Source organism: Desulfoluna sp. CYM3A (assembly GCF_056829965.1).
In genome coordinates this window covers 3644271-3759613 of the sequence record NZ_CP186556.1, presented here as the reverse complement: position 1 = coordinate 3759613, position 115343 = coordinate 3644271, and the positions used below count along the sequence as shown (strand labels likewise).

Sequence of the window (115343 nt, the reverse complement as noted above, 5' to 3'; positions counted from 1 at the left end):
ATAAATCGATCATGGAAATGCGTGTTTGAGGTGGCTCACCTCGCCGTCGGAGGCACGGACTTTGGCCATGGAAGGCTGCTATTGACGATGGGCCCTGAAGTGCCATATCGTCGGGGGTATACGTTTATTGTAAATGAAAACCTGCGCCCCTTGGCGTTGCTTCGGGTTATGCCGCGGTGCAGGCAATGTTTAAGAGCGGGGAGAGTTGTGCATCGTTTATCGGCATTGACGGAAGATCAGGTTGTCGCCTTGAGCGTGCTGGCGTTTGTGAGGTCCCATATCCATGAGTCCGTTCTTGCCGAATGGACGGGGAGCACCATCCGGGAGACGTCCCTTGCCCTTCGGGGGCTCCACGGGGCCGGGCTCGCACACGCCTGTGGGTCAGCGTGCTGGCAGCTGGACCCGGATGGGCTGGGTCGAGCTGAGATCAGGGCCCACCTCCCGACCCTGGAGGCCCGGGCCTACCGAGGAGGGCTTCTCTCCGAGATAGACCGGCTCCGCGGCCCTGACGAGATCGCTGTGTTTGAAGCCCTGGTGGCCGATATCTCCAACCGGCTGGAGGTATCGGTCACGGCCGGGCTCCGGGTGCTCCTCACCGAGACTCTGGAGCAGATGCTGGCTTTCTGCGACGAAGAGCGCACCCTGGAAAAATCCCGGGAAGAACTCTCCCGGTTTCTGGAGCTTGCCATTGCCATTCTCGGGCTCAGCCTTTATCTGGCCCGGAACCTCTCCCTTTCCATTCGCCTCTTCTTCTTTGCCAACGAAATCGCCATCCGCATCGGCGACATGCGCAAGCGCATTATCCTCAAGCTCAGCGAGGTCCTTCTGGATCACTTTACCGGGCGCTCTTCCCTCCAGGCCCTGCCGTCGCTCATGGAGAGCCAGGAGGCCATTGACGAGCTCGGGGACAACGATATCCTCTGTATCGCCGCCATGTTTCTCTCCTCCCTGCACTTCAATCAGGGGGACATGAAAAAGACCCTGCACTACTACAACGAGGTGGATCCGGCCTCCTATGTCTGGAACCTTAGGTACTACAAGGATCTTTCCGGCATTTACCCCTCGTCGGCGGCCCATTTTCTGGGGAAATTTCACCTGGCCATCGGCATTGCCAAATCCGCGTGCCGCACGGCTCACCTGAAGGGCAACGAGCTTACCGAAGGGTGGTGGTGCCTCCAGCTCACCATGGTTCTGGGGGACGCAGGTTGTGATCGCGGTGAGGTGGAAAAGTACCTGAACCGGGCCAGGAGTCTTCTGGACCCCCGGCTCCACGAGATGGCCTATGTCTTTTATCTCCATGTGACGGCCTGTACCCACAGCCGTTACGGCGAGATGGACAAGGCCTATGAGGCCCTGAAGGCGTACCACGCGTTTTTCACGTCCTGTGAATTTGAGCAGACCCTCTTTGGCCGCTCCCGTAGCTACGAGCTCAGTGTCGATTTTTTCAGGCGGGGGTATCCCCCCATCCCTTCGGTGGATGTGGAGGCAGAGACCCGGAAGAACCTCAACGGCGGGGACAAGATGATGCGCGGAGCCGCCCTGCGCCAGAAGGCCCTGTTGGCCTATGACGCTGGAAAACCCCTGCCCGTTGTGCGGCAGCTGCTTACGGAGAGCATGGAGGTGTTCCATGAGGCAGGCGGGACCATCCGTATTCCCCAGACCCGGCAGCTCCTGGAGCGGGTGGGGCGTCTGGAAAAAGAGGGGGCGGGCGGGCAGCGGCCTCCACTGTTTCTGGAAGAGATTGCCTGGCCCCAGGCAAAAATCGCGGAGCCGGAGCCGGGTGCCGGAAGCCTTACGCAGCGGTGCACCCGGCGGTTCAAGAAGCTCACGTCCCATAAGGACCCGTCGATTTTCTACCGCCAGCTTGTTACCATTATTCAAGAGGAGTTTGAGGCCGAACGGGTCATACTCGTTCAGGGGGTCGACGAGGGGGCGGTGACCGGTATCGCCGCATGCAATGTCTCCCGGGAGGAGCTGGACCACGGGGTGTGTACCTCCCTTCTTCCCCTGGCATCCCAGGCCATTGAGCCCAGGGTGAATCTGGAGTCCTTTGCCGCGGTTGCCATTCCCGTGAGCGTCCAGGGGGCGTCCACCTGGGTTCTGTATGCCGAGAGCCAGGAGACCTCCGGGCGGCTGGGGCGCCTGCTCGGGGAGATGGATGAACACCTGGCCCTGCTCATCACATCGGAGGTCCGCTCGGCGGTGATCCTGGAGGCTTCACAGCAGCAGCCCCGGTATTACCCCGTGCCCGGAGAGTCCTCCCACGAGCCCTTTTACGGCGTCTCCATGGCGCCCCTGCTGAAGAAGTCGGCCCAGGCGGCACGCACCGATGCCACCATCCTCATCCTGGGGGAGACCGGGGTGGGCAAGGAGCTTTTTGCCCGGCACATCCACTCGGAGAGCGGGCGCAAGGGCCCGTTTATCCCTGTGCATCCGGCGAGTATGGCAGAGTCTCTCATCGAAAGTGAGCTTTTTGGTCACGAAAAAGGGGCCTTTACCGGGGCGACTTCCCAGAAGGTTGGCTTTTTTGAGCTGGCCAACCAGGGGACCCTTTTTATCGATGAGGTGGGGGAAATCTCCCTGTCCCTTCAGGTCAAGCTCTTGCGGGTGCTCCAGAATCACAAGTTCACCCGGGTGGGGGGGACCAAGGAACACCTCTCCGATTTTCGGCTGATAGCCGCCACAAACAGGGATTTGAAACAGGACGTCATCGACGGAACCTTCCGGGAAGACCTTTTCTATCGTCTCTTTGTCCTGCCCTTTACCATTCCCCCTTTAAGGGAACGCTCAGAAGATATTGTCTATCTCGCCCAGATGTTTTTGACCCATTTTGCCAGGCGCTACGGAAAAACAGTGCTGAGTCTCACCCCGGGGCAGATCGCCGACCTTCAGTCACGCCCCTGGCAGGGGAATATCCGGGAGCTGAAAGGGATTATGGAAAGGGCCGTGATCCTCTCCTCCGGGGACCGGCTTGAGCTGTTCCCCGAGGCCCATGAGTCGTCTCCGTCTTTGCCTGCCCCTGTGGCAGGACCCGGTACGGAGCTCTTTGAGGGGCTGCCGACCTTAAAAGAGCTGGAAAAAAAGTACCTCGCCTATGTTCTGGGGCTTACGGGCGGCAAGGTGGCCGGTCCCGACGGCCTGGAAGGGGTGCTGCAAACCAAGCGCTCCACCATCTACGCAAAGCTTAAACGCCACGGCCTGATTTGAATGCCATGGGTCAGCCCCTTCCCTTTTGGGTGGCGTCTAAAAATCAAGACATGTGTTCATGGGCGTCCCGTTTTTTGGATCCAAAAAACGGGACGCTTCCTCCTCCTGCCCGGGCCTCCTCGCCGCGCCATGCCTGCTTTCCTCCCGCTGAGCTGTTCCGTGTCTTTTCTGCTTGATACCAAATATAGATGATGTGCCGCAGTGTTTGCACATGATGTGGTGTGTCTGGCCCGCGTGTGTCGATGGGACCCGAGGGGCCTTGTCCGGCATGTGGCATGGTTTGTGCCTTGATACCACGGCAAGAACAGGCCTTCGGTGGCCAATTCTCTGTGGAAGAATGATGTCAATATGATGATCCCAGACTTTGTTAGGAGGAAACGTGATGAAGAAAGTGGCTTTATGTGTGGCGATGCTGTTTCTGATGGCGGCGTTCAGTGCTCCGGCCTCAGCCAAGGTGGTCATGAACCTGGGGTGGCAGACAGCCGATGACAGCGCTTACGGCGAGCTGGTCACCATCTTTTCCGGGCTGGTGGATGAGTACACCGGCGGCGAGGTGGTGGTCAAGCGTCGTTGCTGCGGACAGATCGGGGGGGAGGAAGACGGCTTTAAATCCCTTCAGATCGGCATCGTGGACGGGTTTATCATCACCATGAACAACGTCTCTCCCCACTATCCCCTCATGGACGTGTTTGTCCTGCCGTATATCTTCAACAGCCTTGAGCATGCCTCCCAGGTGCTGGAAGGTCCCATCGGGGACCGGTTCCGGGATCAGCTCTACGCCAAGACCGGCGTCTACCTTCTCTCCTACAACGCGGTGGAGCCCCGGGACATGTACAACACCAAGCGCCCCATCCGCAGCATGGACGACATGAAGGGGCTCAAGCTCAGGGTTCCCAAGAACAAGATCATGATCAGCACCTTCCAGGCCTTCGGCGCAGAGCCTGTGCCCCTGGCGTGGTCGGAAATGTCCACGGCCCTTCAGACCGGCACGGTGGAAGGGGGCGACAACGGCACCTTCGTCATCCGCTCCCAGAAGTTTTTTGATTTGGCCGACAACCTCACCATCCTGGATCACTTCACCTCTTTTTCTCCTCTCTTCTGCAGCAAGCGGTTCCTGGGGAAGCTCAACGATGCCCAGCGTGAGGCCGTGATCAAGGCGGGCCGTGACGCCGGAAGGATTCACCGGGCCAATATGCTCAAGAAGATCGAGGAGTGCCGCACCTACCTTGAGGCAAACGGGATGAAGATCACCCGACCGGACCGCACGCCGTTTATCGAAGCGGCCCGCAAGCTTCAGGATGAGATCCTCTCCAAACGATCGGCCGAGTTCCGGGAGATTGTCGATCAGATCCGCGCGTCCTCCGGCAGCAAAACCGACGCATAGCCCCTCGCCAGGGCAATGATCGCGTCCACCTGCTGTTACCCGCTGCCCCGGGCCTTCCTGAACGCCCGGGGCAGCCCCTGAATTAAAAAATCCGGCTCTGTGCCATGAGTCAAGGAGCGTTTGATGTCCCCGTCAACCCTGATGCGCTGGTTCAACACGAAGTTCGAAAGCACCTTGTGCGTGATCTCCCTTGTGGTGATGTCCTGCTGCGTCTTTCTTCAGGTGATCCTGCGATACGTTTTTCATCAGTCTGCCCCGTGGGCAGAGGAGCTGGCCATTTACGGCATGGTGTTTTCCGTTTACTTCGGCACGGCCCTGGCCGTTACCGAAAAGAGCCATGTGCGTATCCTGAACCTGGTCCAGCTGTTCCCCAGAAAAATCGCCGTGGGCCTTATCGTGGCAGGCGATGCCGTCTGGTGCGCCTTTAATGTTTTTATGGTGTTTCACGGCGTGGAGTACGTGAAGGTCCTCTGGGGCACCCATTTTATCTCCCCGTCCCTGGGCATCGAGCAGCGGTGGCCCCAGGCCGTGGTGCCCTTTTGTTTTGCGCTGATGACCTTCCGGATCCTTCAGTTCTATTACCGATGGCTCCGCACCGGGACCTGTGAGCTGACCTGCGTCCTGCCCGGTGACGAACCCGTAAAATAAGGTCCGCCCGGGCGGCATGAAAAAAAAGACCACGCGCACCCCTTCGTGCATGATGTTTTAAGGAGTATGAATTATGAACGGACCTTTGTGGATGTCCATCGCCTTTGTGGGCTGCATGCTCATCGGCGTGCCCATTCCCTGGGCGGCCGGTGTCGCCACCGTCATCGGCCTGCACATTATCGATATCCCCTTTGCCCTGCTCAGCCAGACCGCTTACAACGCCTTTGAATCCTTTCCCCTGATGACCATCCCGCTGTTTGTGCTGGCCGGAAAGCTCATGGAAAAGGGGGGGATGTCCGAGCACCTCATCCACATCGCCCGTAAGATGGTCGGTTCCCTTCGGGGCGGGACCTCCCTTGTGACCATCGTGAGTTGCGGGCTCTTTGCTTCCCTTACGGGGTCCGGCCCCGCCACCACGGCGGCCATCGGCTCCATCACCATTCCGGCCATGGTGGACGAGGGGTACCCGAAAAAATTCGCCTCGGGGATCTCCGCCTCATCCGGGGCCCTGGGAAGCATCATCCCTCCCAGCAATCTGTTGATCATTTATGCCCTCATTGCCGAGGAGTCAGTGCCCAAGCTGTTTCTGGCCGGTCTGGTGCCGGGGTTTATGGTGATCCTCTTTCTGATCCTGACCTCCACCACCGTCTGCCGCGTGAGCGGGTTTGGCGGGAGGGTGGACGGCGACTTTTCCTTTGCCCCTCTCTTTCGGGCCCTCTGGGAAGGGAAGTGGGCCATCGGCGCGCCCCTGATCATCCTCAGCAGTCTGCCCGGCGGACACTACCCCCACCGAGGCCTCGGCCGTGGCGGTGTTTTACGGGCTCTTCGTGGGCACCGTGATCTACAGGAAGCTTACGGTGGGCCACGTCATCGAGAGCCTGAAGTTCACCACGACCATGGTGGGCACGGTGCTGGTGATCCTGGGCTCCACCAAGGCCTTTGGCCAGCTGGTAGCCTTTTATGACATTCCCCTTGCGGTCCAGGCCTTTTTTACCGGGTTTACCGACAATCCCTTCCTTGTGCTGATGATGATCAGCTTCCTTTACATCCTGGCCGGGATGTGGATGGAGTCCATCCCCCAGGTGGTTATCTTTACAGCCGTTCTTCTGCCCGTGGTGAAAAGCATGGGGGTGGACCCCATCTTTTTCGGGGTGTTGACCGTTTTGACGTGTGAGGTGGGCTTTCTGACACCGCCCATCGGGGTCAACCTGTTTGTCTCCTCACGCATTGCGGGGATCTCGTTGGAAGAGTCCTCTGTTGGGGTGCTTCCCTTTGTTGTCCCGTACCTGGCCACCATCACCATCCTGTGTGCCATGCCCTGGCTGACCACGGGCGTGGTGGACATGTTTTTTAAGTAGCCGTTCACCTGATGATCTAACGGAGTGTAACCATGATTGACGTACTCATTAAAAACGGCGTGGTGATTGACGGAGAGGGCGGAGCGTCCTTTAAAGCGGATGTGGCGGTCAAAGACGGCTGCATACTTCCAGCAGTAGCGATTCGAGGGCGACAAAGCCGCCCTGGTCATCGACGCCCGGGGGCAGATGGTCTGCCCGGGGTTCATCGACCTGCATACCCATTCGGATTTTACCTTTCTGGTGGACGGCAGGGCCCAGAGCTCTCTGCATCAGGGGGTCACCACCGAGGTGGTGGGGCAGTGCGGCTACAGCTGCGCCCCGTGTACCAATGCTTCGGACCTCAAGGGGCTCCTGGGCTACCAGCCGGGGGTGGCCGTGGACTGGCGCAGCGCCGGCGAGTACCTGGACCGCCTGAAGCGGGGCGGTGTTGGCGTGAACGTGGCGGCCCTTGTGGGCCACGGGTCCCTTCGGCGTTGCGTGATCCCCGAGGGCAGGGGCCAGGCCACGGACGAGCAGCTCCAGGCCATGTGTGCCCTGCTGGATGACTCCATGGCGCAAGGGTTCCACGGCCTCTCCCTGGGGCTGGAGTATGAGCCGGGCATCCATGCCGATACCCGGGAGCTGGTGGCCCTGGCCAGGGTGGTGGCCGACCGGGGCGGGATCCTGTCGGCCCATGTGCGGAACCGGGACGTGCACTACGACATGGCCTTCAGCGAGGTCCTGTCTGTGGCCCGCATTACCGGGGTGCGCCTCCAGATCTCCCATATCAGCCCCAAGTTCGGAGCCCCGGACGATGCCGTGGCAAACAGTCTGGCCATGATCGACCGGCTCAACGCCACCGGTGGGGACGTGGCCTTTGACCTGATCCCCGACAACTGGGGACCGACCCTCATGGCCTCGGTGCTTCCCTCCTGGGCACATGTGGGTGGGATCGAGGCCACCCTGGGCTATCTTTCCGACCCGGAGGCCAGGGCAAAGATGAAGGCTTCTCCCAACCCCATCTGGCAGCTGGTGCTCCAGAAACGCTGGGACCTCATCACTCTGTTCTTTTCTCCGACACACCCGGAGCTGGTGGGGAAAACCATGGCGGAGATCGGAACCATCATGGGGTGCGATCCCCATGACGCCGCCTTTGACCTCCTGCGCGCCTCGGGGCAGGAGATGGCCCAGGTGATCTGGGCCGGGTGGAACTTTGACGAGTCCATGCAGCGGGAGCTTCTGGCCCACCGGCTGTGCGGGGTGATCTCCGATGCCCAGACGGTGGCCCCGGACGGCCCCCTGTCCGGCAACACCGGCGCGCCCACCGTCTACGGATGGGTGGGGCAGTTCTTCCAGCGCTACGTGAAGCAGGCGGGGCTCCTCTCCTGGGAGGAGGCGGTGAGGCGGATCACCAGCCTTCCGGCCGACCGCATGCGCATGGCGGACCGGGGACGCATCCACCCCGGACTGAAGGCGGATATCACGGTGATGTCTCCTGGAGCCATCGCCTGCCGGGCCACCCTCCATGAACCCAACAGGTACCCGGACGGCATCTGCCATGTGCTGGTCAACGGTGAGGTTGTCATCGAAGGCGGAAAACGGGTTACCGGGAACCATGGCTGGGTGATCCGGCACCGGGAGCCCTGAATGGGTTAAAAACCATGGTCCGGGGACGTTCCCCCGGGCCATGCTCCATGGTTGTCAGGCGCAAGGGTGGGGGAACCGGCTCCGTGGTCATTGGCCGGGGTGTTGTTTGGGGAAACGGCTCTGGCGACGTCCTGATGAAAACCCCGGCTTTGTTTTCGGCTGTGCTGCAAAAACGTTCCATGTGGTCATTCGTTTGACCTCGGCTGGCGAATCGGCTATGACATAGCGATATATTGCAGGCGTTTTTCCATGCAACCTCCTGAAGGCTATGGAGAATAACGCACGTGCTGCCGTTTTACGGGCCAGCCGCAACCCACCACCCGCCCTGCGGGTGTCTTTGTTGGTGGCTGCCGTAAGGGCTCATCGGTGCCTTGACGGCACCGGGCCTGTTTGAGGACAGGCCGGAGGGGGGCGACGGCGCGCGGGGGGGAAATGCCGAAACCAATGAGATCAGGAGATACTGCTTGAAGATCGTTATTGTAGGAGCCGGTGAGGTGGGTTTTCACATCGCCAGTCGCCTCTCCCTTGAAAATAAAGATGTCGTGGTGGTGGACACCAGTGACGAGGCCCTGAAACGGGTCTCTGAGAATCTGGACGTGCAGGTTGTGAAGGGGTCGGGCAGCAGCCCCGAGGTCCTCATTGACGCCGGAGTGAAAAAGGCGGATATCATGCTGGCGGTTACCGACAGCGATGAGACCAACCTGGTGGCCTGCCTTACCTGCGATATCCTTTCGCCCGCCACCAAAAAACTGGCCCGTATCCGCCTGGGTGATTACGACGCCTACCATGAGCACTTCAGGACCAGTGCGCCCCATATCGATACCATCATCAACCCCGAGATCGAGGTGGTGAAGACCATCTATCGCCTGATGCGGGTGCCCGGCGCCGTGGACGTGGGTGAGTTCGAAGGCGGTCGGGTGAAGATCGTGGGCATGCGGCTGGAGGAGGGGAGCCCCCTGGACGGCCTCAGGCTGGCCGAGTTTTCTTCCCGGCTCGGAGGCGTGCGTCCTCTGATTGCCGCCATCGTGCGCAAGGGGCAACTCATTGTGCCCCACGGCAACGATGTCCTCCAAGTGGGGGACCTGGTCTATTTTATCAGTGAAGACACCAAGCTCAATGATGTCCTGCGATTTTTCAACCGCCGTATGAAACCCGTGAATCGGGTGCTTATCGTGGGGGGCGGGCTCATCGGGACGCGCCTGGCCGACCTTCTGGAGAGCAAGAACATCCACACCAAGATCGTGGAGAGGAGCCCGGAGCGCTGCCGGTACCTTGCCGAGCGCATGAACCGCGCCGTGGTCCTCTGCGGGGATGGCTCCGATCAGAGCCTGCTCCTGGAAGAAAACATCAAGGACATGGACTTTGTGGTCTCCCTGACCGACGACGAAGAGACCAACATCCTTGTCTCCCTGCTTGCCCGGAGCGTGGGGGCGGACAACACCATCACCAAGATCAGCCGGTTCAGCTATATGCCACTCATGGCAAGCATCGGCGTGGAGCAGGTGGTGAGCCCGCGGCTCTCGGCCATTAACTCCATTTTGCAGCATATCCGAAAAGGCAAGGTGCTTTCGGCCATGAGCGTTCATGGCGAGCAGGCCGAGGTCATCGAGGCCGTTGCCCTGCAGACCTCGGACATCGTGGACACCCCCATCAGCAAGGTCTCCTTCCCCCGGGGCGCGCTGCTTATCTGTATCATCCGCGACGACGAGGTGATCATTCCGTCCGGGGACAGCGTCATCAAGCCCGAAGACCGGGTGATTATCTTTGCCACGCGCGAAGCCGTTCCCCGCATTGAAAAAATGCTCACCGTCAAGCTGGAGTTCTTCTGATGCGCTGGCCTGTCGTGACCTACATTACCGGGTTCCTTCTCTTTGCGCTGGGGCTCTGCATGCTCCTGCCCGTGATCTGTTCCGTGATTTACGGAGGCGGGGACCTTGCCGCCCTGGCAGTCTCCGCGGGCTTTACCACCGTCTCTGGTGCCATTGCCATCCTGATTTGCCGGGACACCAGCTTCGACAACATCAGCCAGCGGGAAGGCATGGCCATCGTGGCCGTGGGCTGGACCGTGGTGGGGCTTTACGGGGCTCTTCCCTTTTATATAAGCGGGGCCTTTCCCCATTTTGTGGATGCCTTTTTCGAGTCGGTGTCCGGTTTCACCACCACGGGTTCATCCGTGCTGACCAACATCGAGGCGGTGCCCAAGGGGCTCCTCTTCTGGAGGAGCCTGATCCAGTGGCTCGGCGGCATGGGGATTATCGTCCTCTCCCTGGCCATCCTTCCGTTTCTGGGGGTGGGGGGGATGCAGCTTTACAAGGCTGAGGTGCCGAGCCCGGTGCCGGATAAGCTGAAACCCCGGCTCTCGGAGACCGCCTCCATCCTCTGGAAGGTGTATGCCATGATCTCCGTGGTGGAGGTGGTGCTTCTTCTCTTCGGGGGTATGGATCTCTATGACGCCCTCTGCCACACTTTCACCACCATGCCCACGGGGGGCTTTTCCACGAAGAACGCCTCGGTGGCGGGCTTTAACAGCGCCTATCTCGACGGGGTGATCATCGTCTTTATGGTGCTTGCCGGGATCAACTTTTCCCTTCATTACCAGATGCTGCGGGGGCGGACCCTGATCTTCTGGCGGGATTCCGAATGCCGATGGTTCCTTATTATTGTGCTGGGGCTTTCGGTTGCGGTGACCTTCGATATCTACGGCACCGTCTATCAGAGCCTTCCCGAGGCCTTTCGTTACGGCTCCTTTCAGGTGGTCTCCATCATCACCACCACGGGCTATGCCACCGCCGATTACGAGCTCTGGCCGGGCCTGAGCCAGGTGCTGATCTTTCTGTGTATGTTCATCGGGGCCTCGGCAGGGTCCACCGGGGGCGGCATGAAGATCGTGCGGGTGATGCTTTGCCTGAAGTACTGCTATCGGGAGCTTTACATGCTGATCCATCCCCGGGCCGTGGCCACCATCAAGCTGGGTGGCAAGGCGGTCTCCGAGGACGTCATGCGCAGCATCATCGGCTTTGTGTGCATCTATGTGGGCCTGTTTGCCCTCTGCTCTGCGGTGCTGGCGGGCATGGGCGTGGATTTTGTCACGGCGTTTACCGCTGTGGGTTCCTGTATCGGTAACATCGGGCCCGGTTTCGGCCTGGTGGGGCCTGCGGAAAACTTCGCCCTGATCCCCCAGGGGGGGAAGTGGCTCCTTATCTGGTGCATGCTCCTTGGGCGCCTTGAAATCTATACGGTCATCATTTTTCTGGTGCCGGAGTTCTGGCGCAAATAAAAGGGGTGTGCCTCTATCTGGGGTGAATGCACCGGTTTAGACCGGTGCTGTGTCGCGTGCCTGCACGAATCGTCATTTTTATGTGACTTTCGGCTTGACACCTGCGTCACAAGTTGAGTATAAGCTTCGAGTCTTTGAGACGCAGCGGGTCGTTAACTCAGTCGGTAGAGTATCTGCCTTTTAAGCAGAGAGTCACTGGTTCGAGCCCAGTACGACCCACCATGCGTCCCCATCGTCTAGCCTGGTCCAGGACACCGGCCTTTCACGCCGGCGACAGGGGTTCAAATCCCCTTGGGGACGCCACACTGCATTTTAGAGTCTTTTAAGGCGCATTACGGGTCGTTAACTCAGTCGGTAGAGTATCTGCCTTTTAAGCAGAGAGTCACTGGTTCGAGCCCAGTACGACCCACCATGTGTCCCCATCGTCTAGCCTGGTCCAGGACACCGGCCTTTCACGCCGGCGACAGGGGTTCAAATCCCCTTGGGGACGCCATTTCGCCTTAAGACCCGATCAAAGAACATATGGGTCGTTAACTCAGTTGGTAGAGTATCTGCCTTTTAAGCAGAGAGTCACTGGTTCGAGCCCAGTACGACCCACCACGATGTCCCCATCGTCTAGCCTGGTCCAGGACACCGGCCTTTCACGCCGGCGACAGGGGTTCAAATCCCCTTGGGGACGCCACTTGATTTCACGAGGGGCTGACTGAAAATCCAGTCAGCCCCTTTTTTGTGTGGGGAAAACCGGGTTGGGCAGCTCCTTTCCAGTTGGAAAAGGGTGACATGTTCCATGCAACCCTGTATGTTCAATTCAGGCGCCCGCGCCGGTACCCTCCCAGATTAATTCCATACGGACAAGACCCATGAAACCCATCGTCGCCATCATTGGACGCCCCAATGTGGGCAAATCCACCCTGTTCAACCGCATCACACGAAGCCGGACGGCCCTCGTGGACAACATGCCCGGTGTCACCCGGGACCGCCACTACGGCGAAGCCCTCTGGAACGACGCCCCGTTTCTGCTGGTGGACACGGGCGGATACCTCATCGACGACGAAGACGCCTTTGCGGGCGCCATTCGGGACCAGGTGACCCAGGCTGTGGCCGAGGCCGACGCCGTGGTCATGGTCCTGGACGGAAAAGGGGGAATCTCTCCTTACGACCGCGACCTGGTGACCATCCTTCGGGAGTCCCATCCCAAGGTGTTTTATGTGGTCAACAAGATCGACGGAGAGAAGCAGGAGGAGAACCTCTACGACTTCTATTCTCTGGGCATCGACCATCCCTATCCGGTTTCCGGCGAGCATGGCTACGGCGTGCCTGATTTCCTCGACGACCTGGTGGCCTCCTTTCCCGAGGCGGCAGCCTACCCCAAAGAGGAAGAGGAGATCGTCAACGTGGCCGTGGTGGGACGCCCCAACGCCGGGAAATCATCCCTTATCAACCGCCTCACCGGGCAGAAGCGCCTGGTGGTGAGCGACGTGGCCGGTACTACCCGGGATGCCGTGGACACCATGCTCAAGCGCGACGGCCAGCTCTACCGGTTCATCGACACCGCGGGCATCCGGAGAAAAGGCAAGGTCAAGGACAAGCTGGAGAAGTTCTCCGTCTTAAAGGCCATCAAGAGCATGGACCGCTGTGACGTGGCCTTGATCCTCATCGACTCCTCCGAAGGGGTCACCGACCAGGATGTCACCGTGGCCGGATACGCCCATGAAAAAGGGTGCGGGGTGATCTTCGTCTTCAACAAGTGGGACCTGGTTCCCGAGCGGGAGAAGAACCCCAAACTGTTCAAGGAACGCCTGGACATGGGCGCCAAGTTCCTCTCCTTTGCCCCCTTTACCACCATCTCGGCCCTCACCGGCCAGCGCGTGGAGAAGATCTTCGGGCAGATCCGAAGCGTGTACGATCAGTACAACACCCGCGTCTCCACCGGGGACGCAAACCGCATCATCGAGTGGGCAACAGAGCGGACCCCGCCCCCCCTTCACAAGGGCAAGCGGCTGAAGTTCTTCTACAACACCCAGGTGTCTGTGAAGCCCCCCACCTTTGTCTCCTTTGTGAACTACCCGGACGCGGTGCACTTCTCGTACCGCCGGTTCCTCATGAACCAGATTCGTGATTTCCTCTGCCGCCCATCAAACACATCTTCCGGGAAAAGACCGGGCGCATGGAGTTCGGGCCCAAGCCCGAGGAGAACACCAACACTCGGAACAAAGGGCACAAGGACAAGGAGAGCCGCAACAAGATCCAGAAGAAAAAAGAGCGGGAAAAGCAACGGCTCAAGAAATTGAAACGCGACGGGCAGTGATAAGCCCTTTGTCCCCTCGGTTTCCGCTTTTACGGCGGAAGCTGCGAGGGGCCCGGCGGTGGTGCCGCCGATATAGCCCGGATATTTCATGAGAAAACAACCAGTCAAAAAGAAAACATCATTATGTCGAATGGCTACAATAAAAAAACAGCTATTTTGAAAATGCAAAATGTAAATCGACGTTTGCGGTTTGATTTGCGCAGCGCACCCATCTTCTGCGTTATCAGAGCTTTGAGGTAAACAACTACATCTGCAGCTCTGATGCCTTGAATATGGGTGCACTCGACTCGTGAAATATCCGGGATAGGGGTTTCAGGTGCCCCCTCCTGGTCGCCGAGGAGAGGCCGGTTAAACCTGATAAGCAACGGGTTACGATAACGAGTCCTAACCCTTCAGGGCTTGTCGTGTCGCTCGTATAAACCACCAGCATATGTTTCGGGCGAAGCCCGAGCCGAAGGCCGTTGCGATTTGGCCCGAGGAACGAGGGGCAAAGCGCAGCGGCAATAAGCTTTCGAGGTGGCTCACCTCGCCGCCGGAGGCATTCGTTTTCTTGCGACTTTGGCCATAGAAGGCATACTTCTAACGAAAAACACGTCCGACATCGGGAAAGCCATTTGGGTGGGTATGGATCTGTTTGAATACAGAAATGAGGAACACGGCAACTTAAACGCGCCGCTGGCCGAGCGCATGCGTCCCCGGACCCTTGCGGCAGTCGTCTTGGCGGAGGAGCATCCCCCGACGGGGCAGGCTTATATTTCAAGCGCCCTTGCCACGGACCACATCTTCCCCATGATCATGTGGGGCCCTCCCGGCTGCGGTAAAACCACCCTGGCCTCCATCATTGCCTCGGAGACCAAGTGCCGCTTCATCAAGATCTCGGCGGTACTCTCCGGTGTCAAGGACGTGCGGGCTGTGATCGACGAGGCCAAGAAGGAGCGCAATCTCAAAGGGCGTCAGACCGTTCTGTTCGTGGACGAGATCCACCGATTCAACAAAGCCCAGCAGGACGCCTTTCTCTACCATGTGGAGAGCGGGCTCATCACCTTGCTGGGCGCCACCACGGAAAATCCTTCCTTTGAAGTGATCCCCGCCCTTTTGTCCCGTGTCCGCGTGGTGACCCTGAAACCCTTGTCCCACGAGACCATCTTCAAGGTGCTGAAACGTGCCATGGAGGACAAGGACCGCGGGTTGGCCCGCATGGACGTGGCCGTGGACGACGAGGCCCTGGACCACCTGGTGCGCATGGCCGACGGCGATGTACGAACGGCCCTCAACACCCTGGAGATCATGGTGGAGCAAAAGCGCATGGAGGCGGGTAAAGGCTGCCGTGTGGTGCTGGCCGACGCCGAGACCCTCCTGGAGCGCAAGGCCGTCCGCTACGACAAGAGCGGCGACGAGCACTACAACCTCATCTCCGCTTTCCACAAGAGCCTGCGGGGCAGCGACCCGGATGCGGCCCTCTACTGGATGGTGCGCATGCTCAAGGCCGGGGAAGATCCCTTCTATATCGCCCGTCGCATGGCTGCCGTGGCCACCGAAGACATCGGCATGGCCGACCCTGCCGCCCTGTCCATGGCCCTGCACGCCATGGAAGCCTACAAATTTTTGGGTGCCGCCGAAGGGGAGCGCGCCCTGGCCCAGGCCGCGGTCTACCTTGCCACCGCTCCCAAGAGCAACAGCGTCTACACCGCCCTTGCCGCCGTGCGGGAAGAGGTGGACAGAGGCGGCTCCCTTCCCGTTCCCAAGCACATCCGCAACGCCCCCACCCAACTCATGAAGAACCTGGGCTACAAAGAGGGCTATCGCTACGCCCACGACTACCCCGGAGGCTTCGTCCCCCAGCAGTACCTCCCCGACGAGATCAGCGATAAGAGCTGGTACACCCCCACCGATCGAGGCTATGAGTCCGTGGTCGGTCCCCGCCTTTCCGCCTGGAAAGAGATGATTTCAAGGACAAAAAAGAAACGCTAAGAGAAGATGCCTTCTATGGTTAAAGTGACCGGTAAAAAGCGTGCCTCCGGCGGCGAGGTGAGCCACCTCGAAAGCATATAGCCCTTGCGCTTTGTCCCTCGTTCCTCGGGCCAAAGCGCAAGGGCCTTCGGCTCGGGCTTCGCCCGACATAAACGCCGATGGTTTATGCTGGCTGGTTCACAAGCTTCGACGTAACAGGATACGTTGTTGCCACTTGTCCCTTGTGGATTTAACCGCATTGCCGGCGGCAAGGTGTGCCACCTTGAAAGCAGGTTGCAAATGCGCTTTCCCCTTCGTTCCTCAGGGAAAATCACATTCGCCATTGTTTCAACGGTTAGCCCTCGGTGCCCTTTTTTGTCTGAGAGACCCATGTCTGTTTTTCGAAGAATAAAAAAGGTCTCTTTTCGCCACCCTCGCCGCCGGAGTCATTCCGCTTAAAGTCAAGCAAACCCCAAAGTTCTTCATCGTGTTTTTAGAAGAATGAAATGGGCCTCTCTTGCAACGGCGGTTGCTGGATGTCACACATCACGCGAATGCCCCGATAACGCAAGCTGAATGGCTGCCTTCATGCATTCGCCATAGGGTTTCCAGGTGCCCCCACCTGGCCGCCGGAGGCTTGCATTTTTCTTATACCGAGAACTGAAACCGTCGCTCGCCGTTGATGTCGGCGGGACCGGCGGGGGTGTAGGTGCGCTCCGTGGCAGTGAGGGTGCGGTCTGTGTCCAGGGTGACAAGGCAGCTGGAGCGGGTGCCGTAGACCTCGCTGTGGATGAACAGGGGCCCTAAGATGCGTTCCCATTCCAGGGTCATGCCGGTGTCGGGGAGGAGGGCGTCCTCGGGCACGGCCTGGTCGGCAAGAAGGGAAAAGAGGGCCTCTTCGTCAGGGTGGGCAAGGGCGCCCAGCTCTTTTTTTCCGGTCTGCACCTTGGGCCAGGGGGTGTTGAGCAGGGCGTTGCTGACGCCGTGGACCCCGGGGGGCAGCTCGGTGAGGGTGTCGGAGATATTGCTGTAGTGGTAGAGGCGGTCCACGGTGCCGAAGAGGAGGTTGAAACCGTTGTAGTTTTGCCGGGTCCGGCTCAGGGCTTCGGCAAAGGCCGGTGCGTCGTCTGTCCCTTTCAGGAACTCGGAGACGATCCAGCCCCTGGAGGCTGCGTCCGGCTTGATGCGGGAGGGGTCCCGGTGGTTGGTGAGGGCGGCGAACCGGCCGGTCTCGGTAACCCCCATCCAGGTGCCTCCCTCTTTGAGGTCGGTGCCGCAGAGGACGGGCGGAGCACTGTCGTGCCAGGCCATGGGGGCGGTTTCGCGTGCATAGAACTCATCGCGGTTGGCGGCGATAATAAGAGGAAAGGACGGGTGACTCTTTAGGGAAACAAGGATCAGGCACATGACGTATGTTGTCTTTTGTTAGCGGTTCTGTTACATCTTGGTGCGATAAAACAGGCCGTTGCGACGCTTGTTTTCGCACGTGATCATCAAGCTTTTCATCATAGCAGAAACGTTCGCAGAGTCATGACAAAATATACAAACGGGAGGAATCCATGAAAAATGTTGTGATTGTCAGCGGTTCACGGACCGCCGTCGGCACCTTTGGTGCCGGACTCAAGAGTGTCGGTGTGGCCGATCTGGGGGCCGTGGTCATGAAAGAGACCCTGAAGAAGGCGGGCCTCCGCCCCGACCTGAGTGATGAGATGCGCGCAGCCTGTCCCGACGCGTTGAAAGACCAGGGCATCACCGAGCTGGAAGCCAAGGGTCGCGACTGGGATGAGTCCGCCACCCCGGTTGTCGTGGACGAGGTGATCATGGGCAATGTACTCCAGGCGGGCCAGGGGCAGAACCCTGCGCGCCAGTCCATGATCCGTGCCGGGTTTCCCAAGGAGACCCCCACCTTTTCCCTGAACAAGGTATGCGGCTCCGGCCTGAAGGCCATTGCCCTTGCTGCCCAGTCCATCATGTGCGGCCAGGCCGAGGTGGTGCTGGCAGGCGGCATGGAGTCCATGAGCAACGCCCCCATGGCCCTGCCCAAGGCGCGATGGGGTCACCGCATGGAGCTCACCGGCGTGGGCCAGGTTACGGACCTCATGGTCTTTGACGGCCTCTACGAGATCTTCTACGGCTACCACATGGGAATCACCGCCGAGAACATCGTTGAAAAATACGGCATCACCCGCCAGGAGCAGGACGAGCTGGCCCTGCTCTCCCACAACCGGGCCCTGGGCGCCATCAAGACCGGCGTGTTCAAGCCCGAGATCGCCGATGTGGTCATCAAGGGCCGCAAGGGGGACACGATTTTCAACGTGGACGAGCGGCCCATGGAGACCTCCATGGAAAAACTGGCCCGCATGCGCCCTGCCTTTAAAAAAGACGGGTCGGTCACAGCGGGCAACGCCTCGGGCATCAACGACGGCGCGGCATCGGTTCTTCTGATGACCGAAGAGAAGGCAAAAGAGCTTGAGCTCACCCCCATCGTCAGGATCAAGGGGTTTGCCTCCGGCGGCCTTGATCCCGCGTACATGGGCCTGGGGCCCATCCCGGCTGTAAGGAAGGTCATGGGGCGCCTGGGTATGAGCGTTTCCGACATCGAGATGATTGAACTCAACGAGGCCTTTGCCTCCCAGGCCATCGGCTGCATGCGGGAGCTGAACATTCCCGTGGACAAGCCCAATCAGCTGGGCAGCGGTATTTCCCTGGGTCACCCCATCGGAGCCACCGGGGCCCGCCAGATGGTCACCGGCATGTACCAGATGCAGAGGGAAAATCTTGCCACCGGCATGATCTCCATGTGCATCGGCGGCGGCATGGGCATGGCCATGGTGATCGAGCGGTAAGTTCGTGAGCAACAAAAATCGCCCTGGCGTTCTGTGCACTGCGGTGCGGCGCTCGGCCTGCTTCACAGGCCGGACGCGCCCCGGCGTTTGTGTGTGGGCGTCCCTGCAGGTATCTGCCCTTTTTTTCAGGCGGTTTTCTTGTGTGTCAGCGGCCGCTGGCCGTCGGCAAGGGATGCGCACCCCTTTTTGCCCTTCTGACATCTCGTCAAGATCCCTTGCCCGGGGCTTTTTTGCTTTACTTGGGAGGGCGTTGTTGTTACATGTAAATCACTCGATTTAAGGGAAAATCGATTGATTTTGCGATATGCTGCTTAAACCAAGGAGGCTTTTGATACGATGGACAAGGCACAGAAGGCTGGTATCATGATCTTTTCCGGTGTTCCCGCCATTATGGGCGGCGGCATCGTCTTTGCCCTTTTCGGTCACGCATTACTTCCCGTTGTGATCTATGAAACCCTGCTCTTTGCGGGTGTGTTCTCGATCCTTCGGAAGTAGCCCATTTCAGCCGGGGGGCGGCAAGGCCGGATATGTCGGCCCCGCCCCTTTTCGGCCCATGACACCCCGATGAGCCCTTTAGCCGGGGCCATGCCCGGGGGTGTGGATCTTTATTTCTATGCTGGACAAAACACCCCGCGACCTGATTCTCTGGTTTTTCCTGATCCTTTTTCTTATTTCGCTGTTTCTGCTTGGAAAACTGCTCTGGCCCTTTGTCTCCGTGCTTGTCATGGGGGCCGTGGTCAGCGGTATTTTTTTTCCCGTGTACACCCTTTTCAAACGCCGGGTGCCTCCCGGGTACGCCTCGTTTTTTACCTGTGTTCTTATTTTTCTGGTGCTGTTTGTCCCCATCGTGTTGTTCGTGGGGGTTCTGGCCAACGAGGTCCACAACTTTTATATCAGGGCCGTGAGCCCGGAGGTGGTGGATGCGGTCAAGCAGTTTTTCGTTTCCCGGAACATCCTGGGGCGGATCAACAGCATCCTGGCCAACTTCGACCTGAGCCTCACCTTTGACGAGCTCATCCAGCCCATCACGGACATGGGCAAGTCCGTGGGGCTGACGCTTTTGAACCAGGCCAACGCCGTTGCTTCCAACCTGTTGAAGTTCGTCATCAATTTTATCCTGATGCTGATCATCATCTATTACCTGCTTCTGGACGGTCACCGTCTGCTTCAGTACATCATCGACCTGTCTCCGCTGCCCGACGACCAGGACACCAAATTGTTCGTGAAGTTCAAGGACATGGCAGGGGCCGTGCTGGTGGTCAACGGTATCAGCGGCATGATCCAGGGCGTGGTCGGGGGGGTGGTGTTTGCGTTTCTGGGCTTTCGCTCCCCGGTTCTCTGGGGCGTGCTCATGGCCTTTTTCGCCTTTCTGCCCATCGTGGGCATCGGGATCATCTTTCTGCCCGTGGCTGTCTGGCTCATGGTCATAGGGCGCATGGGGGCGGGGATTGCCGTCCTGGTGATCTACGGGGTTCTCTCCGGGGGGGTGGAGTACCTGTTTAAACCGGCGGTGGTGGGCAAGCGCATCAAGATGCATACCCTCCTGGTCTTTCTGGGGATTATCGGCGGACTCCAGCTTTTCGGGATTCTCGGGATCATCTACGGCCCTCTTGTGGTCACCTTTTTTTTGACCTTATCGGATATATATAATAAGAGTTACAAAAGCCTTGTGGAGCCCGAGGGACAAACCCGGATCCACCTTGATGAGGTCTCGGAAGAAAACCTTGACGAGTAGCCATCCCCCACAGGATGGCTTCTTCCTGTATAGCCCGTGAAACCGGGCGCTTCGGGTCCCCGAGGCGATGAATTTTAAATGCAAGGGACTTCAGGAAAAAAACGGGTCGGCCATTCGTGACGTGTGCCGGCCAGGCGGGCAGGGGTGTACTCTCCGGCCCGACATACACCGATCAGCGGGCCGGCCCCAAAGGCCGGTTTCCCTGCATGGGGTTTTTTCCCGAAGGTCCCCAACGTTTGCGAGGCCGTCACGAATTTCCGATTGTCGGTTTTTTCGGATACAGGTGCCATTGCGACTTTGGACATGCACGTTAGCAGATGAAGGTAGTGAACCCTATGATCAACTGGAAAGCTCTCCTCATATCAGCCTCGAGACCGAGACGACTCAGATTTGAGTATGCCATGAGCGTCATCATCGGCCGGGCCCTTCCCGATGTCCGGGATGGACTCAAACCGGTACACCGCAGGTCTCTGTTTGCCATGCGGGAGTTGAAAAACGACTGGAACAAGCCTTACAAGAAATCGGCGCGTATCGTCGGTGATGTCATCGGTAAGTATCACCCCCACGGCGATACGGCCGTGTATGACACCATCGTACGTATGGCCCAGGACTTTTCCCTTCGGTACACCCTGGTGGACGGCCAGGGCAACTTCGGCAGCATCGACGGCGACTCGGCCGCGGCCATGCGATACACGGAAGTGCGCATGCGGCAGATTGCCCATGAGATGCTGGCGGATCTCGACAAAGAGACCGTGGACTGGGTTCCCAACTACGACGAATCCCTTCTTGAACCCGCGGTGCTTCCCGCCAAGTTCCCCAACCTTCTGGTGAACGGCTCCTCAGGGATTGCCGTGGGCATGACCACCAACATCCCCCCCCACAACCTGGGGGAGGTGATCGACGGTGTGTGTGCCTTAATCGAAAACCCGGCGCTCACCAGCGAAGAGCTCATGGAGTACATCCCCGGGCCGGACTTTCCCACCCGCGGTATTATCTACGGCCGCAAGGGGATCCGCGAAGCCTACACAAACGGCAAGGGGATCATCAAGATTCGCGCCAAGGTGGAGATTGAAAAGGCCAAGAAAGACGACAGCGAGACCATCGTTGTCCACGAGCTTCCCTACCAGGTGAACAAGGCGCGCCTCATCGAAAAGATCGCCGAGCTGGTGAAAGCCAAGGTCATCGAGGGCATCCGCTATGTGCGGGACGAGTCCGACCGAAAGGGTATGCGCATCGCCATGGGGGTCAAGCGGGACCACATGGGAGAGGTGGTGATCAACCAGCTCTTCAAGCACACCCAGATGCAGAGCAGCTTCGGGGTGATCATGCTGGCCGTTGTGAACAACCGGCCCGAGCTCCTCACCCTTCGCGAGCTCCTCGATCACTTCTTGCTGCACCGAAAAGAGGTGGTGGTCCGAAGGACGGTCTACGACCTTCGGAAAGCAGAAGCCCGCGCCCATATATTAGAAGGCCTCAAGATCGCCCTGGACAACCTTGACGAGGTGGTGGCCCTGATCCGCAAGTCCAAGAACCCGGTGGAAGCCAAAGAGGGGCTGAAAAGCCGCTTCGGCCTTTCCGACCTTCAGGCCCAGGCCATTCTGGACATGCGCCTGCAGCGCCTCACCGGCCTGGAGCGCGAAAAGATCCTGGAAGAGTACGAAGGGGTCTTGAAAGACATCGCCTGGTTCAAGGAGATCCTGGGCAGCGAGCGCATCGTGCTCAACATCATCAAAGACGAGCTGACCACCATCCGGGAAGAGTTTGCCGACGAACGCCGCACCAAGATCGTGGAGGCCACCGGCGATATTTCCCTGGAAGACCTCATCGAAGAAGAGGACATGGTGGTGACCGTCTCCACCCGCGGGTACATCAAGCGAACGCCCATCAGTGTTTATGAGAGCCAGCGCCGGGGCGGCAAGGGCCGCGTGGGCATGGCCACCCGTGATGACGATTTCGTGGAGAAGCTCTTTGTGGCTTCCACCCACCATATGTTCCTTTTCTTCACCAACCTCGGCCGGGTCTACTGGAGCAAGGTCTACGAGCTTCCCCAGGCGAGCCGGACGAGCAAGGGGCGGGCCATCGTCAACTTCCTCAACTTTGTGGAAGGCGAGAGGCTCACCACGGTGCTTGCCGTGCCCGAGTTCAAAGATGGGCAGTTTGTAGTGGTCGCCACCCGCAACGGCACGGTGAAGAAGACAGACCTCATGGCCTACAGCCGTCCCCGACAGGGGGGCATCATTGCCGTGGGCCTTGCCGACGGCGACGAACTGGTCTCTGCCCGTCTCTCCGACGGTGCCATGGATGTTCTCATGGCCACCCGTGAGGGCAAGGCGGTGCGGTTCAAAGAGACCGATGTCCGCGCCTCCGGCCGAAGCGCCAAGGGTGTCCGCGGGGTGCGGCTCGTAGATGACGACTACCTGGTGAGCATGGAGGTCCTCCATCCCGGGGAGAAGGTGCTGATGGTCACGGAAAACGGCTACGGAAAGCGTACGCCCGTCGAGGAATACCCCTTGAGGGGCCGAGGCGGCAAAGGGGTTATCTCCATTAAGACCTCCGCGCGGAACGGTAACGTGGCCTCCCTGCTCCTCGTGGACGACGAGGATGACGTCATGATGATGACCAACAGCGGTAAACTCATCCGCATCAAGGTCAAAGACGTCTCCGTGGTGGGCCGAAACACCCAGGGTGTCAAGCTCTTCCGTCTGGACGACGGGGAGCATGTGGCCGGGGCGGTTCGTGGCGACTGCAGGAAGAGGAAGAAGACGACGAGGCCGAGGCCCTTGAGGGGGCCGGGGGCGAAGCCCCTGAGGCCGATGCTTCCGAGGAGGGCTCGCCCCACGAGCCCGATGCCCCGGAAGAGGATTCGGGGGAGGCCCAAGGGCCCACCGATGATGCATAGATTATGATAAAGATGGCGGGGCTTGCCCCGCCATTTTTCGTTTAAGGACATTTTTTCTTTAACCATCCTGCGAACTGTTCGTAAACCATCATGGGTACCAAAGCCCTCCGGCCACCGCACCACGGCGGGCTTTCTGGATGCCCCGTCCGCACGAAAACGCGGGCGACGACGGGTCGACGGGACGATACAAGCAACAGACAAGGACTGTATGGACAACAAGACAATGAAGATCGGGGTTGTCGGCGGCGGAAGCTGGGGGACGGCCCTGGCGTTTCTGCTGGCGGAAAATGGATTTGAGCTGGACCTCTGGGTGTTTGAAGAGGAGGTGAGTACGGTATCTGAACGGGCATCCGGTGAGAACAAGGTGTTCCTGCCCGGTGCCACGCTTCCCGACATCATCACCCCCACCTGCGACCTCAAGCAGGCCGTGGGCGGCAAGGACCTGGTTCTTGTGGTGGTGCCTTCCCATCACATGCGGAACATCGCCACGGAGATGGCTCCCTTTATGGATGAAAAGACCATTGTGGTGAGCGCCTCCAAGGGCATTGAGAACAAGACCCACCTCACCATGACAGGGGTTCTGGCCGAGTGCCTCCCCCAGATCCCCGAAGGGCAGATCACCGTGCTTTCCGGCCCCAGCTTTGCCAAAGAGGTGGCCGCCAAGGTTCCCACGGTGGTGGCCGTGGCCGGTAAGGACCCCGAGGTGGCTCGGACTGTCCAGAGCGTTTTTGCCTCCCCCGTGTTCCGGGTCTACGCCAACAACGACCCCATCGGCGTGGAGATCGGCGGGGCCATGAAGAACATCATCGCCATTGCCGCGGGCATGTGCGACGGCATGGACGCAGGCCTGAACCCCCGGGCCGCCCTGATCACCCGGGGGCTCACCGAGATGAAGCGCCTGGGCCTGACCATGGGTGCCGAGCCCCTGACCTTTTCCGGCCTTGCCGGGGTGGGGGACCTGATCCTCACCTGCACGGGGAATCTCAGCCGTAACCACACCGTGGGCATGAAGATCGCCCAGGGCATGAGCCTGGACCAGATCCTGGATGAGATGCGCATGGTGGCCGAAGGGGTGAAGACCACCCGTTCGGTCTACAACCTCTCCCACAAACTGGGGGTGGAGCTGCCCATCTGCAACGAGGTGTACCATATCCTCTTTGACGGCCGGGATCCGGCGGAGTCCATCCGTCGCCTCATGACCCGGGACCTGAAAAACGAGATGGATCTGTAAGACGATGCCTTTGGCTGCAAGGTGAGCCACCTTTAAAGCAGAATCCATTCGAAACGGATGTTGAAACCTGTTTGTTAAACTTTTTAAAAGTTGAGCCCCCGGCAGGGCCGCCGGAGGCTTACACGGGCGCAGCCCGTCAGCACATGTGACAAGCCCAAGGGACGAGAGCCCTTGAGCATGTGCGGACTTGAGGAGGGGTTTAAGATGGCGACGGGGGAGACGGATGACCGGCAGGGGCATCGGCAGAGGTTGCGGGAGCGCTTTCTTGCAGGTGGCCTTGAAGGCTTTCACGACTACGAGGTGGTGGAGCTGCTTCTGACCCTGGCAACGCCCCGGAGGGACTGCAAGGGGCCTGCCAAGGCGGCCCTTACGCGCTTCGGGTCCCTTCAGGCGGTGTTCGAGGCCGAGGACAGGGAGCTCATGGAGATACCCGGCATCGGTGCCACGAACCTCTTCGGCCTGCGCCTCATCAAGGAGGTGGCGGGCCGTTACTTGGAGGAGCGGATGGTCCACCAGCCCCGGATTCTCAACTCCCGGGAGCTCATGGACTACCTGACCCTTACCATCGGTCATCGGCGGCGGGAGTGTTTTGTGGCGGTGTACCTGAACGCCAAGAACCGCGTGGTGGCATCGGACGTGCTCTTTGAAGGGAGCCTTACTTCCAGCGCGGTCTACCCGCGGGAGGTGGTGAGCTCGGCCCTTTCCCACAAAGCGGCGGCCGTGATCTTCGCCCACAATCATCCCTCCGGGGAGCCGGACCCGTCCGGCGAAGACATCCGCGTGACCAAAAAGCTGGTGGGCGCCTTGCAGGTCATGGGCATCACGGTCCATGAACACCTGGTCATCGGCGCTTCCGGCCATTACAGTTTTGCCGAACACGGCTACATTGACCGCTTCGTCCGTGAGGCCGAGGCGGTGGCCTCCGGGCCCTGAACCATAAGGAGTTGCCTGTAGTGAGCGACGAACCCAAAAAGCCGGTGTGTTACGGGGTGATGGAGGAGGTGTTTCCCCTTAGCGAGGACGGCCTGCGCCACTCCCCGGAGCGCTGCATGGCCTGCCCCCATAAAACCCAGTGCCTGCGGTCTGCCCTGTCGTCCGACCCTGATGCGGACACCGTGCGTGAAGAGCGCATCGACAGGGCCTACGATGCGGGGAACCTCTCCTTTCTGGCGCGTTGGTCCAGGAAGAAGGCCCTGGCCGGTAAAGGGAAAAAAGGAAAAGTATAAAGCACCTTTTCGGCGACGCAACGGTTCGCCGGGTCGCTTTTTTCCACTCAATTTCTATTTAAGGACAAAAATCGATGAAGACAATCAAGGAACTGGACATTACAGGAAAACGGGTCTTTATCCGTGTGGATTTTAACGTGCCCATGGACGCTGGGCTGAACATCACCGACGACATCCGCGTGCGCACCTCCCTGCCCACCATCACCTACGCCCTGGAGCAGGGTGCCAAGGTGATCCTGGCCTCCCACCTCGGCCGTCCCAAGGGCAAGCGCGTTCCCGAGATGAGCCTGGCTCCTGTGGCCAAGCACCTCTCCGGCCTTCTGGGTCGTGAGGTGACCATGGCCCCGGATTGCGTGGGAGACGAGGTGGAGTCCATGGTGGCGTCCATGAAGGGCGGTGAGGTGCTGCTCCTTGAAAACCTGCGCTACTACGACGAAGAGCAGGCCAACGACGCGGCCTTTGCCGCCAAGCTCGCCCGCCTTTGCGATGTGTATATCAACAATGGTTTTTCTGTCTCCCACAGGGTCCATGCTTCGGTGGCCGCCATCACCGAGCAGGTGGCCGAGAAGGCCGCAGGTCTCCTTCTGGAAAAGGAGATTGATTTCTACAACAAAGCCATGGGGGAGCCGGTGCGTCCCCTGGTGGCCATCATCGGCGGTGCCAAGATTTCCAGCAAGCTGGGGGCCCTCACCAACATGCTCAACGTTGTGGACAAGGTGATCGTCGGCGGTGCCATGGCCAACACCTTCCTCAAGGCCCAGGGCCTCTCCGTGGGCAACTCCCTGGTGGGGAACGAGATGCTGGAAAATGCCCGCGCCGTCGCCTGGCGAGGGGATTCCTCTGTACCTGCCCGAGGATGGTCTGGTGGCAAAAGAGTTCAGCGCCGAGGCCGACTTCGAGGCGGTGCCTGTGGATTCCATTCCCGACGGCACCATGATGCTGGACATTGGTCCGGAAACCGTCAAAACCTACGCCCAGGTGGTGGCCCAGGCCAAGACCATCGTCTGGAACGGTCCCATGGGGGCCTTTGAGATGGCGCCCTTCAGCAAGGGGACCCTGGGGCTGGTGGCCGCTGTTGCCGAGGCTGAAGCTCTTACCGTGGTGGGCGGGGGGGATACCGACGTGGCCCTTCACATGGCCGGTGCCGTGGATAAGGTCTCCTATGTCTCCACCGGTGGCGGTGCTTTTTTGACCCTTATGGAGGGCAAGCCCCTGCCCGGCGTGACCTACCTTGAGGGATAAAGGTGGCATTTGTCTGCCATGTCTGTCGCTGAAAAACACCATTTTTAAGCGATAATGCGCGAAAATAAACGGTCCCGATGCTTCCTTGCTGAAGCCGGGGCCGTTTTTGTTGGACGGAAAGGGCTTTAAAACACGCTGAAATAGCAGCCTATACGTTCAGTTCTGTGCGCAATCCGGTTGACCCTCCCCAGGAAACATGGTACAAGATGTTGTGATGTGTCCAGCCATGAACCGCTAAAACTTCGGATCACAGGACTTGCTCCGGCACTTCAAGGGCTCTGAACGCGCGTTGCGTACCTGCAGGGGCTTCCCTACACAGAAAGAATTCAGCAGGTTAGGCCAGGGGGCAACAGACGCGCCGAGTGGGCGATCTGCCTTTTCGCCTCCCTTGCGTTCCCTTCGTTTCCGGCCTCTTAGTCTGCCGTGTTGACAAGTCGCTGACACCACTGCCACCTCAATTATGCTTATGCGTCCGGGGACGTGTCCGTTTCGCTTTGCCGAGTCACAGGCGTTCGGACAACACGTTGTCGCGGATCACTACATGAACGACGCTCACCCTGCAACGAGGCGGGGTCGGGCGATACACCTTTGACGGGGGGTCCTTTGGGATACTGGGGCTACAGGGAAGAGCTCAGCCGCGCCCATAAACTGAGGCGCGTCTATTACGAAGTGCTGCGGGACGATCTGGATGAGTTTGTCCTGCAATACGGCTTGGTGGAGTCGTACGATAATTTTAAGAAAAACAACATGGATTACCCCTTTGTCGAGCGGCGAGAGCTCAAACCGAGGGCGCGTATTCCCGGCCAGGAGTATGAGGAGCACAACGCTTTTCTCATCATCTTTATCGAGGACACCCTTCCCGCGTCCTATAAAAAGTACATCCGTTTTTTCGATGTCAACAAGACGGTGAAGAGCAACCTTATCGCCTCGGGAGTCCTGGACCTTTCGGACGAGTTCGACCGTGGCTGGAAGTACCTGGACTCCATCGGGTTCAGCGGGTTTCTTCGCAAGATGCTCCCCGTGGATTATGCCCTGCTTATCCAGAGGGACCCGGTCTCCCGTGCCACGGACCGGTACGCCCTTTCCCACTACCACGTGCGCATCGACTGGCCCATTTCCGAGGCTGCCGAAGAGATGGGCAAGGACCTGCGCTATATCATCAAGGATCTGTACGAGCGCGGCGACAAGACCGCCGAGGATATCCAGAAGAAGTTTTTTGAGATGTACGGCCTGCCCATCATGGCGGGTGGGCGGCGCACGGCGGCCAGTGTGGCGGCCCAGTACCTGAAGCGGCTCAACTCCATCTCAACGGTTTACGTCTCCAGCAGCGAGTCGCGCTCCGTGCTGCGATTCTCCGAGCGGGGTATTTCCCGGTACATTCTGGTGCGGTTCACCCTCCAGGAGATGCTCGAGGTGTCCGAAGAGAATTCCATGAACCTGGAGACCTTCACCAGCAATTATGTCATCGATTACGAGGAGAAGGACGGGGTCTGCATCCTCCGCGTGGACTACGACCACACACCGCCGGCCAGGCCTCCCCAGGACGGGAAGATCCGTGCCATCAAGGCGGAGACTGCCTGGACCACCATCTGCAATCAGCTGATCATGCCCAAGCCCGGTGTGTGGAAATATCCCCTGTTGAGTGTGAACGTCAGTTACACCTGATCCAGCCGAAAAGGTCCGGTTTCCGACACCCACAAACAAAAAACGCCCCGTTGACAAAGGTTGTCGACGGGGCGTTTTTTTTTGTTTTATAGAAAACGGCTTCTTGCTGCCGGTTTTAAATCAGGTGGCGGCGCATGGCGATCTCATCGCAGTCCGGGAACTTCACGCAGGTGATGCAGTCACTCCAGATTTTTAAGGGAAGTTCCGATCGGTCGATGATGCCGAAACCCATCTTTTCAAAGAATCCCGGTCGGTAGGTGAGGGTGAAGATATCCTTGATACCGAAGGCCACGGCCTCGTCCAGAGCACTCTGGGCCAGCATCTTGCCGATGCCCTTGCCGGTGTGATCGGGGTGGACGGCAAGGGAGCGCACCTCGGCGAGGTCTTCCCAGCAGAACTGCAGGGCCCCGCATCCGATGATTCCCGCTTCCCGGTCCTCGTACACAAAAAAATCCCTCACATGGTCGTAGAGCTCGCTCAAGGGGCGGGAGAGGAGTTCCCCGCGGTTTCCGTATTCCGAGAGGAGGGCGTGAATCTGTTTGATGTCCTGAATGGTGGCTTTTCGTATCATGGGTCGCTATCCAAGGATAATAAAGGTGGTGCGCTGATCCAAAAACGTGTCGGGGCGCGTAAACAAAGCGTTGGAAAGGGGGGCGGTCTATGGAAACGTCCCCGGGTTCCTGTCCGCTTCTGCGGCGCGGTGCCATGGCCTTAAGGGGTGTCGAAGACTGGGCTTCGGGTCCCTTTTGCCCCGGGTCCTACGCTGGCAACAGGTTGAATGTATAACCGATGAAGCCTCCAAAGGCAATACGCATGCGCGCATAAAAAATCAGCCGGAATCCCTATCCCGGGCCTTGGGTGTGCCCCAGGGGCAAATCAACCCGGCCCAGCCCCGTGACTCCCGGAAGGTCTGGCATGGTTTCCTGTCTGCCGGGGGACCTTGGATGGGTCCTTTTTTCGAGACTTTTTCCGGGCGGTGCCGTGGCGGATTGATGGGGTGTGTGATTTTAAGGGTCTGTTTTCTTATGGGGTTTGTTGGATGTGTGGGCGGGTGAGCACATGCTGGTTCAGGCTCTCATCAATGCCTTTGGGAGGATGGCTCCGTACGATTCTCCCCTCGGAGCCCGAGGGCTGGTTGAAGGCAATGGCCCAAGGCTTATTTACGATAACCCGCAGACGAAAAGGACGCTTTATGGACACATGGATGCTTTATCTCTCCGTGGGGCTTTTTACCCTGGGCTGCATGCACCGGGTCTCGGCCTGGTTTACCCGTGATGTCTGGTTCCTTTCACGGGGAAGGGCCGAGGGTGCCGGGCCGTTTGCGCGCCTCAAGGCCTTTGCCAGGGGCGTCGGCGGGCTCAGGAAGGGGCGGGTTCTGCTCCAGGTGATCTGGCAGTGCCTCAGGCACGGGGTGATGCAGCTCCAGGTCCTTAAGGCGGATGGGTACCGGTGGTCCATGCACATGCTCATTTTTGTCGGGTTTATGGGGCTGACCCTGATGCACGGCTTTGAAGAGGCCGTCAGTGAGCGCTTTTTTCCGGACTACTATGCCACGGTGAACCCCTATTTTTTCCTGCGGGATGCCTTCGGGCTCCTGGTGCTGGCAGGGCTTGCCATGGCCGTGGGACGCCGGGTGATGATGCGCCGCAAGGGGCTGGTCTCAAACGGCATGGACTACGGTGCCATCGCAATTCTTGCGGGTATCGTTGTTTCAGGGATGTTCCTTGAAGCGGTGAAGATCTCGTCCCACACCGTGTTCGGAGAGATGGTGGATGAGTACGGCATGCTGGACGATGAGCAGGACATTGCCGCCCTTGAGGCCTATTGGGAGAAAGAGTTCGGTGTGGCTGTCCCCGGGCACAGGGGGACCCCGGATCCCTTGCAGCTTGAGCGAGGGCAGGCCATTCACGAAGAGAGCTGCATGGAGTGCCATGCAGACTCCAGGTGGGCGGTGGCCGGCTATCCCCTGGCCACGGGCCTCGGCACAGAGACGGCCGTTCGCCTGGACCGGGCCGGAGCCGTGACCTTTTTCTGGTGGTTTCACTACGTAAGCTGCGTGCTCTTTCTGGCATGGATTCCCTACGGAAAGATGTTCCATATGTTTTCCACGCCCATGGCGCTTATCGTCAATGCCGTCACCGGAAAAAAGGGCGGCAAAGAGGCCCTTGCCATCCGGCGGGCCCTGGCCCTGGATGCCTGCACCCGGTGCGGCACCTGCAGCCAGCACTGCTCGGTACGCCCGGCCTATGAGATCACGGGCAACCCCCTGGTGCTCCCTTCTGAGAAACTTGCCTTTTTCAAGGGCCGGGCCGGGCACAGAGAGCTCTCCGGGGAGGAGTTTGACCGGGCACGGCAGGGGGTGACCCTCTGTACGGACTGCGGCAACTGCGGTCGGGTCTGCACCGCAGGTATTGATCTGCCGAGTCTCTGGCAGCACATGAAAGGGGACCTGCTCCACGCGGGCAAGGGCGACCCCATGTTTCTCTCCCCCCTGGCCTTTGGCTCCTGCATGGAAGAGGGTGGGGTGGACAGCCAACAGCTTGAACCGACCAAAAAGCGCCTTGCCGGTCGATTCGAGGACCTTGCGAACCCGGCCCGGGTGATCCGTGTGGGGGGACAGCCCGCGGACCGGTCCCTGGCCTCCTTTGGTATTGACGCCTGCTTTCAGTGCGGGGGCTGCTCCAGCGTCTGCCCTGTGGCCGGGGCGGTGGCAGACCCCCGCAAGGAGCTGGGGCTGTTGCCTCACCAGGTGGTGCAGGCCTTGAAACTCGGGGAGGAGGAGATGGCCGAAGGGGCGCCCATGCTCTGGAATTGCCTCACCTGTTACGAGTGCCAGGAGTCGTGTCCCCAGGGGGTTTGCGTGACGGACCTTTTTTATGAATTGAAAAACCGGGCCTACCGGCGAACCGGCGAGGGCCGGTCCCTTGCGTCGGGCCATCGCTCGGGTTTGAGGAGATAGAGAATCATGGGCTATGCACTTTTTTCGGGATGCACCATCCCTTCACGCCTGCCCGAATACCGGGACGCCACCACAGCGGTCCTGGATGCCTTTGGTGTGGACTATACCGACTCTGCGGGGTTCAACTGCTGCGGGTACCCGCTTCGCAACACCGACAGGGAGATCTACCTGTTGTCCTCGGCACGGAACCTGGCCCTGGCGGAGAAGGCGGGACGCGATATCCTGGTGATGTGCAAGTGCTGCTACGGCAGCTTCAAGCATGCCCAGAACGCCTTGAATCAGGACCTGCGCTTAAGGGACGAGGTAAACGCAATTTTGCGGCGTGAGGGGCTGGTCTATCGGGGCGTGGTGCGCGTTTCTCACCTTCTCTCCTTTTTGCGCCACGAGGTGGGGCTGGATGCCATTCGCCGGCGGGTGGTTGCTCCCCTCACCGGGGTACGGGCAGGGGTTCAGTACGGGTGCCACCTGCTGAGGCCGAGCAACATCAATGAGTTCAACGAAACCGGTGTGCCGGAGTTTTTTGATCTGCTTGTCAAGGCCATCGGCATGGAGAGCGTCGATTACGCGAGGAAGTACGACTGTTGCGGCGCCCCCCTCAATGGGATCAACTCGGCTCTCTCCATAAAAATGACGGTGAACAAGCTCCGGGCCATCGGTGAGGCGAAGGGTGAACTCGTGGCCACGGGGTGCCCGTATTGCCACCTGCAGTTTGCCGGAGCGGCCGACGCGGAAGAGGGGCTGCCCCGTCCGGTGGTCTATCCCCAGCTGCTGGGGCTGGCCATGGGGCTATCCCCGGAAACGCTGGGCATGGCTGCCGATGAAAGCCTGATCCTGGCCAGGGCATGTCACGGGTCGAGGGTGCCTTCAATGGCCATACCGGGTAACGCCCGTATCCCGGTGGAACGGGGTGGCAGAGGGCATGCCGGGGATACCCGAATGATCGATCTCTCTTGAAATAACCTGTCTCATATGCCATACCTTTTCAGGTAAGTTTTCTTTGATCAGCGTCCGCAGGGCAGGCGGATCCTTCCGGGGTCTGCATGTCAACACACCTCCTGTGAACGAGCTTTGCTGCCGCGTACCGCGTGACGGGCAGGCGTCTGACCACGCCATGGGCAGAACTGCGGACGCGTGAGTGATTTTCCGATGTTCCCATCGTTTCTTTTTCGTGTCCGGCGGAGGTGTGGCCGGGTTGCCTGGGATGGTCAATGTTCATGGGTCGGTGCCTTCGCACGCTTTTATGAAACTGGTTGTTCTCCCGGGGTTCCGGTGCCTTCCGGAATTCAGCTAAAACAGTGGCTGCATGAAAGTAAATCCCATTACCCTTACATTTTCCGGCGAGGACGCCCAGCTTGAAGAGGCTTACCTGGCCAGGGATCACGAGAAGTACATCTGGCAGGTTCGCATTGTCCTGGTCCTTGCCGCCATCTTCTATATCCTCTTCGGGTTTATGGATGTGGTGCAGGTGCCGGAGCTGCTGCCGACGTTTCTCATGATCCGGTTTGCGTTTTTTCTGCCGGTGGTGGTGCTGGTGCTCTGTGTCTCCTTTACCCGGCTTTTTGCACGCATTCAGCAGCCGCTCCTGGTGGCGGTTCTCCTGACCGGGGGCACGGGAATCATCATGATGTTGATCCGGGCCCCTTCCCCGGTGGGGTACACCTACTTCCCCGGCTTGATCCTGGTGTTCATGTTCGGTTACGGCTTCGGCCGCCTTTCGTTTTTCTGGGCCAGCCTCTCCTGCTGGTTCCTCACGGGGCGTACACGGCAGCCGCCCTCTTCTTTTCGGATGTCCCGGTCAAAGTGGTGATCAACAACAACTTTTTTTTCGTCACCGCCAATGTCGTGGGGATGGCCTCCAGCTACATGTTCGAGTACTTCAACCGCAAGAATTTCTGCATCTCCTGCCAGCTTGAAAACGAACGATGGAAGGCGCGTCAGGCCAATCTGGAGCTGGAGCACCGGGTCCAGGAGCGCACCGCCCAGCTGGCCACCATCAACAAAAACCTTCGCGCCGAGATCGAGGAACGGAAAAAGGTGGCCCGGGAACTCCGGGAGATCCACGGCGAGCTTGAGCTCCGGGTGGATGCCAGGACCCGGGAGCTGGTTCGCATGAACGACGAACTCTCCCAGGCCAAGGAGGCGGCAGACCAGTCCGCCCGGGTGAAGACCGAGTTCCTGGCCAACATGAGCCATGAGATACGGACCCCCATGAACGCCATCATCGGCATGAGCGACCTGGCGCTGAACGAAGAGATCACCCGGGACCAGCGGCGTGAGTACCTGGATATCATCCGTACCTCGGCCCGATCGCTTTTGGGGATCATCAATGACATTCTCGACCTGTCCAAGATCGAGGCGGGCAAGCTGGACCTTGAAGCCACTCCCTTTGATATCAGCAGCCTGGTGGAGAACATCTCCTCCATGTTCCTGGACCAGATCAATGAAAAGGGGCTCGAGTTCATCATCGACATCGGTGAAGGGCTTCCCGAGCGTCTGGTGGGGGATCCCCTTCGTCTTCAGCAGGTGCTGGTGAACCTCACCAGCAACGCCGTGAAGTTCACCGAAGAAGGGGAGATCACCCTGCGCATCACCGTGACCCGGGAGAGCGAGACGGAGGTGACCCTGATGTTTGAGGTGGCCGACACGGGCATCGGTCTGGACGCAGGGACCAGCGCGGTCCTCTTCGACGCCTTTGCCCAGGCAGACGGCTCCACCACCCGGAAGTACGGGGGCACGGGCCTGGGGCTGGCCATCTGCAAGCGCCTCGTGGAGATGATGGGGGGAAGCATCAAGGTCGCCAGCACCCCGGGGGAGGGCAGCTCCTTTGCCTTTACGGCTCCCATGGCCCGGGATACGTCCGCGCCCGCGGCATCCTCCTTTGACATGCCGAGCCACCTTCAGACCATGCAGGTGCTGGTGGCCGAAGGCAACATGACCTTGAAAGGGGTGCTGGAGCGGATGCTGGGCTCCTTCGGGTTCGGGGTGGAGAGCTGTGAGACCGGCGAGGAGACCCTCAGTCGACTGGGGGGCACCCACGGTATCGACCTTCTCATCGTGGACATGAACCTGCCCGATACGGACGGGGTGGCCTTGGCCCGGACCCTGGCCCGCCAGGAGGGCAGGCGTCCCCGGGTGATTCTTCTCGATGCCTTCAGTGTCGGGGCCAGCCTTGACGGAAAAATCCGGTACGGCATCGACCGGGTGGTGACCAAGCCCCTGAGGCCTTCCACCCTGTTTGACGCCATCATGGAGACTTTTGGGGAGGCCGTTGTCTCCCGCAACCTCTCCTTTGCCGAGTCATCGGGGCTCTCCGGTCACTTCGGTGGGGTGGAAGGGGCCACGGTCCTTTTGGTGGAGGACAATCGCATTAACCAGATGGTGGCCACCGAGATCCTCACCTTTTCCGGTATCCGGGTGGAGATCGCCGAAAACGGCCTTCAGGCCATCGAACGGGTCAAGGAGAAGACCTACGACGCCATCCTCATGGACATGCAGATGCCCCAGCTTGACGGCATGGAGGCTACGCGAATTATCCGCAACGAGCTTAAGTTTACACGGGTGCCCATCATCGCCATGACCGCCCATGCCATGGAGGGGGACCGTGAAGCGTGCCTGGAGGCGGGCATGGACGATTACATTCCCAAGCCCATCGACCGGGAGCGGTTGATGGAGGTCCTCTCCCTGCACATGAACCGTGCCTCCGGTGATGCGGTGCACGAGGCCGTCTCGTCCTATGACCCCACGCCTCAAAAGGCTTCCGGGACTTCCGGGGACACAGGCTCCTTGCCGGTCTTGAACGTCGAAGAGGGGGTTGAGCGCATCGGCGGCAGCCATGAGATCTATCGCTCCATCGTGGAGAAGTTCGTGGCCCTCTACACCGACCGCCTGGTGGAGATCCGTGCCATGGTCAGCATCGGGGATTACTCCCGGGCCGCCCATGAAGTGCATGCCATCAAGGGGGCGTCGTCCAACATCTCCGCCACCTTTCTGTTCGCCATGGCCCGGGAGCTGGAGTTTGTCCTGAAGACGGGCCATGAAGCCGAGGCCCTTGCGGGGGTGGATGCCCTGGAGGAGGCTTTTCTGGGGGTTCGGGAGGCCGTGGACGGGCTCTGATACCTGGGAACGCTCGGCCCACGGGTCGGTTTCAAGGTACTGAAAAAATCGAAGAATCTTTTGTGGCCCCGGTTGGGGTATGGTATACTTTCTTCCATAGAGGCAGGTGTGCGACAGGACAGACACATCCCCTTTTCTATGGGTTTGATCCCGCCTGATTCACTTACGTTACATATGACGGTTTTCCCCTGGCTTTGTTTTTTCCGGCAGGTCCCCCACGATGATCCCTTGACCCTGCGTGTGCGCGTTTCCCATGCGCTCCTATCATGATGTCGCACCCCATGCGACTTCCCATGCACGTCGAACACGGCGGGGACCCTTACGCCCACTCGGGATAAGGTGACCACGGCAGATGAAATTGAACAGATGAGAATTCCTGCATTCGGCCGTTATGCATGGAGACCAGGTGTGATGGATACGGTCTGCGTTAAGCCCGGCCCGCAGAGGTTGCGGGCGAAGACGGTCCCCACTGACGGCGACTCCCCTTGCTGTCCGGTATACCTGCCTTTTCTATGAGGAGGACGGAGGTGTTGTATGAATGTCTTCACGGATGAGAGGCACAACAAACGCATGCACATTCCAGGAACGATTCAGTACTCCAGGCCCCCGGCCGGTGACTACATGGATGCCGATCTTCTGGACTGCACGGACAGGGGGCTCTGCTTTCGGAGCACCTGCCCCTACCTTCCCGAGACGCCCCTGGTGATTCGGTCAACCAACCGGAAGGCCCCACAGATGCAGAACGCCAAGGTGGTGGACAGCCGTGAGTGAAGAACCACTCGGGAGAACCCCGCATACAGCGTGGGGGTGATCTTTACCAGCTGACCTGTGAGACGGTTGGTTTTACGGCAAGGATGAAAAAAGGCCCGCGGACCCGAGGAAGGCCCCCGGCCCCATGCCCCTTGAACGGGGGAGACGATGAAAGACGGCTTGAGAAATGAAGATCGGCCCGCCGCCCGCTGCAAGGGAGGCGGGGCTTTTTTTTATCGGTCAGGACACGGTCTGGACGAATTCCCTGTTCAGGTCCGCGTGGATTTTTTCCGGCGTCTTGGTTTTGTATTTTTTCAGCAGGCGGCTGTATTTTTTCATGTCCGGCTCTCCGCCCTGGCTTTTGCCTTCCAGGATCAGGGGGAAGAAGACGGCGCACAAGAGGTGTTGGATGGTGTGCTCGTCGAGCCCCTGTTTTTTCATGGCGTTGGTGAACGCAACGATTTCCAACGGGTCCTTGCGGACCACCTGGACCTGAACAAGGCCGTGGAGGAGGATGTGAAGGTAGGGGTTCACGCCCTGGCCCGGTTGGTACTCATGGGTCTCGGGGTGATCCACCCCGTCCACCTCCTTGGCGAACATTGCTTCGTGATCCCGGATGATGTCGGCATAGAAGCGTTTCATGCCGTTGAGTTCATCGAGCCTCTCGTCTTTGACCAGCGCCCAGAGGGCGCACATCTCTTCCCGCGAGGGTTGGAAATCCTCGGTGCCTGCCTGTGTCGTGTCCATCTGTCACCTCAATTGCCGGAGTCGGGTTTGCGGCTGTTTTAGACCGAATGTAAAAAAAGGCAGGCTACCTTGTTTGCTCAAGCCGTGTCAACCGGGGAGTCGCCACGTGGAGGAGACCGGTGTCCACAGCCCGCAGGCAAGATGGATGCCTGCGGGCACCGTTTCCTGCCCATGCTCCGGGCCGTGGGGTGGTGAGGGGCCTTAGGCGCTTTTGGCGATGATGCCGTATTTGTCGATTTTTTTGTAGAGAAGGGTGCGGTGGATTCCCAGGCGACGGGCGGCCTTTGCCTTGTTAAAGCTCTCCTCCCGCAGGGTGGCGGAGATGATGTTCTTTTCCGCGTCGTTTAAGGCCTCTTTCAGGGAGGAGTGGCGCAGGGTCTCTTTGCGCTCGCTGTACTGCTGCATGCAGAAGGGCAGGTCGTCCTCGGTGAGGGCGCTTCCCATGGAGGCCACGGCACGTTCCAGGCAGTTGGAGAGTTCCCGCACGTTGCCCGGCCAGGTGTAGCCGGAGAGGAGTTTTTCAGCATCCGGCGAGAGGTTCACGCCGTGGAGACCTTCCTTGTCGGCGATGATGGCCAGCAGGTGGCGGCTGAGCAGGGGGATGTCTTCACGCCGCTTGCGCAAAGGGGGCAGATGCAGGTGGATAGTGGGTTGGATCCGGTAGTAGAGGTCGCTTCGGAAGCTTCCGTCGCTGACCATCTGGGCCAGGTTGCGGTTGGTGGCGGCGATGAGCCGGAAGTCCGAGCGGATCACCCGGGTGCCCCCCACGCGTTCGAACTCTTTCTCTTCCAGGACCCGCAGCAGCTTGGGCTGCATCTCAAGGGGAAGCTCCCCGATCTCGTCAAGGAAAATGGTGCCCCGGTGGGCCATCTCGAATTTTCCGGGCTTGCCGTCGTTGCGGGCCCCGGTAAAGGCCCCTTTCTCGTAGCCGAAGAGTTCGGACTCCATGAGCTCCCGGGGGATGGCCGCGCAGTTGATGCGTATAAAAGGGTGGACGCTTCGCCTGCTCTCATGGTGGATGGCCTGGGCGAAGATCTCTTTGCCGGTGCCGCTCTCCCCTGTGATGAGCACTGGGAAACTGTTGGAGGTGGCGGTCAAGGCTTCTTTTTTAATGCGGTGCATGGGCTTGCTCTCCCCCACGATACTCTCAAAGGAGTAGCGGGTGGAGCGCAGGTGGCGAAGCTCCTGCTCGTAGTGCTTTACCTTGGACTCCAGAAGGGAGTACTTGCGGGCAAGGCTTGCGATCTGGCGGATGTCCTCAAAGATGACCTGCCCCACGGCAGCCACCACTTTGCCGTCTCGTTTGACGGGGATGCGCCGGGCCAGAACCTGCTGGTTGTTGATGGTCTGGACCTGGTTCATCTCGGCTTTGCCGGTCTGGGCGACGATATGCAGGCGGGAATCCCCCAGGATCTTGGTGCAGTGGGTCCCGATGATGGCGTCGTAGGACACGTCCAGGAAATCCAGATAGGGCTTGTTGATGTCGATGATGTAGCCGTCCGGGTCCACCACCACGGTGGCACCGTAGGTGTAATCGAAAATCAGCTGGTAGTGGTCGATCTCTTCCTGGAGCTCTTCAATGATTCGGTCGTTATCGCGTTGCATAGGCCTTTCAAACCTTGTGGGGACCCTTGCCGGATCCCATCTGTATCTTTTTTACGACACTTTTGGGTGTATCATGGATGCTATATGTCGCATTTTTGATACAGTGTAAAGCTCTTTTTCCTGTTATGATGCCATGGGCGGGGTTAACTGCCCGGTATTGCGTCTGTTCCCGGTGTGTTGTGCCTTTCGGGAGGCGCCGGTTCCCCCCATGGGGCAGGGGACGATGTTTTTCGAAGAATCATCGGGTTTTACCACAGGAGAGGGAAGGATACCACAGGAATTCGCTGATTTTACTGGCGTATCGGTGCCTTTGTGAGGATTGTCCTGTGGTATCGATGGGTTGATACGTGGTATCGCCGTCGCTACAGGCCCATGATAGCGGGGAATTCGTGTATTCTATGGAAAATCGCGTTAAGTAATTGATAACACGACCGAGGGGAGGAAGTTTGGCTGACATGGCACAACAATTGCTTTGACCTCAGGACTGTAATGCACGTGCGCCGGCCGGGGGGAAGACCCCGAAGGTACCCGGCGGGGAGGAGCTGCTCCCCGGTCGATTGTCAGGCCAGGTCGCACGGGTGGTTCGGGACGCAACGGAGCGCCCCGGACAGATATTCGCACCATGGCCCCCTTGGACGGCCCGTGCGGATGCGAGGCATAGAATCATTCGTACACGGTGATGTGCACTGGCGCTTTTGTTTTCCGGACTCCCACGTGCCGGCGAAAGCAACGGGGCGCATGCGTCACATCAGGTGGCAGCCGGTGCGGATCCAGTGATGGCCCCTTATTTTTGCGAAAGCGGTGGGGTGCCATGTAAAGGAGTAAGTGAGATTTATGAAAAACGCAGTGATTGTTTGTGGAGCGCGTTCCGCTGTCGGGACCTTCGGTGCCGGTCTCAAGAGTGTCAAGGTTGCCGATCTCGGAGCCGCGGTCATGAAAGACCTGTTCAAGAAGGCGGGGCTTCGTCCGGTTGCCAGTGATGAGATGCGGGCCTGTTGTCCTGATGCGCTGAAGGATCAGGGGCTCACCGAACTGGAAGCCAAAGGGTGTGACTGGGACGAGGGTGCTATTCCCGTTGAGGTGGACGAAGTGATCATGGGTAACGTACTCCAGGCCGCCCAGGGGCAGAACCCTGCGCGCCAGGCCATGATTCGCGCCGGATTTCCCAAGGAGATTCCCACCTTCTCCCTGAACAAGGTGTGCGGCTCAGGCCTCAAGGCCATCGCCCTTGCCGCCCAGTCCATCATGACCGGTCAGGCCGATGTGGTCATGGCAGGCGGCATGGAGTCCATGAGCAACGCCCCCCTGGCCCTTCCCAAAGCTCGCTGGGGACACCGCATGGAGCTCACCGGCGTCGGTGAAGTGACCGACCTCATGGTCTTTGACGGGCTGTATGAGATTTTTTACGGCTACCACATGGGGATTACTGCTGAAAATATCGTAGAGAAATACGGGATCACCCGTAAAGAGCAGGATGAGCTTGCTCTTCTCTCCCATAACCGTGCCCGCAAGGCCATCAAGGACGGGGTCTTCAAAGACGAGATCACCGACATCGTGATCAAGTCCCGCAAAGGAGATACCATCTTCAATGTGGATGAACGACCCATGGAGACGTCCATGGAGGTTCTCTCCAAGATGCGCCCCGCCTTCAAGAAGGACGGCACGGTCACCGCAGGCAACGCCTCGGGAATCAACGACGGCGCGGCTGCCGTCCTCGTCATGAGCGAGGAGAAAGCCAAGGAACTGGGGCTCACCCCCATCGTCAAAATCAAGGGATTTGCCTCCGGCGGCCTCGACCCGGCGTACATGGGCTTAGGGCCCATCCCCGCCGTAAGAAAGGCTCTCGGCCGCCTGAACATGGGCATTGCCGATATTGACATGATTGAACTCAACGAAGCATTTGCTTCCCAGGCCATCGCCTGCATGAGAGAGCTGAACATCCCCATTGAAAAGCCCAACCAGCTGGGCAGCGGGATCTCTCTCGGGCACCCCATCGGGTGCACAGGCGCCCGTCAGATGGTCACCGGTATGAACCTCATGAAGAGGGAAGGTCTGTCCACGGGCCTGATCTCCATGTGTATCGGTGGCGGCATGGGCATGGCCATGGTGATTGAATCGTAACAAGTCATACGTTCGTGTTGGGATCGGGTGTGTTGACGCAGGCACCCCCGGTTAGCCCGGCAGGAGAAGCTTGGCCCCCCGCTCCGAGCGACGGGTCCCTTTGGGGACCCGACGCAAGGGGTGGGGGCCACAGCCTTACGAACACGTGATCTGACCCGGACAGTTCGCACTGAAATAACGCAGTCGGTGGTTCAATTTCCGGTGACACAATTATTCGATTTAGATTGGGTGAGATTATGAAGATTATGGTTATTGGCGCCGGTACCATGGGCGCAGAAATTGCTCAGGCTTTTGCACAGAAAAACTTTGACGTGGTGTTAAGGGATATCAACGAAGAGGCCGTCGCCAAAGGGCTCGCAGGTATGACCAAGCGCCTTGATCGCCTGGTATCCAAGGGCAAGATCGAAGCCTCTTTCAAAGACGAGGTGCTCTCCAGGGTGACGGGCTCTGTGGATATCGCGGACGCCGCCTCCTGCGGCCTCATCGTGGAAGCGGCCGTGGAGAACATGGAGATCAAAAAGGCGATCTTCAAGGAGTTGGACGGGGTCTGCCCGGCAGAGACCATCTTTGCCACCAACACCTCGTCGCTCTCCATCACCGAGGTCGCCTCTGCCACGGGACGGCCCGACAAGGTGATCGGGATGCACTTTTTCAACCCCGCCACCATCATGAAGCTGGTGGAGATCATCCGGGGCATGACCACCTCCGATGAGACCTATGCCATCATCAAGGAGGTGACCGAAAAGATCGGCAAGACTCCGGTGGAGGTTGCCGAAGCCCCCGGGTTTGTGGTGAACCGCATCCTGATCCCCATGATCAACGAAGCCATCGGGATCTACGCAGAGGGCGTGGCCTCCGTTGAGGACATTGACAGCGCCATGAAGCTCGGGGCGAATCATCCCATGGGGCCCCTGGCCCTGGGTGACCTCATCGGTCTGGATGTCTGCCTGGCCATCATGGATGTCCTGACGGTTGAAACCGGCGACCCCAAATACCGCGCCCACACCCTGCTCAAGAAGTATGTGCGTGCGGGCTGGCTGGGTCGAAAGAGCGGGCGCGGCTTTTACGACTAGGCGAGAGCACCACCCGCAAGGGCATAGGCAAGCTGTCGACGGCCTGTACGGCGGGCTGGGTTTCCCCCGTATAAGGCACCATGGACCGTGTCGTGTCGCTTTTGCAGGCGGGCATCCTTTTGCTTGGTGAGCAAGAGCGGCATGGCTCCATGGATTGTTAGAAAAAATAGAGGTGTAACCATAGAAAAGGCTTGAATTCTATGAGTAAACCGTGATAAAAGACCTTCTCTACAAGCAGTAACGCTCACAACGATGTGTGGCGCTGTAAAGGCGATGAAGCTTGCTGAAGGGACTTAAGACTGACGATTCCTTCTGCGGGCTTTTTTTGTCTTGATATATACCGGTGGGGAAACTCTCCTCCACGCTTTGGGAAGGGCGTGGGGAGGCGGTTCCGACGTCACCGAAGACGGACGACTGAAAAGACCAGAACAAAAAAAGTGATCCTTCGCATGCGATGCATCGGCGATGCACCGAGAGGTGGCGTTCGTCCTGAATGGGGTGAAGGTAGAAATTAAGCGGTGCAGGCCGGCGCCTTATCCGACGGGAAGCTTCGGAGACGGTATTTCGCGACGATTTTTGGTCGCGTGACATCCGCCCCGGGGAAAGGGGTAAGATGCTGAACATGTTGGATGCGGGCCTTTGTCAGCCTGCAAGGAAGGGACAATCCAATGCAAGGTTCCGGCTCCGTTCGGCCGGTCCCCGTAAGGTGACGCTTCGGGGCGCTTTGTTGGGTTGAGAATCACAGGTCCGGTGTTCCCGGTCGAGATGGGAAATCGCCCTTGGGCGCTTTCAATGGAGCATTCGGATAAAAATACGAGCACCGTCGGGGCAAGGGTCCCGGGTGCTGCCAGATACTCGGGGGGTCGTGCCTGGCATGATGTTTCGGGAAAAGAGGTCAGCAACGATGAACAGTACAGAACCCATTCGCATAGAGGCGGGCTTCATGAATGAAGTCACGGAAAGAAGTGGACAGATGTTCAGCTCCTGCTTTCAATGCCGCAGCTGTTCGGGTGGATGTCCCATGGCTGAGGAGATGGATTACCTGCCCAACGAAATCATTCGCATGGTCCAGTTGGGTTTGAAGCAAGAGGTCCTGGAGAGCCGGTCGGTATGGCTCTGCGTCGGGTGCCTTGCCTGTGTGTCCGAATGCCCCAACGGGATCAGTCTTCCGGAAATGATGGATACCCTGCGCCAGATCGCCCTTGAAGAAAAGGCGGAGGTCAGGGAGCCCGAAGTCGTTGCGTTTCATCAGGAGTTTCTTGGTCAGGTCAAGCGCTACGGAAGGTTGTACGAGCTGGGCTTCATGGCGCGCTACCGCATGAAATCTTTGCCGGCCTTACGGGATATCCCCAACTATATGAAGTTTATGTTTTCAGGGCGCTTGAGCCTTCTGCCCGAGCGTATCCACAAACGCGTGGACATGAAAAAGCTCAATGAGGTGTGTCATGTCTAAGGCGGTTAAGCGCACGATTCCCGTGGGGAAAAGACGGATCTGTATCTACCCGGGCTGTTCTCTGACGGCCAGCTCCCGGGACTTTGCCGACGCCCTGTTCCAGATGGCCAAAATGGCCGGGATGTGGGTTGAGGAGCTCAAGGACTGGAACTGCTGCGGCGCTTCACCCGCCCACAGCGTCAATCCCGAGTACGCCACCCTTCTATCCGGTCGTAACCTCATCCTTGCCCAGAAGCAGGGGGTGGAAGAACCTGTATGTGGTGTGTCCCAGCTGTTACATCCGACTCAAGGAGTCCATGCACAAGCTGGCCAACGACGAAGCCCTGCGCGACAAGCTCTTTCAAGCCTACGGCACCCGGTACACCGGCGAGGTAAGGGTGCGCTTTTTCCTTGAGGCCCTGGAGCCCGGGGACGAAGCCATCTTCAAAGACCGGATGAACCACTCCCTGGAGGGGCTCAACGCCGTCATCTACTACGGCTGCCTCATGTCCCGCCCCGAGCGTGTCACCGGCTTCGACCTCAAGACCTACGAGTCCAGCATCATCAAGTTCGTTGAAAACACCGGGGCCAAGGTGCAGGACTGGGGCGCTTCCAGCCGTTGCTGCGGGTCTCACCTGGCCGTCTCCCGGCCGGACCTGGCCGATCGCCTTGTGGATCGCATCCTGGAGCAGGCCAACCAGGCCCAAGGCCAACTGCGTGGTGACATTCTGTCCCCTGTGCCAGGTGAACCTGGAGATGCGCGGCACCGCCAAGAACAGGCTCCCTGTCTTTTTTATCCCCGAACTGGCCGGATTTGCCTCGGGGGAGGAAAAAGCTGAAAAATGGGCCCGTCGCCACCTGGTGAACCCCATGCCCCTGCTCAAGACCAACCGGATCCTCTGATCCGGTGTGAAACATAACTCTGAAAGAAGATGCCGCCTGCGCGGCACCTTCTTTTAGGTGCTCTGGTTTGAAAGAGACAGACTAAGGAACGCTCGTGCCTTGTTCGGATGCCGCCAGGGCTCCGGAAGGCCTCTTGCGATTTTCTCACCCACCCACGCATGCAGCGTCTTTGTCTGTTTTTTTTAAAAAAGCCCCCGGTTTTTTACCGGGGGCTTTTTTGCGTTTGGGCCAAGGGTGCGACGGTTCCATGGGGGCGTTGTATGTGGCCTGAATAAGACAGAGTTTTACTTGTGCGATAAGCGGTGAAATGTTGCGAACCTGCGATACCGCTCAGAAAACATCGATGAATTACAAGGGGATTTGCCGGTTTTTGATGCTGCTTGTTCTTAATGCTCAGTATTAAGTTTTGCGGCGCGATGCCGATACATAAGACATACGACGGGTTTGTTGACGACGACGCAGTGTTTACTGTCCCCGTTTCATTTTTCTGTGATCGATGTTGTGGTGCCTGAACGGTGGTTCAGTGCGGAGTGCGCGCGTTGACAGGGGCATCAGGAGACCGGTGATGCGCCGTCAGCCGACAACCCACCTTGAGAACGCTGCAATGGAGGATCGTGGATGTTTGTGACAGTCGGGCTTAAGAAGAAGTTGATGGCAGGGTTTACGCTGGTTGTCGGGGTGCTGCTGCTGGTGGGCCTCACGGGGTATTTCAGTTTGAACCGGGTGATCCACAAGGCGCGTGAAGGGAGCATGACCCTGGAACTGGATGTGGCCATGAATGCCCTGAGCGGCAAGCAGAGTGCCTATACGGCAGAGGGCAGCCCCGAACAGTACGATGCCCTGAGTCGGGGGATCGAAAGCACCGGGGAAAAGGTGTCCGAGCTGGAGGAGGCTCTCGGCCAGACAGAAGCGGTCAAAAACCTCAAGGACGGCGGGGATGCTTACGTCACCCACCTTGCGTCCCTGAAAAAGGCCAAGGAGACCAAGGCGGCCCTGCTCCTGGAGCTCCAGAAGAGTGCCGGTGAGGTCCACGCCGTGGTCACCGATGAGGCTGTGGCTGCCCAGGAAGCCATCCGGAAGGAGGTGCTGGAGAGCAGCTCGTATTATCTGAAAAAAATGGCCTTCTCGTCGGTGCGAAACCTGGTCGACGTGGCCCACGGGGCCGTGGAAAACATGCTCATTTCGGGTCGTCCCAAAAAAGAGGCCCTGAACATGATCCGCAACATGCGCTTTGACGGCAACAACTACTTTTTCGTTGTGGACTCCTCGTACACACTGGTCACCCACGGGGGCAACCGGGCCCTGGAGGGCATGGACTACTCCAAGATTACCGATCCAAAGACCGGCAAGGCCTTTGTGGTGACCTCCGTGGACGGGGCCGTGGAAAAAGGGGTTTCGGTAACCGAGTACCATTTCACAAAGCCTGGCATGGGGGAGGCGGTTTTTCCCAAGGTGACGGTGGCCAAATATTTTAAACCCTGGGACATCGTGATCTGCGCCGGAGTGTACGTGGACGACATCGAGACCGCCGGGAAAGAGCTGGGCGGGGTCATTGGCGACGGCTTTCAAAAGCTCCAGGAGATCGACCGGGTGGGATCCGTGCTCAACGAGGCGCGCCTGGCCGTTCTTTACTACATCGTGGGCGGTGGGTCTGCTGACAGGGTCAATGCGCTTCTCTCGGAACTCACGGAGCTTCCCTCGGCAACCGAGCTCATGAAAACCGCGGTGCAGGGCTACATGGCGCACTGGGACGATTATGTGGCGGAAGATCATCTGGAGGCAACGGTGGGCAGTGACGCCCGGGACGTTATCGAAGAGCTCTCGGACAAGATGGGCACCATGGCTGCGGAGGCCGGAACCGATTTTGCGGACACGGCCGCCAGGGGCAAGATGGTCATCGCGTTGTTCATCGTCCTGGGGGTGGGTCTGGCCGTGGGGGCCGCCGCGTTTCTCATCGTGTCCATCACCACCCCGTTGCGACAGGCCAGCGCCATGCTGCGGGATATCGCCGAAGGGGAAGGGGACCTTACTCAGCGCCTCTCCGTTTCAAGCAACGATGAGCTGGGAGATATGGCCCACTGGTTCAACGCCTTTGTGTCCCGGCTTCAGGCCATGATCGGAGAGGTGGCCGCCAACTCCGGCACCCTGGCCCTCTCTTCCGAGAGCCTGACGGGCCTGGCTGCCCAGATGGCAGGGGGTGCCGAAGCCACCTCCGGGAAGTCCCACGCCGTGGCTGCGGCCGCCGAGCAGATGAGCGCCAACATGGAAGATGTCTCCAGGGAGACCGTGCAGTCCGCCTCGGCCATCAACTCCATGGCCTCGGCAACCGAGGAGATGACCTCCACCATCGGAGAGATCGCCCAGAACTCAGAGTCGGCCCGCACCATCACCGGAGAGGCTGTCACCCAGGCCAGGCGAACCAAAGAGAAGGTCGGGGCGTTAGGGGAGGCGGCCCTGGAAATCGGCAAGGTCACCGAGGCCATCGCCGAGATCTCCGAGCAGATCAATTTGCTGGCCTTGAACGCCACCATTGAGGCGGCCCGGGCAGGGGAGGCGGGCAAGGGCTTTGCCGTGGTGGCCGACGAGATCAAGGAGCTGGCACGGCAGACCGCCGCCTCCAGCCAGGAGATCAAGGAGCGCATCGGCGGAGTCCAGGCCTCCACCGACGACACGGTGAACGAGATCGACGCCATTGCAGGGGTCATCGACAGCGTCAACCAGATCGTCATCACCATCGCCGCGGCCATTGAAGAGCAGTCCGCCACCACCGTGGAGATCTCGGGCAACGTCAACCAGACCTCCACCGGCATCCAGGCCATGACCGAGAAGGTGCAGGAGAGCTCCGGCGTATCCCGGGACATGGCCCGTGAGATTGCCGAGGTCAACCACACCGCAGGCGAGATGACCGAGGTGAGCGCCAGGGTCAACACCAACGCCGAAGAGCTCAAGGGGCTTTCTGATGAGCTGAAGGCACTGGTGGGGCGGTTTAAGGTGTGATGTAAGGGGGAGGCATAAAGGTTAAAGGGCTAAAGGCAAAAGGCTGAAGGGCAAAAGGCGAAGGGATGCTCTTCGCCTTTTGCTTTTTGGGAAAAACAGTTGACCCGTGAGGGACCTTGAAAATAAAGTGGCTGCCATGGGATGAAGCATGGCGAAACAGCCTGTATATAAGGGGATGTTTCACCTGATAGCGATGATATGGAAGCGGAGTGATAGCGATAACGATGGGTTCGATGTTAACACTGGCCGTCATGCCCGACGGGGGGCTTCTCCCGGAGTGGGCCGAGGCGAAACGATCTGTCCCCAAGGCCGTGGAACGGTTCCAGAAGGACCTTTACCGGCGCTTTGTCGAGGCAAAGGAGAGCTGGCTCTTTACACTGGGGTGCCTTGAGGTCCCGGCCGGCGCCGACCCCTCCCTTTTCTGGGGGGCTGCCGTGGCCAAAGACTATGTGGGAGGGCTGGTGCGCCTCTCCGATCTGGAGACCCTCCGCGGCTCGGCCCGGGTCCCCGCAGAGGCCCATCGCATGGCCGCCCACCTTGCCTCGGTTCCCATGATGGTGGGGGCGGACCGGGTGGACGACGACCTGCTGGCGTCCATGTGGGACGAGCTGGAGGCCGGTTTTTCTTCACTGATGGCTGATCACAAGGGAAGCGTGGCAGAGTTGTTCGCGACCCTTAACCCCGGGATTCATCTTGCCGGACGGGTCTTTTTCCACCTTGTGGAGAACCGCAATGGCGACGAACCCTTTGCCTTTATGGCCACCTATTCCCAGGCGGGTGAAAACGGCACCCGTCATCTGCCCATGTCCCGCGCCCTGGATGAGTTCGAGGACGACGCCCTGGTCTCCCTTCTGACAACCGTCTACCGGGCCTCGGACAAAAGCGAGCTGGTGGCGGACCTCGTGGACAGCGGGGAGCTCTTTTATCCCCTGGCCTGGGGACCGGACGAGGCTTTCGCGTTTTTAAAAGAGGTCCCCTTATGCGAATCCTGCGGGGTGATCTGTCGCATCCCGGACTGGTGGAAGCCGTCGTCGTCCCGCGTGGGGGTTCGCCTCTCCCTGGGGGACAAGGCCCCGCCCATGGTAGGGAAGGGGGCGCTCCTCGCCTTTTCGCCGGGCATCATGATGGGCGAGCTTGCCCTCACCGAGGAGGAGGCACGGGAGATCCTTTTGGAGAGCGAAGGTCTGGCCTTTTTGAAAAATCGCTGGGTGGCCGTGGACCATGCCAGGCTGGCCCAGGCCATCGATGCCTGCGAGCGTGCCCGGGGCCTTGTGGAGAGCGGGCTCACCATGTCCGAGGCCATGCGCCTCCAGCTTCGGCCCGACAGCCTCCTGGGCGACGCCCTGGGCCAGGTGCCCTGCGAGGTCTCCCGGGGGGAGTGGCTGGACGCCACCCTGGCCAGGCTGGAGCATCCGGGCCGGGCCCCTGAGACCCCGGTGGCCAATGGGTTCAAAGCCACCTTGAGGGGCTACCAGCAGCAGGGCCTGAACTGGCTGGGGTTTCTCGATGAGCTGGCCTTTGGCGCCTGTCTTGCCGATGACATGGGTCTGGGAAAGACGGTTCAGCTTCTGGCATTTCTAAGCAGCCGACAAGAGAGAACCGGGCCGTCCCTCCTTGTGCTTCCAGCCTCCCTTGTCACCAACTGGCTGAACGAGATCCGTACCTTTGCCCCGGACCTCCGGGTGTTTACGGCCCACCCCGATTACGTGACCGCACAGGAGGGCCGCACCCTGGCCTCCGAGAAAAAACGGCTGGCCGCAGAGGGGCCGGAGGCTCTCAACGGCCTGGACCTTGTGATCACCACCTACACCCTGGTGCAGAAGTATGCCTGGCTCAAAGAGCACGTCTGGGGCTGCCTGATCTTAGACGAGGCCCAGGCCATCAAGAACCCTGCTACCCGTCAGACCCGGTCCGTCAAAGAGCTCAACGCCCGCCAGCGCGTGGCCATGACCGGCACCCCGGTGGAGAACCGCCTGGGGGATCTCTGGTCCCTCTTTGATTTTTTGAACCCCGGCCTTTTGGGTACGCGCACCGAGTTCGCCGAGTTTTCCAAAAGCCTGAAATCAGACCCCGAGGGCTACGCCCGGCTGAGAAAGCTCATCTCCCCCTTTGTCCTGCGCCGCCTCAAGACCGACACCTCCATTATCTCGGATCTTCCCGACAAGGTGGTGATGAAGAGCTATGCAGGTCTTTCCAAAAAACAGGTGGTGCTCTATCGCAAAGGCGTGGCGGATCTTGCCCATCGCCTGGAGACTGCCACGGGCATCGCCAAGCGAGGCCTGGTGCTCTCTTCTCTCATGAAATTCAAGCAGCTCTGCAACCACCCGGACCAGTACGTGGGCGAGGGGGCCTTTAAGGAGAGCGAGAGCGGCAAGTTCCAGCGGCTCCGGGAGATCTGCGAGACCATCCTGGAGAAGCGGGAGCGGGTGCTGGTCTTTACCCAGTTCAAAGAGATGACCGAACCCCTTCGGGCCTTTCTGGAAGGGGTCTTCGGCCATCCGGGCCTGGTGCTCCACGGCGGGGTGCCCGTGGGCAGGCGGGCCGAGCTCATCGACACCTTCCAGGCCGACGCCTACTGCCCCTTTATGGTGCTCTCCCTCAAAGCCGGGGGCGTGGGTCTCAACCTCACCCGGGCCAACCACGTGGTCCACTTCGACCGGTGGTGGAACCCGGCCGTGGAGAACCAGGCCACGGACCGAGCCTTCCGCATCGGCCAGACCAAAAAGGTGGTGGTGCACACCTTTGTTACCAAAGGCACAGTAGAAGAGAAAATCGACGCCATGCTTGAAGCCAAGCGCGACCTCGCGGATCAGGTGGTCTCCCCGTCGGGCGAGGCCCTGGTGACGGAGATGTCCCGCGAGGAGCTGGTGGAACTTTTTACATTGGCATCGTAATCTGAACAAAATGGGTACAAGGCAGCTACTCAGCTTGCCTCTATGGCTAACGCAGGGTTAAGAGGGCTCAGGAAAAACGGAAAACGAATGCCTCCGGCGGCGAGGTGCCCGCTTCGAAAGCAGGTTGCGAATCTGGATGGAAACCGAACTTGTTCTTGAAGCCTGTTTATTAAACTTTTTAAAAGTTTAGCCCCCGGCAGGGACGCCGGAGGCAACAGTGACGTGAATAATTACACAAGGGGTCCCCATGGGATACTACGGATTTCCAAAATACGTGTCGGTGGCCGAGAAACGGGCCAAGGCCGAAAAGAAACTCAAGCAGCTGAAGCGCAAGCATCCGGATATCTCCCCTGTGGTTATCCAGGGAAAGGCCCTGGCGTCGAGCTGGTGGGGCAAGGCGTGGAACAATAACCTGGAAGGGTACGCTGATTACGCCAACCGCCTGGGGCGAGGCAGGAGGCTGGCTGGCACGGGGCGGTTCTGGACTTGAAGGTCGAGGCTGGCAAGGTGACGGCCCTGGTCATCGGCAGCGAGCCCTATCCGTCTCGACGACGTCCGTATTCGGGCCATCTCCGTACCGAACTGGCTGGCCCTGAAGGAGGCCGCCGTGGGCACCATGGACTCGGTGCAGGACCTCATGGCAGGGCGCATGCCCAAGGCTGTAGGGGAGCTGCTCACCCAGAAGGGCAAAGGGCTTTTTCCCACCCCCAAAGAGATCTCCTTTACCTGCAGCTGCCCGGACAGCGCTTCCATGTGCAAGCACGTAGCCGCCTGCCTCTACGGGGTAGGGGCTCGCCTGGACGAGGATCCTTCCCTTTTGTTTCTGCTTAGAAAGGTGGAGCTTCAGGAGCTCATCACCGAAAAGATGACCCGGGCCAGGGGCACCCTGCGTCGCAAAGCCGTGAAAAAGAGCGACAAGGCCCTTAAAAAGACCGAAGGGCTCTCGGAGCTCTTTGGTATTGATCTGGGCGACGAAGAGACGCCTCCGGTAGTGAGCAAAAAAACAGCCGCTTCCAAGGCCGGGGCCAGGGCCCAAAAACTCCGGGCCGCCTCCGGGAAAAAGACTGCACCCAAAAAACGCCCGGCCAAAAAGGCCACGCTGCCCGAGGGCATGACCGCCCCCATGAAGAAGCTGGCAACCCTCTTGCAAAAAAAGACGAACGGCGTGCCTGTGGCCGAGATGATCGCCACCTCGAAGATGGAGCCCCAGAAAGTGCGCAACACCTTGTATCAGATGAAACAGAAAGGGTGGGTGACGTGCCCGTCCCGCGGGGTGTATCGGCTGGTGTAGGGTGGGATTGATAAAAACAAAAAAGGCCCGGAAGAATCATCTTCCGGGCCTTTGTATTTTTTAGTGGTAGCGGGAAGCGGATTTGAACCACTGACCTTCGGGTTATGAGCCCGACGAGCTACCAGACTGCTCCATCCCGCAACAACGAGGCAGACACTACATGGGGGGCTCTTTGAAGTCAAGGCATTTCGTGGGAACACGGAAAAAAAGGTTATCACCCTGGTCGTGGTGTGTCACCCGTAGGATGGGCAAAGCGGAGCGTGCCCATCTTTTTCACGGAGACCCCGTAGCTTCCCACCCCACAGACCCTTTTCGGCACACGTGATGGGCACGGCACGAAAGGCGTCGTAATCCCAACAGGTGCGGGCTTGCCTTTGCCCATCCTACGCCCCCCGGTTTATCATCCTCATTTGCCGAGTGCCACCCGTAGGGTGCCGCGCAAAGCGGAGCGTGCCCATCATTTTCACGGAGAACCCGTAGCTTCCCACCCCAGAGAACCTTTTCGGCACACGTGATGGGCACGGCACGAAAGGCGTTGTAATCCCAACAGGTGCGGGCTTGCCTTTGCCCATCCTACGCCCCCCAGGTTATTATCCTCATTTGCCGAGTGCCACCCGTAGGATGGGCAAAGCGGAGCGTGCCCATCTTTTTTACGAAGAGCCCGTACCTTCCCACCCCACAGACCCTTTTCGGCACACGTGATGGGCACGGCACGAAAGGCGTCGTAATCCCAACAGGTGCGGGCTTGCCTTTGCCCATCCTACGCCCCCCGGGTATCATCCTCATTTGCCGAGTGCCACCCGTAGGATGGGCAAAGCGGAGCGTGCCCATCATTTTCACGGAGAGCCCGTACCTTCCCACCCCACAGACCCTTTTCGGCACACGTGATGGGCACGGCACGAAAGGCGTCGTAATCCCAACAGGTGCGGCTTTGCCTTTGCCCATCCTACGCCCCGGGTTATGCCACCCGTAGGATGGGCAAAGCGGAGCGTGCCCATCATTTTCACGGAGAACCCGTAGCTTCCCACCCCAGAGAACCTTTTCGGCACACGTGATGGGCACGGCACGAAAGGCGTTGTAAACCCAACGGTAGCTGCCTTTGCCCATCCTACGCTTCCCCCGGTTATCGCTCCCGGTGGCTGTGTGTCATCGGCCCTAATGGGCTGTGAGGTAACTGCTGCACCCCAAACCGTAGGCAACGCTTGTAAAGGCGTCCTGGCTGTCGATTTTTTGGGTACCGAAGCGGCGCACGAAGAGGTCCCGAATCTTGAGGATATGGGAGGACCCACCGGTGAGAAAGACGGTGTCGATGTCGTCGGGGCCGAGGCCTGCCTGGGTCATGACGGAGTCCACGCAGGCTTCGATTTTTTCCACGTCCCCGTGGATGATCTCATCAAACTCGCCGCGGGCAAGGGGCTCGGAGATGGCCAGCTGGCCTTCCTTGAACCGGATCAGGGCGGACTCGTCGGTGGAGAGGCTGCATTTGGTCTTTTCGATGGCCCGGAAAAGCAAATAGCCGTAGTTGTCCTCGATGAGGTTCTGGAGGTTTTCGATGAGCCGGGGATTGTCCGCCCTGTGGTGGATATCCTTTAAGATGGCCTCGATTTTGGGGTGCCTCAGGTGGGGGATCTGGTGCCACTGCTTGAGCTGGAGACGATGTCAGCGGGCAGGGTGAAGTCGTCGTAGAGGGCTTTGACCCGCACTTCTTTGCCGAAATAGGGGGCCACCTTGTGCCACATGATGGCCGAGTCAAAGGTGTCGCCGCCGATGTAGACCCCGCCCAGGCCCAGCACGTCGTCGCGCCGGTTTTTGCTTTTTCCGGTGTTGCCGCCCCTGGCCCTGATGATGGTAAAATCCGAGGTACCGCCCCCGAAGTCACCGACCAGCACGGTTTTTTCCTCGCCGTCTGCCAGAGTGTTCTCGTAGGCAAGGGCCGCTGCAATGGGCTCCAGCTGGAAACGCACGTCCGTAAACCCGGCCAGCTCTGCGGCCTTTAAGAGCCTGCGGTTGGCCAGCTCCTCGCACTCGGGGTCTTCGGAAAAGACCACCGGGCGTCCCAGCACCAGGCTGTCGGCGGGTTTGCCCACGGCTTTTTCGCCACGCTCCCGGATGGTGCGCAGGATCATGCCGATGAGCTGCTCCAGGGTGTAGGTCTTGTTGCCCACCTCGGTTTTTTCAAAGCTGGCGTCGGGTAAAAAGCTTTTGATGGACTGGATGTAGCGGCCGAAGGCGTCATTTTCGATGTACTGGTTCACCGCCTCCTGGCCGGAGAAGAACTGGCGTTCTTCGTCATCGTAGTAGATGACCGATTTCAAGGTGTTGCCGGTTTCGTTGTACCGGTCGATGTCGATCATTGAGACCTTGCCGTCGACATTGGCCGAAAGGGCCGAGTTGCTGGTTCCAAAATCCAGTCCGAATACCACAGACGTCATACGCTTCACCTCGAAACATAGGCGCGGGGCTGCCCTGGGGGGCGTGCCGCAGGCCTTATCACAAAAAACCGGTGCGCAAGGGAACTTGTGCACCGGCCGGGGGCTTCTTCTTAAATTGAAGATCGGGAATTTACACCAAGCCATGGCAAATGGCAAGCCTTCCGGGGCAAACGCGTTTAGATTTTGCCTCCGGCGGCCCTGCCGGGGGCCAAACTTTTGAAAAGTTTGACAAACAGGTTTCGTTTTTACCGAAACGTTTTTGCGGAGTTTTTTTCAAAAAACGACCCGCCGGAGGCAACTGAATTGTTACATGCGTTGGCCCTGACAAGTCTTCCCTTGTGTGTGCGATACATTACAAGCCCTGTGGCGGGGAACGTGATATGGTGATTCCTCGTATGTGCCTTGTTTCGGACCCTATTGAAAAAATTCATGGAGCCCCCTATGAGACGTGTCAGCCTCGTTGTCTGTCTGTTGTGCCTGTTGGTCTGCTTTCCGGCCCTTTGCCTTTCCGCCCCGCCCGGGGATTTGACCGGCCAGGAGAAGGCCGAACGCCTGGCCGGTGTCATGGCCCCTGTGTTTGATATCCATTTGAGTCAGGATTTTTCCACCATTGAAGAGGGCGGGGCGTTTTCAGACCTTGTCCTGGGCGAGGAGAATGAAGAGGCCCGGTTTGAGGCCCGTGAATTTTTCGAGGCCACGGGCTTGAAGCTCTCCTGCACGGTGGGGCGGGAGGAAGCGTTCCTCCACCTGCCCGAGACCTGGGACGGTGCCGACCGGGACGTGGTGAAGGCTATCCACAAAGGCCTGGCGTTTTACCACAGGGAAGAAACCATTGACGGCGGCGTGCGCGTCCTCTTTCGCCACGCACGCTTAGAATCCAAAGACGCTTATTATGTGGTGCAGCTGGACATCCGCAACCGGGACAACGCCACGCCGTCCCTAACCCTTGGCTGCTACCGAAAAGAGCGGAGCAGGGCCACCTCCATGTTTACGGTGCCCGACGCCGCCTGGAAGTCCTGGAAGCCGGAGGCCAAAGAAGGGGAGACAGAGGCCAAGACCCGTGTGGCGGTGGCCATGTATCGTGCCAAGGACGCTGAAGGGGATGTCTTCGGCACCCACCTGCTGGAGGTCTCTTTTCTCAAGGGGATGCCCTGGCTCTCCTTTCGGCCCCGGCTTTATCCCATGTGGGAGAAGGCATACCCCGAATCCGCCCAAAAAGGATTTATCAGGGAGCTCACCGGGGTCTTTGTGGACGATACACCCTTTGCAGCCTTTGTCCGGGCCAAAGAGCGAAGGTTTCTTGTCACATTTATCGGGGACCCCAGGCAGCCCTTTTTTCCCCTGGGCCCCGAGGATTTTGCCGCTTTGAAACAAGGCAGCTTTATCCAGTTTGACCTGGTGAGCGTTCTCGGCGAAAAGATGCAGGTGCGCTTTCCCCTCAACGGCTCCATGGAGACCCTCACCCTTTTGGAGAACCTGCCGGAAAACAAGGGCAAGCCCACTTTGGACGGGCTGGTCCTGGCCGGGGACCTTTCCGGGGTGGACGCGGCCATGGCCTCTGGGGCGTCCGTCAACACCAAACCGTCAGGCGGCATGTCCCCCCTGGCCCTTGCCGTGAAGATGGACGACACGGCCATGGTACGACTCCTGGGGAAGGCCCCGGACCTTGATACCGAAGAGAAAAACAGCGAAGGCGACGGGTTCCTCCACATTGCGGCCCACTACAAACACGGCAACGCCATGCTTGATGCCCTTTTGGCCATCGGTTGCGACACCGAAATCCGGGACGAAAACGGCCGTACCCCCTTAAGTCGAACGGTCTGTTACGACGGCATGGGCAAGGTCGACAGCCTCCTTGGGGCCGGTGCGCGTATCGACGCCCCGGACGAGGACGGGTACACCGCCCTGCACCACACCGTGAGAAACCGATTCTCTTCCGAGGAGGAGACCGAGTACCTCATCAAGCACGGAGCCGATAAAAACCGGCGAACCGGCGACGGGCATACCCCCCTCATGGTGGCCATTGAGAATCAGTGCTGGGGACATATCCAGAAACTCCTGGCCTTGGACGTCGCCCTTTCTCCCACAAACAACAAAGGCCAGACCGCCTTGGCCATGGCCGAGGCGTACCGGGACAGCAGCGACCTCACCGAGATGATCCCCACCCTGATCCTGGCAGGGGAGGAGGCCGTAAAAAAGACCCATGAGGCCTACACCAACCTGGCCACGATCCTTGAAAACAAGGGGCTGTACCACATCGGGTTCCACAACACCACGAGCGAGACCGTCATGGTGGCCGTGCGCATCAAGGACACGGACGGAGACTGGGTGACTCGATCCTGGGCCAAATACACCCCAGGGGAAAAGGGGATTATGACCCGCAGCCCCAACAGCATCTTTTACTTTTTTGCAGAATCCGAGAGCTGGGTGTGGAAGGGCACGGACAACTATCGGACCATCTCGGGCAAAAAGGTGGGCATGCGTGAGGTGAAGCTGAAGTCCCGGTACAAGGGCGAATCGTACTATTATACGCTCAAATAAAGGCCCCTCAGCCTGGGGTACCGGCCAAGGCATTTCCATCTATTTCAATTGAAAATCAACGGAATTTAATATAGAATTTCTTCCACATATCTTGGGAATACGACCTGCGTACCCGTCACCGCAACGGTGACCCCGACAAGCATCCGCAAGACGGCGGACTGCTTATGCCCATCTTTTATGGAGGACACTATGATTGAACGAAACCAGATTTTTAAATGTGATTTGTGTGGAAATATCGTTGAAGTGATGGTGGGGGGCGGACCCATCCCCGTCTGCTGCGGTCAGGACATGGCCCTGCTTACGGAAAATACCGAAGACGCTGCCGTTGAAAAGCATGTCCCCGTGGTTGAAAAAATCGCCGGTGGCTTTCGCGTGGTCGTAGGCGAAGTGGCCCACCCCATGCTGGACGCCCATTACATTCAGTGGATCGAGATCCTTGCCGACGGCAAGGTCTACCGCCAGTACCTGAACCCCGGTGACGCCCCTGAGGCGACCTTTATGATCGACGCAGACACCGTCACCGCCCGGGAGTACTGCAACCTCCACGGCCTCTGGAAGAAGTAGGCGGCCGTGACCTTTGGCGGGGGACGCCGCCTGGCTGTCCCCCGCATCAGTATCCCACCCGTTACAAAGGGAGGATGACCCATGGAAAAAAGCTGGAAATGCACGGCATGTGGCTACAGCCTGAAAGACAAGGAGCCCCCTGAGGAGTGTCCGGCGTGCAAGGAAAAATGCACGTTTGTGGACAACATCGACTACACCCAGAACATCGGAGACAAACGACCCGACGAGCGGATTTGATGCGGAGGCATTGGAAGGAGCGAGGATGAGAAGGGTTGGGAGTGTGCTGGCAGCCGTTCTGCTGGTTGGTGTATGCTGCGCGTTTGCCGGACAGGGGAGTGAGTCCCTTGTTCTGTCTGTGGAGGGGAAATACGGAGAGGTGGCCTTCCCGCATTGGAACCATCAGGCAACCCTGGGGGACTGCAACACCTGCCATGGGATGTTTCCCCAGGAGACAGGCGCCATTGATCGGCTCATTGCCGATAACGGCCTGAAGAAAAAACAGGTGATGAACAATTGCCGCGCATGCCATCGCACGACGGCAAAAACAGGGAACCCCAGCGGCCCGGTCAAGTGTTTTGACTGCCACGCCAAGGGGTAGACAATTTTGAAGACGAAAAACCGCAGTGCCACGCGCTGCGGTTTTTTTTGTAGCTACTCAGTTGCCTCCGACGGCCAGGTGGGGGCACAGGGGAACCCCCCTGTTGCGAATGCTGGAAGGCAGAGATCAATCCATGACGTTCGAGTGAACATAGTTTGGAGGGTAAGCCCTCACCTGGGGGGCCTCGCCACGTTTGACAGTTCCACCGGTCGACGTAGATAACATCTCACATATATTAACGGTTCATCACACGAAGCGAGACACACTAAAATGCAGCGCCGCACTCCTGTGCGGCTTTTTAGTCCGTTGTTACCCATGCCGCACCGGAGTGCGGCGCTCCAGGGATCAAGGGGGACTAAATGGTGATGAAAACACGGTGATGGTCGAAACAATGACCAAGGCCAAAAAGAAACCGGACCGTTTTGAGCGGTTAACATTCAAGCCTCCCGTTGGACGGGAGGGGGTGGTCCCAGTTGAGTTAAGACCTGTTTGTCAAACTTTATAAAAGTTTGGCCCCCGGCAGTGCCGCCGGAGGCTATTTTTATGCAAAAGCAGATGGGGGAGAGACCATGGTATTTGAGAGCCTGCACGCCGGAGGCGTCGCCTTGCCCGTCCCTGCCTGGATCGTTCGGGGACTTCACCTTGCAACCCTCACAGCCCACGTGGCGGTTATGACCCTTCTTCTTGGAGGCGCCCTCATCTATGCCGCCGGTTTTTTCAGCGGCAACGGCGAGGCACCGGAGGCGCCTCGCCTGCCTGTGTGGACGGCCTTTGCCGTCAACACAGGGGTTGCGCCCCTGCTCTTCTGTCAGGCCCTTTTCGCCCATTTTATCTACACCAGCTCCATTCTCATGGCCGGGTGGTGGATCGGCGTGCCGGTGGTGGTCATGGCCGCCTACGCCCTCTCGTACCTTGCGGTCTCCCCCGGAACAGCCTTCCAGGTCCGGGCATAGAGCAGCCCGTTGCCGTGGCCCTGCTTCTTCTTTTTGTCTCCTTTGTTTTTGTCTGCAACATCGACCTCATGGCAAAGCCGGAACAGTGGACACGCTATGCGGACTCCCCCCACGGCTGGATTCTTTTTGCGGGTGGGGCAGACACCCTGTTGCGATGGGGCCACGTGGTGCTGGCGGCCCTGTTCCATGCCCTGCTCCTCAGCCGGTTGCTGGGCAAGGCAGGCCCGTTGAACGGGCGCCCGGGGCTTTACCTTGGGGTCGGAGTTTTTATCTTATTGGCGGCAACGGGTCTTTTCCATTTTGTCTCTCTGCCCGAGGCCGTGAGGCAGGGGGCGGAAAGCGGCGTGCTCTCCGTTTATTTTTTGGCGGCCTCGGCCCTTGTGCTGGCAGGACTCCTCCTTGCGGGCCGGTTAAAGAGTTGCGCCGCCTGGGCCCTGGGGAACCTGACCCTCATGATCTGCTACCGCGAGCAGGTGCGCACCGGGTTCTTGGCGCCCGTCATCACAACAGGGCCTGCCGACTACGGCTCCCTGATGATGTTTGCCCTGGCCCTGCTTGCAGGGGGCGCTGCCTTTGCTTACATGCTGAGCCTTCTCGGCAAAGGGGGTGAGGCATGAGCTATCCGGTGCTCGATTTTTTTACTGGGGGCGGGGGCCTTCTTATCGCCATTATAGCCGTAACCCATGTCTATGTAGCCCATTTTGCCGTGGGGGGAGGGCTTTTCCTGGTGCTCACCGAAGCCCGGGCACGAAAACGCCAGAGCGCGCCCCTTTTGGCTTATGTGAAAGGGCACACGAAGTTTTTCCTCCTGCTCACCATGGTCTTCGGCGGTCTCTCCGGGGTGGCCATCTGGTTCACCATCGGCATCCTCAGCCCGGATGCCACGGGCAAACTCATCGAGGTGTTTCTCTTTGCCTGGGCCGCCGAGTGGGTCTTCTTCTCCGTGGAGATCACGGCCCTTCTCATCTATTGGTACCGCTTCGACTCTCTGTCGCCCACAGACCATCTCCGGGTGGGGTGGATCTATTTCGGGGCAGCCTGGCTTTCCCTTTTCATCATTAACGGGGTGATCAGCTTCATGCTCACCCCCGGGGCCTGGGCCGCCACCGGCCGGTTCACGGACGCCTTCTTCAACCCCAGCTTTTGGCCCTCCACCCTGTTCCGAACCTTTCTGGCAATCTGGGCCGCAGGGCTTTTCGGCTTTGTCACCGCATCCTTTTCTAAGGTAGACGAGGTGCGGGAAGAGGTGCTGGGTTTTTACACCCTCTGGGTGGTGGGCATGGGGCTTGCCGTGCTCGGCTCAGGGCGTCTCTACCTTGCCTGGGTGCCCGAGGCGCACCTTCAAGGGCGCTATGAATTTGCCGCTGCCGTTCCCGGCCTCATTTCGGGGTTCACCAGCCTGACCCTTGTCATCATGGCCCTTGCCGCCTGCATGTGGATTCTGAAACATCGGGGCCTTAGAAAACCCCTGGCATTGGTCGTTCTGGCCCTGGGCCTTCTTCACATGGGGCTGTTTGAGATGGTGCGGGAGCACGCGCGCAAACCCTGGATCATCCCTGGGGTGCTCTACGCCAACAACCTCTCGCCCCAACATGCAGGCGAGCTGAACCAAAGCGGGCTCCGAAGCCGCTCCCCCTGGCTTGTCGGGGACCAGCTCACCGGCCGGAACCTCTTTAAGGCTCAGTGCCTTTCCTGCCACAGCGTGGGTGGCCCCATCAACGACATCCGGCCCCTCACCGAACGCTATCCCCCAGGGCCTGAGCCAGGCCCTGGCTGGTCAGGGCGTGCTCCACACCTATATGCCTCCGTTTTTTGGGGATGCCCGGGAGCGGCAGCTCCTGGCGGACTGGCTGACCCAGGGGCTCCACGGACCAAAAACAGTTGCGCCTGCGCCCCAAAAGCCTGCAATGGCTATCGCCCCTCAACCCGACCCCCAAACCCGAAAAGAACCCGTGCTCCTGGCCTGGCGCCGGACCCAGGGCAACGGGCGTCTGCAAAGCCCCCTCTTTACCTCGACAAAACCCGTGCCCCAGCGCATCCAGGCTGCCATGGTGATGCCGGGAGATTTTCCGGAGGTGGTCATGGACGGGGCCGAACTCTCCGTGGCATCGGGTGGGGATGCCTATCCCATGACTTTTGACGACGACCTCGGCACCTGGGTGGCCGAAGCAGGGCAGGGGCGCTTCAATGATTCCTGCCAGGTGACGGCCACCGCTGACGGCCAGGAGCTGAACACTGTCCTGTTGCCCCCAGAACCCGATGCCCCCCGGGGCTGCTACCATTGCCACGGCGGGTCCCCCGACCCTGCGGGCATCGGAGAAGAGACCGCCGCGCAGATCCTGGCCGCCCACGACAAAAACAGCGGCACGTCTCTGGCGACACGGGCCGCGAAAGGTACATCCATAACCTGCCGAAGCTGCCGCGGGGCGGGGGATTCCGCCTCACCTTCGGCTGCCCTCCACGGCTGGCATAACCCCTACATGGCCGACAAAAGCGAGGCCTCCTGCCGCTTCTGCCACGACAGCGGCCCTGAGCATGCCCCCGCCTTTTTCTCCGGTCGTCACAGAGAGCCCCTTGACTGCACCCGGTGTCACGGCTCACTCACGGTTCATACGGCCCGGCTTCTCAAGGAGGTGAGTGCCGATGAAGTCGTTCCCTTAAAGGCGCCCCTGCATGCCACCCTGGAGACGGTTTCTCCACGGCAAGCCCATGCTCAGCTTCCCGACTGTCTCTCCTGTCATCAGGATTTTGAACCGCCCTCGGCAGACGCCACCGCCTCCATGACCTCATCCCCGGATGCGCGGTTCAGCGTCATGAAAGACGAGATGGAGGCCCTCTCCTGCACTGCCTGCCACAGCAGGGCCCATGAACTGCTCCCCGCATCCCGCGAGGGCACCAACAACCAGTCCATCGCATACATGGGCGAACCGGGCGTCATCGGGCGCATCACCTGCACCGTCTGTCACGCCGAAGAACCCGAAGATGAAGGCCATCATCCGGGGATGTTGAAAAACAGATAATTTTTTTGGTAGAAATAGTACCCGCGATTCGGTTATGAACTCTGTGGTCAAAGAGAAAGAAAAAAGGCCTCCGGTGCCAGGGGGTGTGCACCCTGAAACCCTATGGCGAATGCATGGAAGCTCTCTTTTTTCTAATGTTATCGAAGCATTCGCGTGATGTGCGACATCTTGCAATGCTCTTTTCCGGAGAGGCCTGTTTCACTTTTCTTGAAAACGAAGCACGGGTGCGAAAATGTCGGAATTGTTTTGGCGGAGCCTGTGAATGATTACTTGAGACCTGTTTATCAAACTTTTTAAAAGGTTGGCCCCCGGCAGGGCCGCCGGAGGCTTTTTTGATCTGAATAGTTACAAAAAATGTAACCCATTCGAGAAAACTGGCTCCCCAAGCCCGGATATTTCACGAATCGGGTGCACCCATATTCAAGGCATCAGAGCTGCAGAAGTCGTGGCTTTATAAAAGCTCTGATAACGCGGAAGATGGGTGCACTCGGCTCGCCCGAAGGGTGAGAAAATCGAGCAGAATACAGTGGATGATATGTTGTCTAGAATCTATCGATTTTTCTTGGTAACCCATTGTAATGAGAAAATATATATTTGGTATGGTCGTTTTCTCATGAAATAGTCGGGCAAGGGAGCCCACAAGGATACTTAATTAATAACAATACCAATATTGGGAGATACAGATGCAGAGAATCGTCATTGTCGGAGGAGTTGCAGGGGGTGCCACGGCTGCGGCCAGGGCACGCCGCCTGGAAGAAGACGCGGAGATTATTATTTTTGAACGGGGTGAGTACATCTCCTTTGCCAACTGCGGGCTGCCGTATTACATCGGCGGGGTGATCACCGAGCGGGACGCCCTTCTTGTAACCACCGAAGAGTCCTTCTCCAGTCGCTACAACGTGGATATCCGCAGCATGACCGAGGTAACGGACATCGACCGTGAGAAAAAAGAGGTAACGGTCCGGGACGTCAGGACCGGCAAGACCTCCGTGGAAGGTTACGATCGCCTGATCCTCTCCCCCGGAGCCGAGCCCTTCCGCCCGGCCATCAAGGGCATCGACCTGCCCGGGGTCTTTACCTTGAGAAACATCCCGGACACCGACCGCATCAAGCGCTACGTGGACGCCAAGGCTCCCAAGACCGCCCTGGTGGCAGGGGCCGGATTCATCGGCCTGGAGATGGCAGAAAACCTCGTGGAGCGTGGCGTCGAGACCACCGTGGTGGAACTCACCGACCAGATCATGCCCCCCCTGGACGTGGAGATGGCCGCCGCCGTTGAAACCCACGTAAAGAGCAAGGGCACCACGGTCTTTACCTCCACATCGGTGCAGGGCATCGAGGCCACAGACGGTGCCTACGATGTGGTTCTCCAGAACGGAAAAGGTTCTGAAACCAGACGATATGACCTGGTGCTCCTGGCCACGGGCGTGCGCCCGGAAACAAGCCTTGCCAAGGCCGCCGACCTGGCCATGTCCGACAAGGGCGGGGTGCGCGTGGACGCCTCCATGATGACCTCGGATCCCGCCATCCTTGCCACCGGCGACGCCGTCACCACCCTGGACTACGTCTCCGGGGCAGAAGTCGGTGATCCCCCTGGCCGGTCCCGCCAATCGCCAGGGCCGCATCGCTGCCGACAACGCTTCCGGCAGGCGCTCTGTCTACAAAGGCACCCTCGGCACCTCCATCGCCAAGATTTTCGACATGAACGCCGCTTCCACCGGCATGAGCGAAAAGCGTCTGAAAGCCGACAATATTCCCTACAAAGCCAGCTGGACCCACTCCGGCTCCCACGCAGGCTACTACCCCGGCGCCGAGATGATGGCCATCAAGCTTCTCTTCGCCCCCAACGACGGCAAGGTCCTGGGTGCTCAGATCGTGGGCGGCAAAGGCGTGGACAAGCGCATCGATGTCATCGCAACGGCCATCAAGGCTGGCATGACCGTTTTCGATCTCCAGGAGCTCGAACTGGCCTACGCTCCCCCCTTCTCCTCAGCCAAAGACCCCGTGAACATCGCAGGCTACGTGGCCGGCAACATCCTCATGGGTGACGTGGAGATGATCGACTACACAGAAACCCTCGCAGCAGATCCGGAAAAAGACCTCATCCTTGATGTGCGCACCGACGAAGAGATCCAGGAAAACGGCACCCTGGACCACGTCCTCCACATTCCCGTGGACCAGATCCGAAACCGTTGCGACGAAATCGACAAGTCCAAGCGTATCCTGGTTCTCTGTGCCATCGGTCTCCGCGGTTACCTCGGCTACCGTATCCTCAAGCACCGAGGCTACGACGTCAAAGCCGTGGCAGGCGGATACGCCACCTTGCGGCACATGAGATAAGGTGTCAGGAAATAGATAAAAGTACAAAAAAAGCCTCCGGCGGCAAGGTGTGCCACATTGAAAGCAGGTTACCGCCGGGCTTTGACCCTCGTTCCTCGGGTCAAAGCCCAGCGGTATTCTGGCGAACTATTGTATGATTATTTATTTCCACAAATCTAAAACGGCAATGGGCACCCCGATTCGGGGTGCCTATTTTGTTTTGGAAAGGGTCGTAGTTAGTGAAAAAGTTATTAAATAAATAGGATATTGGTCGATGCTTCTGAAGTTCCCTGACCCATTTCCGTGCGGCTTTTTTCCGTGAGCCCCCACAGCTTCACTACCCCCACGTGAACCAAACACCGGCACTCCTTAGGAGCGCCGCACTCCCGTGCGGCTTTTTTCCGCCTCCCCACGAGATACTGGCTCCGGCATAATCAAATCAAACAAAACCGAACCAAAACCCGCCTCACAGACGAGATACCCTGGCCCCATTCGTCGTTTTTTCCGCTCCTTCATCCTTTCCTTCTCTTCCCTGTAAATGGCACCATGAGGCAGATCCAGGCGTACTTCCAGGCCAGAAGGTCCTCGGTGATGGTCCGGATTCCCCACCACTTGATGTCCAGTTGCAGGCCGTTTCCGCCCGGATCCTCGGCTCCCTCCAACTCCATAAAAAAATCACCCACCGATTAGGGCAATCGGTGAATTTTCGGACTGACTCAATGCCAGTGACTATTTATTTGTTGAAAGTGTTCTTTCCTACGTATCGCTAAGTTTTTTCAAATTGAAAAAAAATAATTTCAGGCGTATGAGAAATCAATACATGGCTTCTTGGCCCACAGTGGTGGCCCCTGTAGCCTATAGATGAAGTAAATATAAATGACTTATAAGTATGGTAGAGACTCGACACGTCTCGTATTAGGTAATTACTTTGTTTTGATCTTGTGAGTAGGCTGTCAATGTTGGGTAGAAGACTGGCTTATCTGCCACTTGAGAGCTCTGAACTGCTTCGGGTGGGTCAACCTACAAGCCGTTTTTTTGCACCCGTAGGCATGTCGCTTATCGACGGGTTTGTTGTTGGGTGTTCGAAATCCAAGCATGGGTTGGTAACGCCAAATGTTTTGGGACGTATATTGAGGGGAAATAGATGGATAAGATTTTGAGTTTGTTAACGTTGTGGGTCGTTCGTTTTGTTTTTGTCAAGGAAGGAACCAATGTTGTTATCACAAGGTTCGGAAAATACGTCAAAACGTTGACACCGGGGATGCAGTCTTTTGTTTCATTGTGGGGATTGCTGGGGAACGTGTACACTTTTAAGATTACCGATCCGATGACCTCAAATGTGATTTCAACCAATGAGGTAGATATCAAGGAAATTGTTTATGATTATCCCAAAGAGCGTGTTATTTCGAAGGATAATGTTCAGTTTGAGGTTAATGCCATTATCTATTTCAACGTTTTTGATCCTTACAAAGCCCTGTTCAAGGTGACGGATTACACCAGTTCACTGCGCAAGTTGGTCCAATCGATTTTACGGGCGGAAATCGGAAACCATGTTCTCGAAGAAACGTATTCCAACAGGGCTCTTATTTCCGAATCGCTCACACGGGAAGCCGATAAGGCCACCGACGAATGGGGGATTCGAGTTGTCAGGCTTGAGATTAAAGAATTTGAGCTGGGCGCCTTTGCTGAACAATTGTTGCACCAGAAACAGCAAGATATCGAGAAGAGACAGCAAATCCTCCATGCCGAAGGGTTGCGTGAAGCAAAGATCAAAGAAGCCGAGGGCCAACGGGAGTATGAGATAACCATTGCCGATGGTAAGAAAGTTGCCGCTGCCGCCGAGGCGGAGGCCATCATCATTAAGGCAAAAGCAGATGCGGATGCTAAAAAGATGGAGTTTGAAGCGGAATCTTATGGGTATGAGGTTATCGCCAAGGTGATCCAGGAGCACCCGGACATCACCTATTATCTCAAACTGCATGCTGGCAATACGATCAGCAAGAATTTGAGTGAAGGCAAAGCCACTAAGATATTCCTTCCAAATTCATCGGAACATCTCATTAGTTCGTTTTCATCTATTTCAGAAGCGCTGGATGCAGGCAAAAACACCCTTAAAAAAGATGTATAAGCTGCTGGGATGAGCAGACGGCTCTCTCGTCATTAAATAAGCATGCGGGAAAAACTATCAGAATACGCCCTCGCCGGCGAATTTAATGTTTACCCTGCTTAGAGATAGAGAATTGTTTTTCAGGTGGACCTTGCCCCTGAACAAAACCATCTTCTCCTCTACGTCTTTATGTAGGAGACATTTATGAAACGAGCGCTCTTTATCATTTTTGCTTTTATAGTGCTTGGCATCATCATTGCGGCTGATTGCCACCCTGCATCGTTTTCTGGTTCAGAAAAAGAGAAACAAAAAGTTATTGCGTATATTCAGGAAACCGTGAAACAAGAATATTCGGCAATCGGTATGGGGGATGCCTCGACTCTGCGCATGATGGAGAATCAAGAGCTTAAATCCTTTAAGCGATTGACGAAGGTTACGGATACCTCATTATTGGATCACGTCATAGACCAATACTGCGGGATCGGGATGTGTAATTACCAGACTCTTCTCTTGATGTATAACCAGGAAAAGAAAGCGGCAAGTCAGTCCCTTACCTGGTAAATTTCAGGTCATCTCGGAAGGCATGCTTGAAAGGGGGCGTTTTTCTCACCCTTTGGGCGAGCCGAGACAGGGACAGTGCTTTTTTGTTCGTCTGAAGCGGTTTTATGGCATAGCCGAATAAAAAGCCTGTTCCCTTGTCGGCCGCTTATCCTTATCGCTCACTTATTTTAATAAGCGCTCTGTTTATTAATAATATTCTGCCAGCTTGAGCATCCGATCCAGGCGATCCATGAAGCTTTCATTGACCTCGGGATAGTGAGCCAGGCCCTTGAAGTATTCTTTGCCGTCCACTGTGGCCATGGGGCATGTCACTTCAAAACCCTGGGCTTCCAGGGCGCTGCGCCAGCTATCCTCCTCACCCATAAGGTCCTCTTCGGCATGGAGCCCGGCAAAATACATCATGGGAATGATTTTGACCCGCTTGTATTGGCCTGCAAAATCTTCACGAGCCATCCGGGCAAACACGGCTTCATGGTCGGGGAGGCCTTCCACAGAGGCCGCTCCCACGTTGGGGTACCTGTCGGCCAGCAGCTTTTCAAGTCCCATATAAACGATATTTACCGGATCGGCCGCTAGGGGGGTGCCGTGGACGGCCAGCAGGTTGTACCCCTCGTCCGGGCTTAAAAATTCGGGTTCAACGGCCTCCAGGATCTCTTTGACAAAGTCCCAGCGGTGGAGCAGGGTTTCACCAAGGAAAACCCGCAATCCCGGGAAATAGTTACAGGTTTCAGCCAGATGTTGGTACTCGGTCCCCGGAAACACATGGATGGCCTGGACAACGGCCTTGCGGTAGCCGTCGGCCTCTACCTTGGCGAGGGTTTCGTGGAGGCTTGGGAGCCCGAGTTTTTTCCTTATGATTTCTGATGTGTAGGCCCAGTAAATATCTTCATCCGGGTGTTTTTCAGCAAGTTTCTGTTTGAAAAGGTCAAGGGCGATTTTTGCCCGATTGGTACTTCCGAAGGCGGCAATGACAATGGCGGGTTTGGTCTTCAGCTTGGGCAGCCGCATTTTCCGTGCAATATATCCGTTCTCGTGCATTCGGGTATCCTCCTCAAATCCTGATTTTACTGTTGCCGGCCATGCCGGTTGCTCTGGACAGCCCGGAGCTGGCCCTGATCATGGCCAGGGTAGCCGGGTGGCGTGCCTCGTTTGCAATACTGCTGCTGGTCAAGGTTTCGACGATGGCGTCGTCAGCCATGACATGAATGGTATCACAGAGCTGTTCGGCAAGGGCCAGGTCATGGGTAATAAACACGCTGGCAAATCCGAATCTTTACTCAGCCTTTGAAACATAGTGATGATCTGGGCCTGGATGGTTGCATCAAGGGCCGAGGTGGATTCATCGCAGATGACAAGGCTGGGGTTTAATCCCGTGGCTCTGGTAATGACGATGCGCTGGAGCTGGCCGCCGGAAATCTGATAGATCTGGGATCTGGACGGGATCAGGGGACAGGCTCTCTTTACATGCTATTTGGCTACAACGAAAAGACCAATACGGTACTTCGAGAGTGAGGTGCGAAGAAATAAAGAGTCTGTCCACAGAATTCCAGAGTTCCACGGTGCCTATGGCAACTCCGCCGATGAATGACGGACTGCCCAGGCGCCCCACCACGGCGGTATTCACAGCACCTAAGGGTGGTTGGGTCACCGTTGAAAGGGTAAAGGGGACGGCAAGTTTAAGATAGGCTTTGTGTGAAACAGTTTCCATTTGCGCAACGCCTGAAAAATGGAGCGAACTGGCGTAAAGACGGCCTGAGCTCCATGGATGCGGGGAAACCGTATTTCTTCCCGGTATGGTGTGCAGACCATCTTTTACCCTAGATGTTCTGCTGTCCTTCAGGCAGGTCTTCTGACTCTCGGATCATCCTGATTTGCTGCGCGCCTGCCGGACGGATGTTGAGTGACATAAGGCAGCGTTCGTCCCCGATTACAGCGGCGGGCCCGTTCCGGAATTCAACCGGATTCCCTTTTCATCTCCCGTAGGAAACACCTGAATACATTCGGCGGTATATAAAATGCACCAACACGTTTGTCAAGCATATGCATGGGATTAGCAAAGGATAGCGCATGTAACATGCCTTTCTTAGCATTGGACGTTTGTGTTGATGTGTATAAAAAATCTCGCTCCTGATCAATGGCATCATACGGGTCAGGAACGGGCCTGAATGGGCTGGTCGCATGGGGTTTCTTTCAGGTATATAAAGACACAAAATTGACATCAGATGCGGGCTTCCAGCATGGCTCTGGTCGTTCGCGTATGCCGCCGGTGCCATGGCGAGAGGCTGTGTCTTCTCTCCTGTCTGTTCGGTTTACTCGAACAGCCGGGGAAGACGAAAACCAGAGAGACGTGATATTCACAGGCGAAGCCTTGAAGGAAAAAGGCACATGTGCAGGTGCTCCAGCCCGGTGCCCGAAGTCTAAAAAAGAGCCTGTCCCCGCTAGTCCCCCGTCATTCAATTTTCCCATTCCCTCTATCCACCTTCGGTCTAATCTCCATGGCTTGTAAGACCAAAACATGAGAAAAGAGCAAACTTAAAAAGATATACCAGGAAAGGAACTATGTCATTTTTAGGTTGAAAATTAGTTGCTTAACACCGTGTCGCGGCTAAAGAGATTTTTCCACCATGTACTTGACTGATCTGAGGCATGGCTGAAATGGACGGTACTGGCTTATACTACAATCTATACAGTGAAGGGGTGAGAAATTGAGTCTTGACTTGAAATCTATAGCTTCAAAACTCGTAATAGGAGGGCTTTTTGTTGTCATTACACCACTTATGGTGATTAATGTTTTGTCGTATAATCAGACAAAAAAATCCATAAGCCAAATTTCTTACCAGAATGCCGAGAATACAGCTTCTGATCTTGCAGAGCTCACCAATCATATTCTCTTGTCGCTAAAAGTTTCAGCCGGAGCCTTCCGTCCAGAAAAATGTCACAGATCTTGCAGACTCCGTTGAAAAAAATGGCGAAGAGAATTCAGCGACTCACATAGCGCATGTGTTTTCGTCTTTAGGGCAACAGTTTAAAAGCATTGGGAAGAATTATCAGGGTATTTTTATTGCCGATACACATGGAAAACTCATCACAGGTATTCTGGAAAACGGCAAGGAGTATAAAGGGTCGAATATTTCTGATCGGTCATACTTCAAGACAGCCATGAGCACCGGAAAGACTGTTCTCAGCCAAATAGTCATATCCAAGAAGACAGGCCGCCCCATTGTTGTTGCCTGTGCACCTGTGAAAAACGAAGACAACGTTATCGTAGGAGCGCTTGCGACTGTCATAAAGGCAGACATTATCGCAGAGAAAATTTCGGGGCGCATGATTGGAAAGACAGGGTACTGCTTTATGGTTGATACAAACGGTATCATGCTCGCACACCCCGAAAAGGAATATGTCTTAGACCTCGATATTTCCGATATCGATGGTATGGGTGCGTTGTTTCAAACGATGTCACGACAGGAACAGGGAGCCATTGATTATGTGTTCAATGGTGTTGAGAAAATTGGAGGGGTCGCACCAGTTGGAATCAACGGGTGGTCGGTGTGCGCAACACAAAATAAAAAAGAGTTCCTTGCTGCGTCGGTTAAACTTAGAAATACCAATTTTGTCATACTGCTGGTGTCGCTTGTTATTTCTGTCTCATTGGTTCTTTTTTCTGCAAAATCCATCGTTAAACCGATAAATTCGGTGGTGCTGGGGCTCAAGGAGATTGCGACAGGTGACGGTGATCTGACAAGGAGGCTGGATATAAACACTGGGGACGAAGCGGAAAAGCTTGCAAAATGGTTCAATATTTTTATGGATAACCTCCAGGAGATGATAGCAGGCATCAAAACCAACGTTGATAGCCTTACCAGGGCATCAGAGTCGCTTTCTATTATTTCAGATGAAATGTCCTCAATTTCCGCCGATTCTGCTGAGAAAACAAAACGCGTCACTGATTCTGTTTCAACCATGAACAGTGATATTCAAAACGCAGTCAGTGAGATGGACAAGTCATCTGCCAACTCTCACATGATCGCAACGGCTTCTGAGCAGATAACCTCAACAATCGAAGGGATTGCGAAAAACTCTGGAAGTGCGGACGAAATTACAACCAGAGCCTTGAATGAAGTTGAATTTTCATCTCAAAAAATAAAGTCTTTAAGCGGTGAGGTGCAAGATATTGACCAAGTTACAAGCCTTATAACCGATATCGCTCAACAGGTGAACCTTCTTGCCCTCAATGCGACAATCGAAGCCGCAAGGGCCGGAGAGGCGGGGAAAGGCTTTGCCGTTGTTGCCAATGAGATCAAGGAGCTTTCCAATGAGACTTCAGATGCTGCAAAGAGCATCAAGTTTAAGATTGAATCCATCCAATCGACATCCTCTTCTCTTGTCGAGAACATATCTGCCACATTCTCAACAATAAAAGCTTCAAACGATGCGGTATCCGATATAGCTGCCGCGGTTGAAGAGCAGTCTCTTACAATCTCTGAAATCTCCTCAAATATTGTTGAATCGGCGTCAAGCTTGAAAAGCATCAACTCTGAATTGACCAAGAGTTCCATGAACCTTTCAGACATTGATCAGGAACTTAAGCTCTTGGATAATGACGCTGAAAAAATCATGGGCACAGGGGACACGGTAAAGAAAAGTTCCATGGAACTTGAAATTATTTCCAAGGATCTTCAGGAAAGGGTCGGAAGGTTTATCATGTAAAATAAAGAACAGAGGGGACAGGTTCTTTTTCTATGTGCTTCCAGCATTTTCATGGTGCCCGGGGGATCAAAAGAGCCTGTTGCCACAATCGTCTCCACTATTCATACCAGCACTCACTATCACCCCCTACCAATGAATTGTGATGGGATGTAGAGTGACGTTAAATTTCGAATACTTCCTGCCATCCCCAGAGTTGAAAAGGGATGACCTCTTACTACTCAAACCGTTTTTTTCAGTTCATTTTCTTTATTTATCCCAAACAGCCTTTTAAATTCTCTGCTGAATTGCGACTGGCTCCCATACCCTGAATCAAAAGCTGCGTCACTCGCGCTTTTCCCTTCAAGAAGCAGGCCATGGGCATTATGCAACCTTATTTTTTTTATAAACTGCATAGGTGATAATGACGTGGCTCTCTTAAATTGCTCATGGAGTCCAGAAGTGCTCATTCCTGCATACGTTGCGATCTGTTTTATGCTCTATCGGTTCCTTAAAGTGGCTCTCTTGGGATAAATCTATTGTAAATCCAAGAAATTCCATGCGCCTGTAATTATTAAAGCACTGTTTCGAAGCAAATAGCCGCGCTCTCCCTTAAGAATGTAATAGACCTCCCTGAGTAACCCCCTTCCAAGGACCTTTGTTTTTTCAGGGTCGCCAACAATGTTGAGCAGCCTTGCAAGGCTTTCTTTAACATCATTGTCTAAAGCTGAAGAGGTAATGATCAGGTCCGTTTTATTGTGTTCCGGCCAGAGGCTGAATTCATCCATCTCCAGGAGCAGGTCGTTTATAATGATTTGGTCGATATGTATGATTACACCGAAATAGGGCCTTTCAGGGGATGCGGCAATCAGCTCCGATTCAAGCGGGATTTTTGCCGTTCCAATCAAATAATTATTTTCGTCATAGACAATGTCTTTTTTACCTATGAACAAGCTTTTGCTTCCCTGAACGATGAAACAGATCGCAGGAATAGAGACTGAGGCCGTTCTTCCGGAGGGTTTCTCCATACGAAAAAGTTCAAGTCCATCGATCCCCGTCTTGGTCAGCCCCTCATTTGGAGACAGTTCGGATACGATTGATTTTAAGTCCATCACCATCACCTTCTATCCAATGATAAAATCGCCACGCCGTTTTGAAAATAGATAAATTTTATATTTTGGAGTTTTGTGCAAACAATACAGATGAATCATATATGAATCCACATCACATGTCGTTATTATTCAAATCAAACATCAAATTTTACCGCTAACCAATCTATTTGAAGAAAAAGATCAACACTATTTATCTTGTGGTTCCTGCTTTTCACCCCTTCATATGTGTTGGCAAAAGACAAACAAACCTACAAACGAGGTTCCCAAATGAAACACGCAATCCATGCTGGAATAAATAATGTTACATTCAAAAGCCAGGGACACACCCTTGCTGGGCTTATATTCGCACCTGAACATTTTGACGAAACCAAAAAATACCCAACCGTGATTTTTACAGGCCCCTTCAACCAGATTAAGGAGCAGACGGTTTCGCAGACGGAAGAAGTCGGCCCAACAAGGGATACATAACCCTTGTTTTTGACAACCTGGGTTATGGTGACAGCGAGGGTGAGATTAGAAACTATGAGAATGCTGCATGGAAAATGGAAGGCGTTCGAGACGGTATCAGCTACCTTGGAACCCTACCTTTTGTCGACCGTGAAAATTTATATGGCCTTGGTGTTTGCGCCGGAGGCGGATACATGGCCATTGTTGCAACGACCGATAAGCGCCTCAAGGCCATTGCATCGATTAGCGGCATGATGGACAACACCATGAGTTACTTCGGCGTGATGACAAAAGAGCAAATACTGCCCATTTTCAAGCATGCAAATGCTGCAAGGCAGCGAATGTATGAAACAGGTGAGGTTGAATACGCCGATATCTTGGGCCTGGAGTCCCTTGGCCTTGAAAACCTCGGTAAAGAGTCAGCCATGTATGAAGGGTATGACTATTACATGACAAAAAGGGCCGGTGCCGAAACCTACCCGAACTATACCCACAAAAGCCTCGCGAATTTACTGGAGAGCGCCCCCCTTACAAGCGCAACGGCACTTGCTCCTTACCTTTATACCCCTTATATCGGGATTTACGGAAAAAGCAATCAGGAAAACGCCGCCCCTTTTAACGGTTTTCGAAATGTCAGTGAACCCAAAGCGTTGTATGAGGTCAAAGGCGCAAGTCATGTAAGCCTCTATGATATTGACAAAGATGTTCAGCGGGCTGTTGACAAAATGGTCGAGTTTTTCAAAAAGCACAGCTGATTTTTTCTTAACCCGGCGGGTAGGCACATGATTGTGGTGCAACTGTTTCAAGGCAAGACAGCTGTCAGTTCCTCATCATGTTTTTAAACGTATCTATGTGCCGGGGTCACCTGGAGAAAGGCCCTGTTTAGGTATTAGGTAAACAGGGCCTGACTGGTAAAAAAACAATGCGTATCACAGATATAAAAAGACAAATTCAGCTTTTACCCCCCGATTTGAGTAGTGAAAAATCGCTCATGACTGCCTTCAAAAACAGGCGGTCCACAAGGGGCTTTTCCGAGAAGGCGATCCCGTTGCAAACCATTTCAGATATTGCTTGGATCGCATGCGGTATCAACAGAGAAGACGGAAAAAGGACGGTTCCGTTACTTTGGGATAACCTTCTTTTGTATTTCGCCATGGAACGTGGCGTCTATTTATTTGACCCGAAAAAGAACATCCTGAATGAGGTGATTGATGAGGACATCAGAAGTCGCATACCAGACCAGAACTTTGCGAAAAAAGCACCTGTTATCCTCTTGTTAGGCCTTGATGACTCTGACTTGAGCCAAATGACGGAGGCTGTTTTAACCGACGGCGGGGGAGTCACACTGTATTCCGGGATGCAGATTGCTTATGCATCCCAAAGTATTTATCTTTACGCTGCTGCCAACAACCTCAATACGGTCGCATTGGGCTGGTTTGATCAGGTTTTTTTAAAAGAAAAACTTGAGTCCTCAGAAAAAACCAATTTCTTTTTGGCCCATCCCATCGGATACAACGAATAAACACATACGGTACGTCGACTGTGGGCGCGAAAAAATAAAGGGCTTGTGGTGACCATCGAGCTCAAGCTTGTCTCCGGCTGCCTTGCCGGAGGCAAGGCGTCTCTTTACCCCTGTATACCCTCTCCATACTCCATAAAAAGAGCCTGTCTCCAATATTTCTGTTTTTACATGTTCTAGTGTTTTTAAAAATTTGGTGTTTAAGAGCCTTCGGTTTGGCAGAGGTAGCATCGAAAGTCGGTAGCCACGCGTAACGTTATTTTGGTACGGGAGCCGAATCCCGGGCTTCGCGATTTCGGTTAGATCGAGTGCGCGTATGGCAATGGGAATCCAGGGTGGAGTCTCACGGGCAAAGCCCGTAAGGGAATGCTTCGAGCCCGAGGAACGAGGGCTCGAAGCATTCCCGAAACTGTTAGGCTCCGTAGCTGTGCAAGCCGGGAAGCAGGTTCACACCGAAGTAGGTGAACATGACGGCGGCAAACCCGATGATGGAGAGGACGGCTGTTTTCTTGCCGCTCCAGCCGCGGACCAGGCGCACATGGATGAGGGAGGCGTAGATGAACCAGGTGATGAGGGACCAGGTCTCCTTGGGGTCCCAGCCCCAGTAACGGCCCCAGGCGGAGTTGGCCCATACCGCGCCGGTGATGATGCCGATGGACAGGAAGAGAAAGCCCAGGAGGATCATCTGGTGGGAGGCCTCGTCGATGTCGAAGGAAGCCTCCTCGGACCGGGCCGCGTCGGGGCGGAATAGGAAGAGAAGGCTCAGGGCAAAGGAGAGGGCAAAGGCGGCATAGCCCACAAAGCAGGTCATGACGTGGGCGCTGAGCCAGTTGCTCTTCAGGGCGGGCATCAGGGGGCGGATCTGGGATCCCACGCTGGGGGAGAGGGAGGCGTAGGCCAGGGCCAGAAAGGAGAAGGTGAGGGCAAAACCGCCTGCGATGCGGATGTTCATGAGCCGTTCCAGCACCAGGTAGAGGGCGGCGATGGCCAGGCCGTAAAAGACAAGGGACTCATAGAGGTTGGATAGCGGAATGCGCCCGATGCCCAGGGCATAGGACTCGGACCACCGCAGCAGGAATCCCGCCGTGTTGATCCCAAGGCCCACGGCTGCCGTGGCCGTGGCAGGCAGGTTCAGCCGGGTTGACTTGAAAATCCACGCACAAAAGTAGAGGAGGCCGGACAGGCCGTAGACAAAGGTTGCGATGGATATGAGCAGGGAGCTTGTCATCTCTGTTCTCCGAATCTGTTAAGTGTCATACATGATCACCCCATGCGCCAAGGCAAGGGGTGATCTTAATCGTGTTAACCCAGTCTGTTCAGAAGCTGCCAGGCGTAGCGTGTGGCCCACACCTTGTTTTTCGGGGCTGCCCCCGAGACGGTGACGGTGCTGCCCAGGGCCGCCGGGGTAAGGGTGACGCGGATTTTTTTATGGCCCGTGAAAAAGGCCACGAAGCAGCCTGCAATCATGAGGATAAAACCGGTGTAGACCAGACCCACGCCGGGGTCGTAGGTTACCTGAAGCCCGGTGTAGTAGGCGTGCTCATGGTCTGCGATGGAGAGGATCCAGTCGCCCTTGCGCATTTTGTCGAAATTGGAGAAGCGGGAGAGGAGAACCACCTCTGTTTTTGAGCCGTTGTCTGTGAGGGTGCCGATGGCGGCCTCACCCACGGACCTGCCGTTGAACGCGTGGTTGGATGCGTAGCGGTCGAAGGTGAAGGTCTTGCCTGGGGCAAAGGTGACGGTCTCTCCGATGTCCACCGCCTTGGTCACGGTTTGACCGGTGGCTTTTTCCATAAAAGCAAAGGAGAAGTCCTTGGCCCCCATGGTGCCGTAGCTGGACTGGTAGAAGGTCACCCCGTTGTGGGTAAGGGGGTTGTTGACGATGATGTCCCGTGTGAGGACCTCCTTGTCATCTTCAAGAACCGTGAGGCTGGACCGGTACTCCTTGACGCTGCCCGTGTCGTAATGGCTGATGCTGAAATTGTTGCAGCGTACGGAAAAGCCCAGGGGCTTTTTTTCGCTGCTGTTTCTGAGGATGATGGAATCAACGCTTTCGCCTTCGGGTACGTTGACCGCTCCGTCAAATCCGAAGAGGCTGCCCACAAGGGCCCCGGCCAGCAGCACAAGGATGCCCGCGTGGACCACGTCTGCCCCTATGCGGGTCCAGCGGCCCTTTTCCGCGTCAATGGCAACCCCATTTGGGAGGGTGACCTTCCGGGTGCTTGCAAACCGGGTGGAGAGGGCCGTTTGGACGGTTTCTTCCAGGGCCTCGGGGGATTTGGGGCTTGTGCCTTCGGCCAGGGCCGGAAGAGAGGAAAAGCCTTTGAATCCTTTGCCGAAGGAGAGTTTTATCGTGGTCCGGAACCGGGTTACGGTGCAGACCAGAATATTTAAGGTCAAAAGGATAATAAGCAGGACAAACCACCAGGAACCATACATGTCCGTCAAATCCAGGATGTGAAAAATCCGGTAGAGGGGTTCTCCAAAGGCCTGGATGTAGTCGGCGGCGTGTTTGTTCTGGGGAATCAGGGTGCCCAGGACCGAGGTGGCCGCCAGCACGAGCAGCAGGGCCACGGTCAGTCGTACCGATTTGAAATGATCCGTCACCGACGTGAGGATGCTCTGGGGTGCGCGCATCAGTTTGTCCCTTTTTGGTCGTGGCCCTCTTTAAAGTGGGCGATGAGTTCATCAATGGACTGGTTGCCCGCCATGGCCAGGGGGTTGATTTCGCGCAAGGCTTCCCAGGTGGCGATGGCCTCGTCGCGCCTGTTCAGGTCGTAGACCAGGACGATTCCTTTGTTGAGGTAGGCGTTTTCAAGGGTTTTGTCCGCGGCAATGGCGGCGTCAAAGGACTGAACAGCTTTTTCCGGCTGTTTGTTCCTTCGGTACATGATGCCCAGGTCGGTGAGGACGTGGGGATTGCCCGGGGTAAGGGTAAGGGCGCGGTTGTACGCGTCGATGGACTTGGCGTACTGGTCCGTGTCAAAGTAGGTGTTGCCCAGGCGGATAAGCAGGTCTGCGTTGTCCGGGTTCTCGGCAAGCTGTTGCTCTAAAGCCTCGGCCATCTTTGCCAGCTTGGCGTTGCCCTGGGGCGCTGTGGTGGCGTAACCCGGGTCTTTCATTTTCCAGGCCGATAAGGCGACCCCGGCGAAAAAACCGATGGCAAGGGCCAGAATGAGAAGAAGAGGCGAGGTGCGGGTGACGACCTTGCCTTCTGGTCTGTCAAGTTTATCCGTCATGGGATACGTTCCTGTTTTTTGGGTCCGGGATACGGGTGTCAGTAAGGTGGTACGACCGAGACGGAACGGATACCTGTGTTGATGCGTCACCTGAGTATGATGTTCTTGAATGTGTCAATTCCATCGCGTTAGCCGTGTTCCGTCTCGACCGCGTTCGTACCATAGCGAAGTCGTGTTGCCGAAACCTTTCCGGGACATTACAATGCTGAAAGGAACCCCCGCCCCGTTGACAGGGGAAGGGGGCTTTTTTAGGGTACGCAGTAAAGAAGGCCTTTTTTAGATAACCTCACGTCGGGGATGTACATGCGGATACTCATCATTGAAGATGACAAAGAGATTGCAGGCTTTATCGCCAAGGGATTCAGGCAGGAGGGCTTTGCCGTGGACACGGCCCACCGGGGGGACGACGGCCTGGTACTTGCCCTGGAGGAGTCTTACGATGCGGCTGTCATCGACATCATGCTGCCCGGATGCAACGGCCTGGAGATCATCGAGGCAATGCGGGAAAAGCGGGTCAACACCCCGGTGCTCATCTTCAGGCAAGCATTTGCATGGACGACCGGGTGCGGGAAGGGGCGTCCGACGCGGCGGGGACGACTACATGGTCAAGCCTTTTGCCTTTTCAGAGCTTTTGGTGCGGATCCAGGCCCTGATCCGGCGTTCCGGAGGGGTGGCCGAGGCCTCCACCCTCACCGTGGGGGACCTGTTCATGGACCTGTTGGAACGGGCGGTGGGCGGGGCTGATGGAGCTTCAGCCCAGGGAGTTCTCTCTTCTGGAATACCTCATGCGAAACGCTGAGAGGCCCGTCTCCAAAACCATGATCTTGGAGCATGTGTGGGACCTCCACTTCGATCCCCAGACCAATGTGGTGGATGTGCTGGTCTGCCGCTTGAGAAACAAAGTGGACAAAGCCTTTGACGCCAAGATGATCCACACCATCCGAGGGGTGGGCTATGTCCTTAAAGCGCCTGCGTAACATCACCCGTACCCTGGGGTTCCGCGTGGGGGCCTGGTATTCGGCGATCTTTATCGGAAGCTCGGCTTTGATGTTTATCCTGGCTTACCTCTTTCTCGGGGCCACCCTCAGGTCCCAGGATTACGAGGAGATCCGCCTGGAGCTCCGGGAGGTGCAGACCCTCTACGACATCGGCGGCGTCTCCGCCCTCAACCGGTACGTGGACCAGCTCGGAAGCGAGCGCAGGTCGCGTCCCCTGTTTATCCGGGTGGCGGATCGGGACAACCACACCCGGCATATCTTCTCCCAGGGCAGCTGGGAAGATTTCGACCTCACCCTTCTTTCCCACGGCTGCCGTGATTGCCAGGGCTGGCAGACCCTCTCCTGCCGAAAAGGAACCTACGTGCTGGACGTGCTCTCCGGCCCCTTGACCAAGCGCGGTAACCGCGTGCAGGTGGGCATGAGCAGTCAGCGCCGTCAGGAGATCCTCAGCCAGTTCCGCCGAATCTTTCTTGTGGTGATGATTCCCCTTTTTGCCCTGGGGCTCGGTGGCGGACTCTTTCTTTCACGCCGGACCCTTCGGCCCATCCGCGATATCATCAAAACGGTCCGATCCATTGACGCCGGGACCATGGAAGCCCGGGTCCCGCGTACCCGCACCGGTGACGAACTCGACGAGCTGGCCGGGCTCTTCAACAGCATGCTGGACAGCATCCACGGGCTTATCATCCGCATGGAGAACTCCCTGGACGACGTGGCCCATGATCTCAGGTCCTGATGGTCGCGCCTGCGGATGCTCGGAAATGGCCTTGCGGGAAGGGGATGACCCCGAGCTTCTCCGTCAGGCCCTTGAAAAGGGCATCGAAGAGTCCGACCGTATCCTGAGTCTTCTCACCACCCTCATGGACGTCTCCGAAGCCGAGACTGGCATGCTTCGCATCACTCCCCGTGAAACCGATCTCACCGAGCTTATCGAGACCATCGTGGAGATGTACCGGTTCGTGGCCGAAGAAAAGGCTGTAGAAATCGACGCCACCATCGAACAGGGGCTTGTGGCCTCTGTGGACCCCCACCGCCTGAGCCAGGCCCTTGCCAACATTCTCGATAACGCCGTCAAGTTCACCCCCGAAGGCAAGAGCGTTGGCATCACCGCCCGAAGGGATGCCGATACCGTGCGCATCGACATCCTCGACGCCGGACCCGGCATCCCCCCCGAAGACATCCCCCGGATCTGGGACCGCCTCTTCCGCGGAGACAGAAGCCGTTCGGAAAAAGGCCTGGGCCTTGGGCTCAGCCTGGTCAGGGGCATTGTGGCCGCCCACCACGGCGAGATCCATGTGGAGAGCCGGGAGGGCGAGGGTCCCCGGTTGCCTGGTTCTTCATCCATAAACATCATGGGTGTTGCCTCGCAGGGCGCGCCGTGTGTACCGTTAACTTCTCTAAAAAGTGGATTGGTTGTGCTCGCTCGGGATGGTGTGGGCTGCGGCCGAAGCCGTTGGCCTCGCGTAACGTTTGCGGTGCGGGGGCCGCACCCTACGCTTCGCCGGCCGGGCGGTGTTGGGAAGGCTGTGGAAATCGTTTTCATGCCATGGCGGCAAAAGGCCGATGCCTCGCAGGGTGCGCCGTGTGTACCGTTAACTTCTCTAAAAAGTGGATTGGTTGTGCTCGCTCGGGATGGTGTGGGCTGCGGCCGAAGCCGTTGGCCTCGCGTAACGTTTGCGGTGCGGATCTGACCCCTACGCTTCGCCGTCCGGGCGGTGTTGGGAAGGCCGTGGAAATCGTTTTCATGCCATGGCGGCAAAAGGCCGATGCCTCGTAGGGTGCGCCGTGCGCACCGTCAACTCCCCAAAAAAGTGGATTGGTTAAGGCCGTTCGGGATGATGTTGGCTGCGGCCAAAGCCGTTGGCCTCGCGTAACGTTTGCGGTGCGGGGGCCGCACCCTACGCTTCGCCGGCCGGGCGGTGTTGGGAAGGCCGTGGAAATCGTTTTCATGCCATGGCAGCAAAAGGCCGATGCCTCGAAGGGTGCGCCGTGTGTACCGTTAACTTCTCTAAAAAGTGGATTGGTTGTGCTCGCTCGGGATGGTGTGGGCTGCGGCCGAAGCCGTTGGCCTCGCGTAACGTTTGCGGTGCGGGGGCCGCACCCTACGCTTCGCCGTCCGGGCGGTGTTGGGAAGGCCGTGGAAATCGTTTTCATGCCATGGCGGCAAAAGGCCGATGCCTCGTAGGGTGCGCCGTGCGCACCGTCAACTCCCCAAAAAAGTGGATTGGTTAAGGCCGTTCGGGATGATGTGGGCTGCGGCCAGAGCCGTTGGCCTCGCGTAACGTTTTGTTGTGCGGGAGCCGCAGCCTACGCTTTCGCGAGCCCGGCGTTTTTTATATGTGGGCGGGCATTTACCCCTTTGGCTTTGCCCGCTCCATGAGGAGAAGGGTCTCCTGGTTTCGCTCTTTGTTGGTGAATTCGTAGGAGGCGATGCGGAATTCGTCGTAGGGGACGGCTGCGGCCCAGGCTTTGAGCTCTTTCTGTTCAACCTGTCCCTGGGGGTGTCCTCCGTAGATGGCTATGGAGATGACGCCCCGCCTGTGGAGAAGGTCCATGGCGGTGCGGATGGCGGTAAGGGAGGTCTCGACCTGGGTGGTGACGGGGGAGTCGCTTGCCGGCAGGTAGCCCAGGTTGAAGCTTACGGCCTTGATCATGCCGTGGGTGTCGGCGGGAAGGAGGTCTGCCATGGTCTCGTGTCCGGCGTGGAAGAGGGTGACCCTGTCCATGAGGTCGGCTTTGGTGAGGTTTTCCGTTGCTCTGCCCAGGGCTTCTTGCTGGACGTCAAAGCCGTAAACACGGCCCTTTGGACCCACGGAGCGGGCAAGGAAACCGGTGTCGTAACCCGCTCCCACTGTGGCGTCCACAGTGATGTCGCCGGGGCTGAGAAAACGTTGCATGGTCTGTTGGGCGATATGGACAATGCCTTGAAGGGACATGGGACTCTCCGGACTGGTGGTACATCAAGGGGGACAGGCTCCAAAAAAAGAGAGCTGATCCACCCACACATTCTGACTGCTGGGTTGGGCTTATCACGGGCTGGCGGCACAGTAAACCATGAAGGCGCATTCCATTCGGATGCGCCTTTTTAACTGTTCAGGTGCTTACGGCGGGTTGTTTTTTTACAAAAGCTCCGCAAAAACGTTTCGATTACATGCCCGATACGTTCACAAGACCTGTTTGTCAAACTTATTAAAAGTTTGGCCCCCGGCAGGGCCGCCGGAGGCTTTTTTTGCTTACCCTTTTGTATCCATCCATCGTGCCACGGCATCGGCCACATTCAGGCCGTCCATGGCCGCGGAGACAATGCCGCCCGCATATCCGGCCCCTTCTCCGGTGGGGAACAGGCCCGGGGTGTCCGGGTGCATGAAGCTCCCTTTGTCCCTGGGGATGCGCACCGGGGAGCTGGTGCGGGACTCCACGGCGATGAGGGTGGCGTCCGGGTGAGCAAAGCCTCTGTACTTTTTCCCGAAGGTCTGAAGGCCTTGGGCGAGGCTCTCCGCCACAAAGGATGGCAGGAGCCCGTGAAGGTCTGCCGGGTAGAGTCCGGGGATGTAGGAGGATGCCTTTAAGGTTTTCGAGGGGCGCTTTTTAAGGAAATCTTCCAACCGTTGTGCCGGTGCTTTTTGTGTGATGCCGTCTCCGGCGCTGAAGACTTTTCTCTCCACCGCCTTTTGGAACTCAAGGGCCGCCAGGGGGTTGGCCTTGGCGTTTTCAGCGAGGTCGTCCAGTCGCACCTCGGCCACGAGACCGGCGTTGGCGTATTCCGCGCTTCGGTAGGAGAGGCTCATGCCGTTTAAGACCAGCTCGCCGGGGGCGGTGGCAGCAGGCACCACAAAGCCGCCGGGGCACATGCAAAAAGAGAACACGCCCCGGCCATTGGCCTGGCAGGCGATGCGGTAGCTCGCCGCAGGCAGGTTGGGGTGGCGGGTTTCCGTGCCGTAGAAGATGTTGTCGATGATGGCCTGGGGATGTTCGATGCGAACACCCATGGCAAAGGGCTTGGCCTCAACCCGGATGTGTTGGGCGTGGAGCTGTCGGTAGATGTCCCGTGCAGAATGGCCGGTGGCAAGGACCAGGGCGTCGGCGGTGAGGCTCTGGCCGTTTGCCAGGCCAACCCCTGTCATGCGCCCTTGGTCCACCGTAAAGGAGGTGACGTGGGATTCAAAGCGAATCTCGCCCCCGGCGCTTAGGATGCTCTCCCGCATGGCCCGGACAATCTTGGGCAGGACGTTGGAACCCAGGTGGGGATGTGCATCCACTCGGATGGATTCGGCGGCCCCGTGGTCAATGAACAGGTCCAAAACGCGGCCCACGTCCCCCCGTTTGCTGGAGCGGGTGTAGAGCTTGCCGTCGGAGTAGGTGCCTGCCCCGCCTTCCCCGAAACAGTAGTTGGAGTGGGGATCGACGTGGCCTTCGGAGTAGATTTTTTTGAGGTCGAAGCGCCGTGAGCGGACATCTTTTCCCCGGTCCAGCACCACCGGGCGGATGCCCAGCTCAAGCAGGCGAAGGGCTGCAACGGCCCGGCTCCCACCACGATGACCTCTTTGCCGGTGGGGGCACAAGGGGCAAAAGGGCGAAGCGAGGGTTCGGCAAGGGGGCCTTCTCCTGCCTCGGCGCGGACGGAAAACCGGGGCGTGCGCCCCCTGCCGTCAATGGAGCGTTTCAACACCCGGTAGCAGAATGTTTTTTCATTGCACGGCCCGTAGGCTTCCATGAGCTTTTTTTTGACGGCCTCGGGGCTGTCGATTTCATCCGGCGTGAGGCGAATGTCGATGATTTTTGAATCCATGGGGCTCCATATGGTCAGCAGCGGGAAAAAGTTCTGTCCTGCCTGCCGTTTGGTTGAGTAAGAATCAATGGGGTTATCAGGGTTTTGGAAACGATTGTCAAGGGGTGGGTGAACGCATGAGTTTTTTGTCTTTTACGGTCAATTGAGGGTGAGAACATAAGCCCCCGGGTTCACCATCGCCACCGGTCTTTGTCCACCAGGCCGACCACATTCGCTCAAGGGCTGGGCTTTTGTCTGTTCTGCGGCTGCCCGCTTGCTTAAAACAAAGGGGCATGCTTGTATGTCCCAAGTGTGCGTGTTTGCTTGATGAGCCGAACGGTTGCGAGGGATTCTTTCTTATGATGAGGCAAAAGATCACATGGGCGATGGCGGTGGGCATGGTGTGGCTGTTGGTGCTGACCGGATGTGCAGGGAAGTCTGCGACCTACCCTGAGGGGCACCCCTGTGCCGGAACGGGCCAGCCCCGGCCCACCTGGATGCATGACGGCGGTACCCTTGACGGGACCTTCGTGGGGATAGGGAAGTCAGGACCCATGGAGGGCAATTTTTTTCTGCAGAAGATGAGTGCGCGGCAGATGGCCCTTGTGAACCTGCTCGATCAGGTCCAGGTGACGGTGGAGAGCAGCATGGAGCTCATGGAGAGTCAGGCGCAAACCACGGGCGGAGACCTCTCGGCCACCCGTCTTGCCACCCGTCGTCTTCGGGTGGCTTCCTCCCTAACCATGAACGACGTGACCTTCGCCGGAAGTTACATGGATCCTTCTTCCTGTACCTTGTGGGTGCGCTACACGATCCGGCGGGACACGGCGGAGAACCTGGTGGCGTTGAAGCAGGCCAAGGCCCTTCATCAGATGACCTATGACGAAGAGGCAGCCACACCGGCCCAGAAGCTTCGCTGGATCACCGACGCCCAGGCCAGGCTCCATGACGTCGATTTCTCCGTGTTGCCCAAAGATGCTGGCAACAGCAACCATCTCACCTCCCTTTTTGCGGCGCGAAAAACAGAGCTGGAACAGTACGTGAACCCGGGCATGGTCTGGATGCTCTCGGCCCCGGAGCCGCTCCGTTCCACCCTTGCCCCCCGTATTTCCAGCCTTGCCGAAGCCCACGGCGCCGTTTTTGTGGGTGCGCCCTGCAATGAAGTCCATGCATGCTTGGGCCAGGCCCGGGAGTATGCCGGGGACAGGCTCCTTTTAATCAAGGCCGCGTCCCGGATGCGCTCAGGAACCCTCGGGATGCTTCAAGGAACGTTGCGCCTGGGGTGCACGCGCTTTGATGTCGGCACCGGTGCCCTTGTGGCCGCCCACACAACCGAAGGGAATGTGTTTGGCTTTCATGGCAAGGTGTTGGATTGGGCTGGCCTTTTGGAGAGGCTTCTTGATGACGAGGACATGGAGAATGTTGTGAAATAGCCGAGCTTTGCCCCCAGACGATATGATACGCCATGATGATCACGAAGGACCGGTGTTGCGTAGGGTGCGCCGTGCGCAACAAGAATCGCCCGAAGCGCCCGAAAAGCTGGTATCGGTTATGATGATGCGAAATTTTGTTGGACGCAAAAGCCGGTGGTTCGCGTTACGCCAAGCGGGCAGTGGGGTAAGCCATGATGGTGACGGAGGCCAGGTGTTTCGTAGGGTGCGCCGTGCGCACCGGAGAAGGTTACGAACACCGCCACCATCAACATAAACATTGGTTGTGATAAGACGAACGAGGTTGCGTATGCCCAATTACCGACGCGTATCAACCGCTGGCGCATCGTTTTTCTTTACGGTTGTTACCCACCACAGACAGCCCGTTCTCTGCGATGAGCCGGTACGGGTTGCCCTTCGAAACAGCATTGAGCGTGTCCGTGCCGTGGCCCCGTTTTCCATTGACGCGTGGGTGCTTTTACCGGACCACCTCCATTGCATCTGGACGCTTCCCGAGGGTGACGCCGATTACAGCAGCCGGTGGTCCCGCATCAAGCGGCATGTGACGACCTCCCGCGGAGATCGGTTTTCCCGCGAAGGCTTTTCCACAGAGTCCCGCAAGGCCCGCCAGGAAGGTACCTTGTGGCAACGGCGATTTTGGGAACATCGGATCCGGGATGAGCTCGACTTTGAAGCGCATATGGATTACATCCATTACAACCCGGTAAAGCATGGGGTTGTTGAGCGGGTTGCGGACTGGCCGTGGTCTACATTTCATCGGCTTGTGGTCCATGGGGTCTACGATGGCGACTGGGGCGGGTGCGGGGAAGTCTCCGGCAATTTTGGGGAATGGTAGGGGCGCCGTGCGTGTTGAGGTCAGCCCCGATAAGCCGGTGGTTTGCGTTATGCCAGGCGGTGCGGGAGCCAGTGGTTCCGCTTCGCGCCCCGGACGGTGGGGCAATCCATGATGGTGACGAGTGACCGGTGTTTAGTGGGGTACCATGGGAAACAAAATCCGGTGGACCGCGATACGCCGGGCGGTGAGGGGAAACCATGATGATAGCGAAGGATCGGTGTTTCGTAGGGTGCGCCGTGCGCACCGCAGATCGGTCAAAAAGCCGGTATCGGTTATGGTGATGTGAGATTCCATGGGAAATGAAAGCCGATGGTTCGCGTTGCGCCATGCGGTGCGGGAGCCGCACCCTACGCTTCGCATCCCCGGCGGTGGGGTAAGCCGTGAAGGTAACGAAGGCCCGGTGTTGCGTCAGGGTGCGCCGTGCGCACCGAAGATTTTGATAAGGAGACAAGGTATGATGATTACGATTCTCGCACCGGCAAAACGGATGGAGTCTGGCGCACCGGTGTGGGCGGGTGAGGCGAAATCCTCTTTTTATGGGGAGATGACCCGGCAGCTCGTTGAGGCATTGCGTGGCTATTCCGTGGAGGAGATGAAATCGCTTATGAAGGTAAGCGACGGAATTGCCGAGAACACGGTGCAGCGGTTTCAGGGCTTTACCTTTGGTACCGAAGCGACCCCGGCACTTTTTGCCTACCAGGGGGACGCCTATCAGGGGCTGGATGCGGGGAGTCTGTCAGCCGAGGCCGTGGCCTGGGCCCAAGGGCGGCTGCGGATTCTCTCCGGCCTTTACGGGGCCCTTTCCCCCATGACCGGCGTGGAACCGTATCGCCTGGAGATGGGGCTTTCCCTTCCGGGGTTCGGTGTGCTCTCCGGGTGGTGGAAACAGGTCATCACCGACCACCTTGCGGCGCTGATGCCCTCGGGTGGGGCGTTATTGAACCTTGCCTCCGGGGAGTACGCCAAGGCCGTGGACAAAAAGGCGATTCGTAAAAAGGGCCGGTTTGTGGACGTGGCGTTTAAAGAGAGGTCCGGAGATACCCTTAAGGCCGTTGCCATCCACGCCAAGCGGGCCAGGGGAGCCATGGCCCGGTGGATCATCGAAAACCGCATTGACGATGTGGCGGAGGTCAAGGGGTTTGATGGAAGCGGGTACCGGCTTGACCAGGGGCTCTCAACGGAAAACAGTTTGGTGTTTGTGCGGGACGCTGGCGGCAAGGGGTGATGCGCACCGGGGATCATTTGAAAAACCGGCAGCCCGCGTTACGCCGGACGGTGCGGGAGCCGCACCCAACGCTTCGCAATCCGGTGGATGCCGGTTGGGCTGAAAGCAACGGTTCCCATGCCATGATGGTAGCGAAGGACCGGTGTTTCGTAGGGTGCGCCGTGCGCACCGATGGGCGCTCGAAAGGCCGGTATCGGTTGAGGTGACCCGAGGTGGCATGGGAAGCAACAGCCGGTGGCTCGCGTTATGTCAGGCGGTGCGGGAGCCGCACCCTGATATGTTTACCCCTCGGCTCGCTCCTCTTCCGCCGCAAAGATCGGGTGCTTGTGGGGGTAGCGGTCATCTGTGACCACCAGCTGCACAGCTTCGTTGACGCCGGTGTGGACGAGAAGGGGGCCTGCCAGGTTGGCGGTGATCTCCTCGGGGCGGTCGCTGCTGGCGTTGATGATGGTGTAGAGGAAGAGCTCTTCGGGCTTTTCCACTGCCCAGGCCATGTCCCGGACGGCGGCGTCCAGGTCGACGGTGTAGTCACCCATAAAGAGGAAGGGGTCCATGAGGGCGAAGGCCAGGTCGGGGTCGTCCACGCATTGAAAGGAGAGGATGGGGTCGATCTCTTCGTGGGAGAGGAGGATAAACCTCTCTTTTCCGGGGAAGCCGGGCATGCCTTTGGGCATGGAGATGATTTTTTCTTCCTCGATGTCAACGGAACCGAATTGCAGGGTAGGAATGATCAACGTGTTACTCCTTGTTTGAGTCGCCCTTCAGCGGTTGCTTGGGGGTTACCACTCTTCGTCTTCTTGCCGCGGGTTTGCCCGTGGGCACGTCTCCGCTCTTTATCATCGTTTTGTTTTTCAGCAGGGACGCCGCATGGACCAGGGTGTTCCTGTTTCGCTTGGCGGCCTGTAAGTTCTCTTCTTCAATGCGTTCCACCACCTCATCGCGCATGATGGACACGTCCTTGGGCGCTTCCACCCCAATGCGGACGTTTCCTTTGCCGATTTCCACCACGTGGATGATGATGTCGTCACCGATACGGACTTTTTCGCCCGGTTTTCGTGTCAGTATGAGCATCCGGTGTTTCCTAATCTTGGGTCTCGATCGTTTCCGTTATTTTAGGTAGTTCAACAGACTCGTGTTGAGGAGCCGTGAAGTCGAGGCCAGGGCCGATTCATACCCGAACTGCTTGAGCTTGAGATCGGAGATGGCCCGCACCACGTCGGTGTCTTCCAACTTGGAGCGGGTGGCGTCCTGGCTGATGTTGAGATCCTTGATAAGGTCGTGCCTTGTGTCCAGGCGACCGGCCCGTACCCCGGCTTCCGAGATGGAGCTCAGGATGTTGTTGTGGTCTGCGGCCAGCCGGGAGATGGACTGGTGGAGCCCCTCTTTGTCGTTGCTGTTCAGGGCGGCTCGGAGTTCGAACAGGGAGTTGAAGACGCCCCATTGGACGCCCCGCCTGCTCACCAGGGGCTGGCGGGAGGGCTCGGTGGCGATGTCGTCGGTGGAAAATCCCATGAAGGCCCCCACGGACTGGTGCCGGTTTTCACCGGTGCGGAACAGGACGGAGACCCTGTCGAGCTTGGCCGGGTCCAGGCCCTCTTCTTCGGCGATGGTGAAGGTCTGTTCGGACTCGTTCCAGGAGACGCGGTAATCGGCCCCTTCGCCTTTGTCTGCCGAGGCCCGCTCCATGGCCATCTCCACGGCGTGGGCCAGGCCCTGGCGAGAGTAGGTGCCCGGGTCAACGAGGGCGGTGAGGACGGTCTCCTCACCGACCGCTGCCCCGGCCCGTTTTTCGGTGAAATCGAGGCAGTTGTTGGTCTCGTCGATGGTGGCCGTGTCCGAGGAGAAGATCTCTTCTCCTGCAAAGCCCACAACCATATCGGACTGTGGCCCGATCTTGACGCGAAAGGGGGTGGCGTTGCCACGGTAGGCGATGGTGTTGGGCGAGTCTTCGTTGTCCGCCCGGAAGGGCCGTGTGTCGCTTCGGGTCCCGGAGAAGATGTACTGGCCGTCGATGCGGGTGTTGGACTGGTCCAGCACGCCTTTGATGAGGCCATCCACCTCCAGGGCCGCGGTCTGCAGATCGTCGTGGTTGGCGATGCCGTTGACCATGGAAATGGCGATCTCCTTGGCCCTGTCGATCTTGTCCCGCACCCGCACCAGAGACTCCTCACTGGCCTCCAGCCACAGGGTTCCCACACCCACGTTTCGTTGAAGTTGAGAGAGGTCGCTCATGTTGGTCTTCAGGGCGGCCACACGGCTGGCATCCACGGGGGCATCGGAGAGCTTTCGGATCCGTTTGCCCGAGGAGATCAGGGAGTTTTTGTCGAGCACCTCCCGGTTCTTCCGGCTGATCTGCTCTTTGGACTGGTTGTAGAGGGTCGAGGTTGCTACCCGCATGCATCACACTCATCACGAATGGGCCCTGCCGCCGGACGGAAGCTCGTCTCCCGTGTAAAGCCGCACAAGGCGAAGGAACTCTGGTTTAACCATATCAAGTACAGTTGGTATCGGCAAAGGGGGCCTGAAACCTGAGATTTGGTAAAGGCAAAAGGGTTCAAGGGCAAAAGGCGAATGGCCGTGGAGTCGCTTCGCTCCATTTGACTGAAAGGTTCTGTAACAATGAAGTTTGGTTGACGCCACTCTTTCATCTTTGCATGTTTCCTTAGCCCTTAGCCCTTAGCCCTTAACCCTAGCCCTTAGCCCTTAGCCCTTAGCCCTAGCCCCATCTCATATTCAACAACGTCTGCAGCATCTCATCGCTGGTGGTGATGAGTTTGGACGCCGCCTGGTAGGCCTGCTGGTGGGCGAGCATGCGTACCAACTCCTCGTCCACCGAGACCCCGGAGACCGAGTCCCGGATATCCGAGAGTTTTTCCACCATCATGCCCCCCATCTCCTTTTCTTTCCTGAAGCTCGATGCCCTTACCCCGATGGAGCCCAGCATGTCCCGGTAGAAGCCGTCCGGGGTGGTGGAGAGGCTTTCGGCCACGGCCCCGCGGTCCCGGGAGTAGGCGTAGTGGGGCATGGTGTTCTCCACGTGCTGCATGTCCGCCATGATCAGGGCGTTTTCGTTGTTGATCTTGCCGTAGTCACCGGCTGCGGGCACAAAGGTCTCGGGCTCGGGGCGGAACCCGGTGAGCTCGGCCAGGGCAGGGGAGCGGTCCCATCTCAGGGTGAGCTGCTGCAGGGGCGATCCGTCGTTTTCCGAGAACTCAAAGCGGTTTTCGTTCTCCACGTAGCGCACCTTGTAGGGGCTGCTTAAGTTCGATGCGGCGTTCATGGCCTCTTCCATGTCGTGGGCCAGGGTGTGGAGGTCCCCCCGGGAGGTGAGGATGCGGGGATCCACGGTGATGGCCTTGGCACGTTGTCTTCGAAGTAGAGGACGGCCGGTCCGCCCTGGTGCCGATTTCGATGGGCGCACCTCCGGGTTGGTGATGTGTACTTTCGCTGGACATGGGCATCGGCCCCGGCGCCCGGACCCGTGCCGCGAGGGTCTTTTACCAGCTCGGCGATGTCGATGGTGGCCGCGTCCTGGCCCTTGAAGAAGGTGTTGAGGCCCAGGGCTGCTGCCACGCCACCGTCCCGGGCCGTGCTGTCCGAGAAGGCAAAGGCCACGCCGAAGTCGGGCCGAAGCTCGAAGTTGCCCGTGTGGCTGATAAAGGCCCTGAGGCCCACGCCCGCGTCCATGGCCTGGCGGTTGAACTGATCGGCCAGGGAATCGGTGGTCCAGTGCCAGGAGGACTTCTGTTCCGAGGTGGTGTTTCCGTCCAGATCCAGGGGCTGGCCTTCGGGGCCGGTCTTGATGACGAAGCTGTCCCCATTCATGAGGGTGCCCTTGTCTATGGAGAGGGTCATGCCGTCCACGTCAAATCGGGCCTCTTCGGGCTCTTGGATGCGGATGGTGCCGATGCCTGTGCTGTTTTTCCACTCCAGGACCATGGGGTTGTCCCGGGAGACGTTTTCGATGGAGCCGCCCCCTTCGATGACCGTGAGGGTGTAACGGTCTTCGGCGCAGCGGGCCCGGCCTTCGGGAACGCCCCGCAGCTCCACGGGGTTGGGGGCGCTCTTTCTCGAGGTGTTGAACTCAAAGACGTTGCCACCAGGCGCCCTTTGCCGATGTCAAAACCGATGCCCTCCACCGGGGGCGTGGTGGTGAAGCTGTTGGTATCGGTGACGGCAAACCGGCCCATGGCCACGGGGGTGTTGCCTTCCCCCAGGCGTTCCCACCGGAGGATGGGGTCGTCGGAGCCCGGGCCCTCCACGGTGATGCGGTAGCGGCTCATGGGCATGGCGCTTCCCGTAAAATTGGACGGGGTGGTGGTGGAGATACCGGTGTCCAGCTCCACGGCCGTTGCTGGATCGGGGCTGTTGAGTTTTTTTGTCCAGACCTTCATGCCCCCGTCGTAGTCGATGCGGTCGCCGTAGGCCAGGTTGTAAAGCTTGCCGCCGGACGGGGCTTCGGAGGAGGTCACGGCGGTCTCGTGGTAGCTTGTGCCCACGCCCTGGCTGTGGACCTTGTTGACGCGCCAGACAACCTCCTTGGCCAGAGCGTCCAGGTTCTGGTTCACCTCGGCGAGGATGTCGTCCTTTACCATGAGCCACCCCCCCAGCTTGCCGTGGGTGATGGCCCGGGAGACGTCCACGATGCCCCCGGCCGAGGTCTCCCAGCCCACGCTTCCCCGGTTGCTGGTGAGGTCGTAGGAGCGGTTGCCCACCACCAGGGGGTAGCCGTTGCTCGTCATGATGGAGAGGTAGCCCGTGGGCTGCTCCACGGTGTTGACGTTGAGGAATTCGGAGAGCTCGGTGACGAGCTGGCCCCGCACGTCCCGCTGGTCGTTGGCCGGGCGGGTGGATTCGGTGATGAAGATCTCCGTGTTGAGCTTGGCGATCTTGCCCAGGATGGTGTTTACCCGATCCACGGCGGCGTCGATGTCCTGGCCGACGTTTGTCTCCAGGCGGGTGAGGTCGTTGGACAGGGTGTTGAACTGGCCGGCAAGGTTGGTGGCGGACTCCAGCAGCACGGAACGGGCCGAGGGGTCGTCCGGGTGGTTGGCCACTTCGTGCCACCCTTGCCAGAACTCGCTCATGAGGCTGCCCAGGTGGTGGTCCGAGTCCACGTTGAAGAGGGCCTCTAAGTTGTCGATGTAGACAATGGCCTCGTCGTAGGTGGCAAACTTGGACTTCTGGTCGGCCAGGCGCTCTTCCAGCCGCTGGTCGCAGTGACGGTTGACGTGCTCTAAGGTGGCGCCGGTGCCGAGCTGGGTGCTGCCGATGGTGTAAGGCCGGTTGGTGGTGATGGTTTCGGTCTGTCGGCTGTAGCCCGGGGTGTCCACGTTGGCGATGTTGTGGCCGTTGACCGACATGCCCCGTCCGGCGGTTGCCAAGGCACCCTTGGCGATATCCATGGTGATGCGAAAGCCCATGCTTTAGGCCTCCCCGTGGATGAGCAGGGAGCCGCCGGGCTCCATGAGGTGGCGGTCCATGCCGTAGATCTTGGTGGCGGAGGTAGACGAGGTGAGCATCTGGATGATCTCCTCCACGGTCTCCAGGTAGTTCTCCACGAAGGAGACGCTGGTCTCGGCTATTTTCCGGATTTTGCCTTTGATGAAGATGATGGACTCCACGGCGCGGGCCACCATGGGCTCGTGTTCGGAGAAGAGCCGGGGGAGCTCTCGAAGGTGCATGGGCACGCTGCCCGTCTGGATGCCCAGGCGGGCGGAGGCCATCTCAAGGATCTCATCCCGCAGGGCCTCGATCTCCATGGAGAGGCGGCTCTTCTCTTCGGTGAAGGCCCAGAGGCGGTCCAGGGCGATGGAGGAGAGGCTGCGGCTCTCTTCGTCCACGATGGCGAGGAGCTCGGTGTACAGGGCTTCTTTTTTTGTTAGCAGGTCAATGATGGAGTGTTGTTCTGCCATGATGTCCCCCGTGACTCAGGTGGTGATGCATTCTAACGTCAAATCCGGTTCGGCAGGGCCTTTGAGAAAGGCGGTGCCTGCATGTATCGGGTGGCGCGGGGTGGGAAACTTTTTCCCGTCTGCGACCCGTATAGAGATAAACTGCATGTACCATGCCAGTTCATGCTCTTTTTGCTGCCTGTGGCCGTGGTCCGGCTATGGGGTTGGTTTTGCCGAAGATAGCCGGTGGGCCAGGGGCTCTCCCTGGGCGGCTGTGCGTTTCCCGCCCAGGCGGGGCGCTGCGTCGGCGCTTTTTTCCGTGGCATCGAGCTTTTCCACCAGCTGGCGGTAGAGGAGGTCCCCCACGCCCAGGGGGCTCCGCTGGCTGGTTAAGTGTTCGGCCATCTGTTCGTCCTGCATGGACTCGTAGATTTTGCGGTGGGTGTTTTCCCGCTGAAGATGGTGTCGTCCCCCTGGGGGCGCATCTCCTTGAGCATCTGGGAGACGAAGATGGCCTCAAAGTTCTGGTACGTCCTTCAGTCTGGTCGCTGGGTGCCGGGGCCGTTGTTCGAGCGGTGTGTGCTGAAAGGGATGAAATGGGCATGACGGCTCCTTATTAGATGATCACGAGGTCGGCCTGCAGGGCCCCTGCGGCTTTGATGCTCTGGAAAATACTGATCATGTCTCTGGGACTGACGCCGATGGCGTTCAAGGCGTTGACCAGTTCCTGGATGGTGGTGCCCTTGGGCATAAGCATCACCTGGGCCTCCTCCTCGGTCATGTCCGTGTTCTTCTCTTTGGTGACCACGGTGTCGCCCCCTGCCAGGGCATTGGGCTGGGAGACGTTCTTTGTCTCGGTGACGGTGAGGGTAAGGTTGCCGTGGGCCAGGGCTACGGTGCCGATGCGCACGTTTTCCCCGATGATGACGGTGCCGGTTTTTTCGTTGACCACGATGCGGGCCGGGATATCCGGGGTGACGGTGAGGTTCTCGATCTTGGCGATAAACTCGGTGACGCGTCCCTGCATGTAGGAGGGCATGGTGAGCTGCACCGCACCGGAGTCCAGGGTCTTGGCCGTGTGCTTGCCGAAGGTGTCGTTGATCTTCAAGGCCACCCGGCTGCAGGTGGTGAAATCGGGGTTGTTCAGGTTCAGGATCATGCGGTGCTTGCGGGAGAAGCCGGTGTCGCGTTCCCGCTCCACACTGGCCCCGTTTGAGATGCGGCCCACCAGGAGGTGGTTCTTCTTGGCCTTGGCCGTGCCTGCCCCGCCGATGGCAATGGCTCCCTGGGCCAGGGCCCGGGTCTCTCCGTTGACGGTCCTGAGGGCCGTGGGCAACAGGGTGCCGCCCCCTAAGCTCTTGGCGTTGCCGATGGACGAGACGGTGATGTCCAGCCGGGTCCCTTTACGGGCAAAGGCGGGCATGGAGGCGCTGACCATGACGGCTGCGGCGTTGCTCAGTTTCAGGGAGTCCTTGTCCACCGTCACCCCCATGCGGGTCATCATGTTGGCCAGGGACTCCTGGTAGTTGTTCTTCTATCGCCGGTGCCGGCAAGGCCCACCACGATGCCGTAGCCGGTGAGCTGGATGGGAGCGGCTCCCTGGATGGAGGCGATGTCCTTGAGGCGCTCAGCCCGGGTGGGCAGGGGCGCGGCCAGGAGCAGCAGGGCGGTGAGGATGACAGGGATGGTGAGCAGGTGTTTCTTCATGGTCTTCATTGATCCGGGCTATAGGGTAAATGGGCAGACTATAAAAAGGGCTCCACGCGGCGCTGGCCGATGATACGGCAGGTGACGGCTTTGCCGGAGCGGCTGTTCTTGACTTTGATGAAATCCCCCAGGCCGCCGGTCTCTTTGGCGATGCCTGTGGCGGTGATGACAAGGCCCCCTAAGCTGTATCGGATGCGGACACCGTCGCCCCGCTCCACAAGGGGTTTGGCTTTGACCAGCCGGGCGGTGAGGCCGGTGCCGGAGGCAATGGCCCGGGTGGCGGTTCGTCCCACGGCCAGGGCCGGGTCCGTGAGGAGGTTTCCGCCCGAAGGGGGCACGGGCATAAGGGCCAGGGAGACCTGGGAGGCGGTGAGGGTCTCGCCGCGCTGGATGTCCGAGGCGGCCACCACCACGTGTTGCATGGTGTGAGCCTCGCCGGAGAGGGTGAGCCGCCCTGTGGCGGCACCGTCCACCGTGACGGAGACGGGCAGTTCGATGCGGTTCTTGCGGATACGGACCCGCTTGGTGTCCGGGGCGAAGGTCAGAATGCCCAGGGGCAGGGTGCGGCGTCCGGCGACCCGGAGCCCGGAGACGGAAACAGGTCCCTCCCAGGTGGATCGGGCCACGGCCTCCAGAAAGGGGAGGAGGCGCTTGTCGCTGATGCGCTGGCCTTTTCTGGCCAGGCAGACGCGGGCAGGGGCGGTGAGCCCAAGGTCCTGGACTCCGGCAAGCAGGGAGAGCTTTCGGGTCAGGAAGGTGCCCGGCACCAGGCGTTCTTTGCCGGGCATGGGCGCGTTGAACACGGTGGCGCTCCCATGGCGTTTCAGGGCAGCAGGGAGAGTGCCTGAAAAGAGGTCCGACACCCGCACGGTCGAGCCTGTCACCTCCACCCGGGGGCGCACGGCAGGGCCGCTTTGGGCGCACAGGGGCCGGGCAAGGGCCAGGAACAGGGCCATGACCAGCAGGCACCAGGGCATCAGGTGCCCGCCGGTTACGGGGCGTGTATGGGAAAAGCAGATCACGATGGGGCCGCGTCCTTACCGCTTGAGGTTGTTGGCGGTTTCCAGCATGCGGTCGCCGGTCTGGAGGGCCTTGGAGTTGGCCTCGTAGGCGCGCTGTCCAACGATCATGGCCACCATCTCGTCGACGATGTTCACGTTGGACATCTCCAGGGACTGGTTGGTGAGGGAGCCGAAGCCGTCGGCGCTGGCGATGCCCTCGATGGGCTCACCCGAGCCTTCGGTGGGACGAAGCAGGTTGGCGCCCATGGCAAAGAGGCCTGCGGGGTTGGCAAAGTTGTAAAGGGGAATCTGGGACGTCATGAGCACGGTGTCCTGCTGGCCGTGGGCCGTGAGGGTGCCGTCGGCGGTGACGGTGACAAGGACCGTGTCCGTGGGGATGGCGATTTCGGGCTGGAGCCGGTCCCCTGCAGGGGTGGTGATGAAGCCTTCGCTGTCCAGGGTGAAGTTGCCTGCCCGGGTGAAGACCTCCTGCTCGCCGTGGAGGATCTTAAAGAAACCGTCCCCTTCGATGGCCATGTCCAGGTCGTTGCCTGTGTGGACGTAGTCCCCCTGGGTGAAGACCTTCTGCACGCTGGAGGGCTTGACCCCCATGCCCACCTGGATGCCCGTGGGGACCTGGCCGCCCGAGGGGGTGGGGGCCCCTGCGATGAGCTGGGTCTGGTACATGAGGTCCTGAAAGTTGGCACGGCTCTTCTTGAAACCCGTGGTGTTGGCGTTGGCCAGGTTGTTGGAGACGGTGTCGATGTGCATCTGCTGCGCGCCCATGCCAGATGCTGCTGTCCAGAGTCCTCTCATCATGATGTCTGCTCCCTTGCTGCTGGTTGGTCCGTGGTATCTGTGGCTATGCCCTTAAGCCCGTTTACGCCGGGCGGCCCATCTGGTTGGCTCGTGCGTCGGTTTCGTCGCTGGTTCGCATCACCTTGCCCGACGACTCAAACATGCGCTGGGCGTCGATGAGGTGGGTCATCTCGGTGACGGTGGAGATGTTGGCGCCCTCCAGGGCGCCCTGGTGGAGCCGGGCCTCGTAGGCCGGGATCTCGGCTCCCTTTTGCGGGTCCAGGGTGAAGAGGTTTCCCCCTTCCTTGATAAAGGCCCGCATATCGTTTGCGGTGACCAGGTCCAGGCTGTCGAAGACCATGGAGTCCAGGATCACTTCCCCTTTCTCCCCAAAGGCGATGTCGTCGCCGGTGAGGGTGATCGGGCCGTTTTTTCCCATGACGGGGTGACCGTCCTGGGTCACCATGCGCCCGATGGGGTCCACGGTGAAGTTGCCGTCCCGGGTGTACCGGGTGCCTGCCGGGGTGTTGATTTTGAAAAACCCTTCCCCTTCGATGGCCAGGTCCAGGGGGTTGCCGGTCTCCATGAGGTTGCCCTGGCTGAAATCCGTGGTAAGGATGGGGTTCAGGGTCCTGTCAAACGAGAGGATGTCTTTTTTGAACCCCGTGGTGTTGGCGTTGGCCAGGTGGTTCGAAATCAGCTCGTGTTGTCTCTCTTTTCTGAGGCCCGCCTGGGCGGATCGTGTCATCTCAAACAGCATGTGTCTCTCCTTGGTCGGTTGCTGTGGGTAAGAATAAGCAAGATGAATGCCAGTGGGCAGGTGGTCTGGGGCGGGGCGGGAAGCTTTGGAGGATTTTCTTTTTATAACGGCGGCCTGTGGGGTGAAAATTTTTTCAGGTGACGTGGCTGTGGGGGCCGGTGTCGGCAATTCATACCGGGTGCGTCGGGATGCCGACGCCGGAAACCGTGACGGTGACGCCTTTGTGACGGGCGCATGGGCACCGGACGTGCCGCCGGAAAAAATTTCCCCTCCGGCGGGGTGAAAGGGTGGGCGCCCCTGTTGTCGTAATGCATCTGGCGGGTAACATGCTTTGCGACATCCCCGCGATGGTGCCATTCTCCTTGAACTTTGACCAGAATTCTTATAATTAGATGGAGACTTCTTTGAATATGTATGGATACATAAAGGTTGGAAGTCGCGTTTATTTTTGAGATGACTCTGCAAAACCGGTCCTGCGGTCGCATAAAGCGGCGCACCCGATATGACTTGACTTAGGAAGCTATATCCCCCATCGGAGGACGGAACGAACGGGCGCAATGCCGGGTGTTGCGGGTTTATCATGGTTTTTTTTAGACGGACAACAAGTGAAAATACGATGCGCCCCTCGGCGCTGAACGGATGAGAGGAACGTATGCGACGACAGATTTCCGGATCTTCTTCCGAAGACGGGTTTACGCTGATTGAAATGATCGTGGTTATTTTTATTCTCGGACTTCTTGCCACTTACGTGGCTCCCAGGGTGATCGGCAAGTCCGACGACGCCAAAATCGTCAAGGCCCAGGCCGATATCCGCAGCTTTGAAACCGCCCTGGATATGTACAAGCTGGACAACGGCTCGTACCCCACCACCGATCAGGGCTTGCAGGCCCTGGTCGAGAAACCTGCCTCGGGCAACCTCTCCAGGTGGCGCGAAGGCGGTTACCTCACCAAGCGAAAGATTTCCAAAGACCCCTGGGGGAACGAGTACATCTATGTCTCCCCGGGATCCAACGGGGATGTGGACATCTCCTCCAACGGGGGTGACGGCCTCCCGGGCGGTGACGGAACCGCCAAAGACATCAACAACTGGGATATCGACTAACAGATCGCGGCTTCACCATACGCAGACGGGGGTGAAAAACGATGTGCAATATCCGCATCGGAAACGAACCGTGCGAAAGGTGGGAGGGTGGTTCGGCAGGGGTGCTCCCGGGCCGGGCTGATGCCGGGTTCACGTTTCTGGAGCTGGTGGTGGTGATGACCATCCTGTCTCTTCTCTTCTTTTTTTCCCTTCCCAGCCTGGACTCCTATATTTTTACCGACCCATCCAAGAAGGTGGCACGCCTCATCGCCTCGACGGTCCGGGATCTGAAGCAGCGTGCCCTTGCAGACCATAAAGAGTATCGCCTCCATATCGCCACGGATGCCGGAGAAATCTGGGTGGCCGATGCCGCCATGGATAAAAAGGCTGCGGCCGAAGCACGAAAAAGCGGGTTGACCCTTCCCGACGACATGAGCGTTGACCTGCCCGGGTTTGTGGGGGACGACGGCAAGCGGTCGTCTGAGGCGATGCTGCGATTTTATCCCAAGGGGTACTCGGACGGGGCGGAGATTCTCCTCATGCGCGACGGTCGCACTCTGCGGCTGTTCATCGAGCCCTTTCTCTCCAAGGTGGAGATTGTGGAGGACCATGCGAACGGTTTTTGACAGGTTGCATGCGGCACGGAACCCCAGGGGCTTTACCCTGCTGGAGGTGATGGTCTCCGTGTCCATCCTCGCCATCGGTTTTTTTGCCATCTACAGCCTCTTCATGCAGGCCGTGGCCGCCTCCGGGGAGGCGCGCTTCAGGCAGCAGGCCGCGTTCCTTGCCACATTAAAAGAGAACACCCTGGTGGGGGATGTCTCCGAGATCTCCACGGATGAAGGGGACTTCGGGGAGGACTATCCCGGCTGGCGGTGGCGCCTGACACCTTCCAAGGTGGAGCACAAGGAGTTCGAGGAGGAGGCCAAGCTGTTGAAGAAAGTGCGGCTCGAAGTGTTCCGGGAGGGCAGTGACCGCGTCTACGGGACCACCCATTACCTGTTTGTGACGGAGGAGTCGTGACCGGGCCTTCTGGCGATAAAGGCTTTACCCTGATGGAGGTCGTGGTGGCCGTGGCCATCATGGGCCTTGTGATGGCCACCATCGGAACGGCCTTCAGGCAGCTCTCCAACGGCGCCCATCGCCTTGAGGAGACCGGGGACGACAACCTGGCCCTTGGGGAGGCGATTCGCTGGATCGGCCGGGACCTGGAAGGGCTTTACGTGGATCAGGCCCCCCTGTTCACCCCCGGGGAGACCACCGATGATCCGGATCCCTACCGGTTTACCCTGTCCCGGGAGACTGTGGGGGGCGAAGAGATGAGCATCCTCCGGTTTACTACCCTGAACCATCTGCCCTTTGGGGGGAGCTCCCTGGGCGGGATTGCCGAGGTGGTCTACTTTGTCACGGAAGAGAAGGGCGAGACCCGGCTCCGGCGTTCCGACCGCCTCTTTTTTCACGACCCCTTTGAGCCGGCTGAGGGCCACCCGGTGATGATGAACCGCCTTACCGCCTTTACCGTGGTCTGCATCGACACCGAGGGGCAGGAGCAGGAGACCTGGGACTCCGACAACGACGCTTTCGAACGGGCCACGCCCGTGGCCGTGAAGGTCACCCTCTCCCGGGAAGGGGCATCCGGGGGGCCGGGGCACACCGCAGAGGTCCTTATTCCTTTGCGCAGCCGTCGAAAGGAGGCCCTGGATGGGTAAGCAAAGGGCCATCACCAATGAAAAGGGCGTGGTGCTCCTGGCCACCCTCGCCATGATGCTGGCGCTCTTTGTGCTGGTGTCCGAGGCCGCCAGGCTTGCACGGCAGGAGCTGGCCGCCGCAGGCCATGCTTCCGTTGCCTCGGAGCTACGGGCAACGGCCGTGTCCGGGGTGCATATCGGCATGGCCTTTCTCTCGGCAGACGGCAAAAAAGGGGGCACCGACACCGTACAGGAGGTGTGGGCCGATGAGGAGAAACTTAAGGCCTTTATCTCCGGGCTCTCCTTTGACCGGGGCCAGCTGGACCTCACCATCACCGATGAGCTGGGCAAGGTGCAGGTCAACGCCCTGGTGACCTACCCCGAGGCCAAAAATTTCAACACCGACCAGAAAAGACTCTGGGAGCGGTTTTTTGAGGTGGTCAACAAAGAGGACGAGTCCCTGGATAGCCTGGGGGAGAACACGGCCATCATCGACGCCATGAAAGACTGGCTTGACGACGGGGACGGGGATGCGACCTCAGGGTTCTCCGGCGCCGAAGACGACTACTATCTCAACCTCGAAGAGCCTTACCCCTGCGGCAACGGCCCCCTGCGGCACCTGGACGAGATGGCCCGCATCAAGGGCATTGACGAGGAGCTGCTCACCCGGGAAGAGGCGGGCTACCGGTTGAAGGACCTTTTGACGGTCCACGGGGAAGAGCCTGCCAACGTCAAGGACGACGGAGAGACGGTGCGGCGGTTCAGCTTTCCGGGGCGGGTTAACATCAACACCGCCGAGTTTCCCGTGCTCTTTGCCCTGATGCCCAAAACCCTGTCCCCCATGGAGCGGGAGATGATTGCCACCTCCATGGTGGAGTACCGGTCGGAGAAAGGCGAGGAAGAGTTTTCCCACCCCCTGGACGGGGAGTGGTACAACACCTGCCCGGGGTGTGAGAACAACGGGATCAAAAAAGCGATGATCCGTACCGACTCCAATGTGTTTGCCATTACGGCCACGGCCGTGAACGAGGGCACCCGGGTGGGGATACGTGCCGTGGTGAGGCGCGAAGGCACCACCTTCGTGGTGTTGTCCTGGCAGGAGACGGACGCGTGATGGGCGGGCTCTTTCTTGCCCGCAACGGACATGGCAGAGATCAACAGGCTCCGGTCGCCCCACGGGCGGTCCGGCATGCATAACAAAAGGATCGGCAACACGTGAAATTAACGGGAATAGAGATCACCGAGGAGGGCGCCACCGCCGTGACGGTGGACCGGCAGGCCGGTGCCATGCGGGTGACGGCCTGCAGCCGCATGGCCCGCAGGGACCTCGCCTCCTCCGATGCGGCGGCTTCCGTGGACGACGGCGAACTTCTGGCCGCGTTGAACCGGTCCCTGGCCGATTGCGGGGAAGCAACTGTTGTCCTGCCGGCCCATGAGATGGTGATCCGTCGCGTGCGCCTGCCCTTTCGGGAGCCCAAGACCATCGACAAGGCCCTGCCCTTTGAGTTGGAGCCTACCCTCATCGAGCCCCTGGAGGGCTTGCGCATCATCTGGGAGAGTCGCGTGGCCGGGGAGAGCGACTCCGACATCCTGGCCCTTGTGGGAGAGGAGGAGATCCTCGAAAACCGACGGACCCAGCTGAAGGCCCTGGGCATGGATCCCATGGTCCTGGCACCGTCGGCCGTGTCATCGGCCCTGATCCTGGCCCGTAATGAGGACGGTTTTTTCTTTACCCTGAGGCGGGTTCATTCCATCTGCACCCTTGCTGTGGTTTTTGAACGCAAGCTGATGTTTTTGCGATCCTTTGCCCTGCCCGAGGAGGGCGACGGCCTCGATGTCCTGAACAGCGAGGTGTGGCAGACCCTGGTGGCCCTGGCCGAATGCGAGGCGCAGTGGATGGCACCTGAAAAGATTCTGGTGGCGGGGTGGGACGAGATCCCCGAGTCCCTGTCCACCCCCCTGGGGGAGCTGCCCGTGGAACACGCCCGCCTCCTTGCCGCCACGGGCGCTGTCCTGGACGAAGGGGTCAAGCCCCAATGGGAGGAGGGGCCTTACAACGGGGCCCTTGCCGTGGCCTGTTCGGCCCTCTCCGGCTGGAAGCACCCTGTCTTCTGGCGACAGGGGTTTGCACCGGCCGAGTTCATCACCAAACACAAAAGGCAGGTCATCTCTTCGGGCGTCCTTGCCCTGGTGCTGCTCCTGCTTCTGGTGACCCGGTCCGTCATGGGCATCCACGACACGCGACGCCAGCTGGCGGCCGTGGAACAGCAGATGGCTTCTCGGTCCCGCCTCCGACCTTCACCGAGGAGAAACGGTCGCCTGCTGCCTCGGTGCTCCTCAGGTCCATGGAAGGCAAGGTCCGGGTGGCCAAGGAAGAAGCCCTCTACGCCGGACAGGGGGCCGTCCGCGTGCGGATCATTGAAATGCTCAAAGCCATCTCCGTGAGCCTGCCCAAGGACCTGAAGGTGACCGTCACCCGCTTGACCCTGGTGAAGGGCAATCTCACGGTCTCAGGGCTTGCCGAAGATTTCAGCGCCATCGACACCATGAAGGGCGCCCTGGAAAAGAACGCCTTGATCTCCGGGGTAACCATCGCTTCGTCCAGCAAGGAGAGCGGGGGCGACCGGTTCCAATTCAAGGTGGTGATTACCCTTTCGGGTGAGGAGGCCTTATGATGGCGTGGTTTGAACGATTGAGCACCCGGGAAAAAGGGGCCGTTGTCCTGGCCCTGGCCCTGGTTCTGATCTTGGGGGGCAAGGCCCTGGTGGGGGCGATGTTCGGGGACTCCTCAGGCGCGCGTCGCCTCCTGGAGCTGAGAAGAGACGAACTCACGAAGATGGAGGCCCTGGCCAAAGAGTACCGCAGCGCCAAAGGGGCGGCTACCGCAGGCGCCTCGGCTTTGAAACCCGGGGAAACACTCTACGCCTTCCTTGACGAGGTGGCCGGAAGTGTGGGGATTCGCTCCAAGGTGAGCTACATGAAACCTTCATCCATCAAGAGCAGGGACGGCAAGGTGAGTCTCTCCGTGGTGGAGATGAAGGTGGTGGACCTGCCCGCCGCAGAGCTGACCTCTTTTCTCCATCGGGTCGAGGGCGCGGGGGACCTGGTTCGGGTCCGGGCGATTTCCCTGACCCGCATTGAAAAGAGCAAACTGCTGACGGCGGTGATATCCATCGAAACCGTGATTTTATAACAATGGAATCCTGATGAAGACTTTTTTTCTCTACGCCCTCTGGACCCTGGCGTCCCTCTTTGTGTTTCTCTGGGTGCTGTTTCCGGGCGAGTTTGCCGAGAACCTGATGGAGGCCCATGCCCGCCAACGGCTTGCCCCGGCCACCGTCAACGTGGAGGGCGTCTCTCCGGCGTTTCCCTTGGGGCTCAAGGTCAAGGGAGCGGCCCTGACCCTGCCGGGAAAAGCTCCGGTGACGGTCCGGGATATCCGGGTGACCCCCTCGCTGTTTACCCTGGTGACCTCACAGCCGGGGGCCGGGATGAAGGCGACGATTTTCGGTGGAAAGGTTACAGGCGATGGACGCGTCAAGTTGGGCACCGGCAGATGGACCCGCGTTGCGGGGCGCCTGGAGGGGATGGACCTTTCAACGGTCCTGCCGCTGCTGAAAGACCGGATTCCCATTGAGTTTGCCGTAACAGGGCGGGGAGACGGTACCCTGGATCTTTCCCGCGACAAGGCGGCCAGGGTACGGTCAGCTGACCCGTCCAATGTGACGGTTGAATTGAAAGATCCCCTCATTCCCCTGGATAAATTGGAATTTGCCTCCGTTGAGGTGGATGTGGAGGTGGCCGGGCCCAAGGTCACCTTCAGCCGGATCCACGTGGAAGGCACCGAGGTGGACGCCGAACTCAAAGGGACCGTGAGCCTTTCGAGCCGACCGGCATCGAGTCGCATCAACATCAGCGGCACCCTGAACCCCGACCCCGGGTTTGTCAAGGAACTCTCCGATCGCCTGCCCGTGTCCATGCTCGTGGACCCCAATATGTTGAAGCGGCGTACTTCCCTTCGAATCAGCGGGACCCTTGCAAATCCCAGGGTCTCCCTAAGATAAGGTAGTGTTATGACGGACAGAGCATTTACAGCCGTGCACCTTTTTCTCCTGTCGGCCATCGCGGCCGTAAGCGTGAGCCTGTTTTACCAGGGCGTCACAGCGCGGGTCGGCCTGCCGGAGGCGCAGAGCCGGGGAGGGGGCATCGTTTCCACGGGGCCCGCTGTCCAGCAGCAGAGAAAGCCCCTGTCGTTTTATGAGGATATCCTGACCCGCAACCTCTTCGATCTGGTGGTGCCCGGCAAGGATGACAAGCCAGGGCCCGCGGCCATTGATGTGGAGAGCCTCTCCGAGACACGCCTTCGGCTGAAGCTCCATCTCCGGGGGCGGCGATGCCGTGACCCGGGCCATCATCGAGGACGAGGTCACACGAAAGCAGGATCTGTTCAAGGTGGGAGACCGGGTGCAGGAGGCTGTGATCAAGCTTGTGTTGCGGGACCGCGTGGTGGTGAGCTACAAGGGGCGGGATGAGGTGCTGATGATGGAGACGGCCAAGGGCGCGGGGCAATCTACCCGGAACGGGGCTTCCGGCCGCAACGGCAGGAACCTGCCGCCTGCATCCATCACCAAGAAGGTGAACTTGAGGCGGGACACCATTGACGACGCCATGATGAACATCAGCAGCCTCATGAAAGATGTCCGTATTAAACCCCATTTTCGCAACGGACAGCCCGAAGGGATGGCCATCAGCGGCATCAAGAGCGATTCGATTTTTCGTAAGATGGGCATTCGAAACGGGGATGTCATCATGGGGGTGGACGGACAGAAGATCGAGTCGGTGGATGACGCCATGTCCCTTTACGGGAACCTGAAGTCGGCCAGCGAAGTCAAAATCGAGATCAAGCGGATGGGTCAGATACAGACCATTGAATATACCATTGAATAGAAGCGCCAAAAGGACCGGACAAGGATGAGTATGAAAAGGGCAATGAGATGTGTTGCGGCATATGCACTGGCAGGAATTCTTTTCGCATGGTGTCCGTCGAAGTTCGAGAGCCAGGAGGCTCCGGCCCCTGCGGAAGAGACCGTCTCCATCGACTTCAACGATGTGGATATCCGTGTCTTCATTAAATACGTCAGTGAGATGACCGGGAAGAACTTCATTATCGACCGCAAGGTCACCGGCAAGGTGACGGTGATCTCTCCGGGACAGATCTCCGTGGACGAGGCCTACCACGTGTTTGAATCCGTGCTGGATGTTTACGGGTTCTCCGCAGTGCCCTCCGGGACCCTGGTGAAGATCATCCCGGCCCGGGACGCCCAGAAAAAGAGCGTGGCAACGCGTCTGAAGTCCGAAGCCACGGACCGCTCCGACAACATCGTCACCCAGCTGGTGCCCCTGAAGTACGCGGACCCCACGGAGCTCAAAAAACTCCTGGCCCCGCTGATCTCCCGCAACAGCTCCATCATGGCCTACAAGCCCACCAACACGTTGATTATCACGGACCTAGCCTCCAACATCAGCCGGCTTATGAAGATTGTCAACAGCGTGGACATCACCGGGGTGGGCCAGGAGATCTCCATCCTGCCCTTGGAGTACGCCGATGCCGGGCAGCTCACCACCCTTCTCGGCAACGTTTTCAAGCAGGATTCCAAGAACAAGGCCTCGTCCAAGGCCTCCTTTGTGGCCGATGAGCGTACCAACACCATCATCATCCTGGCGGGCAAGGGCTCCACGGAGAAGATCATCCAGCTCGTGAAGATGCTGGACCGCGAAGTGCCCCGTGGCAAGGAGCGCATCCACGTGATCTATCTGGAAAATGCCCTGGCCGAGGACATGGCCAAGGTGCTCCAGAACCTCTCCAGCAAGGGCGGGTCACCAATGGAGACAAGGGCAAAAAGGCGGCCATCGCCTCGGACCGGGTGAACATCATCGCGGACAAGGCCACCAACAGCCTCATCATCATGGCGGAAAAGAGCGACTTCGTGATTCTGGAGGAGATCATCCGGAAACTCGATATCCCCCGGAAGATGGTCTACATCGAGTGCCTGATCATGGAGGTGAACGTGGACGCGGAGCACTCCCTGGGCGTGGAGTGGACCGTGGGCAACGACACCACCATCAACGGGCGGGATGCTGCTTACGGCGGCGGATTTGACGGGGGCAGCGGCTTCTCCAACCTGGGGAACCTTGCCGGGGCCTCCACCGATGGGGTGAGCAAGTTTCCCAACGGGTTTTCCCTGGGCGTCTTCAGCGAAGCCATTGAGGTGGGCGGGGTGAAGTTTCCCTCCCTCGGTGCCCTGATCACTGCCTACAAAAAGGACTCCAACGTCCAGATCCTCTCCACCCCCCAGGTCCTGACCCTGGACAACGAAGAAGCCAGCATCGTGGTGGGGGCCAAGATTCCGTATCTTACCCAGTCCAGCAGCGGGGACAGCGAGTACAACCAGTTTGAATATAAGGATGTGGGTATCACCCTGAAGATCACTCCCCAGGTGAGCGAGGACAAAAGGGTGAGGCTCAAGATCTTTCAGGAGACCAGCCGGGTCCTGGGTGATTTGTCGTCCCAGCCCAGCACCCTGCAGCGGAAGGTGGACACCACCGTGGTGGTGGAAGACAGCAGCACCATCGTCATCGGCGGCCTCATCGACAAGAGCCTGAACGCCACCGAATACAGGGTGCCGTGCCTGGGGGACATCCCGGTGATCCGGTACCTCTTCTCGGCCATGTCCGATACGGACAGCCGGACCAACCTCTACGTCTTTCTCACCCCCCGGGTGGTGAGCAGCCGTCATGATGCCGAGAGCATCATGGTGGACAAGCGCGAGCGTATCGACGACCTGCGCGAGGGCAACATCAAGCTTTACAACGATGCGGAAGAACGGGCCCTGGAGGAGAAATCCCGCCGCTCCGATATTCCGCCTGAGGCTGAGCCCGCCGAAGAGAAGGCCCAGGCCGAGGAGGCAGAGGTTGCCAAGGAAACATCGCCGGCTCAAATGGACCGAACCGAGGCGGTGATTGCACCCTGGGCGCAAGCCATGAAGGAGCCTTTGACCAGCCGGAGGGCAACGGAGTCAAGCCTCCCGAGGAGGCACCCCAGGTGGACGCGCCTTCGGATGACCAAGGGGGCGAGTGATGGTGTCCATTGTGCCTGTGAGCCCCTTCCGCAAGGTGGTGGCCGAGCTTATCCATTCCAAGTACAACGTGGAGGAGGACCTCCTTGATGAGGTGTTCCTTTATGCCGAAACCCAGGGCATCCATTACGGAGAGGCGCTGCTGAAGCGAAAGGTCCTGAGCGAGACGAAGTTCCTGTCGGTCCTTGCCGAGGTGTACGCCATGGAGATGCTCGAAACCCTGGATACCGCTGGCATGGACGCGGGGTTTACCGAGACCGTTCCCATTCAGTTTTTAAAAAAGCACTACATGGTGCCCCTGATGCCGGAGGGCGGGGAGGGCGATATCCGCCTGGTGATGAACGACCCCTGCGCGCTTCAGGCAGCCGACGACCTGGTGCAGCGCCTTGCCTGCGGGCCTGTCACAAAGGTGATGGCCCCACGCGGCCAGATCCTGTCGGCCATCAATACTTTTTATGACATGAGCCGGGGATCGGCCGAAGAGCTGGTCCAGGATATTGAGGAGAGCGGCAGCGACATCCTGGCCGACATGGAAGAGACCGCCGACCTCTTGGACGACACCAGCGAGTCTCAGATCATCCGGCTGGTGAACCACGTGATCTCCCAGTCCATCAAGGCACGGGCCAGCGATATCCACATCGAGCCTTACCAGGACAGCTTCAAGATCAGGTACCGTGTGGACGGCATCCTCTACGACCTGCTGACGCCGCCGCGCTGGATCCAGTCGGCCCTGGTCTCCCGTATCAAGGTCATGGCCAAGCTTAACATCGCGGAGAAACGGCTTCCCCAGGACGGGCGCATTGACGTGCGCATCGGCGAGCACGACGTGGATATCCGTGTCTCCACCGTGCCCACCACCTACGGTGAGCGCGTGGTCATGCGACTGTTGAACAAGTCGGGCTCCCTTCTGACCCTCTCCGAATTCGGCATGGGCGAGGAGACCTACGAGGCCATCGGGCGCCTGATCAAGAACCCCAACGGCATTATCCTGGTCACCGGGCCCACGGGCAGTGGCAAGACCACGAGCCTTTACGCCATCATCTCGGCCATCAACTCGCCGGACAAGAACATCATCACCATCGAAGATCCCATCGAGTACCAGCGATCGGGAGGATCCAGGTGAACCGGAAGATCGACCTCACCTTTGCCCGGGGCCTCCGGTCCATCGTCCGCCAGGACCCGGACGTGATCCTGGTGGGGGAGATCAGGGACCGGGAGACAGCCGAGATCGCCGTACAGTCCGCCTTAACCGGCCACCTGGTGTTCTCCACCCTCCACACCAACGACTCGGCCAGCGCCATCACCCGCCTCGTGGACATCGGCATCGAACCCTTTCTCCTGTCATCGGCCATCAAAGCCGTCATCGCCCAGCGCCTGGTGCGAAAGCTCTGCCCTTTATGCAAAGAGCACTTTCACCCCGCCCCCGAGCTGCTGAAGCGGGCCGGGATCGACGCGGAGAGCGCCGCAGCGGGCAATTTTTACCGTGCCGTGGGGTGCGAAGCGTGCTTCCAGACCGGGTACAAGGGCCGTATGGCCATCTTTGAGATCCTTGAAGTGGACGAGCACCTCAAGGGCATCATGGTCAAGACCTCCGACGCCAACCTCATCAAGGGCGAGGCCGTGAACCTGGGGATGGTTACCCTGAGGCGGGACGGCATCGACCGGGCCCTGAAGGGGGAGACCACCCTCGAAGAGGTACTGCGGGTGACCCATGCTTAGGGGGAGATACCTGATAGCCCTGGCGGCAATCTGCCTGCTCGCGCCGGGAGTGGCCGTTGCCGACAGCGGGGAGAGTCCCCTGATCTACTCGCTGTTCAAGTCGGTGATTTCGTCGGCGGACGGCAACCGGTGCAGCCACGTGCCATCCTGCGCCCGTTATGCCAGAGAGGCCGTGGAAAAGCACGGCCCCCTCAAAGGCGCCATGCTCAGCTGTGATCGGTTGATACGGTGCGGGGGAAACGATACCAAGCGGCTGCCCCAGGTGGTGGTGGGGGGACACCGACACGCCTGGGACCCGGTGTCGGCCAATGATTTCTGGTGGAAGGACGGGGGAGAAGAGAAAAAAGAGCCTGTGCTTCCCATGCACTTTGAGGGGTGGGATTAAACTGAAAGGTGGCACACCTTGTCGCCGGAGGCAGTGTTTGTCTTTTTCTGAGCCCGGCTGTAACAATAGACGCCATGTCGTTGCCCGTTCTTGAACCGAACCCATGGACAAAGGAGCCATGTAACCCCATGAAGTACCCTGTTGTTTGGGCAGGCCTCCTCGGCCTGTTGTTTGTCTGCCTCACCGCTGCCGCTTCGGTGGCAGGCACCCTCACCATCGATGAAGACGCCCAGTTCTCCTACGCCCGCAGCCTGTTTGAGCAAGGGGACTACCCCCAGGCCGCTGCGGAATTCTCTCGGTTCATCCATTTTTTCCCCAAGGCCGATCACCAGGCCGCCGCCCATTACGGCAGGGCTCTTTCTCTCTACGAAGGCGGGCAATACCCGCAGGCCCGAAAAGCCTTTGCCGATTTTCGTACCCGGTTTGACGCCTCTCCCCTGGCCCTGGCAGCAGGGGTGATGGAAGCCCAGTGCCATACCCGGTCAGGGGACCCTTCGGCCGGAGTGATCCTCCTCAACAACCTTCGGATTGAAACCCAGGGAGATGAAGACGCCCAGCGCCTGATCCTTACCCGCATGGCCTGGACCCGTCTGGAAATGGGGGACCTGCCCCGGGCGGAAGCCGCCTTTAAAGCCACCGCGGGCCATGTGGACGGGGAGTGCGGGTACCACGGCATCCTGAACAGCCTGGAACAGTTCAAGGCCCTGCCCGAAAAATCACCTGCCCTGGCAGGGGGCCTCGCCCTGATTCCCGGGGGCGGTTACCTCTATCTCGGCCGCTATCAAGATGCTGCCGTGGCCTTTCTTCTCAATGTCACCCTGGGGCTGGCCGCTGCCGAGAGTTTTGACGACGGCAACAACGCCCTGGGGGCACTCATCGCCTTTGTGGGCTTCGGGTTCTACTCCGGAAGCATCCACGGCTCATACACTGGTGCCTTGAAAGAGAATCGCCAGAGCCGCGAAAGCCTCTGGAACGAAATGCGCCACTGGGGTGGCGAACTCGAGCGCAAAGGGGCCGACTCCTGCCTCGGCCTGACCCTGTCCATTCCCTACTAATCCCACCTGAAAAGTTTGGTTAGAGCGTCAGCTCGGCTTCCGGTTGTTTCTGGGCGGAGACGGTGAAATCGGGGCGGCACACATGGATGCGCCCCGGTGCGATGCCCTCTCTTGCCAGGATGTGGCGGATGGCCCTGCCGCGCTGCTGTGCCAGGTCCATGTAGCGTTCCCGTGCCGGAGGCGCCGGGGCCTCAGGCGCGTCGGCATTTTCCGGTGTTTCCCCGTTGGGTGCCTCGGGGGCGGCGAGGTCGTCTGCCACGGCGTTGGCGCAGACGGTGAGGTTCAGGAACTCTTTTTTCTTCATAAGCCCGGCCACCACCTTGAGGTATTCGAGGCCCTCCGGGTTGGGCTCCGTTGCTCCCAGGGCATAGCCCACGGAGTCCAGGTGGATTTCCGTGACCATCTCTCCTGCTTTTTCAGCCACCATGAGCAAGGCCCCGTAGGGCTGGAGCAGGAAGGAGAGGTAGGAGACCGAGGCCGTGGTGATGGCCTTGGTCATGGCCACCTGAATGATGCTGTTCAGGCTGATATCCGGGTTGTGGATGTCTCCGTGGACCGGAATGGAGAGGCTGATGGTGCCGTTGCCGTCCTCCAGGATGGAGAGGGCGTAGTCCAGGGGCATGGAGAGATTTTTCATGGTCTGGTGGGCGGTATCTTCGTCGTCCGGGACCAGCTTGAGGTTGCGCAGGGTCAACTGGTTTCTGACGTCGAGGATGCCCGCGTCGATATCCAGGGTGGAGTCCGCAGTAAAGTTTCCCCGTTTGATGAGGTAGCCCAGTGTCTGGGAGCTGTAAGGCGACAGCGAGGAGAGGTTGATGTTGGCAACCCGGGCTTCCAGGTGCGCCGAGACATCATGTGCCAGGGGCCTCACGGTTCCGGTGACCGAGAGGGTTTCGTAGGTGTCCAGCTCGGCAACGAGGCTCAAGGGGAGGTCCTTGTCCGGGGCTGCCGTGTCAATGTTCTGAATTTCCAACCGCTTAAGGGTGACTCCCTTTTCAAAGACGGGCCTGACGCTTCGGTCCGTCAGGTGCAGGAAAGGGGAGCCTGAAATGCGGAAGGTGTTGATTTTTGCGGTCACGATGGGCCTGGGGGCCGGGGGTGGGGTGGCCGGGGCCTCGGCCTCGGACGGAGCGGGGGCGGAGTCGCCCCAGTGGAACGCCGTCAGGCTGTTGAGGGTATTGAAGAAGGTGAGCCGTCCCGACGGGTCCCTTACCAGGGTGGTGACCACATCGTCGATGATAAAGGTCTCGGCCCGCAGGTGGCTGAGCTCTTCCAGAGCCATGCCGGTGATGTCCACGGAGCCGATCTCGGACAAGGGAGGCAGGGCCGCGAGTTTTTTCAGGGAAATATGGGGGACCCGGATGTCGGCAAGGCCCTTTGCCTTGATATCGTAGGCGAAAAAGTGGGCCAGGGAGGCGATCTTCACGTCGGTTTCGCTGTCTGAGGCAAGGGCTTGCCTGACGCTCAGGTTGCCACGGGCGGCAAGGCCGTCCTTGCGTGATGGGTCAGCTTGTACCACTGTCCCAGACAATGCCTTCGTGGCGAACACGGATTCCCCCTTCGGGGTAGGCGATATCAAGCTTGCCGTTGCTCAGGGAACCCAGGGTGCGAAGATCGCTAAGGGAGCCGTCTTTGTCCAGGGCGACCCAGACATCCCCAAGCCAGGTGAGCCCCGCATCCCGGAGGGTGACAGCCGGGTCTGTAAGGTGGCCGCCGACATGGGAGAGGGAAAGGGTCCCGGTCTGGCTGAGGGTGGTTCCGGCTTCAGGGGCTTGGGTGATGGTAAAGCGGGTGTCCACGGTCAGCTCGCCTTCCAGGGCGGCGACCCGGGGTGCAGCCAGCCCGGAAAACGGCGAAAGGGCAAAGTCGGTGAGCTGGACCCCGCCCTGCACGGAGGTTTCCGGGCCAAAGGGGACAAGATCCAGGGAGACGAGCAGGGGGCTCTTGTTAAGGGCTCCGGTGATCTCAAGGCGTGATACCTGCTCGGGCTTCCACGTGGAAAGGCCGGTGAGGGAGGCGTCTTCCAGGGCAATGGCCAGGTCCAGTTTGGGAAGGGACAGGTTCACCGAGGTGTTTCGTGCGGTGAAGGTATCCACGCCCACATGCCAGGGTGTTTTACTTTCTTTGTCGTCACTGGCCGGGGGCTCGGCATGGGGTTCACCGGTGGAAATGGGGAACCCGCCTGCCATAAGGGACGTGTCTTGTCGAACCGTAAGGTCCAGCCCATCGATGTGAAGGGATTGGATGCGCAACCGTTTACGCACCAGGTCCGTTATGGCCAGGTTCACGGCAAATCGATCCAGAGAAGACGCTTCGCCGCTTTGGGCGCGCAGATGTACCCCTTCCACCACCAGGGTGCCGGCAAAGAGGTTTACGTCCACATTGTCGATGCGGGCCTCCATGCCTTTGGACGTGAGCCAGAAGAGCGCTCCATGCTTGATGGCAAAAGGCACGGCGGACACGAAGAGAAGGATAACAAGGGCCGACACGGATGTGATGATGCCGCCCCGGGATTTGACGGTGGATTTGATCTGGCGCAATTGTTTCAATGTCTTACCGTTTGAGTCTGTGGCTTGGTTTGGCTGTGTCCGCCCTATCCGATGAGCTGGTTCATGGAAAAAATGGGCAGGCAGATGGAGAGGACAATGAATCCCACGGTGGCACCCATCACCAGGATAATCACCGGCTCGATCATGGAGGTGAGGCTCTCCAGGGACGACTCCACTTCTCCTTCGTAGACATCGGCCACCCGCCCCAGCATCTCTTCCAGCTTGCCGCTTTTTTCCCCCACCTTGACCATTTGCACGGCCAGCAGCGGAAAGACCCCGGACTGGCCCATGGCGTCTCCCAGATCTCCTCCCTTTTCAACTTCCCCGGCCGCACCGGCCGCTGCTTCGGCAAGGACAAGGTTGCCCGCCACGTTCCGTGCCACGTCCATGGCCGTGAGCATGGAAACACCGTTGGTGAGCAGGGAGCCTAAGGTGCGCGAGAAACGGGTGACAGCCACCTTTCGCACAAGGTCACCGGCAACGGGGAGGCGAAGCAGGCATCTGTCGATGAGCATGGCTCCCTTTTCCTTTTGTTTGAATCGTCTGAAGGCGGCGACCGTAAGGATCAACAGCAGGGGAAAAACCCACCAGAACGTACCGAGGATCTCCCCGCTGCGCAGGAGAATGCGTGTGGGCAGCGGCAGGGCCTGGCCCATGTCGTTGAAGATCCCCGCCATTCTGGGCACGATAATCGTCATGAGAAAATAGAGGATAAGCACCCCGATACAGGTCATGAGAAAGGGGTAGGTGAGGGCGGCCCGGATGCGGTTTGTCAGGGAGAGCTGGCGTTCGCCGATCTCGGCCAGGCGTTCCAGGACAACGTCCAGGGTGCCCGACGCCTCTCCGGCCATGACCATGTTGATAAAGACGGGGCTGAAAAATGCCCGGATAGGAGGAGAGGGCCTCGGCAAAGCTGCTCCCTTCCTCGATGCTGTCCTTGATGCGGGAGAAGACCTGCTTGAGGCGGGGTGTTTCCACCAGGTGGATAAGGGTGTCGATGGCAGAGACCAGGGTGAATCCGGCGTTGATGAGGGTGGCAAGCTGGCGCGTGGCCAGAGTGAGGTCCCTGGGGCGTACCCGGCTGAAGAGGGCCCCGATGCGGTTCAGGTTGAACCGGCCAAGGTGATGCGGTCGGACACTTCGGTGACCTTCACCGGATAGAGATGCCTGGCTGGAGTTGGTGGCAGCCTGGCTTGTCGCAGTCCATGATGCCCGTGGTTGTTTTTCCCTTGTCTGTGAGGGCGCTGTATTCAAAAAGTGGCATGGCTCAGTACTTGGATCACCTGTGATCGTTGTGACGCCTTTAAAAGGCGAGGTTGCACGACGTTAAGGCCGTTGTGTCACCGTGACGGGGGAAAGGGGGCCGGGTAGCGGCGAATTGCTGCATGTCGTCTCAACGGTGATATGTGTCGGTATGTGGGTTTGGGTTGCGTTTTTTTAGTCTGACAGGTGGTCGCCTGCAACCCGGAACCCTGATTATTGTGGTTCTCCGGCCCGCTCTTTGAACTGACTGTAATCTGCGTATAGGCCCCTTTTTTTAGGGCCCGACAAATTTCGTCCATGATGCCTTATATAAGAGAAAGAGTAAAGAGCGCTGTGTTTCCCGCCCCATGGATGATGACGGGCACGGCCAGGTGACCCTCTTTTTCAAAGGCGACGGCAAAGAGAAGCCCCCCGGCCAGTTGTGTGACGGGAACCACCCCATGCATGGCGTGGGCCGCAGCAAAAACCAGGGTGCTGATGAGGACCGCCGGGATTACCCCCATGGGGCGAAGCAGGCGGTACACGATGCCACGGAAGAACAACTCCTCGGCCAGGGGGGCCACCAGGCAGCCCGTGACAAAGAAGAGGGCCAGGGTGGACGGATCCCGGGGCAGGTGCATCCTGACCAGGTGCAGGGGGTTGATGCCCGCAACAGCGAGAACCAGGGCCACTGCCCCCACAACGGCACCGAACCCCAGGCACCATGCGACGCCCCGTTTTGTGGCCTGGGTAAGGCCCTCGAAAGAGAGTCGCCCCAGGTCGCCCCGGACAAACCGGTCCCTGAGCAGGAGAACCATGACCGTGCCCTGGACGATTCGAAGGACAAGGATGAGGGCAAGGGGAGAGGCCACGGGGGCAAGGCTTTGCCCGCCCGCCTCCAGCAGGAGCACAAGGAAGGCGGCAACAAGGCTTCTGGTCATTTGGGGTTCTGGTGCCATCCCAGCCTCCCCATGGCCCGGTAGCCATACCATTCGAATCTACGATTGCGGGCGGCTGCCCACCGCCTCTCCCAGGGGGATGAGGTACGTGCTGTCCTTTGTCTGCCCCATGGCTCCCAGGGCCTGGCAGACCACGTTGGTGTCCGGGTCCCGGGAGAGTGTGGTGAGGATGTGTCGCCTGAGGCGGGGATCCCGGATGCGTGGCGCAGCCAGGGCGGCCCGGTACCTTACAAGGGCGCTGGGGTGGGCGGCCGCCCGGGAGATCACCTCTCCGGCGGTTGCTTTGTGGGTTTTTGTCCGGGAAAGGGCGTCAAGGGCCCGGGTGGTGCTGTCCGGGAGGGAGAGCCCCACGGCAAGGAGGGCCACGAACAGGAGCGCGCAGGATGCCACCGTCACGGTGGCGACGCGCGTTGCCGTGGGCAATGGCAAAAAGAAGCCCAGGGCCAGAGCTGCCGAGGTGTGAAGGACAGAAGAGAGGGGAAAGGCCGTGAGCAGGGAAAACCAGGTGAA

100 protein-coding genes, 7 tRNA genes, 8 pseudogenes and 1 riboswitch (1 of these 116 only partly in view) are annotated in these 115343 nt (G+C 58.6%); of the genes and pseudogenes, 79 read left to right on the top strand and 36 right to left on the bottom strand.

Annotated features, from left to right (window positions below):
• The first annotated feature begins 207 nt into the window (after positions 1–207).
• The 16 genes and pseudogenes from ACOYW1_RS19120 to ACOYW1_RS19045 all read left to right on the top strand — a co-directional run bounded on the left by ACOYW1_RS19120 (position 208) and on the right by ACOYW1_RS19045 (position 15779).
• Entirely contained in the window at positions 208–3207 is a 3000-nt protein-coding gene (locus ACOYW1_RS19120; protein WP_482419308.1) for a sigma-54 interaction domain-containing protein, read from the top strand.
• 382 nt (positions 3208–3589) lie between these two features.
• A complete protein-coding gene (locus ACOYW1_RS19115) occupies positions 3590–4591 on the top strand; it encodes a TRAP transporter substrate-binding protein (RefSeq protein WP_482423768.1) in 1002 nt (333 codons plus the stop codon).
• A 123-nt stretch (positions 4592–4714) separates the two neighbouring features.
• Positions 4715–5239: a TRAP transporter small permease gene (locus ACOYW1_RS19110; RefSeq protein ID WP_180140518.1), complete on the top strand. Its 525-nt coding sequence runs from the start codon at positions 4715–4717 to the stop codon at positions 5237–5239.
• A 73-nt stretch (positions 5240–5312) separates the two neighbouring features.
• Positions 5313–5993 (top strand): annotated as a pseudogene (locus ACOYW1_RS19105) (TRAP transporter large permease subunit); the annotation flags it as partial.
• A 49-nt stretch (positions 5994–6042) separates the two neighbouring features.
• Positions 6043–6597 (top strand): TRAP transporter large permease subunit, encoded by a 555-nt coding sequence (locus ACOYW1_RS19100; protein WP_482419307.1) that lies wholly within the window; start codon positions 6043–6045, stop codon positions 6595–6597.
• Between the two features lie 162 nt (positions 6598–6759).
• The gene (locus ACOYW1_RS19095) at positions 6760–8223 is read left to right on the top strand and encodes an N-acyl-D-amino-acid deacylase family protein (RefSeq protein WP_482423767.1); all 1464 of its coding nucleotides are present in this window, start codon (positions 6760–6762) and stop codon (positions 8221–8223) included.
• 464 nt (positions 8224–8687) lie between these two features.
• A complete protein-coding gene (gene trkA / locus ACOYW1_RS19090; protein ID WP_482417382.1) occupies positions 8688–10052 on the top strand; it encodes a Trk system potassium transporter TrkA in 1365 nt (454 codons plus the stop codon).
• Positions 10052–11500, top strand: a complete 1449-nt coding sequence (locus ACOYW1_RS19085; RefSeq protein WP_482419306.1) for a TrkH family potassium uptake protein — start codon at positions 10052–10054, stop codon at positions 11498–11500. The genes trkA and ACOYW1_RS19085 overlap by 1 nt, the downstream gene beginning before the upstream one ends.
• Before the next feature lie 146 nt (positions 11501–11646).
• Positions 11647–11722: transfer RNA gene (locus ACOYW1_RS19080), tRNA-Lys, on the top strand.
• 3 nt (positions 11723–11725) lie between these two features.
• Positions 11726–11803 (top strand) — tRNA-Glu (locus tag ACOYW1_RS19075).
• A gap of 33 nt (positions 11804–11836) precedes the next feature.
• Positions 11837–11912: transfer RNA gene (locus tag ACOYW1_RS19070), tRNA-Lys, on the top strand.
• 3 nt (positions 11913–11915) lie between these two features.
• Positions 11916–11993 (top strand) — tRNA-Glu (locus ACOYW1_RS19065).
• A gap of 31 nt (positions 11994–12024) precedes the next feature.
• Positions 12025–12100: transfer RNA gene (locus tag ACOYW1_RS19060), tRNA-Lys, on the top strand.
• Positions 12101–12104: 4 nt separating this feature from the next.
• Positions 12105–12182: transfer RNA gene (locus ACOYW1_RS19055), tRNA-Glu, on the top strand.
• A 178-nt stretch (positions 12183–12360) separates the two neighbouring features.
• Positions 12361–13791, top strand: coding sequence for a ribosome biogenesis GTPase Der (gene der, locus ACOYW1_RS19050; RefSeq protein WP_482419305.1), 1431 nt, complete (start codon positions 12361–12363; stop codon positions 13789–13791).
• Positions 13792–14432: 641 nt separating this feature from the next.
• Positions 14433–15779, top strand: a complete 1347-nt coding sequence (locus tag ACOYW1_RS19045) for a replication-associated recombination protein A (protein ID WP_482419304.1) — start codon at positions 14433–14435, stop codon at positions 15777–15779.
• 627 nt (positions 15780–16406) lie between these two features.
• On the opposite strand, the gene ACOYW1_RS19040 is transcribed toward ACOYW1_RS19045, so the two are convergent.
• Entirely contained in the window at positions 16407–17165 is a 759-nt protein-coding gene (locus ACOYW1_RS19040; protein WP_482419303.1) for an NRDE family protein, read from the bottom strand.
• Between the two features lie 152 nt (positions 17166–17317).
• Here ACOYW1_RS19040 and ACOYW1_RS19035 point away from each other — a divergent pair, with 152 nt between their 5' ends.
• The 10 genes and pseudogenes from ACOYW1_RS19035 (at position 17318) to ACOYW1_RS18990 (ending at position 28602) form a co-directional block, all read left to right on the top strand.
• Entirely contained in the window at positions 17318–18604 is a 1287-nt protein-coding gene (locus ACOYW1_RS19035) for a thiolase family protein (RefSeq protein ID WP_482417379.1), read from the top strand.
• A 336-nt stretch (positions 18605–18940) separates the two neighbouring features.
• Positions 18941–19099, top strand: a complete 159-nt coding sequence (locus ACOYW1_RS19030) for a hypothetical protein (protein ID WP_180140537.1) — start codon at positions 18941–18943, stop codon at positions 19097–19099.
• A gap of 118 nt (positions 19100–19217) precedes the next feature.
• On the top strand, positions 19218–20339 hold the full coding sequence (locus ACOYW1_RS19025; protein ID WP_482417378.1) for an AI-2E family transporter: 1122 nt from the start codon (positions 19218–19220) through the stop codon (positions 20337–20339).
• 401 nt (positions 20340–20740) lie between these two features.
• Complete coding sequence (gene gyrA, locus ACOYW1_RS19020; protein WP_482419302.1) at positions 20741–23245, top strand: DNA gyrase subunit A; 2505 nt, start codon at positions 20741–20743, stop codon at positions 23243–23245.
• Between the two features lie 201 nt (positions 23246–23446).
• Positions 23447–24469, top strand: a complete 1023-nt coding sequence (locus ACOYW1_RS19015) for an NAD(P)H-dependent glycerol-3-phosphate dehydrogenase (RefSeq protein WP_482419301.1) — start codon at positions 23447–23449, stop codon at positions 24467–24469.
• Between the two features lie 204 nt (positions 24470–24673).
• Positions 24674–25402 (top strand): RadC family protein, encoded by a 729-nt coding sequence (radC, locus tag ACOYW1_RS19010; protein WP_482419300.1) that lies wholly within the window; start codon positions 24674–24676, stop codon positions 25400–25402.
• Between the two features lie 20 nt (positions 25403–25422).
• Positions 25423–25695, top strand: coding sequence for a hypothetical protein (locus ACOYW1_RS19005; protein WP_482417374.1), 273 nt, complete (start codon positions 25423–25425; stop codon positions 25693–25695).
• 74 nt (positions 25696–25769) lie between these two features.
• A pseudogene (locus ACOYW1_RS19000) lies at positions 25770–26456 on the top strand (phosphoglycerate kinase); the annotation flags it as partial.
• Between the two features lie 46 nt (positions 26457–26502).
• Complete coding sequence (gene pgk, locus ACOYW1_RS18995) at positions 26503–26937, top strand: phosphoglycerate kinase (protein WP_482419299.1); 435 nt, start codon at positions 26503–26505, stop codon at positions 26935–26937.
• A 603-nt stretch (positions 26938–27540) separates the two neighbouring features.
• Positions 27541–28602 carry a hypothetical protein gene (locus ACOYW1_RS18990; RefSeq protein WP_482419298.1) on the top strand — a complete coding sequence of 354 codons (1062 nt, stop codon included), beginning with the start codon at positions 27541–27543 and terminating at the stop codon, positions 28600–28602.
• A gap of 115 nt (positions 28603–28717) precedes the next feature.
• Here the strand turns inward: ACOYW1_RS18990 and ACOYW1_RS18985 are convergent, their stop codons facing one another.
• Positions 28718–29173, bottom strand: coding sequence for an N-acetyltransferase (locus ACOYW1_RS18985; RefSeq protein ID WP_482417371.1), 456 nt, complete (start codon positions 29171–29173; stop codon positions 28718–28720).
• 621 nt (positions 29174–29794) lie between these two features.
• Here ACOYW1_RS18985 and ACOYW1_RS18980 point away from each other — a divergent pair.
• The 5 genes from ACOYW1_RS18980 to ACOYW1_RS18960 all read left to right on the top strand — a co-directional run bounded on the left by ACOYW1_RS18980 (position 29795) and on the right by ACOYW1_RS18960 (position 36445).
• Positions 29795–31561 (top strand): 4Fe-4S dicluster domain-containing protein, encoded by a 1767-nt coding sequence (locus tag ACOYW1_RS18980; protein WP_482419297.1) that lies wholly within the window; start codon positions 29795–29797, stop codon positions 31559–31561.
• A gap of 6 nt (positions 31562–31567) precedes the next feature.
• A complete protein-coding gene (locus ACOYW1_RS18975) occupies positions 31568–32515 on the top strand; it encodes a CoB--CoM heterodisulfide reductase iron-sulfur subunit B family protein (RefSeq protein ID WP_482419296.1) in 948 nt (315 codons plus the stop codon).
• A gap of 349 nt (positions 32516–32864) precedes the next feature.
• Positions 32865–33368, top strand: a complete 504-nt coding sequence (locus tag ACOYW1_RS18970) for a hypothetical protein (RefSeq protein WP_482419295.1) — start codon at positions 32865–32867, stop codon at positions 33366–33368.
• Positions 33362–35674, top strand: a complete 2313-nt coding sequence (locus ACOYW1_RS18965; RefSeq protein ID WP_482419294.1) for a hybrid sensor histidine kinase/response regulator — start codon at positions 33362–33364, stop codon at positions 35672–35674. Before ACOYW1_RS18970 ends, ACOYW1_RS18965 begins: the two co-directional genes overlap by 7 nt.
• Positions 35675–36208: 534 nt before the next feature.
• The gene (locus ACOYW1_RS18960; RefSeq protein WP_482419293.1) at positions 36209–36445 is read left to right on the top strand and encodes a hypothetical protein; all 237 of its coding nucleotides are present in this window, start codon (positions 36209–36211) and stop codon (positions 36443–36445) included.
• A 219-nt stretch (positions 36446–36664) separates the two neighbouring features.
• On the opposite strand, the gene ACOYW1_RS18955 is transcribed toward ACOYW1_RS18960, so the two are convergent.
• Both ACOYW1_RS18955 and ACOYW1_RS18950 read right to left on the bottom strand, forming a co-directional pair.
• Entirely contained in the window at positions 36665–37171 is a 507-nt protein-coding gene (locus tag ACOYW1_RS18955; RefSeq protein WP_482419292.1) for a DUF1841 family protein, read from the bottom strand.
• Positions 37172–37372: 201 nt separating this feature from the next.
• Entirely contained in the window at positions 37373–38776 is a 1404-nt protein-coding gene (locus tag ACOYW1_RS18950) for a sigma-54 interaction domain-containing protein (RefSeq protein WP_482419291.1), read from the bottom strand.
• Positions 38777–39610: 834 nt separating this feature from the next.
• Here ACOYW1_RS18950 and ACOYW1_RS18945 point away from each other — a divergent pair.
• The 9 genes and pseudogenes from ACOYW1_RS18945 to ACOYW1_RS18905 all read left to right on the top strand — a co-directional run bounded on the left by ACOYW1_RS18945 (position 39611) and on the right by ACOYW1_RS18905 (position 51487).
• The gene (locus ACOYW1_RS18945; RefSeq protein ID WP_482417364.1) at positions 39611–40897 is read left to right on the top strand and encodes a thiolase family protein; all 1287 of its coding nucleotides are present in this window, start codon (positions 39611–39613) and stop codon (positions 40895–40897) included.
• Between the two features lie 236 nt (positions 40898–41133).
• Positions 41134–41970 (top strand): 3-hydroxybutyryl-CoA dehydrogenase, encoded by an 837-nt coding sequence (locus ACOYW1_RS18940; protein ID WP_482419290.1) that lies wholly within the window; start codon positions 41134–41136, stop codon positions 41968–41970.
• An 874-nt stretch (positions 41971–42844) separates the two neighbouring features.
• A complete protein-coding gene (locus ACOYW1_RS18935; protein ID WP_482417363.1) occupies positions 42845–43423 on the top strand; it encodes a 4Fe-4S dicluster domain-containing protein in 579 nt (192 codons plus the stop codon).
• Positions 43404–43610 (top strand): annotated as a pseudogene (locus ACOYW1_RS18930) (hypothetical protein); the annotation flags it as partial. The gene ACOYW1_RS18935 and the pseudogene ACOYW1_RS18930, both read left to right, overlap by 20 nt.
• 73 nt (positions 43611–43683) lie before the next feature.
• Entirely contained in the window at positions 43684–44241 is a 558-nt protein-coding gene (locus ACOYW1_RS18925) for a hypothetical protein (protein WP_482419289.1), read from the top strand.
• A 682-nt stretch (positions 44242–44923) separates the two neighbouring features.
• Positions 44924–47302, top strand: a complete 2379-nt coding sequence (locus ACOYW1_RS18920) for a methyl-accepting chemotaxis protein (RefSeq protein WP_482419288.1) — start codon at positions 44924–44926, stop codon at positions 47300–47302.
• 233 nt (positions 47303–47535) lie between these two features.
• Complete coding sequence (locus tag ACOYW1_RS18915) at positions 47536–50196, top strand: DEAD/DEAH box helicase (protein WP_482419287.1); 2661 nt, start codon at positions 47536–47538, stop codon at positions 50194–50196.
• A gap of 247 nt (positions 50197–50443) precedes the next feature.
• Positions 50444–50686, top strand: coding sequence for a hypothetical protein (locus ACOYW1_RS18910; RefSeq protein WP_482419286.1), 243 nt, complete (start codon positions 50444–50446; stop codon positions 50684–50686).
• Between the two features lie 117 nt (positions 50687–50803).
• Positions 50804–51487, top strand: a complete 684-nt coding sequence (locus ACOYW1_RS18905) for an SWIM zinc finger family protein (protein WP_482419285.1) — start codon at positions 50804–50806, stop codon at positions 51485–51487.
• A 64-nt stretch (positions 51488–51551) separates the two neighbouring features.
• Here ACOYW1_RS18905 and ACOYW1_RS18900 read toward each other — a convergent pair.
• The 3 genes from ACOYW1_RS18900 to ACOYW1_RS18890 form a co-directional block, all read right to left on the bottom strand.
• Positions 51552–51628, bottom strand: a tRNA-Met gene (locus ACOYW1_RS18900).
• Between the two features lie 1014 nt (positions 51629–52642).
• Complete coding sequence (locus ACOYW1_RS18895; protein WP_482419284.1) at positions 52643–52999, bottom strand: Hsp70 family protein; 357 nt, start codon at positions 52997–52999, stop codon at positions 52643–52645.
• Positions 53000–53103: 104 nt separating this feature from the next.
• Positions 53104–53919 (bottom strand): Hsp70 family protein, encoded by an 816-nt coding sequence (locus tag ACOYW1_RS18890; RefSeq protein WP_482419283.1) that lies wholly within the window; start codon positions 53917–53919, stop codon positions 53104–53106.
• A 441-nt stretch (positions 53920–54360) separates the two neighbouring features.
• Between ACOYW1_RS18890 and ACOYW1_RS18885 the strand changes: the two genes are divergently transcribed.
• The 11 genes and pseudogenes from ACOYW1_RS18885 to ACOYW1_RS18835 all read left to right on the top strand — a co-directional run bounded on the left by ACOYW1_RS18885 (position 54361) and on the right by ACOYW1_RS18835 (position 63935).
• Positions 54361–56460, top strand: a complete 2100-nt coding sequence (locus tag ACOYW1_RS18885) for an ankyrin repeat domain-containing protein (RefSeq protein ID WP_482419282.1) — start codon at positions 54361–54363, stop codon at positions 56458–56460.
• A gap of 189 nt (positions 56461–56649) precedes the next feature.
• Positions 56650–57024 carry a desulfoferrodoxin gene (locus ACOYW1_RS18880; protein ID WP_180140580.1) on the top strand — a complete coding sequence of 125 codons (375 nt, stop codon included), beginning with the start codon at positions 56650–56652 and terminating at the stop codon, positions 57022–57024.
• Between the two features lie 81 nt (positions 57025–57105).
• Positions 57106–57261 carry a rubredoxin-like domain-containing protein gene (locus tag ACOYW1_RS18875; RefSeq protein ID WP_175469652.1) on the top strand — a complete coding sequence of 52 codons (156 nt, stop codon included), beginning with the start codon at positions 57106–57108 and terminating at the stop codon, positions 57259–57261.
• Between the two features lie 25 nt (positions 57262–57286).
• Positions 57287–57622, top strand: coding sequence for a cytochrome c3 family protein (locus ACOYW1_RS18870; protein WP_482419281.1), 336 nt, complete (start codon positions 57287–57289; stop codon positions 57620–57622).
• A 569-nt stretch (positions 57623–58191) separates the two neighbouring features.
• Positions 58192–58575 carry a hypothetical protein gene (locus ACOYW1_RS18865; RefSeq protein WP_482419280.1) on the top strand — a complete coding sequence of 128 codons (384 nt, stop codon included), beginning with the start codon at positions 58192–58194 and terminating at the stop codon, positions 58573–58575.
• 14 nt (positions 58576–58589) lie between these two features.
• Positions 58590–59192, top strand: a complete 603-nt coding sequence (locus ACOYW1_RS18860; RefSeq protein ID WP_482419279.1) for a hypothetical protein — start codon at positions 58590–58592, stop codon at positions 59190–59192.
• On the top strand, positions 59189–60715 hold the full coding sequence (locus ACOYW1_RS18855) for a cytochrome ubiquinol oxidase subunit I (RefSeq protein ID WP_482419278.1): 1527 nt from the start codon (positions 59189–59191) through the stop codon (positions 60713–60715). Before ACOYW1_RS18860 ends, ACOYW1_RS18855 begins: the two co-directional genes overlap by 4 nt.
• A complete protein-coding gene (locus ACOYW1_RS18850) occupies positions 60657–61595 on the top strand; it encodes a multiheme c-type cytochrome (protein WP_482419277.1) in 939 nt (312 codons plus the stop codon). Before ACOYW1_RS18855 ends, ACOYW1_RS18850 begins: the two co-directional genes overlap by 59 nt.
• A gap of 683 nt (positions 61596–62278) precedes the next feature.
• Positions 62279–63151: pseudogene (locus ACOYW1_RS18845) on the top strand (NAD(P)/FAD-dependent oxidoreductase); the annotation flags it as partial.
• Between the two features lie 145 nt (positions 63152–63296).
• Positions 63297–63530, top strand: a pseudogene (locus ACOYW1_RS18840) (CoA-disulfide reductase); the annotation flags it as partial.
• 69 nt (positions 63531–63599) lie between these two features.
• Positions 63600–63935: a rhodanese-like domain-containing protein gene (locus tag ACOYW1_RS18835; protein WP_482423766.1), complete on the top strand. Its 336-nt coding sequence runs from the start codon at positions 63600–63602 to the stop codon at positions 63933–63935.
• A gap of 491 nt (positions 63936–64426) precedes the next feature.
• Here the strand turns inward: ACOYW1_RS18835 and ACOYW1_RS18830 are convergent, their stop codons facing one another.
• Entirely contained in the window at positions 64427–64582 is a 156-nt protein-coding gene (locus ACOYW1_RS18830; protein WP_482419276.1) for a hypothetical protein, read from the bottom strand.
• 476 nt (positions 64583–65058) lie between these two features.
• On the opposite strand from ACOYW1_RS18830, the gene ACOYW1_RS18825 reads away from it, so the two are divergent.
• The gene (locus ACOYW1_RS18825; protein WP_482419275.1) at positions 65059–66042 is read left to right on the top strand and encodes an SPFH domain-containing protein; all 984 of its coding nucleotides are present in this window, start codon (positions 65059–65061) and stop codon (positions 66040–66042) included.
• A gap of 183 nt (positions 66043–66225) precedes the next feature.
• On the top strand, positions 66226–66582 hold the full coding sequence (locus tag ACOYW1_RS18820; RefSeq protein WP_482419274.1) for a hypothetical protein: 357 nt from the start codon (positions 66226–66228) through the stop codon (positions 66580–66582).
• A 186-nt stretch (positions 66583–66768) separates the two neighbouring features.
• Here the strand turns inward: ACOYW1_RS18820 and ACOYW1_RS18815 are convergent, their stop codons facing one another.
• Both ACOYW1_RS18815 and ACOYW1_RS18810 read right to left on the bottom strand, forming a co-directional pair.
• Positions 66769–67620, bottom strand: coding sequence for a sirohydrochlorin cobaltochelatase (locus ACOYW1_RS18815; RefSeq protein ID WP_482419273.1), 852 nt, complete (start codon positions 67618–67620; stop codon positions 66769–66771).
• A gap of 13 nt (positions 67621–67633) precedes the next feature.
• Positions 67634–67837, bottom strand: a complete 204-nt coding sequence (locus ACOYW1_RS18810) for a hypothetical protein (RefSeq protein WP_482419272.1) — start codon at positions 67835–67837, stop codon at positions 67634–67636.
• A gap of 567 nt (positions 67838–68404) precedes the next feature.
• A riboswitch (cobalamin riboswitch) is annotated at positions 68405–68590 on the bottom strand.
• 983 nt (positions 68591–69573) lie between these two features.
• On the opposite strand from ACOYW1_RS18810, the gene ACOYW1_RS18805 reads away from it, so the two are divergent.
• A complete protein-coding gene (locus tag ACOYW1_RS18805) occupies positions 69574–71289 on the top strand; it encodes a methyl-accepting chemotaxis protein (RefSeq protein ID WP_482423765.1) in 1716 nt (571 codons plus the stop codon).
• Positions 71290–71507: 218 nt separating this feature from the next.
• Here ACOYW1_RS18805 and ACOYW1_RS18800 read toward each other — a convergent pair whose 3' ends face one another.
• Both ACOYW1_RS18800 and ACOYW1_RS18795 read right to left on the bottom strand, forming a co-directional pair.
• Entirely contained in the window at positions 71508–71753 is a 246-nt protein-coding gene (locus ACOYW1_RS18800; protein WP_482423764.1) for a helix-turn-helix domain-containing protein, read from the bottom strand.
• Positions 71754–71801: 48 nt separating this feature from the next.
• Complete coding sequence (locus ACOYW1_RS18795) at positions 71802–72383, bottom strand: AraC family transcriptional regulator (RefSeq protein WP_482423763.1); 582 nt, start codon at positions 72381–72383, stop codon at positions 71802–71804.
• Positions 72384–72644: 261 nt separating this feature from the next.
• Here ACOYW1_RS18795 and ACOYW1_RS18790 point away from each other — a divergent pair, with 261 nt between their 5' ends.
• The 3 genes from ACOYW1_RS18790 (at position 72645) to ACOYW1_RS18780 (ending at position 74346) form a co-directional block, all read left to right on the top strand.
• Positions 72645–72845: a hypothetical protein gene (locus ACOYW1_RS18790; RefSeq protein ID WP_482419271.1), complete on the top strand. Its 201-nt coding sequence runs from the start codon at positions 72645–72647 to the stop codon at positions 72843–72845.
• Entirely contained in the window at positions 72842–73579 is a 738-nt protein-coding gene (locus ACOYW1_RS18785; RefSeq protein WP_482423762.1) for an alpha/beta hydrolase, read from the top strand. The genes ACOYW1_RS18790 and ACOYW1_RS18785 overlap by 4 nt, the downstream gene beginning before the upstream one ends.
• 167 nt (positions 73580–73746) lie before the next feature.
• On the top strand, positions 73747–74346 hold the full coding sequence (locus ACOYW1_RS18780) for a nitroreductase family protein (protein WP_482419270.1): 600 nt from the start codon (positions 73747–73749) through the stop codon (positions 74344–74346).
• Between the two features lie 409 nt (positions 74347–74755).
• Here the strand turns inward: ACOYW1_RS18780 and ccsA are convergent, their stop codons facing one another.
• The 3 genes from ccsA to ACOYW1_RS18765 form a co-directional block, all read right to left on the bottom strand.
• Complete coding sequence (gene ccsA, locus ACOYW1_RS18775) at positions 74756–75571, bottom strand: cytochrome c biogenesis protein CcsA (protein ID WP_482419269.1); 816 nt, start codon at positions 75569–75571, stop codon at positions 74756–74758.
• A gap of 74 nt (positions 75572–75645) precedes the next feature.
• A complete protein-coding gene (locus ACOYW1_RS18770; RefSeq protein WP_482419268.1) occupies positions 75646–76980 on the bottom strand; it encodes a cytochrome c biogenesis protein ResB in 1335 nt (444 codons plus the stop codon).
• Positions 76980–77582: a tetratricopeptide repeat protein gene (locus ACOYW1_RS18765; RefSeq protein WP_482419267.1), complete on the bottom strand. Its 603-nt coding sequence runs from the start codon at positions 77580–77582 to the stop codon at positions 76980–76982. The genes ACOYW1_RS18770 and ACOYW1_RS18765 overlap by 1 nt, the downstream gene beginning before the upstream one ends.
• Before the next feature lie 303 nt (positions 77583–77885).
• Here ACOYW1_RS18765 and ACOYW1_RS18760 point away from each other — a divergent pair, with 303 nt between their 5' ends.
• Genes ACOYW1_RS18760 through ACOYW1_RS18745 form a run of 4 tightly spaced genes read left to right on the top strand, consistent with a single transcriptional unit; the run spans position 77886 to position 80271 of the window.
• Complete coding sequence (locus ACOYW1_RS18760; protein WP_482419266.1) at positions 77886–78326, top strand: response regulator; 441 nt, start codon at positions 77886–77888, stop codon at positions 78324–78326.
• Positions 78326–78559 carry a winged helix-turn-helix domain-containing protein gene (locus ACOYW1_RS18755; RefSeq protein WP_482419265.1) on the top strand — a complete coding sequence of 78 codons (234 nt, stop codon included), beginning with the start codon at positions 78326–78328 and terminating at the stop codon, positions 78557–78559. Before ACOYW1_RS18760 ends, ACOYW1_RS18755 begins: the two co-directional genes overlap by 1 nt.
• Positions 78537–79316 (top strand): HAMP domain-containing protein, encoded by a 780-nt coding sequence (locus tag ACOYW1_RS18750; RefSeq protein WP_482419264.1) that lies wholly within the window; start codon positions 78537–78539, stop codon positions 79314–79316. Before ACOYW1_RS18755 ends, ACOYW1_RS18750 begins: the two co-directional genes overlap by 23 nt.
• Positions 79300–80271, top strand: a complete 972-nt coding sequence (locus tag ACOYW1_RS18745; protein WP_482419263.1) for a sensor histidine kinase — start codon at positions 79300–79302, stop codon at positions 80269–80271. The genes ACOYW1_RS18750 and ACOYW1_RS18745 overlap by 17 nt, the downstream gene beginning before the upstream one ends.
• 660 nt (positions 80272–80931) lie before the next feature.
• Here ACOYW1_RS18745 and mnmM read toward each other — a convergent pair.
• Together mnmM and ACOYW1_RS18735 are read right to left on the bottom strand one after the other, a co-directional pair.
• The gene (gene mnmM / locus ACOYW1_RS18740; RefSeq protein WP_482419262.1) at positions 80932–81516 is read right to left on the bottom strand and encodes a tRNA 5-(aminomethyl)-2-thiouridylate-methyltransferase MnmM; all 585 of its coding nucleotides are present in this window, start codon (positions 81514–81516) and stop codon (positions 80932–80934) included.
• A 297-nt stretch (positions 81517–81813) separates the two neighbouring features.
• On the bottom strand, positions 81814–83142 hold the full coding sequence (locus ACOYW1_RS18735; RefSeq protein ID WP_482419261.1) for an NAD(P)/FAD-dependent oxidoreductase: 1329 nt from the start codon (positions 83140–83142) through the stop codon (positions 81814–81816).
• 604 nt (positions 83143–83746) lie between these two features.
• Between ACOYW1_RS18735 and ACOYW1_RS18730 the strand changes: the two genes are divergently transcribed.
• From ACOYW1_RS18730 to ACOYW1_RS18720, 3 genes are all read left to right on the top strand, one after another.
• Complete coding sequence (locus ACOYW1_RS18730) at positions 83747–84781, top strand: hypothetical protein (protein ID WP_482419260.1); 1035 nt, start codon at positions 83747–83749, stop codon at positions 84779–84781.
• Between the two features lie 307 nt (positions 84782–85088).
• A complete protein-coding gene (locus tag ACOYW1_RS18725; RefSeq protein WP_482419259.1) occupies positions 85089–85634 on the top strand; it encodes an REP-associated tyrosine transposase in 546 nt (181 codons plus the stop codon).
• 454 nt (positions 85635–86088) lie between these two features.
• The gene (locus ACOYW1_RS18720; RefSeq protein WP_482419258.1) at positions 86089–86859 is read left to right on the top strand and encodes a YaaA family protein; all 771 of its coding nucleotides are present in this window, start codon (positions 86089–86091) and stop codon (positions 86857–86859) included.
• 281 nt (positions 86860–87140) lie between these two features.
• On the opposite strand, the gene fliW is transcribed toward ACOYW1_RS18720, so the two are convergent.
• From fliW to ACOYW1_RS18660, 12 genes and pseudogenes are all read right to left on the bottom strand, one after another.
• Positions 87141–87593: a flagellar assembly protein FliW gene (gene fliW / locus ACOYW1_RS18715; protein WP_482415350.1), complete on the bottom strand. Its 453-nt coding sequence runs from the start codon at positions 87591–87593 to the stop codon at positions 87141–87143.
• A 4-nt stretch (positions 87594–87597) separates the two neighbouring features.
• Positions 87598–87930: a carbon storage regulator CsrA gene (gene csrA / locus ACOYW1_RS18710; protein WP_482415351.1), complete on the bottom strand. Its 333-nt coding sequence runs from the start codon at positions 87928–87930 to the stop codon at positions 87598–87600.
• 36 nt (positions 87931–87966) lie between these two features.
• Positions 87967–89256: a flagellar hook-associated protein FlgL gene (gene flgL / locus ACOYW1_RS18705; RefSeq protein WP_482419257.1), complete on the bottom strand. Its 1290-nt coding sequence runs from the start codon at positions 89254–89256 to the stop codon at positions 87967–87969.
• A gap of 319 nt (positions 89257–89575) precedes the next feature.
• Positions 89576–90205, bottom strand: a complete 630-nt coding sequence (locus ACOYW1_RS18700) for a flagellar basal body rod C-terminal domain-containing protein (protein WP_482419256.1) — start codon at positions 90203–90205, stop codon at positions 89576–89578.
• A complete protein-coding gene (locus ACOYW1_RS18695) occupies positions 90136–90798 on the bottom strand; it encodes a hypothetical protein (protein ID WP_482419255.1) in 663 nt (220 codons plus the stop codon). Before ACOYW1_RS18695 ends, ACOYW1_RS18700 begins: the two co-directional genes overlap by 70 nt.
• Entirely contained in the window at positions 90711–92282 is a 1572-nt protein-coding gene (gene flgK, locus ACOYW1_RS18690) for a flagellar hook-associated protein FlgK (protein WP_482419254.1), read from the bottom strand. The genes ACOYW1_RS18695 and flgK overlap by 88 nt, the downstream gene beginning before the upstream one ends.
• A 3-nt stretch (positions 92283–92285) precedes the next feature.
• Positions 92286–92774 carry a flagellar export chaperone FlgN gene (gene flgN / locus ACOYW1_RS18685; RefSeq protein WP_482415354.1) on the bottom strand — a complete coding sequence of 163 codons (489 nt, stop codon included), beginning with the start codon at positions 92772–92774 and terminating at the stop codon, positions 92286–92288.
• 195 nt (positions 92775–92969) lie between these two features.
• A complete protein-coding gene (locus ACOYW1_RS18680) occupies positions 92970–93185 on the bottom strand; it encodes a rod-binding protein (protein ID WP_482423761.1) in 216 nt (71 codons plus the stop codon).
• A gap of 184 nt (positions 93186–93369) precedes the next feature.
• Positions 93370–94460: pseudogene (locus tag ACOYW1_RS18675) on the bottom strand (flagellar basal body P-ring protein FlgI).
• A 38-nt stretch (positions 94461–94498) separates the two neighbouring features.
• Positions 94499–95482 (bottom strand): flagellar basal body P-ring formation chaperone FlgA, encoded by a 984-nt coding sequence (gene flgA, locus ACOYW1_RS18670; protein ID WP_482419253.1) that lies wholly within the window; start codon positions 95480–95482, stop codon positions 94499–94501.
• A gap of 15 nt (positions 95483–95497) precedes the next feature.
• Positions 95498–96280: a flagellar basal-body rod protein FlgG gene (flgG, locus tag ACOYW1_RS18665; RefSeq protein WP_180143954.1), complete on the bottom strand. Its 783-nt coding sequence runs from the start codon at positions 96278–96280 to the stop codon at positions 95498–95500.
• A 61-nt stretch (positions 96281–96341) separates the two neighbouring features.
• Positions 96342–97019 carry a flagellar hook-basal body protein gene (locus ACOYW1_RS18660; RefSeq protein WP_482415358.1) on the bottom strand — a complete coding sequence of 226 codons (678 nt, stop codon included), beginning with the start codon at positions 97017–97019 and terminating at the stop codon, positions 96342–96344.
• Between the two features lie 652 nt (positions 97020–97671).
• On the opposite strand from ACOYW1_RS18660, the gene gspG reads away from it, so the two are divergent.
• The 15 genes and pseudogenes from gspG to ACOYW1_RS18585 all read left to right on the top strand — a co-directional run bounded on the left by gspG (position 97672) and on the right by ACOYW1_RS18585 (position 110083).
• The gene (gene gspG, locus ACOYW1_RS18655) at positions 97672–98121 is read left to right on the top strand and encodes a type II secretion system major pseudopilin GspG (RefSeq protein WP_482415359.1); all 450 of its coding nucleotides are present in this window, start codon (positions 97672–97674) and stop codon (positions 98119–98121) included.
• A 41-nt stretch (positions 98122–98162) separates the two neighbouring features.
• Positions 98163–98726, top strand: a complete 564-nt coding sequence (locus ACOYW1_RS18650) for a prepilin-type N-terminal cleavage/methylation domain-containing protein (RefSeq protein WP_482419252.1) — start codon at positions 98163–98165, stop codon at positions 98724–98726.
• The gene (locus ACOYW1_RS18645) at positions 98710–99123 is read left to right on the top strand and encodes a type IV pilus modification PilV family protein (protein ID WP_482415361.1); all 414 of its coding nucleotides are present in this window, start codon (positions 98710–98712) and stop codon (positions 99121–99123) included. The genes ACOYW1_RS18650 and ACOYW1_RS18645 overlap by 17 nt, the downstream gene beginning before the upstream one ends.
• Entirely contained in the window at positions 99120–99809 is a 690-nt protein-coding gene (locus tag ACOYW1_RS18640) for a type II secretion system protein GspJ (RefSeq protein ID WP_482419251.1), read from the top strand. Before ACOYW1_RS18645 ends, ACOYW1_RS18640 begins: the two co-directional genes overlap by 4 nt.
• A complete protein-coding gene (locus ACOYW1_RS18635) occupies positions 99802–100902 on the top strand; it encodes a type II secretion system minor pseudopilin (RefSeq protein WP_482419250.1) in 1101 nt (366 codons plus the stop codon). Before ACOYW1_RS18640 ends, ACOYW1_RS18635 begins: the two co-directional genes overlap by 8 nt.
• 101 nt (positions 100903–101003) lie before the next feature.
• A complete protein-coding gene (locus ACOYW1_RS18630) occupies positions 101004–102233 on the top strand; it encodes a hypothetical protein (RefSeq protein ID WP_482419249.1) in 1230 nt (409 codons plus the stop codon).
• The gene (locus ACOYW1_RS18625; protein ID WP_482419248.1) at positions 102197–102463 is read left to right on the top strand and encodes a PilN domain-containing protein; all 267 of its coding nucleotides are present in this window, start codon (positions 102197–102199) and stop codon (positions 102461–102463) included. Before ACOYW1_RS18630 ends, ACOYW1_RS18625 begins: the two co-directional genes overlap by 37 nt.
• Positions 102460–102981 carry a hypothetical protein gene (locus tag ACOYW1_RS18620; protein WP_482415365.1) on the top strand — a complete coding sequence of 174 codons (522 nt, stop codon included), beginning with the start codon at positions 102460–102462 and terminating at the stop codon, positions 102979–102981. The genes ACOYW1_RS18625 and ACOYW1_RS18620 overlap by 4 nt, the downstream gene beginning before the upstream one ends.
• Before the next feature lie 13 nt (positions 102982–102994).
• The gene (gene gspN, locus ACOYW1_RS18615; protein ID WP_482419247.1) at positions 102995–103852 is read left to right on the top strand and encodes a type II secretion system protein GspN; all 858 of its coding nucleotides are present in this window, start codon (positions 102995–102997) and stop codon (positions 103850–103852) included.
• A 334-nt stretch (positions 103853–104186) separates the two neighbouring features.
• Entirely contained in the window at positions 104187–104735 is a 549-nt protein-coding gene (locus tag ACOYW1_RS18610) for a PDZ domain-containing protein (protein WP_482419246.1), read from the top strand.
• Between the two features lie 30 nt (positions 104736–104765).
• The gene (locus ACOYW1_RS18605) at positions 104766–105716 is read left to right on the top strand and encodes a secretin N-terminal domain-containing protein (protein WP_482419245.1); all 951 of its coding nucleotides are present in this window, start codon (positions 104766–104768) and stop codon (positions 105714–105716) included.
• Positions 105713–107014 (top strand): type II secretion system protein GspD, encoded by a 1302-nt coding sequence (locus tag ACOYW1_RS18600; RefSeq protein ID WP_482419244.1) that lies wholly within the window; start codon positions 105713–105715, stop codon positions 107012–107014. The genes ACOYW1_RS18605 and ACOYW1_RS18600 overlap by 4 nt, the downstream gene beginning before the upstream one ends.
• Positions 106926–108643, top strand: a pseudogene (gspE, locus tag ACOYW1_RS18595) (type II secretion system ATPase GspE). The gene ACOYW1_RS18600 and the pseudogene gspE overlap by 89 nt, the downstream one beginning before the upstream one ends.
• Positions 108636–109028: a membrane protein insertion efficiency factor YidD gene (yidD, locus tag ACOYW1_RS18590; RefSeq protein WP_482419243.1), complete on the top strand. Its 393-nt coding sequence runs from the start codon at positions 108636–108638 to the stop codon at positions 109026–109028. The pseudogene gspE and the gene yidD overlap by 8 nt, the downstream one beginning before the upstream one ends.
• Positions 109029–109156: 128 nt before the next feature.
• Positions 109157–110083 carry a tetratricopeptide repeat protein gene (locus tag ACOYW1_RS18585; RefSeq protein ID WP_482419242.1) on the top strand — a complete coding sequence of 309 codons (927 nt, stop codon included), beginning with the start codon at positions 109157–109159 and terminating at the stop codon, positions 110081–110083.
• Between the two features lie 19 nt (positions 110084–110102).
• Here ACOYW1_RS18585 and ACOYW1_RS18580 read toward each other — a convergent pair whose 3' ends face one another.
• From ACOYW1_RS18580 to ACOYW1_RS18550, 7 genes and pseudogenes are all read right to left on the bottom strand, one after another.
• Positions 110103–111602 carry a DUF748 domain-containing protein gene (locus ACOYW1_RS18580; protein WP_482419241.1) on the bottom strand — a complete coding sequence of 500 codons (1500 nt, stop codon included), beginning with the start codon at positions 111600–111602 and terminating at the stop codon, positions 110103–110105.
• A complete protein-coding gene (locus ACOYW1_RS18575; protein WP_482419240.1) occupies positions 111589–112632 on the bottom strand; it encodes a DUF748 domain-containing protein in 1044 nt (347 codons plus the stop codon). Before ACOYW1_RS18575 ends, ACOYW1_RS18580 begins: the two co-directional genes overlap by 14 nt.
• Positions 112633–112676: 44 nt before the next feature.
• Positions 112677–113021, bottom strand: coding sequence for a type II secretion system F family protein (locus ACOYW1_RS18570; protein WP_482423760.1), 345 nt, complete (start codon positions 113019–113021; stop codon positions 112677–112679).
• Between the two features lie 351 nt (positions 113022–113372).
• Positions 113373–113886, bottom strand: a pseudogene (locus ACOYW1_RS18565) (type II secretion system F family protein); the annotation flags it as partial.
• A gap of 314 nt (positions 113887–114200) precedes the next feature.
• On the bottom strand, positions 114201–114833 hold the full coding sequence (locus ACOYW1_RS18560) for a CPBP family intramembrane glutamic endopeptidase (protein ID WP_482419239.1): 633 nt from the start codon (positions 114831–114833) through the stop codon (positions 114201–114203).
• A gap of 39 nt (positions 114834–114872) precedes the next feature.
• A complete protein-coding gene (locus ACOYW1_RS18555; protein ID WP_482419238.1) occupies positions 114873–115229 on the bottom strand; it encodes a HEAT repeat domain-containing protein in 357 nt (118 codons plus the stop codon).
• On the bottom strand, positions 115226–115343 hold the 3' end of the coding sequence (locus ACOYW1_RS18550) for a hypothetical protein (RefSeq protein WP_482419237.1). The gene runs 380 nt beyond the window's last position; 118 of the gene's 498 nt are visible here — the last part of the coding sequence; the start codon falls outside the window, past its right edge; its stop codon occupies positions 115226–115228. The genes ACOYW1_RS18555 and ACOYW1_RS18550 overlap by 4 nt, the downstream gene beginning before the upstream one ends.

Coding starts and splice junctions, on each gene's coding strand:
- ACOYW1_RS18730 (WP_482419260.1), top strand. CDS start 83,747: ATGGTGTGGCTGTTGGTGCTGACCGGATGTGCAGGGAAGTCTGCGACC.
- ACOYW1_RS19115 (WP_482423768.1), top strand. CDS start 3,590: ATGAAGAAAGTGGCTTTATGTGTGGCGATGCTGTTTCTGATGGCGGCG.
- pgk (WP_482419299.1), top strand. CDS start 26,503: ATGCCCGCGCCGTCGCCTGGCGAGGGGATTCCTCTGTACCTGCCCGAG.
- ACOYW1_RS19015 (WP_482419301.1), top strand. CDS start 23,447: ATGGACAACAAGACAATGAAGATCGGGGTTGTCGGCGGCGGAAGCTGG.
- ACOYW1_RS19035 (WP_482417379.1), top strand. CDS start 17,318: ATGAAAAATGTTGTGATTGTCAGCGGTTCACGGACCGCCGTCGGCACC.
- ACOYW1_RS18820 (WP_482419274.1), top strand. CDS start 66,226: ATGAAACGAGCGCTCTTTATCATTTTTGCTTTTATAGTGCTTGGCATC.
- ACOYW1_RS19045 (WP_482419304.1), top strand. CDS start 14,433: ATGGATCTGTTTGAATACAGAAATGAGGAACACGGCAACTTAAACGCG.
- ACOYW1_RS18870 (WP_482419281.1), top strand. CDS start 57,287: ATGAGAAGGGTTGGGAGTGTGCTGGCAGCCGTTCTGCTGGTTGGTGTA.
- ACOYW1_RS18790 (WP_482419271.1), top strand. CDS start 72,645: ATGAAACACGCAATCCATGCTGGAATAAATAATGTTACATTCAAAAGC.
- ACOYW1_RS18570 (WP_482423760.1), bottom strand. CDS start 113,021: ATGGACGTGGCACGGAACGTGGCGGGCAACCTTGTCCTTGCCGAAGCA.
- ACOYW1_RS19040 (WP_482419303.1), bottom strand. CDS start 17,165: ATGTGCCTGATCCTTGTTTCCCTAAAGAGTCACCCGTCCTTTCCTCTT.
- ACOYW1_RS18950 (WP_482419291.1), bottom strand. CDS start 38,776: ATGCAACGCGATAACGACCGAATCATTGAAGAGCTCCAGGAAGAGATC.
- ACOYW1_RS18720 (WP_482419258.1), top strand. CDS start 86,089: ATGATGATTACGATTCTCGCACCGGCAAAACGGATGGAGTCTGGCGCA.
- ACOYW1_RS18795 (WP_482423763.1), bottom strand. CDS start 72,383: ATGGTGATGGACTTAAAATCAATCGTATCCGAACTGTCTCCAAATGAG.
- ACOYW1_RS18940 (WP_482419290.1), top strand. CDS start 41,134: ATGAAGATTATGGTTATTGGCGCCGGTACCATGGGCGCAGAAATTGCT.
- ACOYW1_RS18955 (WP_482419292.1), bottom strand. CDS start 37,171: ATGGACACGACACAGGCAGGCACCGAGGATTTCCAACCCTCGCGGGAA.
- flgL (WP_482419257.1), bottom strand. CDS start 89,256: ATGCGGGTAGCAACCTCGACCCTCTACAACCAGTCCAAAGAGCAGATC.
- ACOYW1_RS18850 (WP_482419277.1), top strand. CDS start 60,657: ATGGACGGGGCCGAACTCTCCGTGGCATCGGGTGGGGATGCCTATCCC.
- ACOYW1_RS18660 (WP_482415358.1), bottom strand. CDS start 97,019: ATGCTGTTTGAGATGACACGATCCGCCCAGGCGGGCCTCAGAAAAGAG.
- ACOYW1_RS18945 (WP_482417364.1), top strand. CDS start 39,611: ATGAAAAACGCAGTGATTGTTTGTGGAGCGCGTTCCGCTGTCGGGACC.
- ACOYW1_RS18920 (WP_482419288.1), top strand. CDS start 44,924: ATGTTTGTGACAGTCGGGCTTAAGAAGAAGTTGATGGCAGGGTTTACG.
- ACOYW1_RS18960 (WP_482419293.1), top strand. CDS start 36,209: ATGAATGTCTTCACGGATGAGAGGCACAACAAACGCATGCACATTCCA.
- yidD (WP_482419243.1), top strand. CDS start 108,636: ATGCTTAGGGGGAGATACCTGATAGCCCTGGCGGCAATCTGCCTGCTC.
- ACOYW1_RS18650 (WP_482419252.1), top strand. CDS start 98,163: ATGTGCAATATCCGCATCGGAAACGAACCGTGCGAAAGGTGGGAGGGT.
- ccsA (WP_482419269.1), bottom strand. CDS start 75,571: ATGACAAGCTCCCTGCTCATATCCATCGCAACCTTTGTCTACGGCCTG.
- ACOYW1_RS18765 (WP_482419267.1), bottom strand. CDS start 77,582: ATGACGGATAAACTTGACAGACCAGAAGGCAAGGTCGTCACCCGCACC.
- ACOYW1_RS18620 (WP_482415365.1), top strand. CDS start 102,460: ATGATGGCGTGGTTTGAACGATTGAGCACCCGGGAAAAAGGGGCCGTT.
- ACOYW1_RS18815 (WP_482419273.1), bottom strand. CDS start 67,620: ATGCACGAGAACGGATATATTGCACGGAAAATGCGGCTGCCCAAGCTG.
- ACOYW1_RS18585 (WP_482419242.1), top strand. CDS start 109,157: ATGAAGTACCCTGTTGTTTGGGCAGGCCTCCTCGGCCTGTTGTTTGTC.
- flgK (WP_482419254.1), bottom strand. CDS start 92,282: ATGGGCTTTCGCATCACCATGGATATCGCCAAGGGTGCCTTGGCAACC.
- ACOYW1_RS19025 (WP_482417378.1), top strand. CDS start 19,218: ATGCTGGACAAAACACCCCGCGACCTGATTCTCTGGTTTTTCCTGATC.
- gspN (WP_482419247.1), top strand. CDS start 102,995: ATGAAGACTTTTTTTCTCTACGCCCTCTGGACCCTGGCGTCCCTCTTT.
- ACOYW1_RS18760 (WP_482419266.1), top strand. CDS start 77,886: ATGCGGATACTCATCATTGAAGATGACAAAGAGATTGCAGGCTTTATC.
- ACOYW1_RS18725 (WP_482419259.1), top strand. CDS start 85,089: ATGCCCAATTACCGACGCGTATCAACCGCTGGCGCATCGTTTTTCTTT.
- radC (WP_482419300.1), top strand. CDS start 24,674: ATGGCGACGGGGGAGACGGATGACCGGCAGGGGCATCGGCAGAGGTTG.
- ACOYW1_RS19030 (WP_180140537.1), top strand. CDS start 18,941: ATGGACAAGGCACAGAAGGCTGGTATCATGATCTTTTCCGGTGTTCCC.
- ACOYW1_RS18865 (WP_482419280.1), top strand. CDS start 58,192: ATGGTATTTGAGAGCCTGCACGCCGGAGGCGTCGCCTTGCCCGTCCCT.
- csrA (WP_482415351.1), bottom strand. CDS start 87,930: ATGCTCATACTGACACGAAAACCGGGCGAAAAAGTCCGTATCGGTGAC.
- ACOYW1_RS18875 (WP_175469652.1), top strand. CDS start 57,106: ATGGAAAAAAGCTGGAAATGCACGGCATGTGGCTACAGCCTGAAAGAC.
- ACOYW1_RS18645 (WP_482415361.1), top strand. CDS start 98,710: ATGCGAACGGTTTTTGACAGGTTGCATGCGGCACGGAACCCCAGGGGC.
- ACOYW1_RS18880 (WP_180140580.1), top strand. CDS start 56,650: ATGATTGAACGAAACCAGATTTTTAAATGTGATTTGTGTGGAAATATC.
- der (WP_482419305.1), top strand. CDS start 12,361: ATGAAACCCATCGTCGCCATCATTGGACGCCCCAATGTGGGCAAATCC.
- flgN (WP_482415354.1), bottom strand. CDS start 92,774: ATGGCAGAACAACACTCCATCATTGACCTGCTAACAAAAAAAGAAGCC.
- ACOYW1_RS18560 (WP_482419239.1), bottom strand. CDS start 114,833: ATGGCACCAGAACCCCAAATGACCAGAAGCCTTGTTGCCGCCTTCCTT.
- gspG (WP_482415359.1), top strand. CDS start 97,672: ATGCGACGACAGATTTCCGGATCTTCTTCCGAAGACGGGTTTACGCTG.
- ACOYW1_RS18605 (WP_482419245.1), top strand. CDS start 104,766: ATGAAAAGGGCAATGAGATGTGTTGCGGCATATGCACTGGCAGGAATT.
- ACOYW1_RS19085 (WP_482419306.1), top strand. CDS start 10,052: ATGCGCTGGCCTGTCGTGACCTACATTACCGGGTTCCTTCTCTTTGCG.
- ACOYW1_RS18890 (WP_482419283.1), bottom strand. CDS start 53,919: ATGACGTCTGTGGTATTCGGACTGGATTTTGGAACCAGCAACTCGGCC.
- ACOYW1_RS18985 (WP_482417371.1), bottom strand. CDS start 29,173: ATGATACGAAAAGCCACCATTCAGGACATCAAACAGATTCACGCCCTC.
- ACOYW1_RS18745 (WP_482419263.1), top strand. CDS start 79,300: ATGATCTCAGGTCCTGATGGTCGCGCCTGCGGATGCTCGGAAATGGCC.
- ACOYW1_RS19110 (WP_180140518.1), top strand. CDS start 4,715: ATGTCCCCGTCAACCCTGATGCGCTGGTTCAACACGAAGTTCGAAAGC.
- ACOYW1_RS18770 (WP_482419268.1), bottom strand. CDS start 76,980: ATGCGCGCACCCCAGAGCATCCTCACGTCGGTGACGGATCATTTCAAA.
- ACOYW1_RS18830 (WP_482419276.1), bottom strand. CDS start 64,582: ATGGAGTTGGAGGGAGCCGAGGATCCGGGCGGAAACGGCCTGCAACTG.
- ACOYW1_RS18980 (WP_482419297.1), top strand. CDS start 29,795: ATGGACACATGGATGCTTTATCTCTCCGTGGGGCTTTTTACCCTGGGC.
- ACOYW1_RS18855 (WP_482419278.1), top strand. CDS start 59,189: ATGAGCTATCCGGTGCTCGATTTTTTTACTGGGGGCGGGGGCCTTCTT.
- ACOYW1_RS18975 (WP_482419296.1), top strand. CDS start 31,568: ATGGGCTATGCACTTTTTTCGGGATGCACCATCCCTTCACGCCTGCCC.
- ACOYW1_RS18910 (WP_482419286.1), top strand. CDS start 50,444: ATGGGATACTACGGATTTCCAAAATACGTGTCGGTGGCCGAGAAACGG.
- ACOYW1_RS18635 (WP_482419250.1), top strand. CDS start 99,802: ATGGGTAAGCAAAGGGCCATCACCAATGAAAAGGGCGTGGTGCTCCTG.
- ACOYW1_RS18780 (WP_482419270.1), top strand. CDS start 73,747: ATGCGTATCACAGATATAAAAAGACAAATTCAGCTTTTACCCCCCGAT.
- ACOYW1_RS18695 (WP_482419255.1), bottom strand. CDS start 90,798: ATGGTCCTGGAGTGGAAAAACAGCACAGGCATCGGCACCATCCGCATC.
- ACOYW1_RS18885 (WP_482419282.1), top strand. CDS start 54,361: ATGAGACGTGTCAGCCTCGTTGTCTGTCTGTTGTGCCTGTTGGTCTGC.
- gyrA (WP_482419302.1), top strand. CDS start 20,741: ATGAGCGTCATCATCGGCCGGGCCCTTCCCGATGTCCGGGATGGACTC.
- ACOYW1_RS18750 (WP_482419264.1), top strand. CDS start 78,537: ATGTCCTTAAAGCGCCTGCGTAACATCACCCGTACCCTGGGGTTCCGC.
- ACOYW1_RS18935 (WP_482417363.1), top strand. CDS start 42,845: ATGATGTTTCGGGAAAAGAGGTCAGCAACGATGAACAGTACAGAACCC.
- ACOYW1_RS18755 (WP_482419265.1), top strand. CDS start 78,326: ATGGAGCTTCAGCCCAGGGAGTTCTCTCTTCTGGAATACCTCATGCGA.
- ACOYW1_RS18915 (WP_482419287.1), top strand. CDS start 47,536: ATGTTAACACTGGCCGTCATGCCCGACGGGGGGCTTCTCCCGGAGTGG.
- mnmM (WP_482419262.1), bottom strand. CDS start 81,516: ATGTCCCTTCAAGGCATTGTCCATATCGCCCAACAGACCATGCAACGT.
- flgG (WP_180143954.1), bottom strand. CDS start 96,280: ATGATGAGAGGACTCTGGACAGCAGCATCTGGCATGGGCGCGCAGCAG.
- ACOYW1_RS18825 (WP_482419275.1), top strand. CDS start 65,059: ATGGATAAGATTTTGAGTTTGTTAACGTTGTGGGTCGTTCGTTTTGTT.
- ACOYW1_RS18970 (WP_482419295.1), top strand. CDS start 32,865: ATGAAAGTAAATCCCATTACCCTTACATTTTCCGGCGAGGACGCCCAG.